The sequence below is a fragment of the Verrucomicrobiia bacterium genome, assembly GCA_036268055.1.
Lineage (GTDB): Bacteria > Verrucomicrobiota > Verrucomicrobiia > Limisphaerales > Pedosphaeraceae > DATAUW01.
The window spans coordinates 461,372-576,714 of the sequence record DATAUW010000017.1 but is presented as its reverse complement, the minus strand read 5'-3'; the positions used below and the strand labels follow the sequence as shown (position 1 = coordinate 576,714).

At 55.4% G+C, this 115,343-nt stretch carries 97 protein-coding genes and 1 tRNA gene (2 of these 98 running past the window's edge); 52 read left to right on the top strand and 46 right to left on the bottom strand.

Annotation, left to right across the window (positions count from 1 at the left end; all coding sequences use genetic code 11):
- From VH413_12480 to VH413_12470, 3 genes are all read left to right on the top strand, one after another.
- On the top strand, positions 1–170 hold the end of the coding sequence (locus tag VH413_12480; protein HEX3799507.1) for a helix-turn-helix transcriptional regulator. It extends 331 nt beyond the left edge of the window; only the last 170 of its 501 coding nucleotides appear in the window; the start codon falls outside the window, past its left edge; it ends in the stop codon at positions 168–170.
- A gap of 7 nt (positions 171–177) precedes the next feature.
- Positions 178–546, top strand: coding sequence for a VOC family protein (locus VH413_12475; GenBank protein HEX3799506.1), 369 nt, complete (start codon positions 178–180; stop codon positions 544–546).
- 82 nt (positions 547–628) lie between these two features.
- On the top strand, positions 629–1,279 hold the full coding sequence (locus tag VH413_12470) for a LysM peptidoglycan-binding domain-containing protein (protein ID HEX3799505.1): 651 nt from the start codon (positions 629–631) through the stop codon (positions 1,277–1,279).
- Positions 1,280–1,289: 10 nt separating this feature from the next.
- On the opposite strand, the gene VH413_12465 is transcribed toward VH413_12470, so the two are convergent.
- Together VH413_12465 and VH413_12460 are read right to left on the bottom strand one after the other, a co-directional pair.
- The gene (locus tag VH413_12465; GenBank protein ID HEX3799504.1) at positions 1,290–2,243 is read right to left on the bottom strand and encodes an undecaprenyl-diphosphate phosphatase; all 954 of its coding nucleotides are present in this window, start codon (positions 2,241–2,243) and stop codon (positions 1,290–1,292) included.
- Positions 2,244–2,390: 147 nt separating this feature from the next.
- Entirely contained in the window at positions 2,391–3,617 is a 1,227-nt protein-coding gene (locus VH413_12460) for an argininosuccinate synthase (protein HEX3799503.1), read from the bottom strand.
- Between the two features lie 164 nt (positions 3,618–3,781).
- On the opposite strand from VH413_12460, the gene VH413_12455 reads away from it, so the two are divergent.
- Complete coding sequence (locus tag VH413_12455) at positions 3,782–4,363, top strand: hypothetical protein (GenBank protein HEX3799502.1); 582 nt, start codon at positions 3,782–3,784, stop codon at positions 4,361–4,363.
- Between the two features lie 56 nt (positions 4,364–4,419).
- Here the strand turns inward: VH413_12455 and VH413_12450 are convergent, their stop codons facing one another.
- Positions 4,420–4,815, bottom strand: a complete 396-nt coding sequence (locus tag VH413_12450; GenBank protein HEX3799501.1) for a type II secretion system protein — start codon at positions 4,813–4,815, stop codon at positions 4,420–4,422.
- A gap of 263 nt (positions 4,816–5,078) precedes the next feature.
- Between VH413_12450 and VH413_12445 the strand changes: the two genes are divergently transcribed.
- Positions 5,079–5,996, top strand: coding sequence for a diacylglycerol kinase family protein (locus VH413_12445; GenBank protein HEX3799500.1), 918 nt, complete (start codon positions 5,079–5,081; stop codon positions 5,994–5,996).
- A 3-nt stretch (positions 5,997–5,999) separates the two neighbouring features.
- Here VH413_12445 and VH413_12440 read toward each other — a convergent pair whose 3' ends face one another.
- Both VH413_12440 and VH413_12435 read right to left on the bottom strand, forming a co-directional pair.
- The gene (locus VH413_12440; GenBank protein HEX3799499.1) at positions 6,000–6,695 is read right to left on the bottom strand and encodes an AIM24 family protein; all 696 of its coding nucleotides are present in this window, start codon (positions 6,693–6,695) and stop codon (positions 6,000–6,002) included.
- 145 nt (positions 6,696–6,840) lie between these two features.
- Positions 6,841–11,064 (bottom strand): GDSL-type esterase/lipase family protein, encoded by a 4,224-nt coding sequence (locus tag VH413_12435; protein ID HEX3799498.1) that lies wholly within the window; start codon positions 11,062–11,064, stop codon positions 6,841–6,843.
- 19 nt (positions 11,065–11,083) lie between these two features.
- On the opposite strand from VH413_12435, the gene VH413_12430 reads away from it, so the two are divergent.
- A complete protein-coding gene (locus VH413_12430; protein ID HEX3799497.1) occupies positions 11,084–11,221 on the top strand; it encodes a hypothetical protein in 138 nt (45 codons plus the stop codon).
- A 174-nt stretch (positions 11,222–11,395) separates the two neighbouring features.
- Entirely contained in the window at positions 11,396–12,145 is a 750-nt protein-coding gene (locus VH413_12425) for a type II secretion system protein (GenBank protein HEX3799496.1), read from the top strand.
- 45 nt (positions 12,146–12,190) lie between these two features.
- On the opposite strand, the gene VH413_12420 is transcribed toward VH413_12425, so the two are convergent.
- Positions 12,191–12,721, bottom strand: coding sequence for a hypothetical protein (locus VH413_12420; protein ID HEX3799495.1), 531 nt, complete (start codon positions 12,719–12,721; stop codon positions 12,191–12,193).
- A complete protein-coding gene (locus VH413_12415; GenBank protein HEX3799494.1) occupies positions 12,722–13,684 on the bottom strand; it encodes a prepilin-type N-terminal cleavage/methylation domain-containing protein in 963 nt (320 codons plus the stop codon). It abuts the gene before it with no gap.
- A 167-nt stretch (positions 13,685–13,851) separates the two neighbouring features.
- Here VH413_12415 and VH413_12410 point away from each other — a divergent pair, with 167 nt between their 5' ends.
- The 5 genes from VH413_12410 to VH413_12390 are packed head-to-tail and all read left to right on the top strand — an operon-like array spanning position 13,852 to position 19,253.
- Complete coding sequence (locus tag VH413_12410; GenBank protein HEX3799493.1) at positions 13,852–14,571, top strand: family 16 glycoside hydrolase; 720 nt, start codon at positions 13,852–13,854, stop codon at positions 14,569–14,571.
- Positions 14,571–15,485 (top strand): hypothetical protein, encoded by a 915-nt coding sequence (locus VH413_12405; GenBank protein ID HEX3799492.1) that lies wholly within the window; start codon positions 14,571–14,573, stop codon positions 15,483–15,485. Before VH413_12410 ends, VH413_12405 begins: the two co-directional genes overlap by 1 nt.
- The gene (locus tag VH413_12400) at positions 15,485–16,543 is read left to right on the top strand and encodes an extracellular solute-binding protein (GenBank protein HEX3799491.1); all 1,059 of its coding nucleotides are present in this window, start codon (positions 15,485–15,487) and stop codon (positions 16,541–16,543) included. The genes VH413_12405 and VH413_12400 overlap by 1 nt, the downstream gene beginning before the upstream one ends.
- Positions 16,540–18,225 carry a hypothetical protein gene (locus tag VH413_12395; protein ID HEX3799490.1) on the top strand — a complete coding sequence of 562 codons (1,686 nt, stop codon included), beginning with the start codon at positions 16,540–16,542 and terminating at the stop codon, positions 18,223–18,225. The genes VH413_12400 and VH413_12395 overlap by 4 nt, the downstream gene beginning before the upstream one ends.
- Positions 18,222–19,253 (top strand): ATP-binding cassette domain-containing protein, encoded by a 1,032-nt coding sequence (locus VH413_12390; GenBank protein ID HEX3799489.1) that lies wholly within the window; start codon positions 18,222–18,224, stop codon positions 19,251–19,253. The genes VH413_12395 and VH413_12390 overlap by 4 nt, the downstream gene beginning before the upstream one ends.
- Positions 19,254–19,295: 42 nt before the next feature.
- On the opposite strand, the gene VH413_12385 is transcribed toward VH413_12390, so the two are convergent.
- Complete coding sequence (locus VH413_12385; GenBank protein HEX3799488.1) at positions 19,296–20,627, bottom strand: hypothetical protein; 1,332 nt, start codon at positions 20,625–20,627, stop codon at positions 19,296–19,298.
- A 47-nt stretch (positions 20,628–20,674) separates the two neighbouring features.
- A tRNA-Lys gene (locus tag VH413_12380) sits at positions 20,675–20,750 on the bottom strand.
- A gap of 160 nt (positions 20,751–20,910) precedes the next feature.
- Between VH413_12380 and VH413_12375 the strand changes: the two genes are divergently transcribed.
- A complete protein-coding gene (locus VH413_12375; GenBank protein HEX3799487.1) occupies positions 20,911–21,510 on the top strand; it encodes a hypothetical protein in 600 nt (199 codons plus the stop codon).
- Positions 21,511–21,546: 36 nt separating this feature from the next.
- Here the strand turns inward: VH413_12375 and VH413_12370 are convergent, their stop codons facing one another.
- Positions 21,547–23,040, bottom strand: coding sequence for a sulfatase (locus VH413_12370; protein ID HEX3799486.1), 1,494 nt, complete (start codon positions 23,038–23,040; stop codon positions 21,547–21,549).
- Positions 23,041–23,192: 152 nt separating this feature from the next.
- On the opposite strand from VH413_12370, the gene VH413_12365 reads away from it, so the two are divergent.
- Positions 23,193–23,864 (top strand): YoaK family protein, encoded by a 672-nt coding sequence (locus tag VH413_12365; protein ID HEX3799485.1) that lies wholly within the window; start codon positions 23,193–23,195, stop codon positions 23,862–23,864.
- Between the two features lie 85 nt (positions 23,865–23,949).
- Here VH413_12365 and VH413_12360 read toward each other — a convergent pair whose 3' ends face one another.
- Genes VH413_12360 through VH413_12350 form a run of 3 tightly spaced genes read right to left on the bottom strand, consistent with a single transcriptional unit; the run spans position 23,950 to position 26,111 of the window.
- Positions 23,950–24,465, bottom strand: a complete 516-nt coding sequence (locus tag VH413_12360; GenBank protein ID HEX3799484.1) for a hypothetical protein — start codon at positions 24,463–24,465, stop codon at positions 23,950–23,952.
- Positions 24,462–25,121, bottom strand: coding sequence for a sigma-70 family RNA polymerase sigma factor (locus tag VH413_12355; protein HEX3799483.1), 660 nt, complete (start codon positions 25,119–25,121; stop codon positions 24,462–24,464). The genes VH413_12360 and VH413_12355 overlap by 4 nt, the downstream gene beginning before the upstream one ends.
- A 30-nt stretch (positions 25,122–25,151) precedes the next feature.
- Entirely contained in the window at positions 25,152–26,111 is a 960-nt protein-coding gene (locus VH413_12350; GenBank protein HEX3799482.1) for a hypothetical protein, read from the bottom strand.
- A gap of 385 nt (positions 26,112–26,496) precedes the next feature.
- On the opposite strand from VH413_12350, the gene larA reads away from it, so the two are divergent.
- Both larA and VH413_12340 read left to right on the top strand, forming a co-directional pair.
- Positions 26,497–27,759 carry a nickel-dependent lactate racemase gene (larA, locus tag VH413_12345; protein ID HEX3799481.1) on the top strand — a complete coding sequence of 421 codons (1,263 nt, stop codon included), beginning with the start codon at positions 26,497–26,499 and terminating at the stop codon, positions 27,757–27,759.
- Between the two features lie 394 nt (positions 27,760–28,153).
- Positions 28,154–30,391 (top strand): TonB-dependent receptor, encoded by a 2,238-nt coding sequence (locus VH413_12340; GenBank protein HEX3799480.1) that lies wholly within the window; start codon positions 28,154–28,156, stop codon positions 30,389–30,391.
- A gap of 68 nt (positions 30,392–30,459) precedes the next feature.
- On the opposite strand, the gene VH413_12335 is transcribed toward VH413_12340, so the two are convergent.
- Positions 30,460–32,208 (bottom strand): chloride channel protein, encoded by a 1,749-nt coding sequence (locus tag VH413_12335; protein HEX3799479.1) that lies wholly within the window; start codon positions 32,206–32,208, stop codon positions 30,460–30,462.
- 405 nt (positions 32,209–32,613) lie between these two features.
- Here VH413_12335 and VH413_12330 point away from each other — a divergent pair, with 405 nt between their 5' ends.
- The 3 genes from VH413_12330 to VH413_12320 all read left to right on the top strand — a co-directional run bounded on the left by VH413_12330 (position 32,614) and on the right by VH413_12320 (position 35,779).
- Complete coding sequence (locus tag VH413_12330) at positions 32,614–33,546, top strand: methyltransferase domain-containing protein (protein ID HEX3799478.1); 933 nt, start codon at positions 32,614–32,616, stop codon at positions 33,544–33,546.
- A 65-nt stretch (positions 33,547–33,611) separates the two neighbouring features.
- Positions 33,612–35,081, top strand: coding sequence for an arylsulfatase (locus VH413_12325; protein ID HEX3799477.1), 1,470 nt, complete (start codon positions 33,612–33,614; stop codon positions 35,079–35,081).
- Between the two features lie 242 nt (positions 35,082–35,323).
- Entirely contained in the window at positions 35,324–35,779 is a 456-nt protein-coding gene (locus VH413_12320) for a hypothetical protein (GenBank protein ID HEX3799476.1), read from the top strand.
- Positions 35,780–35,881: 102 nt separating this feature from the next.
- Here the strand turns inward: VH413_12320 and VH413_12315 are convergent, their stop codons facing one another.
- Entirely contained in the window at positions 35,882–36,022 is a 141-nt protein-coding gene (locus VH413_12315; protein ID HEX3799475.1) for a hypothetical protein, read from the bottom strand.
- A 240-nt stretch (positions 36,023–36,262) separates the two neighbouring features.
- Between VH413_12315 and VH413_12310 the strand changes: the two genes are divergently transcribed.
- The 4 genes from VH413_12310 (at position 36,263) to VH413_12295 (ending at position 43,433) form a co-directional block, all read left to right on the top strand.
- Entirely contained in the window at positions 36,263–38,047 is a 1,785-nt protein-coding gene (locus tag VH413_12310; protein HEX3799474.1) for a hypothetical protein, read from the top strand.
- Between the two features lie 31 nt (positions 38,048–38,078).
- Entirely contained in the window at positions 38,079–39,314 is a 1,236-nt protein-coding gene (locus VH413_12305; protein HEX3799473.1) for a DEAD/DEAH box helicase, read from the top strand.
- Positions 39,315–39,762: 448 nt separating this feature from the next.
- On the top strand, positions 39,763–40,542 hold the full coding sequence (locus VH413_12300; protein HEX3799472.1) for a hypothetical protein: 780 nt from the start codon (positions 39,763–39,765) through the stop codon (positions 40,540–40,542).
- Positions 40,543–40,673: 131 nt separating this feature from the next.
- Complete coding sequence (locus tag VH413_12295) at positions 40,674–43,433, top strand: tetratricopeptide repeat protein (GenBank protein HEX3799471.1); 2,760 nt, start codon at positions 40,674–40,676, stop codon at positions 43,431–43,433.
- 5 nt (positions 43,434–43,438) lie between these two features.
- Here VH413_12295 and VH413_12290 read toward each other — a convergent pair whose 3' ends face one another.
- Both VH413_12290 and VH413_12285 read right to left on the bottom strand, forming a co-directional pair.
- Positions 43,439–44,863 (bottom strand): nucleotide pyrophosphatase/phosphodiesterase family protein, encoded by a 1,425-nt coding sequence (locus tag VH413_12290; protein ID HEX3799470.1) that lies wholly within the window; start codon positions 44,861–44,863, stop codon positions 43,439–43,441.
- 66 nt (positions 44,864–44,929) lie between these two features.
- Positions 44,930–46,129, bottom strand: coding sequence for a 3-dehydroquinate synthase (locus tag VH413_12285; protein HEX3799469.1), 1,200 nt, complete (start codon positions 46,127–46,129; stop codon positions 44,930–44,932).
- 481 nt (positions 46,130–46,610) lie between these two features.
- Between VH413_12285 and VH413_12280 the strand changes: the two genes are divergently transcribed.
- The 3 genes from VH413_12280 to VH413_12270 are packed head-to-tail and all read left to right on the top strand — an operon-like array spanning position 46,611 to position 54,282.
- On the top strand, positions 46,611–47,999 hold the full coding sequence (locus VH413_12280) for an efflux RND transporter periplasmic adaptor subunit (GenBank protein HEX3799468.1): 1,389 nt from the start codon (positions 46,611–46,613) through the stop codon (positions 47,997–47,999).
- Complete coding sequence (locus tag VH413_12275) at positions 47,996–51,160, top strand: multidrug efflux RND transporter permease subunit (protein ID HEX3799467.1); 3,165 nt, start codon at positions 47,996–47,998, stop codon at positions 51,158–51,160. Before VH413_12280 ends, VH413_12275 begins: the two co-directional genes overlap by 4 nt.
- Complete coding sequence (locus VH413_12270) at positions 51,157–54,282, top strand: efflux RND transporter permease subunit (protein ID HEX3799466.1); 3,126 nt, start codon at positions 51,157–51,159, stop codon at positions 54,280–54,282. The genes VH413_12275 and VH413_12270 overlap by 4 nt, the downstream gene beginning before the upstream one ends.
- 573 nt (positions 54,283–54,855) lie before the next feature.
- Here VH413_12270 and VH413_12265 read toward each other — a convergent pair.
- From VH413_12265 to VH413_12255, 3 genes are all read right to left on the bottom strand, one after another.
- A complete protein-coding gene (locus VH413_12265; protein HEX3799465.1) occupies positions 54,856–55,482 on the bottom strand; it encodes a response regulator transcription factor in 627 nt (208 codons plus the stop codon).
- A 1-nt stretch (position 55,483) separates the two neighbouring features.
- Positions 55,484–58,492, bottom strand: coding sequence for a two-component regulator propeller domain-containing protein (locus VH413_12260; protein ID HEX3799464.1), 3,009 nt, complete (start codon positions 58,490–58,492; stop codon positions 55,484–55,486).
- A 128-nt stretch (positions 58,493–58,620) separates the two neighbouring features.
- Positions 58,621–59,811, bottom strand: a complete 1,191-nt coding sequence (locus VH413_12255; protein HEX3799463.1) for a hypothetical protein — start codon at positions 59,809–59,811, stop codon at positions 58,621–58,623.
- A 167-nt stretch (positions 59,812–59,978) separates the two neighbouring features.
- Between VH413_12255 and der the strand changes: the two genes are divergently transcribed.
- The 4 genes from der (at position 59,979) to VH413_12235 (ending at position 62,681) form a co-directional block, all read left to right on the top strand.
- Positions 59,979–61,514 (top strand): ribosome biogenesis GTPase Der, encoded by a 1,536-nt coding sequence (der, locus tag VH413_12250; GenBank protein HEX3799462.1) that lies wholly within the window; start codon positions 59,979–59,981, stop codon positions 61,512–61,514.
- Between the two features lie 86 nt (positions 61,515–61,600).
- On the top strand, positions 61,601–61,783 hold the full coding sequence (locus VH413_12245) for a hypothetical protein (protein ID HEX3799461.1): 183 nt from the start codon (positions 61,601–61,603) through the stop codon (positions 61,781–61,783).
- A gap of 308 nt (positions 61,784–62,091) precedes the next feature.
- Positions 62,092–62,331: a DUF433 domain-containing protein gene (locus VH413_12240; GenBank protein ID HEX3799460.1), complete on the top strand. Its 240-nt coding sequence runs from the start codon at positions 62,092–62,094 to the stop codon at positions 62,329–62,331.
- 8 nt (positions 62,332–62,339) lie between these two features.
- Positions 62,340–62,681, top strand: a complete 342-nt coding sequence (locus tag VH413_12235) for a DUF5615 family PIN-like protein (GenBank protein ID HEX3799459.1) — start codon at positions 62,340–62,342, stop codon at positions 62,679–62,681.
- 42 nt (positions 62,682–62,723) lie between these two features.
- On the opposite strand, the gene VH413_12230 is transcribed toward VH413_12235, so the two are convergent.
- Positions 62,724–62,963, bottom strand: a complete 240-nt coding sequence (locus VH413_12230) for an AbrB/MazE/SpoVT family DNA-binding domain-containing protein (GenBank protein HEX3799458.1) — start codon at positions 62,961–62,963, stop codon at positions 62,724–62,726.
- 570 nt (positions 62,964–63,533) lie between these two features.
- On the opposite strand from VH413_12230, the gene VH413_12225 reads away from it, so the two are divergent.
- The 6 genes from VH413_12225 (at position 63,534) to VH413_12200 (ending at position 68,932) form a co-directional block, all read left to right on the top strand.
- A complete protein-coding gene (locus VH413_12225; GenBank protein ID HEX3799457.1) occupies positions 63,534–63,746 on the top strand; it encodes a hypothetical protein in 213 nt (70 codons plus the stop codon).
- A gap of 80 nt (positions 63,747–63,826) precedes the next feature.
- Positions 63,827–64,906 (top strand): pilus assembly protein PilM, encoded by a 1,080-nt coding sequence (gene pilM, locus VH413_12220; GenBank protein HEX3799456.1) that lies wholly within the window; start codon positions 63,827–63,829, stop codon positions 64,904–64,906.
- Positions 64,907–64,914: 8 nt separating this feature from the next.
- Complete coding sequence (locus VH413_12215; GenBank protein ID HEX3799455.1) at positions 64,915–65,592, top strand: hypothetical protein; 678 nt, start codon at positions 64,915–64,917, stop codon at positions 65,590–65,592.
- A 2-nt stretch (positions 65,593–65,594) separates the two neighbouring features.
- Positions 65,595–66,176, top strand: coding sequence for a hypothetical protein (locus VH413_12210; protein HEX3799454.1), 582 nt, complete (start codon positions 65,595–65,597; stop codon positions 66,174–66,176).
- A gap of 9 nt (positions 66,177–66,185) precedes the next feature.
- A complete protein-coding gene (locus tag VH413_12205; GenBank protein HEX3799453.1) occupies positions 66,186–66,662 on the top strand; it encodes a hypothetical protein in 477 nt (158 codons plus the stop codon).
- Between the two features lie 287 nt (positions 66,663–66,949).
- A complete protein-coding gene (locus tag VH413_12200) occupies positions 66,950–68,932 on the top strand; it encodes a secretin N-terminal domain-containing protein (protein ID HEX3799452.1) in 1,983 nt (660 codons plus the stop codon).
- Positions 68,933–69,016: 84 nt separating this feature from the next.
- Here VH413_12200 and VH413_12195 read toward each other — a convergent pair whose 3' ends face one another.
- Positions 69,017–69,325, bottom strand: coding sequence for a DUF971 domain-containing protein (locus tag VH413_12195; protein ID HEX3799451.1), 309 nt, complete (start codon positions 69,323–69,325; stop codon positions 69,017–69,019).
- 404 nt (positions 69,326–69,729) lie between these two features.
- On the opposite strand from VH413_12195, the gene VH413_12190 reads away from it, so the two are divergent.
- Positions 69,730–71,139, top strand: coding sequence for an Nramp family divalent metal transporter (locus VH413_12190; protein HEX3799450.1), 1,410 nt, complete (start codon positions 69,730–69,732; stop codon positions 71,137–71,139).
- Between the two features lie 14 nt (positions 71,140–71,153).
- Here VH413_12190 and VH413_12185 read toward each other — a convergent pair whose 3' ends face one another.
- The 5 genes from VH413_12185 to VH413_12165 are packed head-to-tail and all read right to left on the bottom strand — an operon-like array spanning position 71,154 to position 75,016.
- Entirely contained in the window at positions 71,154–71,954 is an 801-nt protein-coding gene (locus VH413_12185) for an NIPSNAP family protein (GenBank protein ID HEX3799449.1), read from the bottom strand.
- Between the two features lie 19 nt (positions 71,955–71,973).
- Positions 71,974–73,128 carry an aminotransferase class V-fold PLP-dependent enzyme gene (locus tag VH413_12180; GenBank protein ID HEX3799448.1) on the bottom strand — a complete coding sequence of 385 codons (1,155 nt, stop codon included), beginning with the start codon at positions 73,126–73,128 and terminating at the stop codon, positions 71,974–71,976.
- A 57-nt stretch (positions 73,129–73,185) separates the two neighbouring features.
- Complete coding sequence (locus tag VH413_12175) at positions 73,186–74,211, bottom strand: type II secretion system F family protein (GenBank protein ID HEX3799447.1); 1,026 nt, start codon at positions 74,209–74,211, stop codon at positions 73,186–73,188.
- A gap of 23 nt (positions 74,212–74,234) precedes the next feature.
- On the bottom strand, positions 74,235–74,564 hold the full coding sequence (trxA, locus tag VH413_12170) for a thioredoxin TrxA (GenBank protein HEX3799446.1): 330 nt from the start codon (positions 74,562–74,564) through the stop codon (positions 74,235–74,237).
- Between the two features lie 56 nt (positions 74,565–74,620).
- The gene (locus VH413_12165) at positions 74,621–75,016 is read right to left on the bottom strand and encodes a hypothetical protein (GenBank protein HEX3799445.1); all 396 of its coding nucleotides are present in this window, start codon (positions 75,014–75,016) and stop codon (positions 74,621–74,623) included.
- A 201-nt stretch (positions 75,017–75,217) separates the two neighbouring features.
- On the opposite strand from VH413_12165, the gene VH413_12160 reads away from it, so the two are divergent.
- The 3 genes from VH413_12160 to VH413_12150 all read left to right on the top strand — a co-directional run bounded on the left by VH413_12160 (position 75,218) and on the right by VH413_12150 (position 79,020).
- The gene (locus tag VH413_12160; protein ID HEX3799444.1) at positions 75,218–75,922 is read left to right on the top strand and encodes an SUMF1/EgtB/PvdO family nonheme iron enzyme; all 705 of its coding nucleotides are present in this window, start codon (positions 75,218–75,220) and stop codon (positions 75,920–75,922) included.
- A gap of 204 nt (positions 75,923–76,126) precedes the next feature.
- Positions 76,127–78,475, top strand: coding sequence for a GH92 family glycosyl hydrolase (locus VH413_12155; GenBank protein HEX3799443.1), 2,349 nt, complete (start codon positions 76,127–76,129; stop codon positions 78,473–78,475).
- Positions 78,476–78,540: 65 nt separating this feature from the next.
- Positions 78,541–79,020 carry a hypothetical protein gene (locus tag VH413_12150; protein ID HEX3799442.1) on the top strand — a complete coding sequence of 160 codons (480 nt, stop codon included), beginning with the start codon at positions 78,541–78,543 and terminating at the stop codon, positions 79,018–79,020.
- Between the two features lie 79 nt (positions 79,021–79,099).
- Here VH413_12150 and accC read toward each other — a convergent pair whose 3' ends face one another.
- The 5 genes from accC to VH413_12125 all read right to left on the bottom strand — a co-directional run bounded on the left by accC (position 79,100) and on the right by VH413_12125 (position 84,064).
- Complete coding sequence (gene accC / locus VH413_12145) at positions 79,100–80,476, bottom strand: acetyl-CoA carboxylase biotin carboxylase subunit (protein HEX3799441.1); 1,377 nt, start codon at positions 80,474–80,476, stop codon at positions 79,100–79,102.
- Positions 80,477–80,518: 42 nt separating this feature from the next.
- Positions 80,519–80,986 carry an acetyl-CoA carboxylase biotin carboxyl carrier protein gene (accB, locus tag VH413_12140; GenBank protein HEX3799440.1) on the bottom strand — a complete coding sequence of 156 codons (468 nt, stop codon included), beginning with the start codon at positions 80,984–80,986 and terminating at the stop codon, positions 80,519–80,521.
- 218 nt (positions 80,987–81,204) lie between these two features.
- The gene (aroQ, locus tag VH413_12135; GenBank protein HEX3799439.1) at positions 81,205–81,645 is read right to left on the bottom strand and encodes a type II 3-dehydroquinate dehydratase; all 441 of its coding nucleotides are present in this window, start codon (positions 81,643–81,645) and stop codon (positions 81,205–81,207) included.
- The gene (locus VH413_12130) at positions 81,642–83,024 is read right to left on the bottom strand and encodes an O-antigen ligase family protein (protein ID HEX3799438.1); all 1,383 of its coding nucleotides are present in this window, start codon (positions 83,022–83,024) and stop codon (positions 81,642–81,644) included. Before VH413_12130 ends, aroQ begins: the two co-directional genes overlap by 4 nt.
- A 2-nt stretch (positions 83,025–83,026) precedes the next feature.
- On the bottom strand, positions 83,027–84,064 hold the full coding sequence (locus tag VH413_12125; GenBank protein ID HEX3799437.1) for a hypothetical protein: 1,038 nt from the start codon (positions 84,062–84,064) through the stop codon (positions 83,027–83,029).
- Positions 84,065–84,546: 482 nt separating this feature from the next.
- On the opposite strand from VH413_12125, the gene VH413_12120 reads away from it, so the two are divergent.
- Positions 84,547–85,818: a 6-phosphofructokinase gene (locus VH413_12120; GenBank protein HEX3799436.1), complete on the top strand. Its 1,272-nt coding sequence runs from the start codon at positions 84,547–84,549 to the stop codon at positions 85,816–85,818.
- 277 nt (positions 85,819–86,095) lie between these two features.
- On the opposite strand, the gene VH413_12115 is transcribed toward VH413_12120, so the two are convergent.
- The 5 genes from VH413_12115 to VH413_12095 all read right to left on the bottom strand — a co-directional run bounded on the left by VH413_12115 (position 86,096) and on the right by VH413_12095 (position 88,600).
- The gene (locus VH413_12115) at positions 86,096–86,698 is read right to left on the bottom strand and encodes a hypothetical protein (protein ID HEX3799435.1); all 603 of its coding nucleotides are present in this window, start codon (positions 86,696–86,698) and stop codon (positions 86,096–86,098) included.
- A 225-nt stretch (positions 86,699–86,923) separates the two neighbouring features.
- Positions 86,924–87,526, bottom strand: a complete 603-nt coding sequence (locus tag VH413_12110) for a hypothetical protein (protein ID HEX3799434.1) — start codon at positions 87,524–87,526, stop codon at positions 86,924–86,926.
- A gap of 6 nt (positions 87,527–87,532) precedes the next feature.
- Positions 87,533–88,066, bottom strand: coding sequence for a hypothetical protein (locus VH413_12105; GenBank protein HEX3799433.1), 534 nt, complete (start codon positions 88,064–88,066; stop codon positions 87,533–87,535).
- Between the two features lie 116 nt (positions 88,067–88,182).
- On the bottom strand, positions 88,183–88,266 hold the full coding sequence (locus tag VH413_12100) for a hypothetical protein (GenBank protein HEX3799432.1): 84 nt from the start codon (positions 88,264–88,266) through the stop codon (positions 88,183–88,185).
- A gap of 130 nt (positions 88,267–88,396) precedes the next feature.
- Entirely contained in the window at positions 88,397–88,600 is a 204-nt protein-coding gene (locus VH413_12095; protein ID HEX3799431.1) for a type II toxin-antitoxin system HicB family antitoxin, read from the bottom strand.
- 121 nt (positions 88,601–88,721) lie between these two features.
- Between VH413_12095 and VH413_12090 the strand changes: the two genes are divergently transcribed.
- From VH413_12090 to VH413_12080, 3 genes are all read left to right on the top strand, one after another.
- On the top strand, positions 88,722–89,072 hold the full coding sequence (locus VH413_12090) for a DUF433 domain-containing protein (protein ID HEX3799430.1): 351 nt from the start codon (positions 88,722–88,724) through the stop codon (positions 89,070–89,072).
- A 192-nt stretch (positions 89,073–89,264) separates the two neighbouring features.
- Complete coding sequence (carB, locus tag VH413_12085) at positions 89,265–91,055, top strand: carbamoyl-phosphate synthase large subunit (GenBank protein ID HEX3799429.1); 1,791 nt, start codon at positions 89,265–89,267, stop codon at positions 91,053–91,055.
- Between the two features lie 46 nt (positions 91,056–91,101).
- Positions 91,102–92,670, top strand: coding sequence for a hypothetical protein (locus tag VH413_12080; GenBank protein HEX3799428.1), 1,569 nt, complete (start codon positions 91,102–91,104; stop codon positions 92,668–92,670).
- Between the two features lie 11 nt (positions 92,671–92,681).
- Here VH413_12080 and VH413_12075 read toward each other — a convergent pair whose 3' ends face one another.
- Positions 92,682–93,878 carry a hypothetical protein gene (locus VH413_12075; protein ID HEX3799427.1) on the bottom strand — a complete coding sequence of 399 codons (1,197 nt, stop codon included), beginning with the start codon at positions 93,876–93,878 and terminating at the stop codon, positions 92,682–92,684.
- Positions 93,879–94,059: 181 nt separating this feature from the next.
- Between VH413_12075 and aceB the strand changes: the two genes are divergently transcribed.
- Together aceB and VH413_12065 are read left to right on the top strand one after the other, a co-directional pair.
- A complete protein-coding gene (aceB, locus tag VH413_12070) occupies positions 94,060–95,658 on the top strand; it encodes a malate synthase A (GenBank protein ID HEX3799426.1) in 1,599 nt (532 codons plus the stop codon).
- Between the two features lie 48 nt (positions 95,659–95,706).
- Entirely contained in the window at positions 95,707–96,576 is an 870-nt protein-coding gene (locus VH413_12065) for a sugar phosphate isomerase/epimerase (protein ID HEX3799425.1), read from the top strand.
- Between the two features lie 338 nt (positions 96,577–96,914).
- Here VH413_12065 and VH413_12060 read toward each other — a convergent pair whose 3' ends face one another.
- The 6 genes from VH413_12060 to VH413_12035 form a co-directional block, all read right to left on the bottom strand.
- Entirely contained in the window at positions 96,915–97,184 is a 270-nt protein-coding gene (locus tag VH413_12060) for a zinc ribbon domain-containing protein (protein HEX3799424.1), read from the bottom strand.
- A gap of 30 nt (positions 97,185–97,214) precedes the next feature.
- Positions 97,215–97,796 (bottom strand): GNAT family N-acetyltransferase, encoded by a 582-nt coding sequence (locus VH413_12055; GenBank protein HEX3799423.1) that lies wholly within the window; start codon positions 97,794–97,796, stop codon positions 97,215–97,217.
- Between the two features lie 92 nt (positions 97,797–97,888).
- Positions 97,889–98,656 carry a hypothetical protein gene (locus VH413_12050; GenBank protein ID HEX3799422.1) on the bottom strand — a complete coding sequence of 256 codons (768 nt, stop codon included), beginning with the start codon at positions 98,654–98,656 and terminating at the stop codon, positions 97,889–97,891.
- A 96-nt stretch (positions 98,657–98,752) separates the two neighbouring features.
- Complete coding sequence (locus tag VH413_12045) at positions 98,753–99,361, bottom strand: hypothetical protein (protein ID HEX3799421.1); 609 nt, start codon at positions 99,359–99,361, stop codon at positions 98,753–98,755.
- A 102-nt stretch (positions 99,362–99,463) separates the two neighbouring features.
- A complete protein-coding gene (gene recQ / locus VH413_12040) occupies positions 99,464–101,329 on the bottom strand; it encodes a DNA helicase RecQ (GenBank protein ID HEX3799420.1) in 1,866 nt (621 codons plus the stop codon).
- Positions 101,330–101,374: 45 nt separating this feature from the next.
- On the bottom strand, positions 101,375–102,472 hold the full coding sequence (locus VH413_12035) for a 3-deoxy-7-phosphoheptulonate synthase (GenBank protein ID HEX3799419.1): 1,098 nt from the start codon (positions 102,470–102,472) through the stop codon (positions 101,375–101,377).
- Positions 102,473–102,846: 374 nt separating this feature from the next.
- Here VH413_12035 and VH413_12030 point away from each other — a divergent pair, with 374 nt between their 5' ends.
- Positions 102,847–104,898: a M13 family metallopeptidase gene (locus tag VH413_12030; protein HEX3799418.1), complete on the top strand. Its 2,052-nt coding sequence runs from the start codon at positions 102,847–102,849 to the stop codon at positions 104,896–104,898.
- 388 nt (positions 104,899–105,286) lie between these two features.
- On the opposite strand, the gene VH413_12025 is transcribed toward VH413_12030, so the two are convergent.
- The gene (locus tag VH413_12025; protein ID HEX3799417.1) at positions 105,287–108,397 is read right to left on the bottom strand and encodes an immunoglobulin domain-containing protein; all 3,111 of its coding nucleotides are present in this window, start codon (positions 108,395–108,397) and stop codon (positions 105,287–105,289) included.
- Positions 108,398–108,643: 246 nt separating this feature from the next.
- Here VH413_12025 and VH413_12020 point away from each other — a divergent pair, with 246 nt between their 5' ends.
- The 3 genes from VH413_12020 to VH413_12010 all read left to right on the top strand — a co-directional run bounded on the left by VH413_12020 (position 108,644) and on the right by VH413_12010 (position 111,424).
- The gene (locus VH413_12020) at positions 108,644–109,504 is read left to right on the top strand and encodes a DUF1559 domain-containing protein (GenBank protein HEX3799416.1); all 861 of its coding nucleotides are present in this window, start codon (positions 108,644–108,646) and stop codon (positions 109,502–109,504) included.
- Positions 109,505–109,724: 220 nt separating this feature from the next.
- The gene (mtnP, locus tag VH413_12015) at positions 109,725–110,588 is read left to right on the top strand and encodes an S-methyl-5'-thioadenosine phosphorylase (protein HEX3799415.1); all 864 of its coding nucleotides are present in this window, start codon (positions 109,725–109,727) and stop codon (positions 110,586–110,588) included.
- A gap of 17 nt (positions 110,589–110,605) precedes the next feature.
- A complete protein-coding gene (locus tag VH413_12010; GenBank protein ID HEX3799414.1) occupies positions 110,606–111,424 on the top strand; it encodes an endonuclease/exonuclease/phosphatase family protein in 819 nt (272 codons plus the stop codon).
- A gap of 505 nt (positions 111,425–111,929) precedes the next feature.
- On the opposite strand, the gene VH413_12005 is transcribed toward VH413_12010, so the two are convergent.
- Positions 111,930–112,292, bottom strand: coding sequence for a hypothetical protein (locus VH413_12005; protein HEX3799413.1), 363 nt, complete (start codon positions 112,290–112,292; stop codon positions 111,930–111,932).
- A gap of 501 nt (positions 112,293–112,793) precedes the next feature.
- On the opposite strand from VH413_12005, the gene VH413_12000 reads away from it, so the two are divergent.
- Positions 112,794–113,462, top strand: coding sequence for a cytochrome c3 family protein (locus VH413_12000; GenBank protein ID HEX3799412.1), 669 nt, complete (start codon positions 112,794–112,796; stop codon positions 113,460–113,462).
- Positions 113,459–115,343 carry the 5' portion of a TAT-variant-translocated molybdopterin oxidoreductase gene (locus tag VH413_11995; GenBank protein HEX3799411.1) on the top strand. Its footprint extends 1,421 nt past the window's final position, so 1,885 of the gene's 3,306 nt are visible here — the first part of the coding sequence; the start codon lies at positions 113,459–113,461; its stop codon lies beyond the right edge, outside the window. Before VH413_12000 ends, VH413_11995 begins: the two co-directional genes overlap by 4 nt.

The following is a 115,343-nucleotide window of genomic DNA, read 5'->3' as shown; positions in this document are numbered from 1 at the left end:
CGAAAAAAGCCGGGGTAAAACAGCCATCAATCTCACGGTTTGAAAAACGCGGAGAGGTAAAACTCAGCACCCTGGCTGCAACGATCAAGGCGCTCGGCGGACGATTGGAAATGCGGGCTCTTTTTCCAGATGCGGATGTTCCTATTAACTTGTTGAAATCGAAAGGATGACCTGTCCATGCTGAGCCTGGTAGTCATTCGCGCGCAAAATATAGATAAGCTGGCAGATTTTTACGCAGCTCTTGGATTTCATTTTACCAGGCACCGGCATGGGAACGGGCCTGAACATTTGAGCAGCACCATTGGGGAAACCGTTTTTGAAATATACCCGTGCATTGATCCAATGGAGAGCACCGCTTCCACGCGGTTGGGATTTTCTGTGCCGTCTTTATCCAGTACTTTGGGAAAGTTAAGGAACCTTCACGCCACGGTGCTTGCCGGGCCGGCTGACACGCCATTTGGCCGGCGGGCGGTAGTCAAAGATTTTGAAGGCCACAAGGTGGAATTATACGAAAAGGAACCCAGTTCGAGTCAAAATCCGGCCTAGAATTCGTGAGTGATTGCGGTCCGCGTAACGGAAAATCAAAATGCCGCTTGCGCTGAAGGGGGTGCAAACCTATTTTCGCTGCATGAAACGATTTTATTGTTTTTCGGCAGTTTGCCTCCTTTCGCTCTCGCCCATCGTGCGCGGGCAGGATTCAACGTCGGGCGGCGCGGCGGCCATCGCTTCGCGCCAGGAGGCCGAAGAAAATTACAACACCCTCAAAGGGCATATTGACGACCTGCTCGCCGCGCAAGCGGACCAGGCGAAACAAATCCAGGCTTTGCGCCGCGAGATTGAGGATTTGCGGTTGCAGATGAACAAACCGTCGGCCAATTACGCGACGGCGGATGACCTCAAGCAACTTGCCAATTCGGTGCAGGAAATTGAAAAAAATCGCGCTGCCGACAAGGAACTCATTTTAAAGAAAATGGAAGAGTTGGGACAGGCGGTGTCCGCTCCGGTTCCACGTGCGTCATCGCATCCGATGGTTTCTTCGCCAGATGCCGGGACTACTTCAGGCACCGCGCCCGGACCCGTCGGTGATCAAAACGGTTTTTATTACACGATCCAAAAAAATGATTCGATCTCAGGCATCGCGCAGGCGTGCCGCGAGCAGCAGGGTTTAAAAGTTTCAAGCAAGCAGATTGAAGAAGCGAATCCGAATGTGAACCCAGCGAAGTTGAAGGTGGGCACGAAGATTTTTATCCCAGCGCCCAAAGGTTTCACACCGAAATAAATCAACCTCTTTACGGACGAGCTAAAGAAGTCGCGACCGCGATTGGCGCAGGGAATGTGACGGATGCGGATGGCTGCGGGAGGGGCTTAACGGGATGCGTCAGGAGAAAAACCAACAGCCCACCACCGACCACAATGCGATACCAGCCAAAGGCGATGAAGGTGTGGGTTTGGATATAGCGCAGGAGCCATTTCACCGCGATGAACGAAACGATTGCCGCAACGACCGAGCAGAGAATGACCATCCCCCAATCTTCGTGCGGGGCATCGGCGGCAGGATGATGCAGGGCTTTGAAAATTTTAAACCCGCTGGCGGCCAGCATCGTGGGAATGCCAACGAGAAAAGAGAATTCGGTGGCGAGGGGACGATTCAGGCCGAGCAGAAGCGCGATGAGGATGGTCGTGCCGGAGCGCGATGCGCCGGGAAAAATCGCGGCAATTAATTGGCCAAAGCCGACGGCAACAGCGATGGACCAAGTGACGTCATCGCTCATGCGTTTTCCGCGGAGCATGGATTCAACGATCACGAAAAGTATGCCGCCAATCAATAGAGCCCAGGCAACTGGTGTAAGTTCTTCCGGCAATTTGAAATGTTTCTTTTCAAGAATAAGACCGCCAATGCCCGTGATGACGAAAGCCAAAATAATTTTCAACAGATAATCGCGTGTCGCAGGTTCGTTGAAGCGATGCATGAATTGGTCGAAACGCTTAGAAAAAAGCGGGATGACGGCGAGCACCGCACCAGCCTGGATGACGACGTTGAAGAGGTCGGTTTGATGGGTGTGCAGAATGTGCTCCGCAATGAGCAGATGGCCGGTGGAGGAAATCGGTAGGAATTCGGTGACCCCCTCGATGATTCCCAAAATGATGATAATGACGATATACGGCATCGGATGTTTAGACGGGAAAATGGCCGGAGTTACAAGCAGGAAATGGTTCTCGCGGACGGCGAATGGAAGAAGCACAGAAGACTCCAATAGATATATTCTCAGAGATGATCCCGCTTTCGTCCCTGCAAACTTAAATTCACAATAAAAAAGCCCGGCAATTTGCTGCCGGGCTTTTCGCAGAATCGTTCAGATGCCAAATTAAAATACGATCGGCATGGGACCTTATTTTTTATTCCCATGCACTTGCGCGGCGACTTTTAGGCGCAGGCCATTCAAACGGATGAAGCCCGTGGCATCGTCCTGGTTGTAAGCCTTCGTCGGGTCGGCTTCCATCGTCGCGATGTGCGGGTTGTAGAGGCTCACCGGGCTCTTGCGGCCCGCGGTCATGATGTTGCCTTTGTAAAGCTTGAGCCGGATGGTGCCGGTGACGTGTTTCTGGCTTTCGGTCACGAGCGCCTGCAACGCCAGCCGTTCCGGCGCAAACCAGAAGCCGTAATAAACCAACTCGGCATATTTTGGAATGAGCGAATCGCGCAAATGCATCACTTCGCGATCCATGGTGATGCTTTCCATCTGCCGATGGGCGAAGTGCAAAATGCTGCCGCCGGGCGTTTCATAAACCCCGCGCGATTTCATGCCGACGAAACGATTTTCCACGAGATCAACACGCCCCACGCCGTGTTTGCCTCCAAGTTTGTTCAATGTCCGCATGACGCCCAGCGGGTCAAGCTTCTTGCCATTGACCGCGATGCAATCGCCCTTGTCGAAATCGAGCGTGACGTACTCCGGTTTATCAGGCGCGTCTTCAGGCGAGACGCTTAATTTAAACATCGGCTTGTTCTCGGGCGCGAAGGCATCGAGCCACGGGTCTTCGAGAATTCCCGCCTCGTAGGAAATGTGCAGGAGATTGCGATCCATCGAATACGGTTTCTTCGCGCTGGCTTCGACGGGGATTTTTTTGTCAGCGCAATATTGAATCATCTCGGCGCGACCGGGAAATTGAGCGCGGAAAGAAGCATCGCGCCACGGGGCGATGATCTCCAATTCCGGCGCGAGCGCGGCAGCGGTGAGTTCAAAGCGTACTTGGTCGTTGCCCTTGCCGGTGGCGCCGTGGGCGATGTAGTGAGCCTTTTCCTTGCGGGCAATTTCCACCATGCGCTTGGCGATAAGCGGGCGCGCAATGCTCGTGCCGAGAAAATATTGGTTCTCGTAAATCGCGCCGGCCTGCATCATCGGGAAAATAAAATCGCGGGCGAACTCGGCGCTGAGGTCGTCAATGTAAAGCTTCGACGCGCCGGTTTTCATGGCCTTTTTGTCGAGGCCCTTGAGTTCCTCTTCCTGGCCGATGTCGGCGCAGAACGCGATCATCTCCGCGTTATATTTTTCCTTGATCCACGAGAGGAGCACCGATGTGTCAAGGCCGCCCGAATATGCCAAAACAATTTTCATAGTTGTAAATCCAATCAGGTTAATAATGGAGAACGCGGGCGGAGTTTCAAGTTTTCAGTAGCCGGTTTTCAGTGGAAGATTTTTATTAACGGTCGTGGGGTGTGCGCGCAAAATAAGATGTTATAAAAGCCGGAAGCCGTGTATTGGTTAAACCGTTCAAACGCATGAATGCCCGTTCACTTTGGTTGTTGATTGCAAGTTCGATTCTGCTGGCGGGTTGCGGCACGACCAGCGAGCGAACGCATCCCAATTCCCCGATTGCGATCACAATACCTTACGGCTCGCTGGATTCCCCTGGCTCTTATTTGCCTGGCAGCCGGCACAGCAATAATTTTTACGTCCTTCTGACCAATGTCAGCGACCAGCCGGTTCGTTTATGGACGGAGTGGTGCAGTTGGGGATATTTCTCGCTTCAATTTGAAGTCACTGAAAAAAATGGAACCGTACATGTGCTGAAGAAAAAGTGGATCAATTTTTACGTGAACTTTCCCGACTACGACAGTCTGAAACCGAATCAGTCTATGGTCTGGAACATCGAACTTTCGTCCCAGGAATGGGAGGACTTATCCTGGCTGCCAAAAGATGGAGGAGCAGCAGTCAAGTTGAAGGTGATCTACCAGGTCAATGCGGATGACGATTCGGACGAACACACAATTTGGACGGGGCGCGAGGTCTCGGACGCGTACGATTTTACTTTGAGCGGACTTTACGATAGCCAGCCGAATAAACAAAAAACCCAGCCATAAATGACCGGGCTTTGTTCAAGTAGCAACCAAAGATGCGCCCCGCGCTACTTCGCAAATTAATCCAAATGATGGCCAGTGCTGTCGCCCGGAGCGCCGGGATTGATGAGACAAGCGGGGGCCGTTTGCAGGTCGTTCAAACTATAGCTGGTCGGAAAGCTATTGGCGGGATCTGCCGGGCAAGTCGGCGCCGTGCCCTGCGTGCCGCGGCCGAGATACGGCTGAATGTTCCCGATCACCGGAACGGTGTTTTGCGACGCGCGATTTTCCAGCGCCCAGGTTTGCTTGGCGCCGTCAATCTGCCGGAGGTTATTGATGCAGGCGCTTTGCTGGGCCTTCAGGCGGGCGCGAACAAAATTTGGAATGGCGATGGTCGCGAGCAGACCGATGATGGCCACCACGATCATGATTTCCACCAGGGTAAATCCCGCCGTCCGGGCAATTTTGATCTTCATATTATTTTTGCTTTCTAAACATTTTGCCGTTGCCGGCCGCCATTCCATTCATCCGCGAACCTCCGCTCGCAATGGTTTGGTTTACGGCCTTCACCATAACAAAAATTAAATCAATGGCAATTCCCCACTTATACGGAAGTTTGTCCAAGTAATAATACGGACGCCGCAGGAAACTAATTTCAGGTTTTCGGTTTGAATTCTCATTCAATTACGAAAGGGCATTTCTTTCTTCGCTGAAAACTTGAAAACTGAAAACTTGAAACTTGCCTGTTTCTCATAAACCTTTGCGCGTGCGCTCCTGCGTCATCTTTAATCCAACCGCCCGTGGCGAAAAGGCCAACCAGTTTCGCCGTCACCTCGACGAGATCGGCGCCGAATGCGTTTTGAAACAAACCACGAAAGCCGGGGATGCGCGCCCGCTCGCCACCGAAGCCGTCCACGAAGGTTTTGAAACCATCATCGCCGCCGGTGGCGATGGGACATTGAACGAAGTGCTCAACGGCATCGGCGATGCGCCCGATGGATTCGCGCGCGCCCGGCTCGGCGTGTTGCCGCTCGGCACAGTGAATGTCTTCGCCAAGGAATTGGGCATGCCCGCACAGTTGAAAGAAGGCTGGGAGGCCTTGCACAATGGCCGCGAACTCAAAATTGATTTGCCCTGCGTTGAGCATGCGGTGAGTGGCGTCGCGCAACGGCGTTACTTCGCACAACTCGCGGGCAGTGGCTTGGACGCACGTGCGATTGAACTTGCGAACTGGGAATTAAAAAAGAAAGTCGGCCCGCTCGCTTACGTCTGGGCGGGCGTGGAAGCCATTCTCGGCAAACCCTCGTGGATCACAGTGACCAACGGCGCGGAAACGGCCGCGGGCGAATTGGTGCTCGTCGGCAACGGGCGTTTTTATGGCGGACGCTATCGCGTGCATGCCGATGCCGACTTGAGCGATGGGCTGTTGGACGTGTGCGTTTTCCCCAAGGCGAACTGGCAAACGCTATTGAGTTGCGCGGGCATGTTCGTCGCCGGACAACCCTTGCCGCAAGGCGTGGCGAAATGTTTTCGCTCGCAACAGTTCACGCTCACCAGCGAGTCCCCCACCCCGCTCGAAGTGGACGGCGAAAACATCGGCCATTTGCCGGCGTCGTTTTCGCTTGAGAAACAAAAGCTGCGGGTGGTCGCTCCGTAAAAATTACTCGCCTGTCTCCGCGTGGAGATACATGGATTGCAGCGCAATCTTGCCCGGCCCGGTAAAGCGATTCCAAAAAATCTGCCCGCCGCCGCCGAAGATGCCCACCGTCAGGCGTTGAAAAACGGTTTCCATCTGCACACTGCGGTCCTTGTAAATCCAGCCGCCCGGCTCGATGTCAATCTGCTCGCCCGGCCGAAGGTTTACTTCAAAAACATTTCCGTAACCGTGCAGCCAAAGAATGCCTTCCTGCGCTGGACAGGAAAAGGTGTCTATGAAAAATCCCGTGCCGCCGAGCAGCATGTTCGCCACGCCGCGAACGCGTGTGAAGGTGAAATCAATATTGTCCGTGGCCGCGAGAAATTGATGCTCGCGCACATCCACTGCCATGCCGGGCGTGAGATGCAAGGCGAACACGTGACCGACGCCATCGCGGCTGAACGCGATGCGACCCGGCCCGTGCGCCCCGGTGAGAAACACCGGCATGCCCGCAAGCATGCGCTTGAGCATGCCCTTCATCGGGCGCAACTGGACGTTCACCGCCGGGTCTTTCCACAACAAAATGTGATGCTCGAAATAAATGCCGGTCGAACTCAGTTCAAGATGTAGAACGGGAACCAGCTCGCCTTCGATGTGATAGGTGATGCCGCCAAAAGTTTCATTGAGGGCATTTGTCGCCAGTTGTTTTGGAACAGCCATAATTTTTTTGGTTGATGTGATTCGATTCCTCGCCAGGAATCTTACACATCACGAAATGGCGGGCAATAAATAATGAAGTGAAAAAATGCAATGCGGCATTGCGCTTATAACCGCCAAACCCTTTGCTAACCGGCACTCTTTGGACTCACGGATAAACCAGCCGAAAAAACGCGCTGCCGTTGATCGTATTCGCGGCGACCGCAATTTGATTGGTCATCGTTGAACTGGCGACGGTCGTCCAATTATTCCCGATGCCTTCGCCATTCACATTCGTTTGCGCTTCGAGCCGCCAGCCGATGTGGTCCGCCGGCCAGACGAATTGAAGCGTTCCATTATTGATGCCGAAACTGAGATTCGGCGGAGTGGTCGGCACCGGGGCGGCCACACCCAGCAAAAGGCCGTCGAGTTGATAACCGTAATTGATCGCGGCGTTGTTGAAGCTTTGCGTCGAGGAGGTCGCGGTGAAATTGCCTAATATATATCCGCCCACGTGCGGCGTGCCCGCCACGAATGCGTAGGATTGCGAGGGACTGGAAACCTGGCCGGAGGTGATCGTGAACACGCGCGTGCCCACACTGCTGCGGGTATCGGCTTCGAGGAATAACACTTTGTAAATTCTTCCCGCGACCAAATTACTCAAAACCAATGTCCCGCTGTTGAGCCCCAATTCGCCATAGTTCAAGACCGAGTCGAAATTGGCATCGCCAGTCGTTCCGCCACCGGAAAGAAACGCGGTGTAAGGCGATCCATTCAAACCGTAACTGAGATTCACGCTCGGGTAAGTGCCGAAAGAATAGCCGTTAGCGGTGGTGCGCGCTGTGGCGTCGCCAAGACTCACGCCATAGACTTCCTGCCCCGGCGTGCCAACCAAACCGAGCACGGTATTATCGGAAAAAAAACCACTGGTGAAACTAAGTCCGCTGGAAATAACCAACGGCGTGGCGCGGGTGGAAATCGAATCGGCGCTTTCACCCAAAGTATTTACCGCCGACACGACGTAAAAATAAGTCGTGCCATTGGTCAAGCCGCTGTCGTTGTAACTCGTGCCGGTGATGCCAGTCGCGATCACGGCGTAAGGCCCGCCGTTGGTCGTGCTGCGTTTCACATTGTAAGTCGTCGCGGCGGCGGAGGCCATCCAACTCAAACCGGCTTGCGCATTCGCGGGCGTGGCGGCGAGTCCGGTTGGCGTTGCTGGTCCGGGGAACAGGGAGGTCGTGTCGCTCTGAAGTGAATTGCCGCTTTCATTGCCCGCGCCGTCCACAGCAGACACGACGTAATAATAAGTGGTGTTCGGCACGGCGGAATTGTCCCAATAAAATGTCGCGACAATGTTGGTGGCAATGGTCACATAAGGCCCGCCATCGCTGGTGGCGCGCTTGATATTGTAACTGGACGCGCCGCTCGTCGCCGCCCAATTCACCACGATCTGCGTGGTGGAAAATGCGGACGCCCCCACGCCGGTCGGTGCTGCTGCGCCGTAGGTGAAGGACATTTCCGCGAGTTGAATTCCCGAGGCGTCGCCGTTGTTGGCGGTGACATTGAGCCGGTAATAGGCGTAGGCGTTGGTGTTGGCGAAAGTATATTTTTTAGTCAACCCGCGGCTGGCGAAGGTCTGCGCGGTTTGCGTGTCCAGAGTTACCCACGCGCTGCCATCGGCGGAACCTTGAAACTGCCAATTCTTCGGGTCGCGACCGGCTACGTCGCTGGCGCTGATGAGCACATAACCCACGAGGATGTGCGTTGGTCCGCCAAAATAATATTGCAACCAACCGGTCGTGCCGCCGTTATTGTTAAACCACTTGGTACTTGTAGAACCGTCGAACGCCTGGGCTGCTCCCTGGCTCGGCGCGTTTTGACTCGATGCCGACGCGACGCCCGCCGCTGGCTTTCCCGAGGCTTCAATCGAGTTAGCGCTTTCACCCATCGCGTTCACGGCGCTCACGACGTAATAATAATTTGTGCCGTTGATCAAACCGGTATCCACATAACCGAGATGCCCGATGTTCGAAGCGATAACCGTGTAATTGCCGCCGCTCGTGGCAGAGCGTTTTATTTTATAACTTGCCGCGCCGGGCGAGGCCGCCCAGTTCAATGTGATTTGAGTATTGGTTCCCGCCGTCACCAAATCCAGCGGCGCGTTGGGGAGCGTTGCGGGCAAAACCGGTTGCGTGGGCCGGGTAAACGTCAGCGGCAGCAGGCCTTTGAGCATGTCGCCGCCGTCCTTCACGAGGCGCAAATAAAAATCCGACGAACAATGTGTGCCGTCGGCGTCCAGCGTGAGAAACCAATTATTCGTCGGGATCATCGAGGCATCTTCGGCACACTTGAAAATAGGCGTGGCTTCGTTCATCTCGTCGAACATGGCGATGAACACGCTCGGCGCGTGGATGGACGCCATGTCGGAAAGTTGCGTCCATAAAAAATTTCCTGCGTTTCTCGGAAATTGATTTTTTGGCGAACTCGAACCGTTCGAATTGAAGAAAGAAGTGCCCGGATAAGCATTCGGCAAATAATCCATTCCGTTGCTGTTACAGCTCGCAAAGTCGGCGGTGAGATAAGGCAGATAACCGGAATCGGTGGCGCGGCCTACCGCCCATGGCCCGATCAAATCCATCATCTGATAAACCGGCATGAAATTCGGGGCGGAGTCGCCCGTGCCAGTGCGCCATTGGCCTGGCACGCCGCCCATGACATAGCATCCCTGCGCCTTGAGAAAGTTGATCAGGTCCATGCAATCGTTGGTCGAGCCGGGCCCGGGATTCGGGGCGGTGGCGTAACCCATGCCATAAACACCCACGACTGGTTTGCCATTTTGATGCGCGTAGGCGGGCGAGGAGGTGAGATGCAGCGTATTGACGATGGTGTTTGTCCAATCGAGTTTGATGTCGGCATCCATTGTCGAATGTCCCGAGGCGTCGTACTCGATGAAAAATTTTCGTCCCGTCGCGAGCGCGGCGTTCATGACCTTGATCGCCATCCCGTCGCGTTGCGCTTTGATGCTCGAACCGGGGGTGATCTCATTTGCGAACCGCTGCAAGGCCGCGCAATCAATGTCGTTTTGCGCCATCCAATTAAAGTGCGTGTTGACGACTTGCTGATCATAAGCCGAAAACATTGTGGCGGGCTGGCCGTTGCCGAGGTTGCCAAAAAAAGCGGGCTCGTTGACACCGCCTTGCGCGAACGGACAACCGGCATAGGTCGTCGCGTATTCGCGGCAGTCCGGCCACATCTCCAGATTGTCGTGTCCCCAGCCATTCACCGGTGAGCCATCGCCCGCCGCCGAGAACCAGCCTTGATAACCCACCGTGACTTTGCCGACGACATCGCCGCCGAGATAAGGCGTGAGGATGGCCTTCAAAAAATTCGCCGCCTTGATATGACCACTCGGACTCGGATGCACGCCGTCATTATAATCTCCCGAATTCAGCCAGCCGGTCGTGTCCACGTAATGCACTTTGGCATCGCCCATCACTTTGCGCGCATTGACGGCGCCCTGGGTTTGCGCCGCCAGGAAACCAAGATACGGGCGCATGCAAAAAATATCCGCGTTGGGAAATTGCGTGCGGATGCCCGCCAAAAAATTGGTGTAGTCACTTTGAAAAATCGCGCCCGGCACGCCGTTCGCACCGCCATCGTTTTGGCCAAGATTGATGACCACCAGCCTTGGAGTGTAATTAGTAAATGTCCACGCGGGCGAGTTCGTATTGGCGAAGGATTGCTGCTTGAAATATTGGATGTCCATGCCGATGCCCTTGTAACCGGTGACCAGATTGACTCCCGGATACGCGATCTGCGTGTGCTCGCAATTTAATTTCTCCGCCGCCACCCAACCGTAGTCGGAGACATTCGCCTGCGGATCGGTGTAGCCGGTGGTGATGGAATCACCGATGAACTCGATGAGATTGGTCGAAACCGCGGGCGCAGTCGTGACACCGCCGGCGCTGAGCGTCAATCCCTGGAACTTGAAAACGTAATCGTAATCCTTTCCCTGCGCGACGCTCAACGTGTGAACGCCATTGGTCAGCGGCGTCGGCGTGAGGTTGACGGAACCACTGCCCACGTTGGTCAAAGTCGTCCACGCGCCGCCATCAATTTTAAAATCAAAATAACTGGTGTTGCCCAATTTTACCTGGACCGTCGTGCCGGAGAAATTGACCTTGATGTACGCCCCGCCCCATTGACTCACGTATTGCGATGGGCTGCTGAAATCCCAGCGGCCAAAATATTTGATGTTCGTATCGCTCAACGAACCGTTGGGCGCAGCACTCGCGCTCATCGCGAAAATCGCAAGCACACTTATCGCGGCAAATAAAAATTGTTTCGTCGCGAAAAATATTTGCCGGAGGCGGGTGATGCATCGAAATTTCATGTTGCTCTTCCTTTTAATTATGGCTGGACTGCATGCACGGTCGTCAATGATCGAAAAAACCGCGCAAGTCTCCGAACGTGAAGGCGAAATTTTTGTGGGCTGCACGATTGTGCGTCATAAAAAAGTGATCGTGAGTCGCGGTTCGTCTTGCGTTTAAGGAGACGCAAAAACATACTGTTTTGAAGCCGGCTTGGGTATCCCCTAAAGCGAGGAGCCGGAACCGTGATGCATTTATGATGGTTTTAATTTCTGAATGAACGCACATTCTTCGTGAGACTCAATGGACAAAGATTTCACTTCTGTTGCGATAAACCCGGCTGGATCAGTCCGGATGTGCACGCCTGTCTCGCGAAGAAATGGCGGCGGAAAGAAATTATCCCCGTCTCTCGACACTCAAGCGGCGTTCACCTTGATCGAGCTTTTGGTCGTGATCGCGATCATCGGCATCCTTGCGTCGCTTTTGCTTCCCGCGCTTACGGCGGCGAAGAGCAAGGCTTACCAGAGTAATTGCTTTTCCAATCTCCGGCAGATCGGGACGGGCTTTGCGATTTTGCTTTCCGATAATCAGGACAAATTTCCCGACGAACGTCCGCTGAAAAATTCGCTCGGTTACCTGCCGTGGACGACCTGGCCGACCTCCGACCCGCGATCTGGCTGGGCGGTGCAAACCTTGTCCAACGAAGTGCCCGCCACCGCCGTTTGGAGTTGCCCCGCCATTTTGGCGTCGCCGCCGTTGGCAAAGGCACCGCAATGTTCTCAAGCTTTTCTGCCGGGGAATTCAAACTCCGTCTCCACCTATTGGCTCTGGCGTTTTGATCGTCCCGATGACCCGGTTCCGCTGGAAGATTTTTGGAATAAATCCGTGGAGGAAGGCACGGATGATTTGCGCGCCGCCAATGATCCAACGGTCGGCCAGCCTTATGGCGCGGCGGATGTCGAGCTTGCGGTGGATCCTTATTTTCCGGCGACCATCCCCACCGTCCCCGCTGAACTCAAGGGCCGCACCGCGCATCACGGCGGACGCAATCGTTTATTCATGGACAATCACGCGGACTTTGAACGCGACGCGCGGTTGCAGTAATGGATTAAATTTTTTCGATCGCGCGAACCACCAATACCGTTCGTCTCACGGAACGCAGATGACTGGCTGGCTGCCATCCTGCCCACGCCACGACCGCCATTCGTTCATGGCCTTGCGGCCCTCGGGCGTGTTTTCCGAATGCCAATCAGAATCCTCGGTGAGCCTCACCAAGGTATTGCTCTGAAAATAAGTGCCTTGACTCGACGGCGACAATTCATTGAGCAGACGCCCAGCCAACCGCGCAGCCATCACCTTATCCAATATCTGCTTCAATTCGGGAGTGTAAGTTAGTAGGTAAGCTATTTTCCGCTTCTTCAGATCGTGTTTGTAACCTGCGAATCCCACGACGATGGCCCGGACACCGTCACCACTCGGACCACCAATGCCCTTGTCTGGAGGGATGGTGTTCAACGGCATCGCATAGAGTTCTTTCTCGCTTTCGTCATAAAACCAGACCTGGGTTCTGTCGCCGCGCCCGCTCATGCCGCGAAATTTCGACGCCACGATCCAGCCCACCACCGCCAGCGCCGCCGTGGCGGTCACCACTTTCAAAAAAGTCTTTGCGCCCGGATTCATTCAATATGCGGAGGTAAAGGATGATTGCTGGCTGCTGTGGTAATTGATGTCCACCGACCACCAGCACTCGGTTCGGTCACAACGAATATCGTTTGCATTCAGGCGTTCCACATGCCCGTCGGCAAAGGCGTAATTCGCATCGCCGCCGTGCCGCTGGCAGCCATATTGATCCTGCTGCAAGCGATTGAAGCCCGCCTCGTCCTCCGATCCACTGCCGCTGGTGTCGGTATTCTTGATCCACCAACTGTCGTCGGCCCAGGTCGCCGGGCTGCCGCAGCCGCCGTCACCATACCAGATGAGTTTGGAAGGATTGGTCACATCGGTATATTTCTTCATGCCCTCGAAATAGCCTTGGGTAAGGGCTCGCCCAAACGGCATGCTGCTGATCTGTGCGGCCGGATTGGGATTGCCATCCACGTGAATCCAGTGTCCGCCACCCACACCGATGCCGCTTTGATTCCACTTCTCATAATCTCCGCCCGCCGCCGGAATGGATGGGCCGGCCACGCCGATTCCGACCTGCGTCCAGTCCGTCCCGGGCGCAAGTGCGAAGCCGCCGTACACCGCGTCATTCGCCGACATGCCGTCCGCATAGACCGCTTGCTTCTCGGTCGGACAATCATAAACCGAAGCCGCATGACCAACATAATCCCAAAGAATCACCCGGTAGGTCGTCTCAACGCCTGTAGTCGGCACCGCCGTCTGCAACGGATTCATCCAATTTTCATAGTCGGAGGTATAAGCTATCGAAGCGATGGCGAGCTGACGCTGGTTCGAGCGGCAGACGGCACCCTGGCCTTTTTCCTTGGCCCGGGAAAGCGCGGGCAAGAGCAGGCTGGCGAGAATGGCGATGATGGCGATGACGACCAGCAATTCGATCAGGGTAAAAGCGCGAGGGTTTGTTGCCGGTCCAATAAATTTTTTCGCACTGGCTGATTGCGATTGTTCCTTTGGTGCTTTCATATTTCCTCCAGCTAGTGAACTTCCTATGCACAGTGCGATTGCTCGCCCCAAATTTGAGTGAGTGTGTTCCAGACAGAATTCCTTGTCAATTTTACTTTTGTTTACACCGTCTGAATTTTGCTTTGGCGTTGACGTGTCTTTGAACTTCGTTCTAATGAATCCAGAACATGAAAGAAAGAATCCCGGCTGGGGAAAAAGGGGGCATCGCCAAAATATTTTCGAGTCGCGCGGTTTGGCTTTTGCCGTGCATCGTTGCTCTGCTCGCCGCTGGTTGTGCCGAGGTTCCCGTCGCGCCGGAAAATTTTCCGTCTCAAAAAATCAGTTTCGATTCCGATGAATCCGGAAAACCACCGGCTCATTTCACCACCGGATTGACCGGCGGCGGCGGCCCGGTGTCCTGGATGGTGCGTAATGATTCCCGCGCGCGCGATGGCAAAAAAATTCTCGTGCAGGAAAGTTCAGACGATACCAGTTATCGTTTTCCCGTTTGTGTTTATGATGACTTCACCGCTCGCGACGTGGCCGTGGAGGTAAAATATAAAGCCATCTCGGGCAAAGTGGATGAGGCGGGCGGAATCGTTTTGCGCTACAGCCCGGAAAATTATTACATCGCCCGCGCCAACGCGCTTGAAGATAATGTCAACCTGTTCAAAACCGTGCGCGGCAAGCGCTCCCGCATCGCGGAAGTCCCGGTTAAAGTCACCGCCGGCGAATGGCACACGCTCCGTTTCGAGGCCAAAGGTTCGCATCTTAAAATTATTTTCGATGGCAAGACGATCATTGATACCCGGGACACGACTTTCAAACAGCCCGGCAAAATCGGATTGTGGACCAAGGCGGATAGCGTCTCGGCCTTCACTGATCTGAAGATTGAACCGCTTCCTTGATGAACATTTTATTTTCGCGGGATGCCCGCAATTTTTGGCGAAGATTATTTGGAGTCGTTGCGCTCGCGGCCTTCGTCCTCGTCGCGGGCTGCATTTCCGATTCAAAAAATTCTGGGCCACAGTCCGCGGACGCTACGGCTGTGGATCTCAACGACGAAATCAGCCGGGCAACAAAATCCGATCAATGTCTCGTGCTGTTCGTTATCGAGTCCGGACAAAGCAAAGCGGATGGCGAGGCCCAATCTCTTTTTGAAAGGCAGCGTGACGCGCAAGACAGCCGCATCAAATCCGTTTTGCTCGACATCAGCGTTTCGCGCAATCGCGCCACGGCGAACCGTTATCATGTCACAAACACTCCCATGCTCGTCTGTCTTTCGCCACAAGGATTGATCGCAAGCCGTGATGAAGCGCCTATCACCGCGACGGTCGTTTCCAAACGCCTTCGTCAAGTTGCTGAGGCGTCTCGCGAATTGGATGCGAGGTTTGACGCGTTGCAAGCGGCGGCCAATCGTGATCCCAATGACCTTCAAGCGCAATTTGCTCTTGCTGATTTTTTGGTGTCGCGTCAAAACAAGCTCGAAGCGATTCCGCATCTCGAATTTGTCGCGCATAACGAAAAGGCCGCGCTTCCGTTGCGAGTTCGCGCGTGGGTTGAAGTCTGCCAGGCGCACATCTGGATCGGCGAACGCGAGAAAGGCCGCTTTGGCGCGCGGGATTTGATCGCCACGCTGGGACCGAAAACGGCGGATGCGCGCGCCGGTGGCAATCTGGCCATCGGAAGGTTGGAGATAATAATGAACCATCCGGAACTGGCGCGCCAGAAATTGCAGGAGGCGGTCAATGCCGCGCCGGATTCGGAATATGGAAAACAAGCGGCGTCCGAACTCACGAAACTTTCGCCGGAAAAAAAATAATGCGCCGTCATATTTTGTTTTTAAAAATTTCAACGACGCTCGCGTTGGCCGGCCTTCTCGCCGCGTGCCATCGGTCTGGCAATTCAAATGCGACGCCGGAAAAACCAAAAGTGGTTCTTTATTGCGCGACGGATCGCGAGATGGCGCAGGAATTGATTGACGAATTCGAGAAGGAAACCGGCATTGAAATCGAAGCGAAATTTGACACCGAAGCCGCCAAAGCCGTCGGGCTTGTGCAGGCGATTCGGCAGGAAAAATCCAATCCGCAATGCGATGTCTTCTGGGGCGGCGGCGAATTTTTTTGCGCGATCATGGCGAACGAAGGCTGCCTCGCGCCCGCGCCGGAAGATCTCGTTCGCGCCGTCGGAGACGCACCGCATGATGCTCAAGGACGCTGGCTTGGTTTTGCCGCGGGCTACCGCGTGCTGATCGTGAACACAAATGTCCTCACGCCCGATGCGTTTCCGCATTCGTATCGCGACCTGACCGATCCGCGTTTCAAGGGGCATACTGGCATTGCCAATCCGCTTTTCGGCGGGATGGCCGCGCACACGGCGGCGATCTTTTCCAAAATCGGCGACGACCGCGGACGGCAATGGATCGAAGGTTTGAAGAGTAATGATTGCGCCGTTTGCGCGGGCATGGCGGACGTAAAAAATCGCGTGGCCTCGGGCGAACTGTGGTTCGGCATCACGGCGACCGACGATGCTTACGTCGCGCTCGAAGGCGGCAAGCCCGTGGCCGTCGTTTATCCCGACCAGGGCACGAATGAAATTGGCTGTCTGCGCGCGGCGAGCACGGCGGCGATTGTCGCGGGGGCGCCGCATCCAAAAGAAGCGGAAAAGCTTCTTCGCTTTCTCGTGAATTCAAAAACTGAGAAAGTTTTGAGCGCGGGCCCGGCGCAAAGCGTGGGTTTGCTGCCGCAAAGTGTCGCCGAGGACGTGCGTCCCCGATGGATTCCCAAGCGGGTTCACTGGATGGACGTGGATTGGAATGCGGCGGTGAAAGCGCACGAACAAGCGGCCAAGGCAATCAAGGAAAACCTGCTCGATCAATGAAAAGCCTCACCGCGTTTTTGGCTGTGTCATTGATTCTGATCGCAGGAGGTATCGTATTTTCACCGCTCGCTGCCACACTTTTTGGGGCGGGATTGCGGGCGGGAATACTGGCCGGAGCCTTGCATGGCGCGGCGGGTCCGTTCGCCGGTTCGCTTTTAACGGCCCTGGTCAGTGCGCTCGTGGCGTTGTTGCTGGGAACACCCTTCGCGATTCTGGTTGAGCGCGCGAAGCCGGGCTTGAAACGAGTTTGGTGGACGGTCGGTTTGCTAGTGCTCATGGTTCCACCCTATATTGTCGCGGAAGCTTTTATTGTTCTCTTCGGGCCGCATGGAAAAATTTCGATGCTCGTGGCCAGCTCGCTCGGCTTCGCACCGCACTCGAATGATCCCATCGCACTGGCGCGGTTTGAAATCCCCGGGTTCGTTTATCATTGGGCCACCGTGGGAGTCGTGCTCGGCGGATGTTTTTTTCCGATTGTAGCTTTGGCGGTGGCGAACGCGTTTCGCCGGACAGACCAAAGAATTTTCGAGTCGGCGCGAATGGCGCAAGGTGCGCGTGGTGTGTGGCGCATTGCAGCGCGCGTGCTCACGCCACCGGCGCTGGGCGCGGCGTTGCTAGTGTTTGCGGTGGCGTTGACGGAATTCGCCGTTCCCCAACTGCTGCGCGTGCGAACGGTCGGCGAGGCCGTGTATGAACGCATTCAGGAAGGCGATCTCGCGATGGCGGCGGCGTTGGGACTTCCTTTGTTGCCACTCGTAGTCGCGGCAGGCGCGCTGGGCGCGTTTGTGCTGACGCGCGCGCGTCTCGCCAGCCTCGCCGGACTGGAAGGCGACGTTCCAAAATTCGGCGGCAAACCCGCCGATGCCGCCGGTGAATGGTTTGCCGGTGGCATGACGCTTTGCGCCATCCTGCCCGCACTGATCGTCCCGTTCACTTCGCTTGCGTGGCTTGCGACGACGGCGAAATTACCGGTCACTACCGCAGCGGGAACTTACAAAGTTTTGCGCGCGACGGGATTTTGGGAATCGCTTCAAGGGGCCTGGACGCTGGCGCACGACGATGCGATCCGCACAATTCTTTTGGCAGCGCTGGCGGCTACGATGGCGACTGCATTTGTCATTGTACTCGCGCGACTCGCGTCGCGGATCGGCTGGGGCGCGCTCCTCGGCGTCATGGGCGCGGGGATGGCCGTGCCCGCGCCCATCGTGGGACTTGGGCTGATTCTTTTGTGGGACCATCGCTGGAGCGCGATGATTTATTCCGGGCCTGCCATTGTTGTGCTCGCGTGGTTTTCACGATTTTTGCCGATCGCGATTTTTCTCACGCAGGGCGCGCTCGCGCGCGTGCCGCGCGAACTCGAACAGGCTGCGGCCCTGGCCGGAAGAAATTTTCTCGAACGATTTATTTCCGTCGTGATGCCCATTGCCGCGCCCGGATTGGCAGCCGCGTGGCTCGCCATGTATGTGCTTTGCGCGACAGAATTCAGCGCGACCGTTTTGATTGCGCCGCCCGGAAGCCCCCTGCTCGCGCCCTCAGTTGTGAACCTGATGCGGCGTGGGCAAGACCCTGAAATTGCGGCGTGCCAATTCCTGCTGCTTGCGGTGGTCGCGCTTCCGCTCGTGCCCATCGCGCTCGCCACGCTCGGCGCAAAAATGCGCGCCGTCCGAAAATCATCATCATGAACGAAGTCCTTCGCATTGCGAATATCAGCCAGGCGTTCAACGGCACGAGAGTTTTGTGCGATGCCAATTTTGCCGTCGGGGCGGGCGAACGCCTTGCCATTCTCGGCCCGTCAGGCAGCGGCAAAACGACATTGCTGCGCTTGATCGCCGGGCTCGAAGCGCCGACGTCGGGGGAAATTTTTGTTGCGGGAAAGGCGGCGGCGCAGGCGGGAAAAATTTTGATCGCGCCGGAGCATCGCGGAATCGCGCTGGTGTTTCAAGGGCTCGCGCTGTTTCCGCATTTGCGCGCGCTCGATCAGATTTCTTTCGCGGCGCGCGGCCGCGGCGGCGTGGAAAAGGCGCGCGAATTGTTGAATCGCATTGGCCTGGGGCATCGCGAAAACGCGCCGCTCGACCAACTTTCCGGCGGCGAACGCCAGCGCATCGCTCTCGCTCGCGCGCTGGCGCAGCAGCCGAAAATTTTGTTGATGGACGAACCGTTCGCCAGTCTCGACGATGAAAAACGCGCCGAGATGCGCGACTTGCTGCGCTCGCTGCTCGAAAAAAGTGAGACCACACTTATCCTCGTGACGCATTCGCGCGACGACGCCTTGAATCTGGCGCAAAAAGTTTTGGTCCTGGAAAAAGGCGCGACGGTTGCGTATGACCAACTCGAATCCATTCTCGCAAGGCCGCCGCACTCCGCAGCGGTTCGCTGTCTTGGCCTTGGGCAAATCGTAAATGGCGAAATCGTCGCGACTGGTGAAGCGCAAACTCCATTCGGAAAAATTCGCGTCACGGGCAGCGCGGCGTCCGGGCCGGTGCGGGTTTTGGTAAGGCCGGCCCAGCCGGTGATTGTCAACGACGCCGGAGCGGTGGAAGGAGAAATTGTTTCCCTCGAATTGCGTCCCCCGGAAATGCGGGTAGTTCAACAAGTGGCGGCCGTACGCGTCGGCGGCGCGCTTCTGCGAGTTTTTGCCCGCGATGAAAAATTAAAGCTTGGCCAGCTTGTGCGTGTGCGGATTGACGGCCAATGCGAAGTCGTCTAACGCTTCACGCTGCCAAAATACTTTTCACTGCCGAAAATCTTTTCACGTCGCCGCGTCCGCGAGCGGTTCGACTTCATCCAAACCGTAAAAAAAACGATGCCCCGTTTGCCGCGCGAGGCCCATGTCCTTGCCGGGATCGTCTTCAAGAACCAGCGCGAGATGGATGCCTTCCTCGGCGTCCTGTTCGATGGCTTCAATGATGCCGATTTTGCCGGCGATCAGCATGTCAATGGCATCGGCGCGGCGTTTGGGCTGGATGCGCACACGGTCGCCCGCCTTGAGTTTTCTTCCGCTGAGCGCGACCTCTTGCAGCGGCCGGGTGGGATTGAAAAACTCCTCGACATTTTTTGCGCCGTGCATGACGCCGTGCATCTTTAGAAAATCCTCAGCCGTGGCGGACTCGCTGCGCTCCAAAATTCCGCGCGCAAATTCATCCACCTGGCGCATCTCCAGTTTTTCGGCGTCGGTCATGGTCATCACCCGCAACGTCAGAATCTCATCAATCTCGGTGCCATCAAAAAAACTGCCTTTGCTGGCCGCAGCGATCTCTGGATAATCATAAAGAATGATCGGCGAAGAAAGGAGCGTGTCGCGCTCGGCTTTTTGTTTGTCGCCAACGAGCACGGGCCAGACGCCGGTGTTTTTGCAAGCCGCCGCCGCGTCTGCAAATTCATCCGGCGGTTCGAGCAGGGAAATAAATTCGCCGCCGATGGCGTGAAGAACCGCGTGCGTGGAAGCGAATGTGCGCATGATGACGGCGTCCTGACTTTCACAATCCGGCGCGCTCATCGGCGTGAGGTTGCAAATCCGCACACTGATTTTGAGAATGCCGCCGGGAAGCGGAGCCGCAGCTATTTCGATCACGCCGGAGACGGCTTCGAGGCGGCGTTGAATGACCGCTGCTTCAGCACTGGTTTCGATGCCCAGCATTTCGACGGTGCGCGACGCGTCAAAAGCAAACGGAACCGTAGCGTGCCGGGTTTCTGACGCGCTCAATGGTCCAAGTGCAACTGGAATTTTACGCTCGACAGCTTCCTGCCACGAATGATGGACGACGTTCCCCACGGATAATTGATCAACTCGACGAAATGATTTGTCCGCGCCGGAAAGATAACCGACTTCGCGCCATATAGGTTGCAGGAAGCCTGCGATAATTTCGACCGAGACGGTTTCGCTGGCGGGTTTCAGGAGGCATTCCGTAAGGTTCGCGCACGGCTCGGCGCCTTTTTGCGAATCGCTGTAATCCTTTGGATAGATGCGGCCAAAGGTAAAGCGTTCGCGTTTATTTTTGATCGAGGAACTCCGGTAAGGATACAAAATATATCCCTCGTAGAGAACCGCGCTGACGATTTGCTCAAGGAGCGGAGATTTCATGTGACACTCCCGAAACTGCGTTCGGCGAGGCAGTTATAAATAAAAAGTGGTGGGTTGGCAGGGACTCGAACCCTGGACCAATGCCTTAAAAGGGCACTGCTCTACCAACTGAGCTACCAACCCAAACGGGCGGTTATTATGCCTCACTCACGGGAAGAGGCAAGTAGTTTTGCAGCCAATTCGTTGTGCGCTTCGTTGCGATAATGAGCCAATCAACAAATTACTGCCGGTCGCGTCGAATCTGGGATAGATTCCATCATACAGAAAGCCAGAACAAAATACCATGAACGACAAGCTCGACGGAATACTCGAACGCATCAAACAACTCGAGAAAGAATTGCCGGACGAAGCGAGAAAAAAGCAACAGGACTTTCGTTACACGGTACAGGATCGAAAGGTTCGCTTTCACGAAGGCGTGCAAGCCGCGCACGAGCGGCTGGTGAAAAAATTCACGCGCTATCTTTATGATTCCAAACCGCTGACTGTGCTCACCACGCCCATGTTATTGTTTTGTGCTTTGCCAGTGGTCTTCATTGATCTTGTGGCCGGGGTATTTCAATTCGTCTGCTTTCCCGTGTACGGCATTCCCAAAGTAGTTCGGAAGGATTACGTGCTGATGGACCGGCGAAAATTAGCCTACCTGAACTGGATGGAAAAGTGGAACTGCGGGTATTGTGAGTATGTGAACGGCGTGCTGGCGTATGTGCAGGAGGTAGCGGGCCGGACGGAACAATATTGGTGTCCCATCAAACACGCGTTGCGAGTGAAGTCCACCCATAGCCGCTATTCGCATTTTTTCGAATACGGCGACGCGGAGCAATACCGGAAGCGCCTGGAAAGTGTGCGCCGGGATTTCGACGACCTGACGCACAAAGAAGGGTGAGCCGAGTTTGGATGTGATTCAGCCTGAAGGCCGATTTCACAAACGTCCCGGACTGCGCAACCCGGCGCCGCGGCGCTTCGTCAAACCATCGCCGAGGTCGGTGCGGGAGGCTTCGGCAGCGGCTTCGAGTTTTTTCACGATGTCGGGGTGTTGCGCGGAGACGTCGGTGGTTTCGCCGATGTCGTTGGCGAGATCGTAGAGTTCTTCTTTTTCTATTTTGCGATGCGAATATGGAACGGGCACGCCGTTGGTGCCACCGGGCTGTCCGGCAAGGGTTTGGTAAGTGTGGGGAAATTGCAGTTTCCAGCGGCCGTCGCTGGTGGTCATGGCTTCGAGGTCGTCCACGTGATAATAAAATGAGTAGGCGTCGTGGGGATTTTTCGCGCCGGGCTGGCGGGAAATAATCGGCCAGATATCCAAGCCATCAATCTTGTGCCCCGGCAAAGTTGCGCCGGTGACTTTGGCAATCGTGGGGAACAGATCAATGGTCATCAGCATGTCCCAGGTTTCCGCGCCGGCGGGAATGTGGCCGGGCCAGCGCATGAGGCAGGGAACGCGCGTGCCGCCTTCCCAATTCGTGGCTTTGCCTTCGCGCAAAGGCTTGGCGGACCCGGCGTGGTTGCCGTAGTTCAGCCACGGGCCATTGTCCGACGCGAAGATGACCCAGGTATTTTCGTCAACGCCGTTTTCCTTGAGGGCGGTCAAAATCTGCCCGGCAGACCAATCAATTTCCTCGATGACATCGCCGTAAAGGCCGCGCTTGGTTTTGCCGCGAAATTTGTCGCTCACACCGAGCGGCACATGCGGCATGCTGTGGGCCACGTAGAGAAAAAACGGATGCGATTTGTTCTGCGCGATGAATTTTACAGCGCGCTCGGTGTACCAGGTGGTGAGGTGATTCAAATCATCAATGGACATTTCGGGACGGAAAATTTTGTCGCCGTCGTAGATCGGCAGATTTGGATATTCGCGTTTGATGGCCACCATGGTAGGCGGAAAATTCGTGATCAAATCCGGCTGGCCCGGCCAGAAGTCGCACGAGAGCATCAGGCCGAAATATTGATCAAACCCATGCTGCATCGGCATGAACTGGGGCGAATCGCCAAGATGCCATTTCCCGAACATCGCGGTTGCGTAACCCTTTTGCTTGAGCAGTTGCGCGAGCGTCACTTCGCCATCGCCAATGCCGACTTTCGAATGCGGCCCGAGGGCGCCGTGGATGCCGATGCGGTTCGGATAACAACCGGTCAGCAGCGCCGCACGCGAAGCGGAGCAGATCGGTTGAGCGTCGTGAAAATTTCTGAAGATCACGCCCTCGTCCGCCATGCGATTCAAATTGGGCGTGTCGAAGCCTTCGGCGCCGAATTTGCCGATATCGGCGTAGCCTTGGTCGTCGGTGAGAATGATCACGATGTTCGGCGGTCGTTCCGCGCCGGGTGCGGGTTTGGTGGAAAGAATTGCCAGAAAGAAAATCAACGGCGCGAGGGCCGTATAGATTCTGGATACGCGGGATGGTTTCGCGGAGATCATTTCTACTATCGAGATAACGAATTTTTGCGCGGACGGCCAATGCTTTTTTATGCAGTGAAGATTGTCGCGGAGACGATGGCAAAGGATTTGAATTCAAGTCGGGATAGGTTACAAGTGGCAGATGGTTTTTAATCCGGGGAAAATTGTCCGTCATGATTAGCAAACTTCCACGGTGGGTCTGGCTGGGAAGTTCGGTGATGGCGTTGATGGCAGGCGCGATCAATGCGGTGGGATTCCTAAGCTTCGAGCATCATGGCGTCACCCATCTGACCGGCAGCACGACCCTGCTGGGAATCGCGATTGCGCAGGGTGACGTGGAGAACCTTCGGCATTTTATCATGGTGATCGGCGCGTTTCTCGTGGGTTGCATTTTCAGCGGTTATTTGGTGAAGGACAGCACTTTGAAATTGGGACGGCGTTACGGTTTCGCGCTCCTGTTTGAAGCGGCGTTTCTGTTTGCGGCGGTGCCATTTTTGAATCGCAACCGCGAAACCGGAATGTACCTGGCATCATGCGCATGCGGACTGCAAAACGGAATGGTGAGCACGTACAGCGGCGCGGTGTTGCGGACGACGCATGTGTCGGGATTGTTCACGGACATCGGAATATTTCTGGGGCAACTGCTGGCGGGACTGAAAGTGGACACCCGGCGGTTGCAGTTGTACGTTTTGTTGCTCGCATCGTTTTTGGGCGGGACGATTCTGGGTGCGGCGGGTTTTGGCAGGCTTGGAAATAATGTTTTATTGGTGCCTGCAACAGTGACGGGAACTGTGGGGCTGGCGTACTTTATTTATCAGCAACGGAAACGCAGCGAAGCGCGCTGATGTTAACGCAATAAAACCCGGAATATCTGCCCCAAGATCCGCGGCTCTTAGCGCCGAATCTGGCCACGGACTCGTGGGACGCGCTTCAAGGGAGGCTCGCAAGGAGAAATTGTTTGGTGCTCGCCATGTCGTGGTCGAGGTGCGCGGCTTCATCGTACAACGGGCTGATAGCGGCGGAGGGAGCTTCGCTTAAAATATTTCCGCCTAATTCCAAAGCGGAATCGGCGGCGGCGAACGCGGGCGGTTCGGACGATTTTTCTTTTGCGAGTGCATGAGTGAAAACGCGGACTGACACGAAGACGGCTAATAAGACCAGCGAAGCGAGGCAGACATAGCGGACTACGTGAAATATCGAGAAACGGTTTTGCGTTGCGGGAACTTTTGCAGAAGCCGATACCGAACGCATGATCGAGGTGTGAAGAAACGCCGGAGCTTCTGGAATGGGTGATTGATTTTTGAGTCGCTGATCCAAGGTTTGGGACTCTTCCCGGAAACGCTGCGCCGATGGCGACTGACTAACGACCCGTTCCAGCGTGGGCGGCAAGGGACGGCGGTCATTGAGGGAATTTGAAACCAGGAATTTTAAGAACCACGTTTTCATATTATTTTCTCCTTGGCCAATAATTTTGATTCCAGAAAAGCAGAAGGCCGTTTTTCGGCAAGGGCATGATCGGTCTTTGAATTGATTCGCGAAATCGGTTCGCCGCACGCGGCGTTTGATTTTAATTCGCGGCCAAGAATCTGGCGCGCGCGGAAGAGCATCACTTTGACGTGGACTTTGGTTTTGCCGAGCGTTTGAGCGATTTGCGCCACGTCCAGGTCTTCGACATAATGAAGCCACAACGCTTGATATTGATTGGTCTTCAAATGTTGCCGGGCCAATCGCCACAAATCCTGCCCGGCTTCGCGGCGCGCGGCGACTTGGGACGGGTCGGGAATTTCAGGGAGTTCCGGGATTTGTGAATCGGCGATGACGGGCGCGGCGCGATGGCGGTCTATGCAGATCCGGCGCGCGATGGTAAAGAGCCACGGCGCAAAAACGCGGCGCGTGTCGAATCGTCCGATGTTTTGAAATGCTTTTACAAAGGTGTCTTGTGTGGCTTCGCGGGCGTCGGTCGGGTTGCGGCAAAATTGAAATATGAACGCATAGATACGATGCTCATAACGATAAACCAGTTGCTCAAACGCGGCGAGCGAACCGGCCTGCGTTTCGCGAGCCAGTTCCTCGTCGGAGATGGATGGAAGTTCTTCAGCCAAGTTGATCGAACTCCAGTTGTTTAGATTATTTTATTGATTTGCATCGCGAGCGGCCGCTTTACGCGCGGCGTCAGCCTTGATAATGGTGACGACTTTATCAGCGGGCAAAGCAAGGGTCACGATCACGCTGGAACCATTTTGCTTCACCGCGAGGGCATTGGCAATGGCGACGATGTCCGATTTGTCGGTTTGGATTTTCATCAGCGCGATCAAACCCTGGGCGATGGAGAGGATGTGTTGGGCGACGTCTTCGTTGTCCGCGATGAGGGTCAGCGCGCCGTGAAGTTGTTCGTGCGTTTCGCCAAAAGTGAGTTGAACACTTTTGGAAAGTTTCAAAATGGCGGCGCTGGGATTGGAGTTGGGGAAATTTATTTTGGTCGCGGCGGCTTCGAGGAAATAGCTGTCGCCCGGAGCACCTAGTTCCGGGAACGCCGCTCCCGAGGCAAGACTTGGCGATGCGCCATCCATGACGTCCAACACTTTTGCGACATCGGTTTCGCGCCGGCTAAAGACAACGCGGTTTCCCACGATGCTCGCGAAGACGCGCGAACTGTCCTCGCCCCCTTCCACTTTCTTTTTGACAACCCAGCTATGGATGACGTGCTTATTATGATGAGTGCTTTGATATTCGCCCACGCCCTTGGCCAGGGTGACAAGACGCTCGGCATCAAAATCCGCGTAGGCGATCAACACGCCGTCTTCGGGTGAGGGAGTCGTGCCATAGCGCGTGAAGCCGTGAAGCTGGGTCCGAATGTCAATGCTGAAAATGGCTTGCAGGTCGGCGAGTTTGTCCCTGGCTTCCGGCTTGTCCAGTTGAGCGAGAATATATTTGCCGATGGCGGTGGGGCGCAGGGCATCGGCGTCGAGATGCAATAACCAGGCGGGGTCGGCCATCACGTCGGTGCGTTGCAATGGGGCGGCGCAGACGGAGAAGCCGGTTGCGCATGCGAGGGTGACGCCAAGGGTGAATCTTTGAAAAATTGATTTCATAAAATAATAATAATAATCGCGAGATCGGATGGCTTTATGCCTCGACCACATTGAGGCATACGGAAATGAAGGGCGGGAGGTTACAATTTAATTGCGAGGTGGTTGAATGTGGCCATGTGTCCTCGCGTGCTGCCATCGGCGCCCTCGCCGATGGTGGTTGGGTGAGCGAGTTTTAAAGGAAATGTGCGAATTTTCCGGTCATCTCGGATGTGGCTGGCGAGGGCGCCAACCACTGCACGCGAGGGCGCGTGCGCTCCCCGGGAATATAAATCAGCCCTCCCGCATTCAAGAACAATGTCAAGATGCGCACCCCCTTTGTTGTCTGAATGATTGCCCTTTTCGATTTCATGGGGTTGGGTTACTTATGGAAGGGTGAATTTCCTGCATGAAAATTAATCTCGCATACGGACGCGGGCATTTGCCGATCGAACTGCCGGACAAGCGGACGACGGTGATCGAACCGGCGCATACTCCGGGGCTGGCCGACGAACGCGCGGCGATGATGGCGGCGCTGGAGAAACCGATCGGCGCGGCGCCGCTGCGCGAATGGATCAAGCCGGGTGACAAGGTGTGCATCGGGTTCACCGACATCACGCGGGCGACGCCGAATCACCGGCTGATTCCGTGGTTGCTGGAATATCTCGCGCATGTGCCGCGCGAACAAATCACGTTGCTCAATTCGCTAGGGACGCATCGGCCGAACACGCGCGCGGAATTGGAGCAGTTGCTCACGCCGGAAGTGGTCCGCAATTATCGCGTGCTGAATCATGAGCCGGAAAATCCGGCGGAGTTGGTGCCATTCGGCACGACACGTGATGGCACACCGGCGTTGATCAACCGTCATGTCGCGGAGGCGGACGTGCGCATCGTTACCGGTTTTATCGAGCCGCATTTTTTCGCGGGATTCAGCGGCGGGCCGAAAGGCATCATGCCCGGGCTGGCGGGACTCGAAACGGTGATGAGCAATCACGGCGAAAAAATGATTGGCGATCCGCGCGCGACGTTCGGCGTGACCGATGGCAATCCGATCTGGGAGGAGATGCGCGATATCGCGTTGCGCGTGGGAAAAAGTTTTTTGCTGAATGTTTCGCTGAATGAGACGCGCGCCATCACGGGTGTGTTCGCGGGAGATTTATTGGCCGCGCATAAGGTTGGTTTTGAATTCGTGCGCCATGCGGCGATGCAGCGGGTGAAGTCGCCGTTTGAAATTGTGGTGACGACGAATAGCGGGTATCCACTCGACCAGAACCTTTATCAGGGCGTGAAGGGCATGAGCGCGGGCGCGCGGATTATCCAGGAGGGCGGCACTTTGATCCTGGCGTGTGAATGCCGCGAGGGTGTGCCGGCGCAAAGTCCGCTGGATAAATTGTTGCGCAGCGCGGGCAGTCCCGAGGAAATCCTGGCGTTGCTGGCGACGCCGGGTTTCGTGCGGCCAGAACAATGGCAGGCGCAAATCCAGGCGTTGATCCAGCGCAAGGCGCGGGTGCTGATCCATAGTTCGTTGCCGGATGAAATCGTGCGCACGGCGCATCTGACGCCATGTCATGACATCGGCGCAACGGTGAATGAGCGGCTGGCGCAACTGGGACCGGAAGCGCGAGTGGCGGTGCTGCCGCAGGGGCCGTTGACGATTCCGTATTTGGCTTAGGCTGAATTTAACCGCGGAGACACGGAGGCGCGGAGGTTCTGCGGACGGCCACTGGAGGAGGAAGAGAAAAAAACTCTATTGGACTTGGGTTGGCAAAGGCGAACGCGAGCTTTGTTTCGTTTGGCGTTGACTTACAGGCCTGCCTCGCTTCTCTCGGGATAGTGGATTTAAAATGGGCGCAGTTAATGAGAAGCGTTGGTTTTTGGGGGGTTGATTAAAAAAATTGACGTCGCAAAAATATTTGCATTTCGTAAAACTCGTGTCATAAATTCTTTCAGCCACCTGGATCAGCGATGGCGGGCAAAAGCCCGTAGCTGAATTTAAACAGGTGGCTTTTTGCTGCCTGCGTTTCAAAAATCTGTCACGCCCCGGCTTCACAACCGGAACTGAGATTATGAAAAAACAGGACAAATCCCTTCGTAATATTCCCCTGCCGTTCATGGTGATTCCATTTATGGCCGGCGCCCTCAATGGACTGGCGCAATCCGCAACCAACCAGCCCCCTCAATCAGTCCATTCCACGAACACCAACACCAATGCAATCACAAGGTTGCCGGAAGTAATTGTCACCGGACGGCAGGACAGCCTGCTTGGCATCGCAGCTTCCGCTTCGCAAGGAACGGTGGGCGCGGCGGAAATTCAGGATCGGCCATTGCTGCGCACGGGAGAAATTTTGGAAACGGTTCCGGGTGTCATCATCACACAACACGCGGGCGGCGGCAAAGCCAACCAATATTTTCTGCGCGGTTTCAATCTCGATCATGGCACGGACTTCGCCATCTTCCTGGATGACATGCCGCTCAACCTGCCTTCGCACGCGCACGGCGAGGGATATTCGGACATGAATATCGTCATCCCCGAATTTGTGGAGCGGCTAAATTATGAGAAAGGGCCGTACTATGCGGACGTGGGCAACTTCGGTTCGGCTGGCGCGGCGCACCTGGATTTTTACAAGGTATTGCCGCAGGATTTCGTCACCATTGAAGGGGGCATGTACAGTTTTGAACGGGGCGCTTTCGGCGCATCGCAAAAAATTGAGGCGGGTACTTTGACCTACGGCGCTGAAGTTTATCACGATGACGGTCCATGGGTGCATCCAGATGATTATCATAAGTTTAACGGCATACTCACCTATAGCCAGGGCGATGATGCGAGCGGTTTTAGCGTCATTGCGCGGGGTTATCGCGGCAAATGGAATTCGAGCGATCAACTTCCTGAAGACGCCATTCCGCAGGTGGGTATTTTTGGAACGCTGAACCCAACAGATGGAGGCGTGTCGCAGCGTTACAGCCTGCAAGCCGAGTGGCATCGCCACGACGACGAGTCGGAGACGAAAATCACGGCTTACGGATTCTACTACTATCTCGATTTATTTTCCGACTTCACCTATTTCCTGACCGACCCGGTTCAGGGCGATCAGTTCGAGCAACAGGACAATCGCTTCGTTGCCGGGGTGGATGCGCATCATACGATCTTCAATCGCTGGTTTGATCGCGACGTGCAAAACACCTTCGGCGTGCAGGTCCGCAATGACTGGATTGACAACGGCCTTTACCAGACGGACAACCGCGTGCGGGTCAACAAAACCGATGTGGACACGGACGATGGCATACCCGTCACGTTGCCCGCGGAGACGCAAAGGGACCGGTTCACCGACACGCAGGCCGGCGCTTACATGGAAAATAAAATCCAGTGGGCGGACAAGTTTCGTTCGGTGGTGGCGATTCGCGGCGATGTGGACTACTTCGACGTGACCAGTTTATCCGATCCCGTTAATTCGGGCACTTCAACCACGGCGTTGCCAAGTCCAAAGCTCAGTCTTATTTTCGGGCCGTGGGCCAGGACGGAGTTCTATGCCGAAGGCGGATTCAGTTTTCACAGCAATGACGGACGCGGCGCGACGCAAACCGTGGAACCCATTTCGGCGGATAATCCGACGCCCAATACACCGGTCGCGAGAATCCCCGGCCTGATTCAAACCAAAGGCGCGGAAATCGGAGTGCGCACCCTCGCCGTGCCGCATTTGCAAAGCACGTTTTCAATCTGGTATCTGCGCAGCGATTCCGAATTACAACAGGACGGCGATACGGGAGGGACGACGGCGTCGAAGCAACCGAGCGACCGTTACGGCATTGAATGGGCGAACTATTATACGCCGGTGGAACATCTGACGTTCGACTTTGATATTGCGGATTCCATCGCCCGTTTTACCTCGGTTGATTCGGACGATGCCGCGCCGATTGGACCGGGCACGACGGTGCAAGGCCCCGGCGGAACGCGGGTTCCGGAAGCGGTCGGATTGGTGATTGCGTCGGGCATTACGCTGCATGACCTGGGTGGGTTCTCCGCGAGCCTGCGGTTGCGTTACTTTGGGCCGCGGGATTTGACTTCGGACGGAATTTACCGTTCGGACTCGACCTTGCTGCTCAACGCGGAAGCGAGTTACCAAATCAATAAAACCTGGCGGGTGACGGCGGAATTTCTGAACCTGCTGGACAATCGGGATCACGATATTGATTATGCCTATACTTCGCGCGTGGTTCCTTCGGCAGCGGTTTTGCCACAATTTACCGCTGTGTCGCACCCGGTCGAACCTTTCCAAGTGCGCGTCGGAGTGACCGCGACATTTTAATGAATCATCCAACCCGAAGGCTTGCCGTCATTGCGAGATTGAAGCCAAAAGAATGACCGGCATTTTGCTTAACCGACCGTGATCGCGCCGGAAGTCCCGTCTGGTTTGCCCAACGAGACCTGGGCGCGCAGGAGGTCGTGGAGGGTGAGGATGCCGAGGACTTTTCCATTTGGCCGGTCGAGCACGATGATGACGGCTTGATTCGATTCCATGAGGAGCAGTTGCAGGTCGCGGATGGTTTGCGACGCGAGGCAGGTGGTGGCGGCCTCAACGCACGCGGGCCGATGCTGGACCCGGGCAAGCTCGGCTTCGCGCCGCGAGAGCATTTGGATCGGCTGGTCGGGCAACACGACGGGAAAATATCCGTAAGGATGCGCGGCCAAAGTTTTTTGGATTTCGTCTTCGGTGAGACTTTGCAGAATGACAGGATGGAAATTGGCGATGGCCGAGACGGGAAGCTGTTGCCAGCTTTGGAGGTCGCGCGGGGGGATGACGTGTTCGAGTTCGTGGCCGTCCTGGATTAGAATTTCCTCGTAGAAATTATGCCTGGCGAAGCGGTGGCGAATCGCCTGGCTGACAAGCGTGCCGAGCATCAGAATGGGCACGAGGGAAAATTCATGGGTCATCTCGAAGACGATGAGGATACTTGTCACCGGCGCACGTACGACCGCGCCCAGGCAACTGCTCATGCCGACCACAGCGAGCACGATTTGGTCGGCAACGCTCAGGTGAATGATATGCCCGAAGATTCCGCCGAGGCACGCGCCGGTCATGCCGCCGAGGAACAGCAGCGGCGAAAAAATGCCGCCGCATCCGCCGAAACCGTAGCACACGATGGTGGTGATCAGCTTTGCGACGACCAGAATGGCCGCAAGTTTCCAACTGAATCCCTGGCTGAGCGCGGTGGACAAATCGCCGTAACCCAATCCGAAAATGCCAAGGCTGTGGGTTTGCAGGAAGACCGCGGAACCGAGCACCCAAGTAATGAAACCTCCGAGGCAGGGCCGCAGCCACGGCGGCACACTGGTCAATTCCTTGTTGCGCGCGCGAAGATTCAAGGTGGATTTTTGAAAGGTGAGACCGACGATGCTGGCGGCAAGCGCGACAAACGGAGTGGCCGCGTAAAGCCACCATGAAGAGGGCTCGAGATCATTGGCGAGGCTGAAGGCGGGTTGCTTGCCGACCAGGCCGTGGACCACCAGCGCGCCGATGACCGACGCGAGCAGGACGCTCCCGAGAAAGCGGCTGTTCAAGTCTTCGATGATTTCCTCGAGGACGAAGGTGATGGCGGCAAGCGGGGTGTTGAAGGCGGCGGCGAGGCCAGCGGCGGCGCCAGCGGCGGCGGCGTTGCGCCGGTTTTGTTTGGCTTCGCCCATGAGACCACCGAGGTTCGAGGCGAGTCCGCCCGCGAAATGGACGCTGGGGCCTTCGCGCCCAAGGCTCGAGCCACCGCCTATGCTAATGATGCCCGCCACGAATTTCACCCACACCACGCGGAAGGGCACGTAGCCAAAATCCTTCCAAAACGCCAGCTTGAGTTGCGGAATGCCGCTACCAGCGGCCTCGCGGCAAAAAGAAGCGAGCAGAACACCCACCGCCAGCGAGGACGCCATGATGACGGCAAAGCTGCCGGCGAGGAAAATGGTTTTGGATTGGGAGGAAAGCGCGACGAACGTCGAATTAAAAAGCAGGTTGATGCTTAATTGAAACGCCACCGCCGCGCCACCGGCGGCCAAGCCGTAAACGGAAGTGGAAAGGATGGAGCGCGTCCGCTGCGGAAGCTTTCTGAGATACGACCGAATCGAATTTAATGTCACTGGGAATAGTTTCCCGCAATCGGCGGGCGGTTCAAGTTTTATGGTAATCCACAAATAAAGCGGATTTGAAAATAGGTATGGTTATTGATATCTTTAACGATACAGAATATTATAATATCCGGATTTTTAGCAGCATTTTGATTAAAACAAGGTTTTTAAAGAAAGTCGAAAATTCGCCTTTAAAAGTGATGGGCTACATCTGCCCGCATAACTCGTTTGTTTTTTATTGGGGCGGGGCGGTAGCGCCAATCCTACCTACCGATGGTTAAGCGCACGATACAGGTGGCAGAGTTTAAGCGGACAGCCGCGCTTGACAGGGCGAAGCTCGGGCAAGCAGTATGGCGCGAATTGGCTTCCGGATTTCCCACATGGGCGGCTGGAATCCTTGAATTTATATTTCAAATTATGCCCAGTTGGCTGGTCAAATCCGCGATTCATCGCTTCATCTCTCTGTTGCCGAACAGTCAGAAATTTAATGAACTTTTTCAGGAGCGCGTCACGAAATCGCTGGGACTGACCGCCGGGGCGTTTGAGTTTCGGTTGAATTATTGCCGACGGTACTTCGAGGATTTTATCGCGGTGCGGCCGGAGTGTGCTGAGGGTTTTACGGCACTGGAGTTGGGGACAGGATGGTATCCGATCATTCCGATTGGATTATATCTTTGCGGGGCGACGGAGATTTGGTCGTTCGATATTGTTTCGCTGCTGAAACGGGAGCGGTTGAAAATTTTGCTGAATTATTTTTGCGAATACGACCGCGCGGGCACGTTGAAAAATTTTCTGCCCGCCTTGCGTGCCGATCGAATGGCGCGGCTGCACGAAGCGGCGCGGCTCGTGGACACAGAAAGTCCCGAGATCGTGCTGGAAAAAATCAATTTGCACGCGATCGTGCGCGATGCCCAGGACACCGGCCTGCCGGCGAAATCCGTGGACCTATTTTTTTCATGCGTGGTGCTGGAACACATTCCGGCATTCGTACAGCGAAAGCTCAACGCGGAATTTTTGCGGCTGGCCTCGCCACGCGGCGTGCTGATCGAGTTCGTGGATTTGAAAGATCAATATGCGGCGTTCGACAAGTCGCTGACAGTTTTTAATTTTCTCAAGTTCTCCGATAGTGCGTGGGCCTGGCTGAACAGTCCGCTGATTCCGCAATGGCGGTTGCGGGTGTCGGATCTGCGCGCGTTGTTGCGCGAGAGCGGATGGGAGATTGTGAAGGAAGTCAATAATGTGGCGTCGGCGAGCGATTTGGAAAAAGTGAAGCTGGCGCCCAAATTTCAAAACTATTCGCGAGAGGATTTGCTGGCGGTGGAGACGTGGCTGGTGGCGAAGCCAGCTTAGTCACGGATGGAACACGGAAAAAGATTGGCGCTGAACGCCTGGGTTCCTTTACAGTCCATATCATCATGACCCGTCGTATCGGTATTTGTCGTCGGTTGGGCGTCGTTGTATTTTTGCTGGCGGTGGCGCTTGGCCTGGGCGCAAATCTTTGGGCGCAGCCGAGTGAGGATTTTCGCAAGCATCCATCACCGCCACCGAAACATCCGAACATCATTTTTATTCTCGCGGATGATTTGGGTTATGGTGAACTGGGTTGTTACGGGCAGACGCAGATTCTGACGACGAACCTTGACCGGCTGGCGCGTGAAGGGATGCGGTTCACCAGTTGTTATGCGGGCAGCACGGTTTGTGCGCCGTCGCGGGCGGCGTTGATGACGGGGTTGAACACGGGGCATGTGCGCATCCGCGGCAACAAGAAGATTCCGCTGTCGCCGGAGGATCTCACGCTGGGGGAATTTCTCAAGGCGGCCAATTATAATACGTGCGCATTGGGCAAATGGGGTTTGGGCGACGAGGGTTCGACGGGCATGCCGCGTTTGCAGGGGTTCGATGAATGGTTCGGTTATCTCAACCAAGTCGAAGCGCATGATTATTACCCGGTCCTGCTTAATCGCAGCGATCTCACTAGTGAACGAAATGTCGAGGTGTCGGAAAACCTGAACGGCGCAAAGGGAAAATATTCGGATGATTATTTCACAGAGGCCGCGCTGAATTATATCCGGATGATGAAGCCCAAATGGTACACGGTCAACCTGCCATATTTTCTTTATCTCGCTTACACGATTCCGCATGCGAATGATGAATTGGGCGCAAAAACCGGCAATGGCATGGAAGTTCCCGAGGACGCGCCTTACTCCAATCAACCCTGGCCGCAGGTGGAGAAAAATAAAGCCTCGATGATCACGCGGCTCGACCGTTACGTGGGCACGCTGCTGGACACAATGAAAGAGGCCAAAACAGACACGAATACGATCATCATTTTCACGAGCGACAACGGGCCACATAAGGAAGGCGGCGTGAACCCGAAATTTTTTCATGCGAGCGGGCCGTTGCGGGGCATCAAGCGGGATTTGTATGAAGGGGGAATTCGTGTGCCGATGATCGTGTGGTGGCCAGGCAAAATCAAGGCGGGCACGGTCAGCGATTTGCCGGTGGCGTTTTGGGATATTTTGCCGACGGTGGCGGGCATCGCGGAAAAACCGGCGCCGGGTAATATTGATGGCATTTCATTTTTGCCGACGCTGCTGGGCCAGGCGCAGACGAATCGCCATGAATTTCTTTATTGGGAATTTCACGAGAATGGTTTCAAACAAGCGGTGCGCATGGGGAATTGGAAGGGAGTGCGCTTTGGGGTGGATGGGCCGCTGGAACTTTATAATTTGAAGACGGACATCGGTGAGACAAAAAATGTTGCGGCGGAGAATGCGCCGATCGTGGCGAAGATTGAGGAGTATTTGAAGACGGCGCGGACGGAGGATACGAATTGGCCGGCGTTGACGGCGGCGAAGACGAAGAAAACGGAATACGGCAAGTAGGTCCTTGGTCCTTGCGGACGGCCACTGGGGGAGAAGAATTTTTTTGGCGTGCGCATTTGATGAATATTCACGGGTTGGGTTTTCACAATAAGCACACCTTCTCTCCGGCCCACTCCCACAACCACGATGCAGGCGAGGGAGGAAGATTTAGAAGGCGTATCCAATAAAATTTTGCGCGAGTGCGGTTCAATTTTGCGCGCGGCGTATTGGTGCTAGAATGCCTTTATATGATGAGGCATGGGATGATTCGATTTTTTCTTGCGGCGCTGGTAATTGGAGGAATATCACAGAGTGTCTTTGCGCAGACGAATGTCATTTACACCACGAATTGGGTCGTGGCGCCGCCGAATTATCGGGTGGTGAACAATATTGTTTATGACACGAGTCATTCGCCATTTTGGACAAACATTTCCGGCCGCGTGGTCGTTGTGGACCCGGGTGTAGTGGTAGTGGAAAATAATCTGGTCCAGAATGTCACCACGAATTTGCCGGAGCGCTTCGCTATTCGTAATTACGAAAAGCTGGTGATGGAGGGTAATCGCATCAGCGCCTTGGCGATGCGGGTTGGCACTTATAGTTCTAAAACGACTAACTTGCCTTTGTGGGATTGTGGAACCAATGCTCTGGTTCCCGTGGTGAAGACGAATGAGGTCGGGCCGCTGGATACGGAGGCGATTAAAAAAGACCGGTTGCGATGAGGCGGTAGAAGAAGATGGAAATGTGTTCGACGAGACGCCGAACACTGCACGCGAGACGCGTGCGCTCCCCAATACCCCCTTCCGACTTAAGCCGATGCTGGTTTAGCGATTGTTGTTGCTGCGGCTGGAGAGTGCCACGACTGCGACGGCGGCAAGAATGATCATTAATATGAGGAGTGCGAAACCGGCTCCGCCGTGGCCGCCAAAATGTCCAAATCGTGCGAGGGTGACTAAATGATTCATAATCGTCCTTTAAATAGTTGAGGTTACGTCGAGCCGCCATTTCTGCGGCTAAGGATTGGACTGGGATGGGGGTGGCGCTATTCACCCGAGGGAATTATTGGGGCTCGCGATTACGCTCTCCCTCCCATTGATCGAAAATGGTTGGTGCGCTGCGAACGCGCTTGCATTCCAAGGAAATAGCGTCCATGCTACGGTTGCGAATATTTCGGGGCGCGAGTTTTGCAGCCCTGGTTTGATCGAATGAGCACATCTCCTGAAGCAGATTTTGACCTGGAAAAGCTTTTCCTCCCCGCGTGGGCACAGGAATCGCCGGACGTAAACCGTTATGCCAAACACTCCGGCGATGACCGTCCCGAGCGCGGTTTTGGCGATCGCCCGGGTGGACGCCGTCCGCCGCGCCGCGATGGCCCCCGCCCCGGTGGTGGTGGGTTTAATCGCGACCAGAATCGCGCTCCTGGCCAGGGCGGTCCGCGCCGGGATGGCCCGCCTCGCCGCGATGGAGATCGTGGCCCGCGTCCGGCCGGTCCGGGACAATCGAGCGGCCCCAATGCCGGTGGCCCGCGTGGGAATTTTCGTCGGGATAATCGCGGTGGCGACCGCCACCGGGATGACCGGTTTGAAAAGCCGCTGCCGTTGCCCGAAGTTTCGGTGACGCTGATGCCGGATGACAAGGGTGTAGATTCGCTTTCGCGCCAAATCAAGATGAGCGGGCGTTCATTCCCGCTGTTCGACATCGCGCAGATGATTTTGCAGAAGCCCGAGCGCCAGCAAGTGCGTTTCGAGGTGAAGAAAAAGCCTGATGGCGCGGCGATCCAGCCGCTATTTTTGTGCGCCGTGGACGACACGCTTTGGCTGAGCGAACAGGAAGCGGTGGATCACGTTTTGGAAAAGCATTTCGGCATGTTTTATCAAGCGGAGAAGACGCCGACCGAGCCGCCCAAGGGAACTTATACCTTTGTGGCGCAATGTGGTATGAGCGGTGTGATTTTGGGTCCGCCGAATTATCACGATTACCAGAACCAGTTGCACAAATTACATACGGAGCGTTTTTCGCGGATGCCTTTTGATGCCTTCAAGGCGCGCGTGAAAATTGTCCGCGAAGAAGCGGTGGTCAAGAAGTGGGTCGAAGACCAAAGCACCAAGACGGAATACATCTGTCTCAATGTGCCCGAGGCCCAGCGCCTGCCGAGCCGCGAAGCCGTGCTCGCGCATTTTCGCGAAGTGCATTTGCCGAATATCATCAAGCAGGTCGAGAAATATACTTTCAGCGGCCCGGCCAGCCGGCAATTACGCTCGCCCGGTTTGCAACGTCTCATGCGCTCCGCGTGGGAAGAACAAAAGCGTTTCCCGCTGCAAATCGCGACGGTCCTCAGCCAGCAATTCGCCAGTCACGGCCTGCAATTTTTCAAGGTCAACAAGACCATCACGCATGTCTCCGTGGCGCGTCCGCATTATCTGGATCTCGATGTGACGCCGGTGTCTGACCAAGTCAAACGCATCGTACAGTTCATTGATGCGCATCCAAAATGCACCCGCCGCAAATTGGTCGAGACGTTGTCACCGACGCCTGCCGCCGCCGCTGCGCCCGCACCCGCTCCGACGCCCGAAGCGTCCGCAATTCCAGCCGAAGGCACTACCGCCGCGGCTCCCGCTCCCGCTCATGTCGAAGCGGCGCCGACGCCGGAACAGGCTGCCATCATTGGTGATTTGCATTGGCTGATTCATCAGGGGCATGTGATCGAATTTGCGAACGGCATTTTGGAGACCGCCAAAAAACCGCTCATCAAACCGCCCAAGCCCCCGAAGGCCGAAGCCAAACCCGCCGCCGCGCCGGATGCCACCGCACCCGCTGTCGCCGAAGCGACGACCGAACATCCATCTGAGGCAGCCGCTGAAACCACTGCGAGCGCCGTATCTCAAGCAGCCGAAAACGTGGTCACTGACGCCGCAACTGACATGGCGGCTCATGCGGAATCCGCTACGGCTGCCGCTGAACCTCAGCCGCCGGCGACTCCCGCGACTTGATTCACGGGTGTTTCGGATATAATTTCTTCTTATGCCATTTAGCGCACTGGGCCTTTCAAGCACCATGGTGGACGGGGTCAAAGCCATGGGTTACACCGAACCGACGCCGATTCAGCTTCGCGCCATTCCTTTGATCATGGCTGGGCAGGATGTTATCGGCAGCGCCCAAACCGGCACTGGAAAAACGGCGGCGTTCGCGCTGCCCATTCTCTCGAAGCTCGGCCAGCATTCCCCTGCCCCGCGCGTGCTCATTTTGGAGCCGACGCGCGAACTCGCGGCACAGGTGGAAACGGCCGTGCGCGACTTCTCGCGTTTCACAAATTTGCGCGCCGCGGTGCTCTATGGCGGCGTGGGCTATGGCAAGCAAATGGATGCCTTACGCTCGGGCGTGGATATTCTCATCGCAACTCCCGGCCGCCTGCTTGACCATCTCGAACGTGGGACTTGCAAGCTCGATAAGATTGAATTTCTGGTGCTCGACGAAGCCGACCGCATGCTGGACATGGGCTTTTTGCCGGATGTGCGCCGCATCGTTGACAAGTGCCCGCGCAATCGCCATACCTCGCTTTTCTCGGCCACGGTTCCGGTGCAGATCGAAACCTTGATCAAGTGGGCGATGAAGTCGCCGCAAACGATTGAGATCGGGGCGCGCCGTTCGCCGGCGGAAACCGTCAAGCACGTCATTTACCCAGTAGCCGAAGACCAAAAGAGCGATCTGTTGCGGGAATTGCTCGAACGAGTGCATTACGAGTCGGTCATTGTTTTTTGCCGCACGAAACATCGCGCGGATCGCATCGCGGGGCTGCTCAAGAAAAATAATCACGCCGTTGCCGTGCTGCATTCCAATCGCACGCAACGCGAACGTGAAGACGCCTTGAAGGGTTTTCGCAATGGCAAGTTTGAGGTCCTCGTCGCCACGGACATCGCCGCGCGTGGTTTGGACATCGCCGATGTCAGTCACGTGATCAATTACGACGTGCCGCAGCATCCGGAAGATTACATCCATCGCATTGGCCGCACGGGCCGGGCCGAGGCGACGGGTGATGCCTTCACCCTTATGGTCGCCGAGGATGCTCAACATGTTCACGCCATCGAGCGCTTCATCGGCAAGAAAGTCGAACGCGTGAAACTGGAGAATTTTAATTACCGCTACACCGCCCTTTTTGAAGAAGGCAAGCCCGGCCAGCCGCAAGGCTATCCCGGCAAAGTCAAAGGCGTCCGCCTGAGTGGGGGCTATTATTTCGGCCCGGCCCGTCGGCGGCGCTAGATAGATCGAAGTCGGCAATGCCGTCTTAACCGCCTCTCCTTAAACCGACTGCAACGCAAGTAATCGGCTGGCCCTTGTACCGGCGCATTCGTCGGAAACATTTACAATCCTCATTCGCAGCCCGAGGGTCTTCTTCCCATCATTATTCCTTTTGAAAACCCCTTATATTTCAAAGATTTTGGAAATAATGTCATTTCTTAGCCGTTCCTAAGTTTAAAAGCCCCGAAAAAACGTCGGAAAGCTTTACAAAAAACACTTCATTTAACAGTGAAACTGTCTGGCGGTTTGCAGTATGCAATTTCACAAGTATCTTAGCATAAGCGGTTAGCGCAATATGCCAAAACCCCTTTCGCGATTGGCAAGAATATTGCTGAACTCCCTCTTACTTGTCAGGTGACATCACTCAGAAGTGCCGGACATAATTTTTAGAATGACAATCGAAAACAATATGAAAAAGCTGCTCTCTACTGGGAAATTGGTTGCGCTGGCTGCTGGCTTGGTCAGCATCGCGCAAGTCGCCTCGGCCGATACCGTCTCCTATACCTACACCGGCGAAACCGGCGGCGGCGTTTCCATGGACATCAAGATTAACGGTTCAAGCCAGGGCACGTATGCCTCGGTCGGCCAGTTCATCATGACGACCTCCAACCCGAACTATTCGAGCACCCTTTTGACCTATTGCACCGACATCGGTGCGGTACTTGCCAATACCTATAATTACACGCCGACCGCTTTGGGTTCCGCCACGGGCGTGGCTCCGGCCTGGATCACCGGCGGTATTCAAAATGTGGCGAAACTTTGGTATAACGACCAGAATGCCCCGCTCGCTGCCGGACAGACTGCGGCGACTCAGACTGCCGGTTTGCAGTTGGCCATTTGGGAATTGCTTTACAATAACATCACTCCCGGAAGCTTCACCACCTCCCAGTTTTCCAGCAGCTCCAACAAGGGTTTTCAACTCGTGACCACTTATGATGCGAGTGCCGTATCGCTGGCTGAACAATACGCTTGCTCCGTGTTGAACAATCTGAACAATCTCCCGGCTGAACAAAACGTGGAATGGCTCGCGCCGACCTCTTCCACTGGCAAAACCACCGGTTCCCAGGGTTTGCTTTATGAAACGACCGGCACCAAGACGGTGGGCGGCCCGGATGCCACCACTACTCTGCCGTTGCTCGGTTTCGCGGTTACGGCTCTCGGCCTCGCTCGCCGCAAATTCAAAGCCTGAGCATTATCTTTAACGATCTGCAAAGGACCCCGCAAGGGGTCCTTTTTTATTTGTCCATTTCAAGCCGAAGATGCGATCGCATTTTTCTTGGCTTGCCAAGCGGCCCGGCGTGAATTCAAATCCGTCATAACGTGACCACCAGCAGCCGTGAACATTCACACCCCGGGCGTTCGACTTTTAACACGTCCACGCTTCCCTGGATTCTCGCCGCCGGGATGCTTTTGTTCTACACGTTCACGCTTCAGCATTCGACCTCTCCCGAAAGCCTTCGCACGATAGCCAATCTCGATCATCTCATTTGGCAAACCGAACTGGCTGCCCCGATCAATTATCTGGTCACTTATCCTTTTCGCTGGCTGCCGGGCGCGTGGATTCCCCTGGCCATCAATTTCTTCACCGTCATTTGTGCCGCGCTCGCGCTGGCGCTGCTCGCCCGTTGCGCTGCCATCCTGCCGCATGATCGCACCCGTCTGGAACGCCAGCGCAATTCCAATCACCTCGCTTTTCTGACCATTCCGAGCGCATGGGTTCCACCTGTGCTCGCAGTTCTCATGTGCGGATTGCAGGCTGCGTTCTGGCATCATTCCGTGGCCGCCACCGGTGAGATGGTTGACTTGTTACTCTTCGCCTACCTCGTCCGCTGCCTGCTCGAATTTCGTCTTTCAGAGGATGAATCGTGGTTGTTGAAGTTCACTTTTGTGGCTGGCCTGGCCGCCGCTGAAGACTGGGCAATGGTCGCCTATCTGCCTGCTTTCCTGCTCGCGATATTTTGGATGAAAGGCCTCTTTAATTTTTTCAATCCAGTTCATTTCGCACGGTTTCTCAAGGGAAAACAAATCGAATTCCGGCTGCCTTTACGAATGGCCGTGCTGTGGCTTGCCGGTTGCATGACCATTCTCCTGCTTCCGCTGATCGCCTCATGTTCGCGAAGAAACCATGTGAATTTCTGGCCCATGCTGAAGTTCGTGCTGCATCAGTACGATTTGCTTTTGCGCTCGCGCGCGTTGCCGGCAAGAATCATACTTTATCTTGTCCTCACCACCATTGTGCCGGTGGCTTTCATGGGCATTCGCTGGTCGCGCGTCACGCGGCAGACGACTACTTCGGCCCCGATCGTCACCTGGCTTTTCCATTTTATTCATGCCGTCTTCCTGCTCCTGGCGTTATGGGTCGCGGCGGATGCGCCCTTCAGCCCGACGCGCGTTCAACCCATCTACGCCTGTCTGCCGCTGTATTTCCTGAATGCCTTGAGCGTCGGATATTATGCCGGTTATTTTTTGCTGGTGTTTGGAATGCGCCGGCATCGCGATAACCGGCGCGACCGTTCGTTCAATCGCATGTTGAACGTCACGTCCATCGCGGCAGTCTGGGCGCTGGTGTTCCTCGCGCCCGCTATCATGCTTGGAAGAAACCTGCCGGACATTCTTCGCCAGCGGCACGATGCCGTGTCCGACTATCTCGATCTGGCCGAAAGCACGCTGCCACCGCCCGGTTCCGCGATCCTCAGCGAAGATCCCGATCGTCTCAACGGCCTGGCCACGCGCCTCATCCGCAGTGGAAAAAAATCCGACTACCTGCTGGTGGATGCGACGCTCATCACGCGTTTTCCCAATTATTTAAAATCCGTGTCCGATGAGAATCCGCAATTCAAAATTGCGCAGACGCTCGCCGTCCCTTTTGCCAGTGCCACCAACCCGGCGGTCGTCGTAAGTTGGCTGCGTCATTTTTCCCGCAGCGGCGGCGTATATTTCATGCACCCGTGCGCAGGTTTCCTGACTGAAAATTTCTTCCCACAAACCGAGGGGATTTTCAATCAACTGCGCCCTTATCCCACCAACGCCCTGTTTCCCCCGCCGCTCACCAGGGAGATTTACACGACGAACACCGATTTTTGGCGCGCCTTCCGCGAAGAGAGATTGCCCCGGCTGCTGGCACTCATGCAACCGCGGCCCGCACCGGATAAAAATTTTCAGCAACGGCTTCTCGCGCTCATGCGACGGGCTCCGCAACCGGATCGCCCCACGCAAATCGCCGGGTTTTATTATTCGATGATGCTCAATTCCTGGGGGGTGGATTTGCAACGCGCCGGGGTGCTCAGTGAGGCCGGCCAATGTTTTGACGAAGCCCGCAAGCTCAATCCGGAAAACAGCGCCGCGCAAATGAATTTGCAATGCAACGAAGATTTGCGCGCGCATAAAACGCTCACCATAAATCCAGCCGCGCACGTCGTTGACAAACTGGGCCGCGGCCGTGAATGGGATGCGGCGCTTTTGCAGGACGGTCCCATTGACGAGCCCAATGCATGTTATCAACTCGGCCTGGTCTGCCTCGACTCGCGCATGTATCGCCAGGCCATCCAGCAATTTGGCCGCGCGGCCCGCCTCGCGCCCACTTCGCCCGATGCGTCATTGCGGCTGGCGGAATTATTCCTGCGCATTGGCGATACCAGCAATTCCCTCGCGCAGGCACAGCGCACGCTTACCAATTCACCGGAAAACTCCCGCGCGCTGTTCGTCAAGGGTCTCGACCTCATCGAGCTTAAAAAATATGATGAAGCCATCCTTCCGCTCAATACTTTGATCCATCTGAAAACCAATGATGTGGACGCCCACCTCGCTCGTGGTCTGGCTTTTCTAAAAATGGATAAACTCAACGCCGCGCATGAAGACTATACGGCTGTGATTCACGAACAGCCCACGGCATTTCCGGCCTACTACGGCCTCGCCGATATCGCCCAGCGGCGCAAAGACATTCCCGAGCTGATCAAAAACTGCGAACTCTACCTGACCAACGTCCCACCTAACGCGCCCGAAACCGACCAGATTGGACAATGGTTGAAAGAATATAAATCCGGCGCGAACACTCCTTCGGCGGGCGGCGATAGGAAATAAAATTGTCAATACAGCACGTGCCGCTTGATCAAATGATACACGTCCGTCGCTTCAATCTGTTCCGTGGATAGCAAATCCTTCCGCTCCGAGATGAAGACCGGATAATCATTTTCGTTCTCCGGACGGCAACCGTGGGAGCCCTTCACCAGTGTCGCGTCGAGAGGAATCACATCCATCAACATGCGAAAACCCAGTTTCTTTTTCAGCAGACGCCAAAAAATTTTGGCCTTCACGGCGGAAATTTTCGGATCAAGAAATAATTCCACCGGGTCGTATCCCGGCTTGCGATGGATATCCACGCAACGCGCAAAATCCGGCGCCGCGTTGTCGTCGAACCAATAATAGTAAGTGAACCACGCGTTCTCTCGCGCCACAGCGATCAAGTCTCCCGCGCGTGGATGATCAATCCCCAGTTTCGCCTGCTCCGCGCGATCCAGAACTTGTGCAATGCCGGGTTCCTTTTCCAGAGTCGCGCGCACTTCACCGGCGAATGAGGGATCTTTTAAATAGACATGCGCGATCTGATGGTCCGCGACGGCAAAAGCCTTGCTCGCGCCGCAATCGAGCATTTCGCGGCCGAGTTCGTCCTTCACGACAATCCAATTTTTTTTGCGCAATATTCGGTTGATGTGGATGGGCGTGTCCACCGGCGTGATGCCGTATTCGGAAAGCAAAATCACCTGCACCGAGCGCTTCGCAAAAAAATCCATCAAGCCGCCGACGATGTTGTCAATCTCGCGAAGGTCTTGCAGCGTGCCGGGATGGTTGGGACCGAGCCGTTGAAAATTATAATCGAGATGCGGCAGATAAACGAGGCTTAGGGTCGGCGAATATTTATTCTCGATCCATTTGGCGGATTCCGCAATCCAGCGCGTGGCGGCGTCGCGCGCGCCTTGCGGACTGGGCAGTCCCGCCGCTGGCCCCCAAAAAGTGGCGAAAGGAAATTCACCCAAATCTTTTTTGATCTCCGTGCGGATCGAGTAAGGCCAGGAATAAACATCAAAAAATTTCCGGCCATCGGCGGGATACATCGGACGCGGGGTGATGGAGTAATCCGCGCTTGAATACATATTGTACCACCAGAAAAGTTTCGCACAGGTGAACGTGGGATCGAGTTCGCGCAATTCGTCCCAGATTTTTTTGCCGCTGACGAGTTGGTTGGCTTGTTTCCAAAACTGCACTTCGGCCAATTCACGATTATACCAGCCGTTCGCCACGATGCCATGCTGTGCGGGCGGCGTGCCCGTGAGATAGGTGGATTGCGCGGTGCAGGTGACAGCGGGCAAGGCGGGCACGATCCGGGCCATCGCGCCGCGCGTGGCGAAATCGTGCATGCGCCCGGCTGCGGGAGTATGGGCGTCGCTCGCTTGATGCCGTTCGAGCGACGAAGCGGTCAGTCCGACCACATTGAGAACTACGGTGCGCTTCACCGTTTCAGTTTAACCAAGAGCATCCTGAGAAGACACGCACGGAATTTTAATCAACCTTTCTTTAGCTCAACTCGCCGCACGAAGTATTTTTGTCCGTTTGGCGTGGAGCGCCTGCAATTCGTAAATCGCCTCGATGACTTGCGGTATCCGCAATTCATGGACTTCGAATCCCCGGCCGATTTCCTTGAGCAACGTGACCGACAATTCGCCGCCCAGATGCTCGCGAAATTCCTCGAGCCCATTCAACACCAGCAGCGAATGATCGGAATCCACATGCATCAACTCATTCGCGAACAGTTCAAAACCCAGTTGCTCCAATAATTTCAAAACCCGGTCCGCCGATGCCGCGTCGAGAAAACCCATATTGCGCGAGTAAATCACATCCAGCGCGATCCCCACCGCGACGGCTTCGCCGTGCCGGATTTTGTATTCGGAAAGTTGCTCCAGTTTATGCGCAGCCCAATGCCCAAAATCCAGCGGGCGCGCCGAGCCGAATTCAAACGGATCGCCGGACATGGCCACATGATTGAGATGCAACTCGGCGCAGTGTTGAATCAATTCCTCCATCGCGGCCGGCTCGAACGCAGCGAGTTTTTCGGCGTCGGCCTCAATCTTCTCAAAAAATTCACGACTGCGAATGAGCGCAATCTTCACCGCCTCCACGTAACCGGCGCGTTTGTCGCGTTCCGAGAGCGTGTGCAACATTTCAAAATCGTTCACGACCGCGAATGGCGGTGTGAAGGTGCCGATGAAATTCTTTTTTCCAAAAGCATTGATGCCGTTTTTCACGCCCACGCCGGAGTCCGCCTGGCTAAGCGTCGTGGTCGGCAGGCGCACATGCCGGATGCCCCGGTGCGCGGTGGATGCCGCCAGTCCCGCCATGTCGAGCAATGCTCCGCCGCCGATCGCCAGCAAATACGAATGCCGGTCAATATGGTAACGGTCCACGTGCGAATGAATTTCGGAAACGTGAAAGTAGGAATTCTTCGTGCGCTCACCGCCTTCAATGACCAGCGGCGGGCAAACCAGTTTCAACCGCGGTGAGGCGTGGACAAAATAATTTTCGATTTCCGCCAGCACTTCCGGTCGCGCTTGCGCGAGCGCTTCGTCTAGGACAATCAAAACACCGTGAACCCGATTGCCTTCACCCGGCGCAAGAATATCGCGAAGCAGCGGATTGGCGGACGCGAACACGCTGCGGGTGAAAAACACCCGAAGCTGAAAACCCACCTGAATATGGCGTTCTATGACAGACATATTAGACACTCGGTTAATCTGTAAGATTGGACGTTGGGATTCGAGTTTTTATTTAATGCGCGAATGTCATTGGGCGCAGCTTACGATTTTGGCAGGCAAATAACGGAATCAGACTTGGGAAACGATGCCGGAGATTAGACGGGGATAAGCCTGAGCACCACTCCCGGATCGGGTCGCGCGACGAACACCCCGGAATATGCTTCGCACTCCTCGACGCCGGGCTAAGGTCCCTGAGCCCTCCGGTTTGTAAGAAACTGAGGCGCGCCCGCGCGATCGGATACGCTGCGGTTTAAGTGCGACATGGCGATACTACGTTGTTTTGGAAATAGTTGGCGATTGTTTGGCCTTGCAAGAAGCGCTTTTTGTGAATGAAATATGTAACTTATTAGCATTGCAGGTATCTTCAGGTGTAAGGGCACTGATTTGTGTTCGCAATATGTTAACTGAAAGCCAAATTGAAACCGAGCAGCAGCGTCGTCCACTTCAACCAATGAACAATGGTAATCCCGCAAATGAGCGCAAAGCCCTCCCGCCGCCGAAGCGTTCGAGCCCGCTGAAATGGATCGTCATCGTGGGCGTGGTCCTAGTGCTGGTGATCATCGGACTGGCTATCGTGCGGCGGCGCGAAGCTGCCGCCAAACAACTCGCGCAAGCCCGCAATGCGCAGCAACCCGTCCCGGTCGTCGTCAGCCCCGTCAAGGAATCCGACGTGCCGGTTTATCTGGACGGCCTTGGAACTGTGCAAGCCTTCAACACCGTCACTGTGCATGTGCGCGTGGATGGCCAGTTGAAGCAAATCAATTTCACCGAGGGCCAGGACGTCCGCAAGGGCGACGTGCTCGCGATTATTGACCCCGCCCCGTTTCAAGCGGCGCTGGATCAAGCGAAGGCGAAGAAAGGCCAGGACCAGGCGCTGCTCGATAACGCGAATCTCGACATGAAACGCGAGACGGATCTGTACGCCGCCAAGGTGGATTCACAACAAATATATGACACGCAAAAGGCGCTCGTCGCTCAGGATCAGGCGGCGGTGAATGCCGACCAGGCGGCGATTGATGCCGCGCAGGTGAATCTGGATTATTGCTCGGTGGTTTCGCCGATTGATGGCCGCACCGGTTTGCGTTTGGTGGACGTGGGAAATATTGTGCACGCCGCGGATCTCGGCGGCATCGTGGTGATCACGCAGTTGAAACCTATTTCGGTGGTGTTCACCTTGCCGGAACAGGACCTCGAACAAATCCACAAGCACGAAAAAACCACGAATGAATTGAAAGTGCTCGCGGTTGGCCGTGATAACGGAACCAATCTCGATACCGGCACGCTGGCAGTGATTGACAATGAAATTGACACCACCACCGGCACGATCCGGCTCAAGGCGAATTTCCCCAACGAAGATTTGCAGTTGTGGCCGGGTGAATTCGTGAACACCCGCCTGCTGACGATGATGCGGCTAAATAGTTTGACCGTTCCCGAGGCGGCGATCCAGCGCGGCCCGACGGGCGCGTACGTTTTCGTGGTCACCAATGTGAAGCCGACCAATAGCATTGCGGGCGGAAAAGGCAAACGCGGCGCGAACAGCGCCGGCTCCGCAGCGGACAGCACACCCGCATTGGGCGGTTCTTCCCATTCTCAGGCCCAGGGCACGAATGCGCCGACGATGTGGGCGAAGATTCAGAACGTAACCGTCGCATCGCAGATGGAAGCTGGACAGGCGTTGATTGAGACCGGCGTGACCAAAGGCCAACGCGTGGTCACCGACGGACAGTATAAATTGCAGGACGGTTCGCCCATCCGGGTTTCCAACGGCGCAAAAAAATCCGCGCCCACGAGTGATCAGAGCACGAATGTCGAGTCGGCTCCCCAGGACATCACGAAGTGAACATCTCCGAGCCTTTCATTCATCGGCCGATCGCCACGTCCCTGCTCATGGCGGGCGTCATCATCATGGGGATGCTCGGCTATTTTTTGCTGCCCATCTCCGCGCTGCCGCCGGTTGATTTTCCCACCATCCAGGTGACCGCGCAGTATCCCGGCGCGGGCCCGGACGTGATGGCCTCGTCCGTCACCACGCCACTGGAAACGCAGTTCGGCGAAATCAGCGGTTTGCAGCAGATGACTTCGATCAGTTCGTTCGGCACGGCGAATATCACGTTGCAATTTGTCCTCGACCGCGATATTGACGCCGCCGCCCAGGACGTGCAGGCCGCGATGAATGCCGCGCGCGGTGTCCTGCCCACGACGATGCCCAGCCCGCCGGTTTACAGCAAAGTCAATCCCGCCGACACGCCGATTCTCACGCTGGAAATTTCCTCCGACTCATTGCCGCTCGAAAAAGTCAACGATCTCGCCGACACGGTGCTCGCGCAAAAATTGAGCGAAGTCAGCGGCGTCGGTTTGGTCACGATCGAAGGCAATCAAAAACCTGCCGTGCGCATCCAGGTCAACCCCGCGCAAGTCGCCTCGCTGGGCATCGGGCTCGAAGATATCCGCACCGCCCTGATGAATAATAACATCAACGTGCCCAAGGGAAGTTTCGACGGCGCGAAGCAATCGTATTCCATCGGCGTCAACGACCAGATTTTTTCCGCGGACGAATATGCGAATGTCATCGTCGCCTACAAAAACGGTTCGCCGGTGCGGTTGAAGGACATCGGCAAAGCGATTGACAGCGTGGAAAATGTGCGGCTCGGCGCGTGGGTGGGCGACCATCCGGCGGTGCTGCTCGATATTCAACGCCAGCCCGGCGCGAACATCATCCAGACCGCCGATCGCGTGAAGGCGCTGCTGCCGAAATTGCGCACGTCCATTCCACCAGCGGTCAAGGTTGGAATTTTCTCTGATCGCACGGAAACGATTCGCGCCTCGATTGCCGACGTGCAATTCACGCTCATCCTCACCGTGGCCCTGGTCGTGATGGTGATTTTTGTTTTCCTGCGCAAGCTGCGCGCGACGCTGATCACGAGCATCGCCTTGCCGCTCGCGGTCATCGGGACGTTCGGCATCATGAAGCTCGCGGGCTTCAGCCTCGACAATCTTTCGCTGATGGCGTTGACGATTTCCACGGGCTTCGTGGTGGATGACGCCATCGTCATGATCGAGAATATCGTCCGCTTCATCGAGGCGGGCGAAGCGCCGCTGGAAGCCGCGCTTAAAGGGGCGAAGCAAATCGGTTTTACGGTGATCTCGCTGAGTATTTCGCTGGTGGCGGTGTTCATTCCCCTGCTCTTCATGACGGGAATCGTGGGTCGGTTGTTCCGCGAATTCGCCATCACCCTGAGCGTGGCGGTGGGCGTCTCGGCGGTCGTCTCGCTCACGCTCACGCCGATGTTGTGCGCGCGATTTTTGCAGCCGGAAGATGAGAGCAAGCACGGCCGGTTTTATCATGTCACCGAAAACATGTTTCAGCGCATGCTCGACGCTTATGAGACGGGGTTGAAATGGGTTTTGCGCCATCAATTTTTTACCTTGATGGTTGCGGTGGCCACGCTGATTGCCACGATCTGGCTTTATGTCATTGTGCCGAAGGGCTTGTTGCCGCAGCAGGACACCGGCCTTATCACCGGCGTGACCGATGCCTCACAAACGATTTCCTACAAGGCGATGGTCGAGCGGCAGCGACAGATCGCGGAGATCGTGGCGCGCGATCAGGACGTGGCGTCGGTGGCGTCGTTCGTCGGCGCGGGCACGGTGAACGCCACCGTCAACAGCGGGCGCATCTACATCAATTTGAAGCCGCGCGACAACCGCAAATCCAACGCGCAGGAAATCATTGACCGGTTGCGCGACGCGACCAAGAACGTCCAGGGCATTTCGCTTTACATGCAGGCCGCCCAGGACGTGCAAATTGATAGCCGGGTCAGCCGCACGCAATATCAATATACCTTGCAGGATGCCGACAGCGATGAACTCGCCGAATGGGCGCCGCAGTTGCTCGCGAAAATGCAGTCGTTACCGGAACTCGCGGATTCCGCTTCGGACCAGCAATCGAGCGGGTTGCAATTATTCATTGATGTGGACCGCAGCCAGGCTTCGCGCCTGAATATTTTGCCGGCGACGATTGACGGCACGCTCTACGACGCGTTCGGCCAGCGCCAGGTTTCGATCATTTTCACCCAGCTCAACCAGTATCGTGTCATTCTCGAAGCGCAGCCGAGTTTCCAACTGACGCCTGATGCGCTGGCGAAAATTTACGTGAAGTCCACGACCGGACAAATGGTTCCGCTCAGCGCGATCGCGCATTTGCGGCAAGTCCCTGCGCCGCTCGCCATCAGCCACGAAGGACAATTTCCCGCCGTCACACTTTCATTTAACTTGAGTCCCGGCAGTTCGCTGGGCGCGGCGGTGGATGCCATCCAAAAAGCGCAGACCGATATCGGCATGCCGCAAACCGTGACCACCACCTTCTCCGGCAGCGCGGCGGAATTCCGTTCGTCGCTCAAGAGCGAGCCGTATCTGCTGCTCGCGGCGATCGTGGTGATCTACATCGTGCTCGGCGTGTTGTATGAAAGTTACATCCATCCGATCACGATTTTGTCGAGTCTCCCGTCGGCGGGCGTGGGTGCGCTGCTGGCGATGCTGCTGTTTCATCAGGACTTGTCGCTGATCGCGCTCATCGGGATTATTTTGCTCATCGGCATCGTGAAAAAGAACGCGATCATGATGATTGACTTCGCGCTGGAGGCGGAGCGCGACCAGGGGTTGCCGCCCGAAAAATCCATTTACCAGGCGTGCCTGTTGCGCTTCCGTCCGATCATGATGACCACGATGGCCGCGTTGCTCGGCGCGCTGCCGCTGGCATTGGAAAGCGGCACCGGGTCGGAGTTGCGCAAGCCGCTTGGCATCTCCATCGTCGGCGGACTGCTGCTCTCGCAATTTCTCACGCTCTACACCACGCCGGTGATTTATCTTTATCTCGACCGCATCGAACGCCGTATACGTGGCGCGCTGGGCAATCCTGAACATGCCGAACACGTTAAAAAAACCGATCCCAAGGATTTGCAGCCGACCGGCCAGCCCGCCCCCAACCCCGCGCAGGCATGAGCATCTCGGAGCCTTTCATCCGCCGTCCAGTCGGCACAACCTTGCTGGCGGCAGGTTTGTTTCTACTCGGCATCGTGGCGTATAAATATCTTCCGGTCGCTTCCATGCCACGAGTGGATTCGCCGGTGATTTCCGTCTCGGCGTCCCTGCCCGGCGCAGACCCGGCGACGATGGCTTCGTCCTGCGCTGCGCCGCTCGAAAAACATTTGGGCCAAATCGCGGGCGTCAATGAAATGACCTCGGTGAGTTCGCTGGGCTCGGCGAACGTGACGTTGCAATTTGATTTGAACCGCAACATTGATGGCGCGGCTCGCGACGTGCAAGCCGCCATCAGCGCGGCGGCGAACGACCTGCCGATTGACCTGCCCGGTCCGCCAACGTACCGCAAAATCAATCCCGCCGACGCGCCGATCATGATCATGTCCATGACGTCGGACACGCTGCCGCTCGCGCGCATTTACGAATATGCCAATGACATCGTCGCGCAAAAGCTCAGCCAGATCGAAGGCGTGAGCCAGGCGCTGGTGGGCGGCGGCGCGAAGTCCGCGGTGCGGGTGCAGATGAATCCCGCGGCGCTCGCTTCCACCGGCCTTGGCCTCGAGGACATCCGCACCATGCTCAGTGAAGTTAATGTGGATTTGCCCAAGGGCAGCGTGGACAGCGACCGTTCGTTTGCCATCGCCTCGAACGATCAACTCACCAACGTGGACGATTATCAGACGCTACTGATTTCGCAGTCGAACAAGGTGCCGATCCAGCTTCGGGAATTGGGCAACGTCGTCGAAGGCGTGGAAAACGACCGGCAGGCGGGCTGGAACGGCACGAACCGCGCGGTGCTTCTCATCATCTTCAAACAGCCGGGCGCGAACGTGATCGAAACGGTGGATCGCATCAAGGAGAGCATGCCGCAAATCGAGGCGTGGATACCGCCCGGCATCAAATTTTCGATGTTAAGCGACCGGACGACGACGATTCGCGCCTCGGTGAATGACGTGGAATTTTCCCTCATGCTGACCATTTTCCTCGTCGTGATGGTCATCTTTCTTTTCCTCCGGCGATTCTGGCCGACGTTCATCGCGAGCGTCACCGTGCCGCTGGCGCTGGCTGGGACTTTCGGCGCGATGTATCTCATGAATTACACCATGGATAATCTTTCCCTGATGGCTATCACGATTTGCGTGGGCTTCGTGGTGGACGATGCCATCGTGGTCATCGAAAATGTGTATCGCTTCATCGAGCATGGTGAAAAACCGATGGAAGCGGCGCTCAAAGGCGCGAAGCAAATCGGCTTCACGGTGGTTTCGATGAGCCTGTCGCTGGTGGCGGTATTTATTCCCTTACTGTTCATGGGCGGGCTGGTTGGACGCACGTTCCATGAATTCGCCATGACGTTGACGATGGCCATTCTCGTTTCCGGCGTCATCTCGCTCACGCTCACGCCGATGCTGTGCTCGCGCTATTTGAAGCCGGACAAGGATTATCCGGCGCCGGGAAGATTTTATCGCGCGAGCGAGGCGACTTTCGACTTCGTGCTGGGAGTTTATTCGCGTGGACTGAAATGGGTGCTGCGGCATCAGCATTTCATGTTGCTGCTGGCGCTGGTGACGTTCATCGCCACGGTATGGCTTTACGGCGTGGTGCCAAAAGGTTTCGTGCCGCAACAGGACACCGGCACGCTTCGCGGCACGACCGATGCCTCACAAGATATTTCTTACGAGCAGATGTCGAAGCTGCAACGACGGGTGACTGAACGCATTCTCAGTGATCCCGCCGTGGCGACGGTGGGCTCATTTCTCGGCAGCGGCGGCGGCGCTTCCACGGCGAACAACGGCTCGATGTTCATCACGCTCAAGCCACTTTCGGAACGCGACGTTTCCGCCGACCAGTTGATCGGACGGTTGCGCAAAAAGACGTCGGACATCGTGGGAATTACGCTGATCCTGCAGGCGGTTCAGGACGTGCGCGTGGGTGGACGATTTGGCCGCGCGCAATATCAATATTCTTTGACCGGCGGCGACCTGGAGGAATTGAATCATTGGTCCGACCAGTTGCTCAACCGCATGAATAAAATGCCAGAGATCAAGGACGCCAGCAGCGACGAGCAGACGCGCGGTTTGCAGGCGAACGTGGTGGTGGATCGCGACCTGGCCTCGCGCCTCGGCGTCTCGCCGATGGTGGTGGACAACACACTTTACGATGCTTTCGGCCAGCGGCAGGTCTCGGTGATCTACGAGCAATACAGCCAGCATCACATCATTCTCGAAGTGGACCCGAAGTTTCAACTCGACCCGGCGTCGCTCTCGAAAATTTATGTGACGACGACCAACGGGCAATCTTCCATTCCACTTTCGGCGGTGGCGAAATTTGTGCCGAGCAATGCTTATCTTTCAGTGAATCATCAGGGACAATTTCCGGCGGTGACGATTTCCTTCAACCTCGCGCCGGGCGTTTCATTGGGAGAGGCGACGGAATTGATCCAGCACGTGACCGAGGAAATGCGCATGCCCTCGACGGTGCAGGGAAGTTTTCAGGGCACGGCGGCGGTATTCAAGGATTCGCTTTCCAGCATGCCGATGCTCGCAATGGCCGCGCTCGTGGCGGTGTATATCGTGCTGGGAATGCTTTACGAAAGCCTCATTCATCCCATCACGATTTTGTCCACGCTGCCGTCGGCCGGTGTGGGTGCGCTGGTGGCGTTGATGGTGTGCGGTTCGGAACTTTCGCTGGTGTCGTTCATCGGAATTATTTTGCTGATGGGCATCGTGAAGAAAAACGCGATCATGATGATTGATTTCGCGCTGGACGCGGAGCGGGCGGAAAATTTGAGTCCCGAAGATGCGATCTATAAGGCGTGCATCGTGCGCTTTCGGCCAATCATGATGACGACGATGGCGGCGTTGCTGGGTTCGCTGCCGCTGGCGATTGGAATGGGCAACGGGTCTGAACTGCGGCGTCCGCTGGGCATCGCGGTTGTCGGCGGTTTGTTGTTTTCCCAAGTGCTGACACTTTATACGACGCCGGTGGTTTACCTGGCGTTTGAGCACATGCGCGTTCGCGCAAAAGCCTGGCGTGAACGGCGGCGCGCGGCGCGAGTGGATGCGGCGGCGTATGAGGCTTCGTAAGGGTAAAAGGCCGGATTAAACGCGGAGGCGCGGAGACGCGGAGGTCGAGAGGAGATGGAGGGGGAAAAGGAAAACTGCTACCTATAAAAAATAGAAAGGCCGGACTTTCGTCCGGCCTTTCCGATGAGAACAAATTTCAATTTTCGATTTCAATGATGCGGTGCCGCAGACATACACCTTAAAACACACACAGAACACTGCGTTTTTGCATCGTCAACGCCAACACGATAGCCGATTGGCGACGGGCTGCCAGTCACCAGTACTGGGGACAACGCGCAAAAATTAAATTCAGTCGGTTTTTCGCATTTTGCCAGAGGTTGCTGGCTTCTTTGCAATTCGCAGCCTTGGGGCAATTTTTATCGCTAAAAACCCAACAAATACATCAGTAACGCGACGGTACGGAAACTGATAAAACGGAGACATGAACTGCGACGTACAAACGAAAGGCACTCTATGTTGACTCCTATGTTAGGCACGCTGATTTGGGTCGGTGGCGGAGGTTTGGGCTTGATTCTGCTAATTGTGATTATCGTGGTCGTGCTGCGCTAATGTAGAGCGCAAACAACGATTCGGTCAGCGGCGAAGAAATTTCGCGACGGCCTCGGTGCGGGTACGAACCTGGAGTTTTTCGTAAATGCGCCGGATGTAGGTGTGAACCGTCTCGTAACTAATGCCGAGTTTCTCGGCGATTTCCTTGTAGAGAAAGCCTTGGCTCAGGCAATCGAGCACTTCCTGTTCGCGCGTGGAGAGATTCTCGGTGGGTTGCGCGCTGACGCCCGCTTTCTGGAAAGACTGAACGACTTTACGTGCGATGTGCGTGGTCATGGGGGAACCACCGCGGCAAACTTCGCGCAAGGCGTCGAGCAACTCGGCGCGGGGCGCGCGTTTGAGCAGATAACCGTTTGCGCCGGCGGCGAGGGCGTTGAAAATATTCTCGGTGTCCTCGTAGGCGGTGAGCATCACGACCTGCGTCGTGGGTGAGAGTTGTTTGAGTTTGCGCACGCATTCGACGCCATTGATGCCGGGAAGATTGATGTCCATGAGGACGACGTCGGGCTTGTCGTTCGGGAGCGCTTCGAGTGCGGCTTCGGCGCTGGGATATTGGCTGAGGCAGCGGAAACCTTCTTCGCGATTGATGAGGCGCGCAAGCGTCCCGCGAAGCTGGTCGTTGTCTTCCACGATGGATACGTTGGTCGCCATATCATTCAACATTCCTGATGGGCACGGTCAAACGCACCAGCGCACCGCCGCCGGGCGCCGCCGTGATCGAAAAACTGCCGCCCACATCTTCCATTCTTTTGTGCATGTTGCGCAATCCATTTCTGGATTGCTTGCCCTCGAGCCCGACGGGGCCGCGGCCGTTGTCCTGCAACTCAAGAATGAATTTACCCGGCTCGAAATGCAGGCGCAACCAAACCTCGGTGGCTTTCGCGTGGCGCACGACATTCGTCACGGCTTCCTTCGCCGCAAGAAAAACATTATGGCGCACCTCGGGTGAAATATCCGTGGCAGGGAGTTGCGCGGGGACATCGAGCCGGTAGCGCAAACCGGCGACGGCGAAATATTCCTGCGCGTATTTGCAAACGTAATTGATGAGGCCTTCGAGCGTGTCGTTCGAGGGATTGACGGTCCAGACGATTTCGTCGAGGACGCGGGAAGTGTCGCGGGCGGTTTGGGAAATCTGGCGCGCGTGGGCCTCGACTTCGGCGGGTTCATTTTTATCGCTCTCGACCATTTCGCCGAGCATCGAAACTTGCGTGAGACTTGCGCCGAGCTGGTCATGGATGTCGCGAGCGATGCGCGCGCGCTCTTTTTCAAGGGCTTGCTGCTGGCGCATGCCTTCAAGCTGGCGTTGGAGGCGCTGGGTCGAAAGATAACGCACGATGGAGATAATCAGCCCGAGCAACACCAACGCCATCGCCGTGCGGAACCACCATTTCTGCCAGTAAGGCGGTTCGATGATGAAAGCGAGCGTCGCGCCGTTATAATTCCAAACATCATCTTCATTTCCTGCGATGACGTGGAAAAGATAATTGCCGGGCGGCAGGTTCGGATAATGCGCACTGCGGGTTTCACCAGCTTCGGTCCACAGATGATCGTGGCCTTCCATGCGATAGCGAAAACGCGTCTTGTCGGCGGCGGCGAGATTGAGGCTCGTGTATTGGATGTCCACGCCTTCCCGGCCCGCAGGAACGATGACGACGGGCGGCAACGAGACGCGCAGATTGTTTGTCTCAATGGGTGCGCCGCCAACCTCCACCGATTCGATGACGACCGGCGGAAGGTTGGTGTTTTGGCGAAGCTCGGCGGGATTCACATAAACGAGGCCGCTGATGGTGGCGAACCACAGTTCGCCTTCGCCCGTTCGCCAGGTGGCGGGTTGGGCGCCGGGAGTGCATTCGCGCGTGGGCAAGCCGTCGGGTTCGCCATAGGTGCGGCATTCGAGATGATTTTGGCGGCCTTGCGCAACATCGGCCAGCGATTGCTTGGAGACGCGCATCAGGCCCGCGCTGGAACCGACCCACAAATTGCTTTGGGCATCGTCGTTGAGATAATCAATGCTGTTGCCGGCGAGTCCTTCGGCGGTGGTATAACGCGACCACGCGCCCGCGTGAAATCGGCCAAGGCCGCTGGAAGTGCCGACCCACAAAATATTTTCCGCATCTACAAACAATGCGGAGACGTGGTCGCTGGGCAGGCCGTCCTTTTTTTGAAACGCGGTGATTTGTCCGTCGTGCCAGCGATTGACGCCGCCGCCGTCGGTGCCGATCCAGACATTTCCATCGGCATCGTCGGCGATCGCGCGAATAACATCGGAGGATAAATTATCGCGCGTGGTCATCACCCGCCAACTGCGCCCGTCATACAACACCAAACCGCCTTGCGTGCCGAACCACAGGCGATGATTGCGGTCTTCAAAGATGACGGAGATGTGCTGGTTGGCTTTGGCAAATTCGACCGGTCGCGCGAACGAAGCGCCGTTCACCAGCAGCACGCCGTTGCCGTCCGCGCCGACCCAGGTTTTTTTATCAGCATCCACACAAATACTGCGAATGGCCAGGTTCGTGGCATCAGCTTGCGCCACGCCGATCTGTTCCACGGTATTATTTTGCAGATGCCGAAGACCGCCACCGAACGTGCCGAACCACATGCCGTCGTGGCCATCGTCGCGAACCGAAAGGACGGTCACGCCGCGCGTCTCGGGAACCACTTCAAATAATTCACGTTGAATGCGATTCAACCCGCGGCCGTCAGTGCCCACCCAAACACTGCCTTCCGCGTCCGCGCTCACGGACAAAATTGTATCGGACGATAAGCCGCCGGTGTCCGACAAATTCACCGGCGGGGTTTTGCCTTCGGCATCAATCAGCCAAATGCCTTCGTTATCAGTGCCGATCACGAGATGGCCGTCGCGGTCTTCGCAGGCGCAATTAATCCGAGTGTGCCACGGGTAAGCGCCGAGGCTACGCTCGAGGTGATCGCCGTTCCATTTTTGGATTTCATGACTGGCGAAACGCCAATAGCCACCGGATTTGCTGGCGAGGAGAAAATCAAGCTGGTTGGTGACTTCCAAAACTTTTTCGACGAACTCAGCACCGACGGCCGGGTTGGGATTGATGCCGAAGACGCGCCGATCAGTTCCCATCCAAACGAGGCCGGACTTTTCAGAAATGAGCGCGCGACAGTTGCTGGGGACATCAAGCGTCGGAATGTGCGCCTCCTGAACCTGATCATTGCTGTAGCGAAAAACGCGCCCATCCATGGTATAAAACCAAATCGCGCCGGAGGAATCTTCGCACGCGGAAACGAGGCGGCTTTCACGCGTATGACCGCCGATGGGTTGCGGGAATACGATGCCGTTTTTGATCAGCAGCACGCCGGAGGATTGCGTGCCGACCCACAAGTTGCTGCGGCTGTCTTCAAAAAGATAAACGATGGGGCTGTTGTCCAGACCGGGGGTGGTGCTTTCGTCGAAGGTGGTGAAGCGCACACCGTCGAAGCGGACGAGGCAGCCGTTATAAGTGCCGAGCCAGAGATAGCCATCGTGCGTCCGTGTCATGGCGATGACGGTATTTTCCGGCAAGCCCTTCTTGGTGTTCCAGACGTCCACGTTGTAACGCGGGACGGCCATTGCGGAAGCGCAGAAAAAAATGCCGCTGAGCAATGCCCAACTCACCACGCGTATCCAGCTTCGCTTCGGCATATTCATTTGCAGTTTGGCTGCCAGTGAAAGTGAAGGCAAGAGGCAAGAAGTTTCAAGTTTCAAGTGTCAAGTTTTCAGCAAGAAAATGGCGATCTTCTTCTCCCCGCTGAAAACTTGAAACTGAAAACTTCCTTTCATTTCGCCTTGAGCAACTGATGAAAATCGCCCTCGTAAAAGATGACGTCGCCGCGGCGGTCACCGGTGATCATGCGCAAGTCGCCCGGCGCCTCGGAGTATTTGCGCAGATACTTAAAAACAGCGTGAAAGGCGCGCGGCTCGGAAATCGGCGGGACATGTAGTTCCTGGTAACCCCACACGGCGTAGCGAAAAATGTATGGCCCTTGATATTGCGGGTCGAATTTTCCATAAGGAATTACATCCCCAGCCAGTTTCGGCGGCAAGCGATCGGCGAAGGCCTTGCTGACAAAAATATTCGCAGTGGCGGAATTCTCTGAATAAAGCGCGAATGAAAAATAAGAGTCCCACAGGCCAACAAAACTCAGCGCGGGAAGAATTGCAAATGCGATAATGACACCGAACCCGATCGGTGAACGACGAAGGTCGTTGAAGGCTTGGACAAAATTAATTTGACCGGATGATTGCGGTTCGGCTTTCACGAGTTCGAACGGTTTGCCACGCCAGAAGAGCACACCGACGAGGCCGATCATCGCGAAGTTCCACGGCAGCACGACCCAGTTATAATTGTAGCCGAGCGGGCCGAGCAGCAGGACCGAGCCGAGATGAATGAGGATCACAACCGCAATCGCCACCCGCCAGATTTGCTTCGACCAGACGGCGGTGGCGATGCCGATTTCAATGAAAGGCGCGCACCAGACGACGCTACGCATGAAGCCAAGAACAAAACCGGGCAAATGCCAATGCGTCGCCGGGCTGATAAACCACGCGGGTTCGACGGCGAAGAAGCGGGCGTTTAATTTTTGCAGCCCGCTCCAGATATACATCGCGGAAATGGCGAGCCGCGCCGCAGCGATAGCGCTGGGAGGTGGCAGCAACGTCAAACCGAGCAATATATAATACAGGTAAAACCACGGTTGCCCGCGATTCTGGTCTTCACAAAACGCAAACAAGCCAAGGAGCAAAAAACATTTTATGGCCGGCCGATAAAACCAAAACGCGGCCAGCAAACTCGCCAGCATGAGCAGGAAAAAAATGGTGTCGAGGGGCGCGGGCAAGGTTGGAAAACCGGGGACGATGGGAATCAAGGGAAACATCCGCGCGTTGAGCCAAAGCGGGATCGAAGTGAGCAGCCCGGAAAGGGTCGCGCCGAGAAGAACCACGCGCAGCCAGGCGGTACGACGATCCACATCTTTGAACAACGAATTAAGCGGCATCCGATGGACAATGGGTTTCCCGGGAAGGAGTTTCAAGTTTCAAGTGCTCACTTTTCCGGTTCTATCGAGAGAGTGCTCGCAGCATTAGATCCGTGCGCTTTTGCCTTTCGCGATGGGGGTTTGTCCGGCATGCTGGTGTTATGTCTGGTCTTATTGCCATAGTGGGTCGTCCGAATGTCGGGAAGTCGGCGTTGTTTAATCGCATCGTGGGCAAGCGCATCGCCATCGTGCATGACGAGCCCGGGGTGACGCGCGACCGCGTGAGCGCCGAGGCGGAATGGGGTGGCCGCGCTTTCACGATGGTGGACACGGGCGGCATCGGCTTGCTGCGGCGCGAAAAAGCGATGGATGTGATCACCAAGGCTGCGCTCGACCAGGTGGAACTGGCGATTGAATCGGCAAGCGTCATCATTCTCGTGGTAAATGTGCAGGAGGGCATCGTGCCGCTCGATAATGAAGTGGCGATGCGTTTGCGCAAGTCGGGCAAGACTGTGCTCGTGGCGGCGAATAAAGTGGATACATATCGCACTGAGGCGGCGGCGTTTGAATTTTCGCGACTTGGTTTTGAAAAGATTTTTCCGGTGAGCGCGATTCATGGCGAAGGAATCCACGCGTTGATGAATGCGGCGCTGGCTTTGTTGCCGCGCGAAGAAGTGGTGGAAAAACCCGCAGTGGTGGAAGGCGAAGAAGTTCCGCCGTTGGAGAACAAGATCAAAGGGCCGATCAAGCTGGCGATTGTCGGGCGACCGAATGTCGGCAAGTCTTCGATCATCAATTCTCTCACGCATTCGGAGCGCGTCATTGTAAGTCCCATCGCGGGCACGACGCGCGACTCGGTGGATGTGCCGTTCGAGGTAGAGACGGATGGCGTGCGGCAATCGTATGTCTTGATTGACACGGCGGGGATGCGCAAATCGCGGCGGGTGGATAATTCGATCGAATTTTTCAGCGTGAATCGCGCGGAGGAATCCATCGTGCGCAGCGATATTTGCGTGCTGGTGCTGGACGCGGAAGCGGGCATCACCGAGCAGGATAAAAAAGTGGCGGACCGAATCGTGGAGGCACGCAAGGCGTGTATCGTGGTGGTAAACAAATGGGACCTCGTCGAGGAACAGGTGCGGAAGGCGCGTGAGGAGGAGATCGAACGCCGGCAGGCGAAAGATCGCAGCCGCGATGAGCGTCGTAAAAAACACATGACCACGCTGGGCGAATTCGGCGACTGGGTGCAGCAGCATCTTTTCTTCCTGGATTATGCGCCGGTCATTTTTACTTCCGCGCACTCGGGCTTCAATTTGGATCGCCTGCTTGAAGCGGTGCGATATGTCGCGGCGCAGTTGACGCAGAAAATCCCAACGGCGCTTTTGAATCGCGCGCTCAACGACGCGGTGGAACGACGCCAACCGGTCAGTGCGGCGGGGCATCGTTTGAAATTTTTCTACGCCACGCAGGTGCGGCAGGCGCCGCCGACGTTTTTGCTGTTCGTGAATCGCGAGGAATTGTTTTCGGACGCGTATAAAAAATATTTAGGCGACCAGATGCGCGTGGCGTTCGGTTACGAAGGTTGTCCGGTAATTCTGGTGCCGAAGTCGCGGCCTAAAACGGTTGAACCGAAGCGGCGCAATCCGCCAAAGGTGGGGCCGAAGGATACGCGAGGGCTGCGAAGGGCGAAGAAGTGAGTGCGTGCGCTCACCAATAAAAAGCCGCCTTGCATTGAGTACGGACTAGGTAGAATTATTAGCAGGCTATCAAACGTCGAATCATTATGACCGCCATTCAGGAACGCCGATTGAAGGGACTTCTCAAAGCCGCTGTCACCGAAGTTTTGGAAGAACGCCAGGATTTGCTGCGCGATGCCTTGCGCGAAAGTTTGGAAGATATGGCCATCCTTCACGCCATTCAAACCGGTGAAAAAACTCCGCTCGTCAGCCGAAAGAAAGTCTTTTGACAGCTCGAGAGCGCGGCGTGAAAGCCTTTTTTCGAGAATCTTTTGAAAAAGATTTGTCCGCTTTTACCGACGATGCCCTGCGGCGGCGGATATGAAAAGTGATCGAACAAGTCGAGGCCGCCCGAACCTTCCAGGAAATTCCCAACCTCAAACGCTTAGACTTATCTAGTTCGTCCGCGGCGCGTATCAGTTGGTACCCTGCTGAAGCAAAGTATCCGCTCAAGAAAGAAAATGCTAACTTCTCAGTTTGCGAGGCCTCATACAGCAACGCGCTTGGCAAATATTCCCAAATCATGTAAGTTGGCGACATGTCGAGCGCTGAATTATTGTCGCGAATCACAATCAATCCGGAGATCTGCCACGGCAAACCTTGTGTGCGTGGATTGCGCTATCCGGTGGAGTCCATACTGGAATATTTGGCAGGAGGTGATTCGGTTGAAGATTTGTTGGCGGAATATCCCGACCTTGAGCGCGAGGATTTGCAGGCGTGCCTAGAGTTTGCCGCGCAATCGCTCAGGCTCAAAAGCCGTCATTTGGCGTTGACATGAAATTTGTTGTGGATGCACATCTACCGCCGGGATTGTGCGTCATGTTGCAAGCGGCGGGACACGATGCCATCCATACTTCGCAACTGCCCGCCCAAAATCGCACGGCGGATAAGGTCTTAAATGCGCTTTCTCTGAACGAACAGCGCATCGTCATTACCAAGGACACGGATTTTTACTATTCGCATCTTTTACAGGAAAAGCCCTGGAAACTATTGCTTGTGCGAACTGGCAATATCCGCTCACGCGAACTCAAGTCGCTGTTTGAACGGCATTTACGGGAGATCATTGCCGCGCTTGAGGAAAATTCACTCGTTGAGGTGGATCGGCAAACGGTGCGGGTTGTATTGTGATTTTCGTTTCGGTTTTGCCGGGAAAGCCAAGATTTTGTGAATTTACAGTCTGCCTGACTCAGCCGGTTTAACCGGGCGTTTGTCGCGTGCGGCAGCCGGAACGCGGCCCAATCGCCGCAAGCTTTCGATAAAATTTCCCGACTTGCAAGGTTCCAGTTTGACGACGCGTAATGATTGGCCGTCTTCCTTCCAGTCCAATGTCGCTCCAGGTTTGATATTGAATCGTTCGCGAAGCGCCTTTGGCACTACGGTTTGGCCTTTGCTGGTGACTGTGCTCGTCATGGCAAGAATTTCTAACTTTTAATGGCTTTTGGCAAGTCAGCGGCAACGAAGTTCGTTCTGCGAGGGATTTGGCGGTCACAAACCGCCGTACGGCCTAAACTGTGGCGGCAATTTGCAAAGGGCTTTGGGATGTGCTTAAATGGTGCGGTTCCTTGACATAAGGAGGAGCGCGAGAGGAGATCAGCAGGCTTTCGTGTGCCATCCAACTGCGGAAGCGGACGAAAAAGGCCGGATCAGACGCGTCGGCTCGCCTTGGTCCGCATCAGGTAAGCTCAATAATTCGTGTTGGCTCGCTTTGGTCCGGATAAGTTCGCTTAAGCCCGCTTAGGTTCGCATAAATCTTCAAAATATTTATTTCGGAAAAATGCCCGAAAGTGCGGGTCGGAGCGGATAAGTGCGCTTAAGTGCGGATAAATTTTTGCGCGTCTTTCGCTGTCTTGCGCGTTGCTGAAGAAGGCGTCTGAATTATATGGGGCTCGCGAGTACGCTCGCCTTCCCATTAATCGTTCTTCATTCACGCCGTCCTTTGAAAGGTCTTCCATCGGGTTTCCGAGCATCGAAATCAATTCGGTGGACGCCATAGAAACCTATGTGGCGAACGGTTTTGGCATTGGCCTGACGGTGTCTATTCCCAAGACAAAGATGTCTCCAAAAGTCCGTTCGCTGCCGCTGACCGGCTTTCCGAATGTCATCATGGGCGCGCTCTGGCGCGGCAAACCTTCCCTGCCGATGCGGACACTTTTGGACGAATTACAGGCGCGAGCCGCGAGTTTCAAAGGTTGATTCCGGCAGTCCCGCCCGGCTTGGCGAAACATGGCAAAGGAGTTGCTACTCACCGCCGGTAAGTAGTTAAGAAAAATGCTATGGCTTTGCCATTTTTAAACGGTCAGTCGAAAAAACGCGAACAGGTCATCGCCATTGACCTTGGCGGACGTTCTACGAAAGCGATCCTGCTGCAGCGCCGCGGGGATGTTTATACCTTGTTGCGTTACTGCATCATGGACGCGCCGCTCTATGAAAAAGAGTTGTCGGTGGATGTGCTTACCGACCATTTGAAAGCCGTTTACGCTGCGCTGGACACGAAGACTAAAAACGTGAGCCTGGCCATCAGCGTGAATGATTCCATCGTGCGCCAGGCGGAATTGCCGCAGATACCCGTTGCCGACATGCGGCAAATTTTGCGCATCAACACGAAGAATTATCTCCAGCAGGATTTACCGGGTTATACTTTCGATTGCTATTTCATTCCCATCCGCCAGAACACGGCCGTGGCTGGTGAAACGCCCAAGGCCATCAATGCCACGTCGCAAAAGCTGAAGGTGCTCGTGGGTGGCGCGAAGAAACAGTTGACGGACGATCTCTCGGCGGCGATCCGTGGCGCGGGATTGATTCCCGACCAGGTGATTCCCGGGATCGTGGGGCCGTTCAATGCCTTTGAAATGACGATGCCGGAAATCTTTGAAAAGGAAGCGGTCGCGCTGGTGGATATCGGTTTCAAAAGCACTTCGATTTGCCTGCTGCAAAAGGGTGAATTGATGGTCAGCCGCGTGGTGAATATCGGCGGAGACAAACTTACCCAGGGCCTGGCCGAAGCGATGAGCATCAGCTACGCCGAGGCGGAAGGCATCAAGGTCGGTATGCCGGGCGAAGTGCAATCGAATCTCGAACCGTTGCTCACACCGCTCGGACGCGAATTGCGGGCATCGGTGGATTTCTTTGAACATCAGCAGGACCGCACGGTGAGCCAGATTTATGTTTCGGGCGGATCCGCCCGATCAGAATTCATCATGAAAGCCCTCGAGACCGAGTTGATGGCTCCCTGCAAATCGTGGAGCCCGGTGGCGAATCTGCAAATGGCGCTGCCCGCCGTCCAGGTGAGCGAAATCGAACAGGTGGCTCCCCAACTGACCGTCGCCATAGGCGCAGCGGCCGTCGCATTCTAATTTCGTTTATGCCTATTCGCATCAATCTTCTTGCCGAGGCGCAGTCTGCGGAAGAACTCCGCCGGAAAGACCCGACCAAGCGCGCGATTTATGTGGCGGCGTGCCTCGTCGTGATGGTGCTGGTCTGGATGAGTTCGTTGCAGGTGAAAATCATGGCGGACAAAGCCCATCTCTCGAATCTCGAAGCCCGCCTGAGTTCGCATACGAACGCTTACAATCAAATTCTCGTGAACAAACACAGTCTCGTTGACGTGAAAAGCAAGCTGGAAGCGTTGAATCGCCTGGCGGCAAATCGTTTTCTCAATGCTCCCCTGCTGGACGCGCTGATGCACGGAACGGTGGATGGAATTCAGATCACGCATTTCCGCATGGAACAAAGTTTCATTGCTGTTCCGGAAGTCGCACCGATAATGGAGCGCGGGCACTCGGTCGGCGGCAAACCCGCCGGATCGCTCGAAAGAAATAAGCTGGTTCTCGATGCCAAAGACACCAGCCCCAACCCCGGCAACGACGCGATCAATCATTTGAAGGAGACGCTCGCGCACAGTGGTTATTTCACCAAACAGCAGGTCTCAACGAATGAGATCATGCTCAAGAATCTTTCGACCCCGCAGTTGGATCCTGATTCGGGCAAACCGTACGTGTTGTTCAGCCTGGAATTAAATTATCCCGATCACGAGCGCTGATTATGAGCAAGCTTTCCAAAGAAAAACGCACGCAACTGATTCTCGTAGGACTGGTCACCTGCGCGATCATCGCCGGACTCTGGTTCGGCTTGATCAGCCTGGAGAAAGATAAGATTGCCGAGATCAAGCGCAAGAGCGACAGCGTGCAACAGGAAATTTCCAAGATGCAAAAGGTCAGCGTGGAGGCGGACCAGGTGGCGGATGCGCTCAAGGATGCGACCAATCACCTCAACATGATCGAAAACACGATGCCTTCCGGCGATTTGTTTTCGTGGATCGTGAGTTCGATGCGCCAATTCAATGTTCCCAGTTACAAGGTGGACATGCCGCAGTTTGGGCCGCCGATGGTCGGCAAAGTCGGAATGTTCGGAGCATTTCCCTACAAGGAGGCGCGGGTCGTCGTGAGCGGTTCGGCGTATTATTATGACTTCGGGAAATTTCTCGCGGAGCTTGAAAATCATTTTCCCTATTTGCGCGTGCAAAGTTTGACACTGGAGCCGGGCTTCGGCACCAGCGCCGAGGAGCACGAAAAACTGACGTTCCGCATGGATCTTGTCACGCTCGTTAAATCCAGTGATTCCTAGAGCAACCACATGAAATCGTCACGGCTCATCTCGTTTGTCCGGCTCACCGCGGCGGTCGCGCTGTTCCTCACGCTGCTGGCAGACGCACGCGGCACGAATACCAAACCCGCCGCGAACAGCAAAAGCGCCGGCACAAATGAAGCGCCCGCAGAATTGGCCGTGCCGCTTTCGGTGTTTGATCCAACGGTCAAGCCCACGAAGGACCCATTCTTTCCGCTGTCGGTTCGCCAACCCTTCCCGACTGCGACCAATGTCGTCGCGTTCTCAGCATCGTCTTTTGCGCTCAAGGGGCTTTCCGGTTCGGCCGGCCATCGCCTGGCGCTGATCAACAACCGCACGCTCGCTGATGGCGAAACGACGGAGATCACCACGGCCAACGGCAAGGTCAAGATTCATTGCGTTCGGATCAAAGAAGAATCCGTGATCGTGCGCGCGAGCACACAGTCCGAGCCGATCGAAATCTTTCTCCGCAAGGCCGCGCAGTAATTCCCGCGCCGGCATTTCACGCGGCGGTCGCCATGAAAACTCCTTCGCCAGTTCAAACCGCCCCGCACTTTGAGCCGCTTCTTTCCGGCAAAATCAGCGCGTCAAATCACGCGCCAACGCGTGAACCAGCTTGTCTTAATGATGGACAACCTCGCGAGCAGAGTGGGCACAACCTCAATGAAACCGGCTTGTTTAAAGGGTGTTTTCGCTTGGCACCCTTGCTGCTGAACTCAACCCGCAACTTAGGCACGAGAAAATTCGCGGGCCGAACAAAACGCTAATTAATCATGAAATTGAAATCAACTCTACTGGGCCTCATCGCCTGCATCGCCATCTGTTCCACGGCCATGGCCCGCATCAATGCGCCCGCGCCGGACAGCAGCCAGGCTGCCGTCGCAAATGCGACCCCGGCGGCTGACGCGACCGCGACTCCCGTGGTTGCGGACAATGCCGCTCCGGCAACGACGACCACGCCGGCGGAGGCCGCTCCGGTTGTCGTCGCAACGAACGCCACGGTTACGGTGACTCCCGCCGCTGCGGTGGACTCGACGAATACGCCGGTTGCTCCCGTTGATTCCACAGTCGTCACCAATGCGACCGTTGTTGCTGTGACTCCTGCCGCGCCCGCTGCCGCTCCCAGTTCGGATGCTGCAAATGCACCTCAAGCCCATGATCCTTCGGCAGTCATTCCGTTGATCGTGATGGATGAAGTTCCCTTGACCGACGCGATCAAGAATCTCGCCCGCCAGGCCAGCTTGAATTATATGCTTGATCCGAAAATCAATTACGGCGTGCCCGATGCGAACGGACAAGTCCATCAGCAGCCGAGCGTTTCACTGCGCTGGGAAAATTTGACCGCCGACCAGGCGCTCAATGCGGTGCTTAACAATTATAATTTGGTCATCATTGACGATCCCAAGACGCGCATCGCCCGCATCAGCATCAAAGACCCCGCCGCTCCCGATCCGCTGGTCACGAAAATCATCCAGCTTAAATATGCTTCCGCCTCGAACATGGTTGTCGTGATCAACTCCTCTTCCATCCTGCTCGACAAGCGCAGCAAAGTGACTTCAGACACGCGCACCAGTCAGTTGGTCATCGTTTCCACGGAACGCGAAATGACCACGATTGACGAACTCGTCGCCCGCCTCGATACGCAGACCAAACAAGTTCTGATCGAAGCGCGCATCGTTGAGACTTCAAAGAATCCGACGAGCAGCAAGGGCATTGACTGGTCCGGCACGCTCCAGGCGCAGCACATCACTTTCGGCAATGGCAATACTACAGGAACTTATAACCAGACCGGCTTGAATAACACAGGTTCGACGACGGCCATCAACACTGGCACCGGCAGTCTGCCGGTCGGTTCATCCACCGCGCCTTATGTTACTGGCAATCCGACGATTCTTTCGACCGCCAACGGCCCAACTGCCAATGGCACCGGCGCCACCACGGGGACGGACACTTCATCCGGCCTTACCAGTTTGCTTACTTCCACAGTCGGCAACGGCGGCCTGAGCTTGAATACGGCGAAAGGTTTGTTCCCGGCCACGGCGTTCCTGAATGCCGACGGCGCGTCCGCGGTGCTTTCGTTCCTAAATAATAATTTCGACGCGACGGTGCTCTCGACTCCGCGCGCCGTGACGCTGGATAATGAAGAAGCCATTCTCGCGGTAACGACCGCTCAACCGATCATTCAGACGACGGCCGGCACGCAAGGTTCTCCTGGCGGTTCGCAGGTTATTTATACGAACCTCGGCACGATCCTCCGCGTGACACCGCGCATCTCAGCGAACAACACGATCAATTTGCGCGTTATCCCGGAAGTTTCGGATGTGGGCGCGGTGGTTACCAAGACGGTCAGCGGTTTGACCACACAAGCGGATTCGTTTGACATTCGCCGCATTGATACGCACGTGCTCATTCCGAGCGGCAACACCCTGGTCATGGGCGGTCTCGTCGGCGATACCCGCAGCAAGAACAACACGAAGGTTCCGGTGCTCGGCGATATTCCCTTACTCGGCAATGCGTTTCGTTCCGAGACAAAAAGCCAGAACAAGAAAAATTTGATCATCTTCGTGACGCCGACCATCGTGCAGAGCGAAGACTTCCAGCCGACCGAGACTTCGTTCCTCAAGACAAAAGTCCCGAATCTTAAAGCGGCTGACTTCGGCGCGTGGGACAGCGGCGAACCCCAAGATTGGAGCAAGCTGATCCACTCCAAGAAGAAAACGGACGACTCGGACAACGATATTCCGACGACCAATTAATTGCGATACTTTCACGAGCGCCCCGCTAACCAGCGGGGCGTTGTTTTTTGCGCAGATCGCGATCGACAAATCAGCGAAAATAATTCACTGCCATTGCGCGTCGGCGATTTTGCGCAAATATTCAAACGGATAAATCCCTGTAGCGTGGCCATCACCCCAGATGGGTTGAATGGCGTAACTGCCGACATTCACGATGCGCAGGAGTTGAAACGATTGGGGTTTTAGGGGCGTATCGGGGCCTTTGTAAAGATTGCCCATGATGTCCACCTCACCCTTGCAACCCGCACAGGGACAACACCAACGAAGCCGTTCGAGCTTCATAAAGCTCTCACTGCCGTCGGCCCATTTGATCGCCAGTTCCTCGCCGATCGGTTGAATATCCAAAGGTCGCATACTTTAATCTACTCCCCGTGGATTGGAGCGTCCATTAATTCGTACGACACGGATAAGCCGTTTAAGAAACTTTGCGGCAACTATCTAATTGTAAAAATCGTTGACTTGCGCGGCCTGCGAGAGAAAAATCGGCGCGATTCGGGTGGCAGCACGTTTCTTCAGCGGGATTCCCCATCCCCACCTCCTTGGCGTCTGCCCCCGGGTCTTTTTAAAAGCGCCGGATTTTTTCAGATGTTCTTATCCCTTCCTGCTGGCAAAAGAAGCCCGCATCTCCCCACTGAAAACTTGAAACTTGAAACTTTTCTCTCTCCCACGGCAGCACGCCATACAATCATAGATATAGTCTCACCTAATATTTTTTATTGATTCAAATTTTGATTGTGGTATCGTCCTTTTAGTAAAAGTTGAAAACAGATGCTACAGCCTCGGTGGAAACGGATGCGCGGGCGGACAGGGACCACGTTTCGCTCGAAGGCATGCACGGCACGATTGCCGTTCCCACGAAGGGTGCCGGTTTCTGGAAGCAATGGCGGGCGTTTGCCGGACCGGCCTTTTTGGTGAGCGTCGGTTACATGGATCCCGGCAACTGGGGCACGGATCTGCAAGGCGGCGCGCAATTCAAATACGGGCTTCTCTGGGTGGTCGCCATGGCCAGCCTTCTGGCCATCGTGGTGCAAGTCATCGCCGCACGCCTGGGTGTTGTCACTGGCAAAGACCTCGCGCAATGTTGCCGCGATTGGTATCCCGCCTGGACGCGCTGGCCAAACTGGCTATTGTGCGAAGTCGCCATCGGCGCCTGCGATCTCGCGGAAGTGCTTGGCAGCGCCGTTGCCATCAACCTGCTCTTCCACATTCCCCTGCTCTGGGCGGTGATCATCACGGGTTTCGATGTTCTGCTGCTGCTCGCGTTGCAACGGCTCGGCATGCGCACGCTGGAGGGAATTATTCTGCTGCTGATCGCGACGATTGCCGTCTGTTATTACATCGAAATTTTCGTGCTGCCGCAAACGCAGCCCAGCATTTCGGAAATGGGCCACGCATTGATTCATCCGGCCTTGCATCCGGCGGCATTGATCTATGTGGCCATCGGCATCATCGGCGCGACGGTCATGCCGCATAACCTTTACCTGCATTCGGCATTGGTGCAGAGCCGCAAAGTGAAAAAAGATGCGGCCTCGATCCGGCAGGCGATTCGCTTTAACACGATTGATTCCACCGTGGCGTTGAGTGTCGCTTTCTTCATCAATGCCGCCATTCTCGTGCTCGCGGCAACAGTGTTTTTCGGGCGCGACAGCGTGGGCGTGCCAGGCGGACAGATCGTGAAATTCACCGACGACACGGATTGGATTCGCATCGCTTACCTGACGCTCGCGCCGCTATTGGGAACGGCCATCGGCAGCACGCTTTTTGCGGTTGCGCTTTTGGCGAGCGGCCAAAGCAGCACTATCACTGGCACGCTGGCTGGCCAAGTCGTGATGGAGGGGTTCATGCACTGGCGCATCTCGCCGTGGCTGCGGCGCATGATCACGCGATTATTCGCGGTCGTGCCGGCAGTGCTGGTTATCTGGTGGCGCGGCGATGGCAGCGTGAATGACCTGCTGATTTTGAGCCAGGTCGTGCTGGCGTTGCAGTTGCCGCTCGCGCTTTTTCCATTGCTGCACTTCACCAGTTCGCAAAAGCGGATGGGCGTGTGGAAAAACGGATGGCTGCTGCTCGCCGCTGGCTGGGGCGGTGCGATCTTGATCACGGCGCTCGACCTTTATGGTCTGCCGGAATCAGTCAAAACGGCCTGGCGCATTATCGGCGGTCACTAAAAACCGCAAATCATTTATATCTGCGAGTATGCGGTTGGCCGCAGGAAAACCCGGCTGATTTTGGATACGATCTCGGCGTCGGTGAATCCGGGAGTCTTGCTTAACTTTTTCCACTCGGGATTGCCGCCGAAGGCACCCCAGCATTTATCGTGGTCGGCCATGTCCGCGTAGGTGAGTATGTAAGTCAGATTCGGCAAGCGCGAACCGATGAGTGTCTCGCCGAAGAAAACGGGTCGCAAACCGGCGTGGGCGAAAATCCGCAGTTCATCGTTATTGAACATCTCAATTTTCTTTTTGTTCGCGCGCTTGCTGGGGTTTTCGTAAGTGCGCAGCTCAAAGATGCGCGGTTTGTTTTCAGACGCGCCTGCGGGAACTTTCAATTTGGGCACGCCGGTAATGGCGCCCATGAAGCTGCTTTCCACGCGGTCGTACGACGGATCTGAGGATGGCGCGTCCAGGAATTCCGCGCCCGCTTTCAAATAATCTGCGTCCTGAAGCAACCGGTCGGTCGTAGTGACAAATTGTTCGGGAGACGAATAGGGAATCAGGACGTACATGGTCGGGTTATCCGTCCCGATCATCATTTCAAAAACTCCGATTGGCCCGACGCCCGCGCGACCGAAAGCGGGCATGGCGGCATCGCGGTAAAAATCATCGAAAACTTTTTGTTTTGGCCCCTTGCGCAAATGATAGAGGCGCAGTTCATAAAATTCGCGGCCCGCTGGTTTGTCCTGGGCAGGCGCGTTGAACACTGCGGCCAGCGAACCAACACTCGCGGCGGCCACGGAAGTTTTTAAAAAGTTTCGTCGCTTCATAATTTTATTGCGGTTTGATTTAAAGCATTTCGAGGAGGTGATTCAATTCGGCGTCCGTGTTATAAAAATGCGGCGAGAGGCGGATGTAACGGCGTCCAGCGCGGTCATTGCGTAACGACGTGATGATATTCGCGGCCTCGAGTTTTTGATGGAGCGCGGGGATGATGGTTTCGTCCGCGTGATAAAAAGTCACGATGCCGCTGGCAGTTTCGGGCCCGGCTTTCGCGGCGAGGACTTGATAACCCTTCGCCTGCAACGCGGGCACGAGCAAGGCGCGCTTGCGCAAAAGCTCGGCGGCGATGTTGTCTATGCCGATTTCGAGGAGCAACTCCATCGCCGCGTTCAGCCCCACCTGTCCCAGCAAATTATACGTGCCCGCCTCGAAGCGATACGGCCCGCTGCGAAAAGTGATTTGCTCCTGCGCGATAAAATTCGGCGAGCGCACGTTGTTCGAGCCGTAAACCGGCGGGCGCAATTTTTCCTGCAAATCCTGTTTCACATACATCAAACCGGCGGCGCAGGGGCCGAGCAGCCATTTGTGAGCATCGGCGGCGAGGAAATCAATATTCTCAACCGTGGTTGGAAAGGCGCCGAGCGTCTGGATGCCATCCACGGAAAATAAAATATTTCGCTCACGCAAAAATTTGCCGATCGCCTGGTGATCAATGCGCGTGCCGGACACGAAGTGACACGACGCCAGCGCGACGAGCCGCGTCTGCTCGTCCACCTGCCCCATCACGTCAATGGTGCGGATGCTGCCGAGTTCACGCGTGTTGATCAGGCGCACTTGCACTCCGCGCTCGGACAACGCCATCCACGGATAAACATTCGAGGGATAATCGTCGAAATAAATGAGGACGTTATCGTGCTTGCGAAAATTCAGGCCGGACGCGAAGAAGCTCAACGCAAGCGACGTGGGGCCGACGAGCGAAACTTCCTCGGGCTTGGAATTGAGCAGACGCGCGGCGAGCTGGCGTCCTTCATCGAGCACCGCCGGATAAATGAAACGCTCCTGGTCACCGAGCGTGGCGGCACGGGCGTAATTCGAGACGGCTTCGGCGACGCGATTGGGCAGCGGGCAATCACCCGCATGCGCGAGAAAAATTTTGTCGCGAGTGACGGGAAATTCGTGCTGGCGTAACTCTTCATTTTTGAGAACTTCGTCGAGCGTCATGGAAGGATTAAATAGAGCGATGGCGCGGGCTGCAAAGATTATTTGCCCCGCATGCGTTCACTGTGAACCGGAGCCAAAGCCATTGGTGATTTGGTTAATCTGGTTGAAGTATCCAGTATAGAATGAGATGACTTTGAAAGCGATGAAGCCGGCGATGATGAAATAAACAAATTTCGGCATCCATTGGGCGAGCAGGTGAAGCTTGGTTGTGCCTTCTTCCTGATAATAATCGCGTAGCCGCTTGAGTGAATCGTCGAGCTGGCCGCTGACTTCGCCACTCTTGTAAAGATTCCTAAAAACTTCGGGAAATTCGCGCGGCGCGGCGTTCACGGCGTCGGAGGGCAGCGTGCCGGACATAACCTGCGAACGCCAGGCGAGAACCGTGTGCAGAATTCTTGGTGAACCACACGCGGCGGCGGCCATTTCCCATGCCTCGACAATCGTAACGCCGGCGTTAATGAGCGCTTCAAGGGCGGCGGAGAGCCGGGAAAGCGCCAGGCAATGACGCGCAGTCCCCAGCACAGGAACCGGGCGAAGAAACTTTTCAAAAATCGAGCGCCAGTGCGCTCCCCGGCGGCCTTGCGCGGCATAAATTATCAATGCGATACCGCCGTAGATCGGCAGCAGAATTGCAAAGGTTTCCAGAAAAAATCTGGTTACCGTCATTGTGCCCTTAAACCATTGCAACAGGGGAAATAGAAACAGCGAAAAGTGAAACAGGAATGCGGGATATAATAAGTCGGCGATGATTTGCCGCAGCATCTTCGCACGGTCTTCGTAAAAATCCGCGAGCAGGCGGAAAATGGCGTCGAGTCGTCCACTGCGTTCGGCGGCTTGCACGAGCGCGACGTCAAAGGATGGAACCCACATGCCGGGATGCGCGAGGGCCTCGGAAACGGTCGCACCCATCGAGAGCTGCAGGACCATTTGCTTGAGGGGCTCGCGGAAGAAACGGGAAGGTGGATTACGCGAGAGCATCTCCAGCGCGCCGATGATGGGAATGCCCGCCGCCGTGAGCTGGCTGAGCTGCCGATAGAGTTGCGCGCGCTGGACGAGTTGGCGGGGCGTGACGATTAGCGGCATGACGCCCGCGCGCGCGGGAAACCTCAGGTCAATTTATCGAAGCTTGCCTTGAGGTCGCGCTTGCTGCGCAGGCCGACAATCTGCTCCGCCACTTCACCGTTCTGGAAAAGCAACAACGTGGGAATGGCGCGCACGCCGTATTCGGTGGCCAGGTTTTGCTGGTCATCAATGTTGACCTTGCCGATGGTGATCTTGCCGGCGTATTCATCGGACAATTCATCGAGGATGGGCGCGATCATTTTGCAGGGACCGCACCACTCGGCCCAAAAATCAACAAGGACGGGCGTGGCGGATTTGAGGACTTGTTCCTGGAAATTGTCCTTGGTCAGCGTAACGATGTTCGTGGAGGCCATGAGTAAAAATTAAATGGATAGGTGTGGTGCAACGAGGCGTTGATGTCCGCTCTTTCTCAAGTGAACAACATCATGCAATAGATAGTGCTTCCGACGGCGACCAAACCGGCAACGGCGGCGGCAATCGCGAGGCCCACGTCCAATCCGCTTAATGCGGGTGCAGCTTGCTGAACGACGGGACGCGGAGCGGGACGTTGGACAGCGGCGGGAGCCACGGGCGCAGCACCGGCGCGGGCAACGGCAGGAGCAGCGGCGGCTGCGGGTGCTGCCGGCATGGGAGCCGGAGCCGTCGGACCACCGGGAGGCAGCGTCGGCAACTTGATCGTCGGCGCGGCGGAAGGTTTGGGTGGCAAATTAATGCGGACCGTTTCCTTTTTGGGTTGAACCTTGGAGGCTTCAGGGGGCTTCGGAGGGACCGCGCCGCCCGGCGTTGGAGTTGTTTCGTCTGCCATAAAAAAATGTTTTCTCGGGTCAAGTTAGAGTTGCGCTGTGGAACTGTCAAACAGTTATTCCAAAGGAAAATAGGCGCCAACATTTTTAAAAAAACCGCGCCAGCAATTTATAAGATGCGCGAAAGGGATGGTTTGTTTCCGGTCGAGGAAAACGGGTGCAAGCTATTCGTTTCTGGCACATTAAGTGCTGATTTTTTGGGCATGAAGTTGCGGCATCTTTGGCTGGTTTTATTGACGGTTTTATTAGGCATTTCCGCGTACGCGGCGGATGATGCGGCGACGAATACCGTAACTGAACCAGTTCCATCCAAAAATGGGACGAATGTGGATGAGCCAGCAGTTCCGGGGCCTACTTTTACGAACAGCGTCAACATGAAGCTGGTGCAGGTGCCGGGCGGATTTTGGGCGGGCGTGTATGAGGTCACTCAAAAAGAATATACTGCTATCATGGGTGTAAACGGCAGCGCCTTTCCCGGCGATTCGCAGCCGGTCGAGAATGTTTGCTGGAATGACGCTGTGGAATTCTGCGACAAACTCACTGCGCGCGATTTGAAAAAGAAATTTTTGCCGAAAGGTTTTCAATATGGCTTGCCGACGGAAGACGAATGGCAATCGCTCGTCGGCGACGCGACGCTGGACAATGCCGTGACGAGTCTCGGCGCGGTGAACCGCACGCAGCCAAGCGACGTCGGCTCGCTCGCGCCAAATAATCTTGGCTTGTACGATATTCGCGGAAATGTGATGGAGTTTTGCATGAGCGACGTATCGCAGCCGTTTCGTTTTTTGAAGGGCGGTTCATGGCAGGACTTCGTGGACGTGAATCTGCGGCCGGAGTTCCGCTGGTATTGCAAACCGGACGAGCGACAGGGAACTTTTGGCTTTCGGGTGATATTGAAGGGGCCGTAGGAAGTTTTCAGCTGGGAGTTTCGGTCGCTCGAATCAATTTTCCAAACTGAAAGCTTCTCCAAAACTCCCACCCGCTTCCGGGGATACCATTAAAAGGGTGGAGACGCTATTGTAATCAGAAACCCAATCACTAGGCTAGCGTGATTCAACCTGATTACAATACGCATGAACAAATGCACTTACTGTGGCGTCGGACGATTCCGAATGCACAAAAACTTTTTCCTCATCGCTCTCCTTACCGGAAGTGCCCTTTTTGAACTCACCGGTTTTGCCGCGGAAGCAACGAAAGATCTCGCCGATTACATCAATCCCATCATCGGCGCCAGCACGAGCGCGCGGCTGGGCGAAGGCAAAACTTTTCCGGGCGCGACGACTCCCTGCGGCCTAGTGCAACTCAGTCCGGACACAATCACCGGCGGTGATAACGGGCCTGGTTATTCCTATGAACACAAATCCATCGAGGGTTTCAGCTTCACCCACATGAGCGGTGTGGGTTGGTATGGCGACCTGGGAAATTTTTCGGTGATGCCCACCACCGGTGCGCTCAAAACCGAGCGCGGTGTGAACGGCTCGGAGGATGGTTATCGTTCGCGTTTTTCGCACGACACAGAAATCGCGCAAGCGGGTTATTATGCCGTCACGCTGGATGATTATCATATTCGCACCGAACTTGCGGCGGCGGCGCGCGCGGGAATTTTGCGCTTCACGTTTCCGAAGTCTGACCAATCACGCATCCAGATTGATTTAGCGCGGCGCATCGGCGGCACATCCACTCGGCAATCAGTGAAAGTTGTGGACGACCACACGATTGAAGGCTGGATGAAGTGCCCACCATCCGGCGGCGGTTGGGGCGACGGCGCGGGCAAAGCGAATTACACGGTTTATTTTTCCGCGCAATTCAGCGAGCCGTTGAAAAAATTTGGCGTGTGGTCGGCGAACATTCCCGACGGTTGGAACCGTCATCGCGAAGACGTCGGCAGCAAACGCTATCGCGACGCGGTCGCACACGCAGAAATCTTTGATGGCTGCCGCGAGCGCGAAGACAAGCATCTGGGGTTCTTCGACGAATTTCCAACGACAGTCGGGCAACAGGTTTTGCTGAAGGTGGGCATTTCGTTCGTGAGCATTGAGGGTGCGCGAGAAAATTTGCAGCATGATATTCCGGGTTGGGATTTTGATGCTGTACGGAAGAGCGCGCGGGATTTGTGGTCGCAGGCATTGTCAGGCGTGGCAATCGAAGGCGGGACAGATACGCAGAAAACGATTTTTGCAACGGCGATGTATCATTCGCTGATTGACCCGCGAGCGTGCTCGGATGTGAACGGACTCTATACCGGTGCGGATGGCAAGGTCCATAAGACGAGTGATTTTACGTGTCGCACGATCTTTAGCGGCTGGGATGTTTTTCGCGGTGAATGTCCGCTGTTGAGCATCATCCGCCCGGACATTGTGAATGATTTGGTAAACTCACTGATGCAACAGGCGGTGTTAAGCGGTGATGGTTATTTAGCGCGCTGGGAAATTCTCGGCGCGGAATCCGGTTGCATGATAGGCGATCCGGCGGTGTCGGTTTTTGCGGATGCTTATGAGAAAGGCATTCGTGGTTATGATGTGAACGAGGCTTACCGGCTTTGCCGTGAAAGTGTGACTGGGCCGAAAAGCAGCCGCGCGGATTTGGCATTTTATAAGACCAATGGATTCGTGCCGCGAAGTATTTCGTGGACTTTGGAAGATGCGTATTTCGATTATTGCGCGGGAAGATTCGCGGAGTCGCTCGGCAAAACGGACGACGCCAAGGTGCTGCTCAGGCGCGCGTTGAACTATACCAACATCTACGATCCCGCCGTTCACAACATGCACGCGAAGGAGGCGGACGGTTCGTGGACGCCGTGGAAGGGCGCGACGACCGAAGGCCAAGGCTGCGTGGAGAGCAACCCGTATCAGCAAGGCTGGTTCGTGCCGCAGGATGTTAGCGGCTTGATCGGATTGATGGGCAAGGACGAGTTCCTGAATTATCTGAACACGTTTTTCGAGAAGACGCCGACGAACTTTTTGTGGAACGCGTATTGCAACCACGCCAATGAACCGGTGCATCACACCGCGTATCTATTCACTTATGCGGGCGCGCCGTGGCTCACGCAAAAGTGGTCGCGCTATATCATGGACGACGCGTATCGCAACGGCGTCAATGGCATCTGCGGCAATGACGACGTGGGCCAGATGTCGGCATGGTATGTGTTGAGCGCGATTGGATTTTACCCGGTGTCGCCGGTGGATGGAGTGTATATCATCGGCAGTCCGTTGTTCGATAAGGTGACGATTCGCCTCGACCCGCATTATTATCCCGGCAAGACCTTCACAGTGATTGCGCATAACAATTCAGCGGAGAATATTTATATTCAATCGGCGAAGTTGAATGGCAAGCCGCTCGATCGCGCGTGGATCAAGCACGCAGAAATTGCGGCAGGCGGAACTTTGGAATTCGAGATGGGCCGCGAGCCGAACAAGAATTGGGGTGCGGAAGAATTGCCACCGTCGCTTTCCAACCGATAACAAAGCGCATCAAAATCAGTGGTAAGAAAAAATCGGTTGCCTTACTCTTCAGGCGAGGAAAATCTATGCGCGTTATCGTTTTTTTATTACCGGTCATATTTTTAGTTTCATGCTCGACCGGAGATTTCACTCGTCCCGACGATATTGCCCTGCCGACGGTCTATTTCAATAACGTCTATGTCCCGGGCGGAAACCCCACCGTTCCCTCTCCGAACAAAAGCCATTTTTTACAAGTTGAACGAGCCGGTTTCGTAGTTCTTCGGCGCGAGGGAAAGCCAAAAGCGTATTATTTTTTGAAGGCCAAACTGCTTCAGAAAATAACCCAGACATATCGGCTGCGAACAGAATTCGAGGATTCAAAAACACCCGGCCAATTCAAGATAAGCGACACCGATTTGCCTCCGGATAATGATGGAGTTCTGGTCAGTTCGTCTGAGCCGGAATGGGGAATTCAATATTTTCATCCTTATACAATTAAGCTGGAAATATTCGCAAAAAGCGATCCAGCATCCAATAGATACCTTGGCGCAAACTTTCAGAGCTAACATTGATACTACGACCGGCGAAGTCAGGATAGACCGGGAATTCCATCCGGTCTCCGCTCCGGATGATAAATAACCCGGATTATTCTTCGATCAACCCGCGTCTTGCTCCGCTAAGTAACTGCTCGATGAAGTTTGTCGAATAGACTCCGCGGCGGAAGTTCGGGTCTTGCAAAATCGCCTGCTGGAAGGAAATCGTGGTCTTGATGCCGTTGATCATGTACTCGCCCAATGCGCGACTCATCTTGTCCATCGCTTCACGACGGTCTTTGCCGTAGGTGATGAGCTTGCCGATCATGGAATCGTAATAAGGCGGAATGGTGTAGCCCGCGTAAGCGTGGCTGTCCACGCGCACGCCGCGTCCGCCGGGGGAATAATACATTTCGATGCGGCCCGGGCACGGGCGAAAATCGTCGAAGGGATCTTCCGCATTGATGCGGCACTCGATGGCGTGGCCCTTGATTTGAATATCGCTTTGCGAATGGCGCAACGGCTCGCCCATCGCGATCATGATCTGGTAACGCACGAGGTCAATGCCCGTAACTTCCTCGGTGATCGGATGCTCGACCTGGATGCGCTTGTTGACTTCGAGAAAGTAAAAATTGCCGTGGTCGTCCACGATGAATTCCACCGTGCCCGCATTCGTATAATGCGCCAGCTCGGCGATGCGCACGGCCGCCTTGCCCATTTTGTCGCGCAGCTTTTTGAATTTGCTGTCGAGCATCGGCGACGGCGTTTCCTCGACGACTTTCTGGTTGCGTCGCTGAATGGAACAATCACGTTCGCCCAAGTGAATGATGCGGCCTTTGTGATCACCGAGAATTTGAAATTCGATATGGTGCGGATTCTCGATGAATTTCTCGATATAAACGCCCGAGTTGCCGAACGCTTTTTCCGCTTCGGTGCGCGCGGTGTGATAACCTTTCACCAACGAAATATCATTATGCGCCACGCGCATTCCGCGCCCGCCACCGCCGGCGACGGCCTTGATCATCACCGGATAACCGATGCGCCGAGCCACGACAAGCGCATCCTGCTCATGCTCGACCACGCCATCCGAACCGGGCGGGATGGGCACGCCGGCTTTCTTGGCGAGGTTGCGGCTGACGGCCTTGTCTTCGAGCGCATTCATGGCGCGCGAATTCGGCCCGATGAACCGGATGTTGCAACTCTCGCAAACGTCGGCGAAGTGAGCGTTCTCCGAAAGGAAACCGTAACCGGGATGGATGGCATCCACGTCGGCGATTTCCGCCGCGCTGATGATGCGGTCAATGCGCAGGTAGCTTTCGTTGCTCGGGCCTTTGCCGATGCAGATGGCCTCGTCCGCAAGCTGGACATGCATGGAATTGGCGTCCTGATCGGAATAGACCGCGACCGTACGGACATTCAGCTCCTTGCAAGCGCGGATGATGCGGACGGCAATTTCTCCGCGATTGGCTACCAAAACTTTTTCAAACATGACTTGATGGTGAGGGATCGCAGCCCGGCCGCGACCAGAGCCTCATAAGGGACGAATCTTAAACAGCGGCTGGCCGAACTCGACCGGTTTGGCATTCTCGACGAGCAGTTGGGTGATGACACCCCTCGCCTCGGCTTTGATCTCGTTCATGACTTTCATCGCTTCGATGATGCAGACGACCGTCTCGGGACCGACTTCGGTGCCGATCTCGACATAGTTGCCCGCTTCGGGCGAAGGGGCGCGATAAAAGGTTCCAATCATCGGCGACTTGATCTCGACTTCTCCGGAAGCCGCCTGGGCTGCGGCAGCCGAGGCTCCAGCGCCGGGAGCGCCTACCTGAGCCGCAGACGCGTAAGTGACCATTTGGGCTTCTTCGTATTGGACAGGCGCGACCACACCATTGGCCCCGCGCTTGAGTTTGATTTTAAATTCCTGCCGCTCGAGTTCGAACTCCGAGATGGAGTTCTTTTTCATCAAGTCAATGATGGCTTTAATATCTTTTAGATCCACAGAGCGCTTTCGTTTTTAAACTTCGCGTCCAAATGCCAACTCAATTCGGCCGGACGATTCATCAGGAGTCGCAGCCGACCATCGGTTTTGACTCTTTTGGATATTCAGTGTTGGGGACAGTAATTTGGTTGGCCGGAAGCGTCAAGAAGGAAAATTTAAGGGTTAAAAAATCTCAATTTTAAGGTAAAAAATGTCAATAAATTTGCGCTTTTGAGCAATTACTTACTTGCGTTAACGATAATGGCAGTTTCCACTGCCAAAACGTAAGAGTTGAGTCCGAATCCTGCAATTTGACCACGGCACACCGGCGCGATCAATGACACATGACGGAATTCTTCGCGCGCATGGACATTGGATAGGTGGATTTCGATGGTCGGAATTCCCACTGCGGCGATGGCATCTCGCAAGGCCACGCTCGTGTGAGTATAGGCCGCCGCGTTCAGGACGATCACCTCAAACTTGCCCTTTGCTTCCTGAATCCAAGTGACTAACTCACCCTCGATATTCGACTGGCGGAATTCCACCTCGACCTTGAACTTAGCCGCGCGTTCCCGAACTTTCGCCTCGATGTCGGCGAGGGACAGCCGCCCATAAACCTCCGGCTCGCGCTGCCCCAGCAGGTTCAAGTTCGGCCCGTTCAAGAATAGTATCTTCATCAAGCTGCGCCACTATAGCTAGCGGTCTTCCGGTTGTAAATTTGATTTCCGGTCTGTCTCAACAGCCAGCCCAACAGGCCAAACGCCACCCACGCCACGGCCGGAATGTACAGCCCGAACTCGATGAAATTTTGCAATGCCCATCCCAGCAAGCCCAGCCAAACCGCCAGTCGTATCCAATCATCCTCCAAACGCCCGTAGCGCCATATATATGTCAAGCTACCCACGACCATCGCCGTGTAAAGTACGAAGCCGGGCACGCCGGAGTCCGACGCCTGCTGCAAATAATCGTTGTGCGCCATCCGCGCCATTTCCGATTCGGGGCGTTTGCGCTGCTCGTAGGACTTCTCGAATGTTCCCGGTCCGCTGCCGAACACCGGCTTGTCTCTGGCCGTTTGCGCCGCCGCTTTCCAATAATCGAAACGCGCCACCACGCTCGTTGCCCCTTTCTTAAAGAAGCCCATATACTTGACGAAGAATCCCGCCAGCCCAAGCACCAGCACCACATAGATCAACATCACCTTCACTTGCCGCTTCATCGGAAAATACATCGTGCCCGCCAGACCGATGACCAGCATCAGCAGCCATCCGCCTTTCGACCCGGACCAAAACAAACAACCCATCGCACCCGCACTCGCAACTCCCATCAGCAAACCGCGCGCGCCAGCGGTAAATCGTTCGCGCAACGACCAAATCACCGCCAGCATCGCCGGATAAATTAACAGGATCGCTTCGGCGAGAGTGTTGGGATAGAACAGCGTCGAGAAAATCCGCCGGCTCGACATTTTTTCCATGTATCCCGGCGGAATGACCTCCAGCTTTGGATAGACATACGTCAGCCAATACTTTTGCGACTCCTCCAAGCCGCCGAAGTGCTGACTGAAACCGGATACCATCACCAGAGTAAATCCGGCGAAGAGCGCCAGCCAAAAGAACGCTAATTTTTTTCCGCCGGTTAGAGAAAAAAACCCCAGATAAAAGCACACCACGCAGGTGACGAAATGTTCCATCGTGGGCCCCGTCAGGCGTGGCCATTCGGTTTGTGTCGCCGCGATTGCTTCCCACGCAAGCCAGGCCAATGGCAACCCCGCCAGCCATAACGGGACATTCGTCCGCCATCGAGCCACCGCGATTCCTAAAACCGCTACGACCCCAAGCAGCCAGTAACCCACCACCGACGGCCATCCCGCCAGAATCCATTCGTAGATATTCGTCGGTTGCGTGACGAGCTTCTGCAGGATCGCAGGATTGCCCAACTTCAGCAATGCCAGCGCAAGCAACCCGCCAAATGCTCCTGCAAACATGCCCTGCAAAATCGAATCGTCAGACGATCGCGCCCCCATCGCCGGAGACGGTGTGCGAACTTCGGTTTTTGCGCTCACACTCACAAATTCAATTTGAGCAAGCCGACTTCCAGCGCGAGCGCCTCTTGGACGTTCGAGTGCAACAACCTTTGCGTCCGCTCCATCACCCGCAAATTCTCCGCCGCCTGCGCCGCCGAGACCCGCTTCGCCACTTTACCAACGCTCTCAAGGCCTGGAAAATTCCCCAATTCCGCAATCCGCACTCCGCACTCCGCATTGACCCACACGTCCCTCAGCCACCATTGCAGCGTTGTTAAAAGCTCCGACCGTTGCAGCCGATACTCCGCCTCGATCGCCGCTGTCAATTCCACCTCCCATTTATCGCGCAACTGCGAGTCCACATCGTCGTAACGCTCCAATGGCGACCGCGCTGACACCGACTTCTCAATCTCCGCCTTGAGTTCACCAAGCTTTTTCAGCAATGCGCCCAGCAAACGATACCGGCTCATCAAACTTTTCTGCTCCTGCGCTGCCATCTCGGCAAAACCCGTGAGCCATTCCAGTTGCGCCGGCGACCGCAACCGTGCACCTTCACCGCCGAAATTCAACCGCAGACAACGCGAAAGAATCGTCTCCAAAATCCGTTGCGGCTCGGTCGTAAGCAAAATCAGGATGGATTTTGGCGGCGGTTCTTCGAGCGTCTTGAGAAACGCGTTGGCCGCCTGCGGATTCAACCGGTCCGCCGCCACGATCACCGCGACTTTATATTCCGCGTCATTCGGCTTGAGATTGATCTCCTGCATCAAATCGCGCATCTGCTCGACCTTGACGATCCGCGACTTCGATTCCGGACGTACCCAATGCACATCCGCATGGCCATCGCCATTGATGCGACGGCAACTGGCGCATTCATCGCAACAATCCACCGCCGAGCCATTCGCCCCGCGGCGAACCGGCTGCTGGCAATTCAAAGTCTTCGCAAGCGTCCGCGCCAGCGCTTCCAACTCCCCCAAATCATGCCCTGTGAACAAATACGCATGGCCCAGCCGCCCGCGTTCCAGGCTGCGCTGTAACAAATCCACCGCCTGCCTCTGCTCAGGAAAATCAACAAATGCCATAAAGCTTATATAATCCCCTCACCCCAAACCGTCACGAACCAATTAATTTTTTGAAGGGCGTCCCCAATGAGAGCGGGAACGTCCCGCAAGCCCCATCTAACCCCCCTCAAAAAAAATACCCGAACTTATCCGAACTTATCCGAGCCAAGGCGAACTCAGGCGAACTTATCCGAACCCTTTGGCTCGCCTAATGGCATTGGGCATCGGGTTTCTCCTATTTCTCCTGCCTGTCCTATTGAAGTATTTCAAAGAACTGGCCCCACAATACCGCATTTCCGGGATACGTCCACCCTTCCATAGGATACAAATGTTCTGTTATTCGATGGAGCATATACACTTTGCGGGCGTCTGCGGCTCCCCTTTCCCGCCGATTCGTCTTTACACCCGCCCCGCCAGAAGGCATGTTTCCGCCTCATTTTAACGGTTATCGTAAAAATGGGCGATTCGCAAAATCCGCGTCAGCCCTTTAATCCAAGAACATTATGGCAGAATTAGTTGGCAATCTTTTAGTCGCGCAATCCGGCGGTCCCACCGCGGTCATCAACGCCAGCGTCGCCGGCGTCATCCAGGAAGCCGGCAAACACGAATGTATCGAAGAGATTTATGGCGGTCTCAATGGCGTCCTCGGCCTGCTTAACGAGGAACTCATTGACATCAATGAGGAAAAAGCCAGGACTATCGAAGGTCTCAAGTACACCCCCGCCGCCGCCCTCGGCACCTGCCGTTACAAAATTGATTTCAAGAAAAAGCCCGAAGCCGCGGCCAAGGACATGAACCGTCTGTTCGAGGTCTTTCAAGCCCATGACATCCGCTTCTTCTTTTACGCTGGTGGCAACGATTCCCAGGATTCCGCCCACAAAATCCATGAAGAAGCCGTCAAACGCGGCTATGAAATGCGCGTCATCGGTGTGCCTAAGACCATTGACAACGACCTCCCGCACACCGACCACTGCCCCGGCTTCGGTTCCGTCGTCAAATACAACGCCACCACCATCATGGAAATCGGCGAAGACGTTCGCAGCATGGCCACCGACGGCGGTTTCTGCTGCCTCGTCGAAGTCATGGGCCGTTCCGCCGGTTGGATCACCGCCGGGACCGTGCTCGCCAAGCGCTCCCCGGCCGACGCTCCGCACATCATTCTCCTGCCCGAAATTCATCTCGACGAAGCCGCGTTTCTCGCCAAGGTCAAGGAAACCGTCGCGCAATATAAATATTGCATTGTCGTCGTTGGCGAAGGCGTCCGCAACGCCGCTGGCGAAGAAATCGCCGCAGACAAATCCCGCGTGGATTCCTTCGGCCACCCCGTCCTGTCGGGCGCCGCCGATAACCTCGCCAAAATCATCCAGGAAAAACTCAACACCAAGACCCGCACCGCCAAGCTCGGCTACGCCCAGCGCGCCGCCGCCCATTACGCCAGCGCGACCGACGCCCTCGAAGCCGCCGCCTGCGGTGAAGCCGCCGTCCGCGCCGCCGTCTCCGGCCAAAGTGGCATGATGGTCAAGATCGTCCGCACCAGCAGCAGCCCTTACAAGTGGACCACCGGCCTGCAACCCTTGGGTGACATCGCCAACGTCGAGCATCTGCTTCCGCGCGATTGGATCAGCGCCGACGGCTTCATGCCCAACGAAAAATTCATCGAGTATTGCCGCCCCCTCATCGAAGGCGAAACCAAAGTCCCCACCGAAGGCGGCCTCCCCAAATTCGTCTCGCTCGAAAAAGTGCCGGTGGAAAAGAAACTCCCTCCGCGCAGCTAAGACGATAAAAAATCATCCTTTCACTTACCGCGCGAGATTCGTCCGCGCGGCATTTTTTTGCCTCTACCAAATCGCGGGAACGAAAGATATAGTGGGCGGCGCACGCAGCCTCGCCGCAGTCCCGCAGGGACGACCGATCTTAGCCCAGCCATTTATGGCTGGGTTTGCGCTCGTTACAATCCAAGTCCCGTAAGGGACGAAAGAATTTGCACATTTGAAACATCGCGCTCATCACCAAAACTTCTCGCTAGCCCGATATATCCTTTATCAAGACGCTCTAACCATGCTCTTCGTGCGAATGCGGTTCAGTCGTCCGCTGAAGTTCCTTCTCAAACTCACGGCTGGCCTCGGGCGACATCCCGTGCGAAAGCTTGAGATGAAGCTGCGTGCTTAAAAACTCGTCCGGCGTCATCCATTTGTCGCCCACTTTGATGCGTTTGGTCCAGGCGCAAACCACCTGCAACCCATTTTGCAGCTTGCGAATTTCCTCCGTCGAATTTTTTAAATCCTCCAGCGCCTTTTGCAAATCCCGGTTCGTGCGGGTTCGTTCCTCCAACGTCCGCTTGAGCCGATGCAGCAACAAACCGGTCACGACACAGATAAAAAAACAAGTAAAGGCATTCCAATACCGAACCATCGAATAGGTATAAAAATGCCCTGACAATATATCCACCAGCCACGATGCCAACCCACTCGCGATAGACATAAGCCAGATGGACCGCCGGCCAAAATACCAGGCGCACAGCGAAACCGGAACGAGGTAGGCAGCCGAGAAAATGAGTTCGTAACCGGTAGCGTAATCCACGTAAGCCATCACCAGCAGGCTCACGATGCTTATAACGGCCATCTTCCACTGAAGCGAAGCGGAGGTCTGGTTCATAAATTCGCCTTAAATGAATTACCTTCCACCGTACGTCAGATATTTACCACCGACAAGTGGTGTTTTTCCACGACCCGACGACTGTAAATGACATCAGAGAAGGACTGCTCTCACAAATTTCAAAGTCCGAAGATGCAAAAAAATTCGCCCATTCAAAAAAACACTTTCGTGCGCAGCGAGGCGAGCCCATGCGAGCGTCTCGGCTCCCCATCCCTAACAAAACCCCTACCACCGATTTGGATTCGGCAGAATAAATTCATTCGTCGAATCCGCACCCTTCGCCGTCGCAGAACTCAATCGAAAATGCAGATCCTTATCTGACACTATTGGAAATTCAAAATAATAGTCCACCGATGATAATTCGAGGACTGGATTGAACGTCGCATTAAAATTTTTTCGAATGGTTATTCCATTCCATTCCTTGCCGGAGGATTCTATCAATCCCAGGTGTTCGGTGAAAAAACCAAAATTCCGAAGGCCGGCCATCGGTGGTTGCGGCACATTGTTTCCAGACGAGGAAATCCTCACACCATTCGTCATCGTTTGTTTTATATGCACCATGAGACTGCCCTCGATATTTCGAGACGCAAAAGTTTGCCCCGCGATATGCCATTTAAAAATTTTATTCGTCCGGCAAATCGCGAACAACGCCCGTTCCCAAAATTGTCCTTCGTAGAATCTCACCACATGCCCCTGCTTGATCGCCACGAAATGGACCGTCGTCCCATCCGGCAAAACATACGACGCCTTTGGACGCTGCATTCCCACCCATACAAAACAAAGTCCCAATACCACAATCACCAGAATCCATTTTTGCCTGACGGTCATTTAAACTCACTCCCCCTTAAAATCCGGATTGATCGTCACAAACTCATTCGTCGAAACCTTGCCCGTCCTGGGATCCTTCAAACAAAATCGAAAATGCAAATTCGTCTCCGCCGATTGTGGAAACTCCCAAATGTTTTGCTCCCCATTGACCCGGTTCCGACCAAACATACTTTGGATCGAGTCACTTCGAAAAATCGTCATCGTATGCAACCCGATAATCTCCCGCCCGTGTGCGTCCAACTCGACAAATTCCTGCGACCCCGAAAATACTTCTGACGGGTTGGCCATATTGCGAATGCCATGCCGCATCACCACTGCGAAATGATTGCTCGAGATCGGCACGTAATACATCCATCCCCCAAGCCACGCCGGCAGCTTGCCGTGGCCGAACCGATTGAACCCTCGCTGCAAAAGATTTCCCTCATACACGTGAAAATAAGTTTGATCCGGACTCAAACACGTCTCCACCGATACCACACTCCCGTTCCCCGCAGTAAACACCGGATGCGCCCTCTGCCCATCACGCGTGCAGAGAATCATAACAATGATTGCTACGAGCACCCCGCCGAATCCGATCAATATCCATCTTGAATTTCGCATTCAGCCAGCGGCAATTTATTGATGATCTATAATGCGGGATTACTCCGAATTGTCCCTTAGCGAAAATCGTCCGCGCTCAATCCGCTTCCTTGAATAATGCTCTTTAAAGTTCCGATGGGAATTGGTTTGCTGCCATGCATCGGCACAATCACCTGCCGCCCATCAGCATGACGCCATTTTTGATGGCTGCCTATTGCCTTGCCAAAAGAAAACCATTTGCACGCAAAACTTTAACGACTTCTTTTGCATTGCAAACTGGATGGTGCTGGCTCAAGGAAGAGAAAGCTCAAGCAACTTGGCGCCTCTGCCTAACTTCATCGGTGACGGTTCAAACCAAAGCGTCAACGCTTCCTTGGCATTTTCCACCGCTTCCGCCTCGGTGTCTCCCGCGCTCGCGCAGCCCGGCAATTCAGGAAAAACCGCCGACCACCTTTTGGTTTTAGGATCCAACTCGATGAGCAGCCGCAATTTCATAACCGAAATTTAACTGACCACCAAACTGTTGGCAAGCGGCGCATCTGTCATTTAAATCTTACAAACTTAGACCTTAGAACCAAACTTGCGATGGCTCTTTAAATTGGCTAACTTCATTAACATGGCAGGCGTCAAAGAAACGTATCGTTATATCACCCGGACAAAAGGCGTACGCGGCGGTCATGCACGTATCGAGAACACTCGCATCGGCGTCCATGACATCATCAGTTCTCTGCAAAACGGTGAAACTGTGGACACTCTATCCCAGTGCTTCCCCGACGCAACGCGCGCCCAGGCTTACGAATGCCTGTCTTATTACGAAGATCATCATGCGGAAATTGACCATTTGATTGCCGGCCAAATAAACCTTGAACTTCCTTCTCGATCACGACGTGCCAGAACGCGTCGGCGATGTTTTTCAGGCGAAAGGTCATTCTGTTTCCGCCATGCTCCGTCATATCTTCATACCTAGTTTCCTTCCCCATCCCAAAATCCATTCCTCTCTGCGCCTCCGCGTCTCTGCGCCTCTGCGTCAAAAAAATGTTTCCCAATCCACCACACGCATCAGACATCTCCAATAACGACCCCTCACCATTCCCCCAAACCCGGACTTGCCACCGCGCTCGCCTTCATGCTTACTTCCCCGGTTTGATTTAACACCAAAATGAATCGCGATATTTTAGCCAAAGCCAAGTCCCTCGGTTTCTCCGACCGCCAGATCGCCCATCTCACCGGCCAGACCGAGGACGCCGTCCGCGCTGAACGCAAAAAACTTGGCCTCATCCCCAGCTACCGCCTCGTGGACACCTGCGCCGCCGAGTTCGAGGCTTACACGCCCTATTATTATTCCACCTACGATTGCGGCGACGACGAAATCAAAGCCACCGACACCCGCAAAGTCATGATCCTCGGCGGCGGCCCCAACCGCATCGGCCAAGGCATCGAATTCGATTACTGCTGCGTGCATGCCGCCTTCGCGCTCAAGGAAGACGGCTTTGAAACTTTGATGGTCAATTCTAATCCCGAGACCGTCTCCACCGATTACGACACCAGCGACAAACTTTTCTTCGAGCCGCTCACGCTCGAAGACGTCCTTCACATTTACGAACGCGAAAAATGCTGGGGCGCCATCGCGCAATTCGGCGGCCAGACCCCGCTCAACCTCGCGCTCGGCCTGCAAAAAAACGGCGTCAACATCATCGGCACCTCGCCCCAAAGCATCGAGATCGCCGAGGATCGCAAACTCTTTGCCGCGATGTTGCGCAAGCTCGACATCCCTCAACCGCCCAACGGCCTTGCCACCAATGAAGCCGAAGCCCTCGCCGCCGCGCGCCAATTAAGTTATCCCGTCCTCGTGCGCCCCAGCTTCGTCCTTGGCGGTCGCGCGATGCAAATCGTCTATTCCGATTCCGAGTTGACCCACTACATGCGCTTCGCCGTCGAAGCCTCGCCCGAACGCCCCGTGCTCGTGGATAAATTTCTCGAAGACGCCACCGAAGTGGATGTGGATTGCATCGCCGACGTCGGCCACTTCACCGATCCCGCGCAAGGCACCATCGTCATCGGCGGCATGCTCGAACACATCGAATTCGCCGGCGTCCATTCCGGCGATGCCGCGATGGTTCTCCCCCCCCACACCCTCTCGCAGAAAGTCATTGAGACGATCCGCCAATATACGCGCGCAATGGCGCGCGAGTTGCGCGTCATAGGCCTGATGAACGTCCAATACGCCGTGAAAGGCGAAACCGTTTACGTCCTCGAAGTCAACCCGCGCGCGTCCCGCACCGTGCCGTTCGTCAGCAAATCCATCGGCGTCCCCCTCGCCAAGCTCGCCGCCAAAGTCATGGCCGGCAAAAAATTGACCGAGCTTAATTTCACCCGGGAAATCTGGACAAAGTATTGGGCCGTAAAGGAATCCGTTTTCCCCTTCAACCGTTTTCATGGCCAGGACATTTTGCTCTCGCCCGAAATGCGTTCCACCGGCGAAGTCATGGGTCTCGACGCCGACCTCGGCATCGCCTACGCCAAATCTCAGATGGCCGCGAATTCCCCCCTTCCCGTCAGCGGTCGCGTCTTCATCAGCGTGAGCGACGCCCATAAATCCGAAGTCGCCGAAGTCGCCCGCCAATTCGCCGACCTTGGCTTTGAAATTATTTCCACCAGTGGAACCGCCGCCGTGCTTGAAAAAGCCGGCCTCAAAGTCCAGCGCATCTACAAACTCACCGAAGGCCGCCCCAACGCCCTCGACCTCTTGAAAAACCGCGAAATCCAACTCGTCATCAACACCCCCGCCGGCCAAACCCCGCGCGCCGACGAAGTAAAAATCCGCACCACCGCCGTCTATACCAACACGCCCATCATGACCACCTTAAGCGGTGCCAAAGCCGCCGCGCTCGGCATCGCCGCCCTCAAAAAATCCGGCTACGCCGTCCGCACCGTGCAGGAATATCATTGAGGTTCGGCCCGTCGGCATGGTATTAAATTTTTCATTCAATTAAGGAATGATCATTAACTCCATGCGCCGCCTCGGCCAATTTTTCACCGTCACGCTTGCCCTGTTCGCTGGGCAATCCGCCTTTGCCTTCGCCCTCCTCGGCCCCTTCGCGCCGTGGATGACTACGCCCCTCGCATATCAGCTTCCGACCGCCATCGGCGGCCCAATGCTTATCGGCCAGGGCTATCGCTGGAACGTCCCCCTTATTACCTACGCCTTCGACCAATCCTTCCTCGATTACTTCGGCACCAACGGCGTCGCCGCTGTCGAAAGCGCCATCCAAGTCCTCAACGATTTCCCGCCCGCCTCGCACGTTGATCTTTCAACGTATCCATTGAAATCCAGCCGGGTGAATTTCGTTGCTCAGAGTGGAAATCTTGTGGATTTAAAATCGCAAGCCCTTGTCATGCTGGTGGAACAAATGGGATTGGCCCAGCCATCTGCTTCTGTTAATACCCTGCGGAATTTTTCGTATAATCCGACCAATCTGGATTTTACCTATTCGCTGGAAAACCGGAACTATGATCCCCAGGCGCTGTATGCTTCAATAATTGTCAATACCGATATCTTCGCTCCTCAAGTGGCATTTCATAACGGTAACAACGTGATTTTCTATGACGAAGGCGCGTCAAACGGGTTTATAGACCTCAATAGTGATTTAGGATTCTTCCTGCCCGTCGGTGATGCGATCGCAACTTCACTTACCGATGCCGAAAGCGCAAATTCTTCTGTCGCAGATTACGAAAGTGGTTCTGCTATTTATGGCGATGGCCTTTCCACCGGAACATACTTTTCTAGCCTCACCGCCGACGACGCCGGCGGCCTCGCCTATCTGCTCAGCACAAACAACCTCGCGCTCGAAAGCCTCTTGCCCGATGTTCACGGCCTTGGCACAAATTTCGTGAGGACGGCGCTTCGCCCTGGCGTCAATAAGATCACCTTCCAGCGCGTAAATTTCGATTCAATCATCTCCAGCATCTTTCCGCCCTTTACTAATATATACATTGATGCCTACATCACGAACGGCGTGATCCAATATCAAACCGTCGAGCGCACCCTGACCCAGCCGGACATTCTCTTCACCGCAAAATACATTGGAAACAACAATGTCTCCCGCACCGGCACTTCTAACTGGATAAACAATGGCGCTCCCTTGCAGGACGGCCCCGGCGTCATCCAACCGCCGATCACCATCAATTTTAACAAACTCGGCCCCAGCCTCATCTATAACGATCCCAACTATTCCCCCGCAAATGCCACGACCTTTCTGCCGTTATGGGCATCATTCGATGGAACCACTAACGCACCCGTTGTCTATCCGATCAATTCCAGTCTGACCAACACCTCTGAATTTCATTTTCTCTTATTCGGGCCGTCGTCATTCCTACAGCCGGTCGCCAGCTTTACTTGGAATTCGCCCGTAACGTCCAATGGTCTTTTCAATCTGCAAACCTCCACCAATCTTTCCGATTGGCTGACCATCGCCACCATCACCAATCAGGGCGGCACTTTCACCTATCAGGATTTCATCTACACCAACACCCCCCAAAGATATTTCCGCACCGTCCCGCAATAAATTCCCCTCGTTTAATTATCAAACTGAAACGCGTCGTTCCGCCAGGTGTAGGCTTTCCTGATTTCCCAGTGGCTTTGAAAGACCAAATGGTTCCCGTCGCCCGTCACGATCCCGTTGTCAAAACAAAACACGATCTGATGGTAACCGTCGGCCTTAGCCGGTTGGTTGATCCGGATTTGGAACCTCCCATCTTCGCCAATTCGAGCAACGTAACTTCGGTTCCAATATTCTTTTCCCTGGTCATCAATCACGACGATACTATGCGCCTTTTGATCGGAAACCAACTTGCCGGAAATCGTCACCATGTCCTCTGCCTGGTTAAACGACGCCTTGTAATCAACCAATTTGATTTTCGGCAATTTCGCATCGCCCATTGAATTTCCAGAAAAAATCGGATGCCTCCACAGCATCGCCGCCGATGACTCCGACAGATAAATCTTTTCCGGCGTGGGATATTTCCTGGCGGCGTAAAGCGCGGTCGTCGGCCCCATCAACGAATTTCCGCGGCCCAATGAAATATCCGGCCCGGTGTGAGGCAATCCCAGCGCGTGGCCCAATTCGTGGATAGCTCCCTTCATAAAAATTTTACCATTGAAACCCTCTGCCAATCCCAGGTCCGCCCGAACCTCGCCCGGTCGGGTGTTGTAATTGACCATCGCCCAACCGCCATCGCGAGGATTGCCTATTCCGCGAAAGTCTCCAAAGTTCGCCGGCGGATCTCCCAAGCACACAAAAATCCACCATACCTGCCCTTTCTCCGCGATGCCATATTGGCGGGCCGCCGACGCAATGACTTCCCGCGCAAAATTCGGTTTGGAATATTTTCCGCTCGCCACCGGCTGCTCTCCCTTCACATTCAAGACCTCGACCATTCCGTTGGTCGTGCGTTGAAATATATTTGTCACCGCCGCCGGATAACCCCATTGCTCCATCCCTCGGGAAAAAAACGTCTCGGTAACTTTTGCGATCCTGGTCAACCTCTCTTGAACATTCGGCGGCACGAAAATATCCGCCGGCGTGAAGAACACCATTCGAATTGTCGGCAGGGATGAAGTTTTTGTCTCAGGCGACGCCTCGGCTCGCGTTACATTGGGTTCAGCATTCTGGGCGGATGTCAGCCCAGGCAACGACAGGAAAAGCAACGCCAGCAGAAGTCCCACCCGATGCGTCTTTAATTGAGTCGTCCGCTCATCCTTATCACTCGTCATTGCCGACTATCAAACAAGCGGCCAATGACGCGTCAATTCTAAAAAATCCGTGTTTCGTCCGTGTTCAATCTGTGGCCGAATTTATTCCTTTTGCCTCCCACCGCGTTTTCCCATTAATATCCCACAAACAATCCATCATTTAGCGCGTAACTCGTAAATCCTAAATCGTAAATTTTTCCCGATGCAAACCAAACTGCCCCACGGCCTCGAAGTCCTCACGCCCGCCGAAGGCGCCCACGCCGAAATCCTCACGCCCGGCGCGCTTCATTTTTTCTGCGAACTCCAGCGCGCCTTTAACCCGCGCCGCCTCGAACTCCTTGAGGAACGCAAGCTCCGCCAAAAATCTCTCGATGCCGGCCAGTTTCCCGATTTTCCCGCCGAGACCAAATCCGTTCGCGAAGGCGATTGGCGCGTGGATGCCGTCCCCGCCGATCTGCAAAATCGCCGCGTTGAAATCACCGGCCCCGTTGACCGCAAGATGGTCATCAACGCCCTCAACTCCGGCGCGAACTGTTACATGGCCGACTTCGAGGATTCCCACGCGCCCACCTGGCCGGGCACGCTCGATGGCCAGATCAATATGCGCGACGCCATCCGTGGCACGATCACGTATCAAAATCCCGAAGGCAAAAGCTACAAGCTCAACGAAAAAGTCGCCACCATCCTCGTCCGCCCGCGCGGCTGGCATCTCAACGAAAAACACCTTCGCGTGGACGGTCATCCGGCATCCGCGAGCCTGTTCGATTTCGCGCTCTACTTTTTTCACAACGCCAAATACCGCCACGAGCACGGCTCCGGTATTTATTTTTATTTGCCGAAAATGGAATCGTATCTCGAAGCGCGCCTTTGGAACGACGTCTTCGTCCTCGCGCAAAATCTGCTCGGCGTGCCGCAGGGAACCGTCAAGGCCACCGTGCTCATCGAGACGATTCTCGCTACCTTCCAGATGGAGGAAATTCTTTACGAACTCCGCCATCACAGCGCCGGCCTCAACTGCGGTCGCTGGGATTATATTTTCAGCTACATCAAAAAATTCGCGCGCAACACCGATTTCATTGTGCCGGACCGCGCCCAGGTCACCATGACCACGCCCTTCATGCGCGCCTACGCGCTCGCGTGCATTCAGGCCTGCCACAAACGCGGCGCCTTCGCCATGGGCGGCATGTCCGCGCTGATCCCCATCAAGAACGACCCCGCCGCCAACGAAAAAGCCCTGGCCAAAGTTCGCGAAGATAAACGCCGCGAAGCCACCGACGGCCACGATGGCACCTGGGTCGCCCATCCCGGCTTGGTGGCGATTGCCAAAGAAGAATTCGACCGCGTCCTCGGCGACAAGCCCAACCAAATGGATCGCCAGCGCCCCGACGTTTCCGCGACGCCCGCGCAACTCATCGAAGTCCCCAAAGGCCCGATCACCGAGGAAGGCGTCCGCGCCAATATCCGCGTCGGCATCCAATACATCGAAGCGTGGCTCGGCGGCCTCGGTTGCGTGCCGCTCTATAATTTGATGGAAGACGCCGCCACCGCCGAGATTTCCCGCACCCAGGTCTGGCAATGGATTCATAATCCCAAAGGCATCCTCGACGACGGCCGCAAAGTCACGCTCCCGCTCGTGCGCCAATTCATCCAGGAAGAACTCGCGCGCATCCAAACCGAGCGCGGCGAATCCCGTTATAAAAACGGCCACTTCCCCGCCGCCACCAAACTTTTCGACGACCTTATCGCCAGCGAAACCCTCGAGGAATTTTTGACTCTGAAAGCTTACGAGCAGTTGAATTAACTATCTTCTCTTGCGTCAAAAAAACTCAGACTAAAATACCAAACCAACATGACCCTGAAACCATTGTTCGCCCTCTGTTCTATCATGGCCCTCGCCTTCACCCTCCACGCCGAAAATAAAATCCCGGACGATTGCAAATCCGGCGGTTTCTTCATCGGCTGCCAGGCCTACACTTTCAACCGCTTCACCGTTTTTGAAGCCATCGAAAAAACCGCTGCCGCCGGTGGCAAAGTCATAGAATTTTATCCCGGCCAAAGCCTCAGCCCCGCCGAGCCTAACGTGAAATGGGACCACAATGCCTCGCCCGACACCATCCAGAAAGTCAAAGACCAACTCGCGAAATATCACGTCAAAGCGGTGAATTATGGCGTCGTGGGCATTCCCAAAGACCCTGCCGGCGCGCGCAAGATTTTTGAATTCGCCAAGACGATGGGCCTTCGCGCCGTCACCACCGAATCCGTGGACGCCATTGATACCTTTGAACCACTCGTAAAGGAATACGACATCATGGTCGGCTTCCATGACCATCCCAAGCGCAACAACGACCCCAACTACCGCATGTGGGACCCGAACTACATCCTGTCCGTCGTCCAGGGCCGCGATTCCCGCATCGGCGCGTGTGCGGACACCGGCCATTGGGTGCGCTCGAATTTGAACCCGGTGGATTGTCTGCGCATCCTCAAAGGCCACATCATCAGCAGCCACCTCAAAGACCTCAATCAAATGGGCCCCGGCGCTCACGATCTTCCCTATGGCACCGGCGTTTCCGACGTCCCCGCAATCCTCGAAGAACTGAGAGCGCAAGGCTTCACCGGCAACATCTCCATCGAATACGAATATGACTGGGACCATTCCCTCCCCGAAGTCGCCCAATGCATCGGCTTCGTCCGCGGCTACGGAACCGCCAAGGGTTGGTAAAAAATAAGAGCGCCTCGCGTCGAATAACGCACAACTGTAGAATTGGAAGGCCCCTTTTCTTTTCGGCGTCTATCAAGACAAGACTAATAACCGAAAACTTCTCATTAACCCCGCGTTTTAACGCGGGGAATTTTTTTGCCGCGAGGTCTTCAACCGTTTCAACGGTTTCATTTTCGTTCAGACTGCCTTGCCGCCGCAGTCCCGCAGGGACGACCGATCTTAGCCCAGCAATTTATTGCTGGGTTGAAATCCGTTTCCAGGATAAGTCCCGGTCAGGGACGAAAGAACTTCTCACTTGGAACCAAAACTCACACACTTGCCTGCCAACGAAATATTTCTTACCTGATCACCCATCCCAAAAACGCCAGCGCCAAAATCACCACCGCCACCGCCCACCAAAGCCACGAAATCCCTCGTGGTTTTGGCTTTATGCCGCCAAACTCGCGCTTAGTGAAATCCTCGTAATCGAATTCCTCGTCCGGCAAATCCAGCCCACTCGCCGCCGCCTCTTCCGACCAGCCCGTCTCCTCATCCGAACCACACCCCGGGCATACCTTCGCGCCGCGCGGCACATCGGCCCCGCAAACCGGACAAATCACCGGCGTCATGCGAATGAAAAAATCCCGCCGTGCGCTTCGTTAATTTGCCGCCGCATATTCTTCATCCGTTTTCAACTCCAGGCCCATCAGCACATAGTCATGCGTGACCGCCTGCATGTCCTTCACGTAATCCTCCAGCCGCATCAACTCGCGAAATCCCAGCAACGCAAAAACCTTCATCGCCGCCTCCTGCTCGCCGATGAACTCCGCCTCCGCCTTTTCCAACCCCGAATTTCTCGCGATCGAAAGTATCTCCGACACCAATGCCCGCGCCAGCCCGCGCCCGCGGAATTGCGGATGCACCAGCACGCTCAGACGCCCGATGTGCCGTTTCCACCCGCCCAGTTGCTGATGCAGCGTCGCGCTCCCGATGATTTTTCCGTCCAAAACCGCCAGCAACGGCAGCACCCGCCCCAAGTCAATCGTCTGGCACCAATTCCGAATCGTCTCCGGCTCCGTCACGCGATGCTTGATAAACATCCTTTCGGTCACCGGCACACCGAGAAAAAATTCGTGAAACGCCTTCTCGTCGTCTCGCCGCAACGGACGCGAACGGCACTTGAAGCCTTCTTTTAATTTGATGTCTTTTGGAAATTTTTGAAGCGCGAGTTCAATTGACATAAACAATCAACTCCTGGTTCGAGGTTGCCCGACTCTCTGCCCAACTCTTGCCAAAGGCAAGTTGGATTTGATAAATCCCGCACGCGGCTCACTCAAAACCACCGCGAAGGCTGCCCCACAATTCCCAATTCCTGCTCGATCAACCGTTCATCAATCGTATCAGGGTCCACGCTCCACCGCGAAGCCAGCAGATGCACCTTATCCGCGTTGTTCACCCCGGGCTCGCCCAAGCCAAACGCCTTCGGCTCCGGTTCGGCATAATCATAGCATTTCATCCCCAACTCGACTTCCGCCGCCGTGACGCTGCCCTGGTTCCAAAGCGTCTTTCCCGCCCAGGCATACCCGCGCAAAATGCGGCCTGACTCCGCCCGCACCCACGCGTGCTCGTTCAACATCCCGTTCTCATTGAAAAATTGCACCTGCCCAACCTTGCGGCTCAGTTCCAGCAAAAATCGGAAACACACATCCACATCTTCACCCGGATCGGGCAACGCCGGTCCCATCACCAGCACCCACCCCGATACCGGCGGCGACACGAACAACTTCGATTCGCCTTCGCCCGAAAGCCCTTCACTCCACGAGCACGGTTTGGGATTGTGCAAGGCCAGCGCCGATTGCACCGCCAGCAGATCGCTATTTTGGATCGCCAGCCAGCAGTTGGGACGCTTCAAGCCGAGCCGCGGCCCCTTGATCGCCAGCGCCGTTGCAAGTTCCTCGAACGACCGGGATTCAGCGGGCGTGGTCAGGCGCACATGCCGCCAGCGCAGCACCAGGTAAACGAGGAAAATACCCATCACCACCACAAAGGAGAGCATCAACACCAGCATACTCGCCATCAGGTTATGGTCTTGCGTAGCCATAATAATTTCAATCTACGCCTCCCTTTTTCTTTATCAACGGAAAAGAAATCAAAACGCGATTTTTTTTCTTCGCCGCCGGCTTTTTCCGATCATCCGTCAGTAAGCCTCGTGATACGGCTGCCTGGCCTCGTAAAGTTTTTTCAACTTTTCATTGCGCGCCGCCACGTCCGGCACTTGGGTCGCCAGCGCAATCGTCCGCGCCCGGTCCGCGGTTTTTACGGCATCGTCGAATTGCCCCGCCTCCGCGTACGCCGCCGCCAGCGTTCCCACGGCAACCGCCGACCGCCAATCTGAAAATTCACACGCCTGCTTGGCCAATTCCACCGCCTCTTTGCCGTCGCGGATCTCCGGGTAAGGGTTGGACGCCAGCAACCAAGCCAAATCATTCATGACCTCCGGCGAATTCGGTTTTTGCTTCAACTCCTCGCGGTAAATCCGCACCGCTTCGTGATAATGTTCCTTGGCATCTTCCACCCGGTTTTGCTGTCCCATGACCGCCGCCAATTCCATCTCCGCTCGCGGATCAGGACCCTTAGGTTCAGGAGACGCCACCACGGCCAGTCCCTCACCAAACCGCGCCACCGGCAAATCGGACGCCGGCACCACCGGCAATTTGAACTCGCGATGCAGCCAATACCCTCCCGCAATTCCCAACCCCGCACAAACCAGCACCGGCAGTCCCAACCCATTTCTCCACGATCTCATGCACCAACCCTAACTCCAATTCCTCCCAAGAAAAATTGAAATCCCTCTCTCATTTCTCTTTACAACCTCCGCGCCTCCGCGTCTCCGCGGTTAATTGGCCTTTCACCTCCCAAACGACCCCTCCGCAAAAATCTGCCGCGCGTTCGCCCGCAAATGATCCCCTATCTCGCCCAAAAATAATTCCCCAAACTCCTTCAGCTTCTTTTCCCCCACGCCGCTGATGCGCGCAAAGTCCCGTTCGCTCTCCGGATATTCCCGCGCCATCTGCCGCAGCGCCACGTCCGAAAAAACGATATACGCCGGCACGTCGCGTTCATCCGCCAGCCGCTTGCGTAATTGCCGAAGCTTCTCGAACAAAAGCTCGTCGCAACTGATTTCTCCCGCACTGCGGCTCTTGCTCACCGGCACGGCGACCGGTTTCGTCAACGTCACTTTGCGCCGCTGCGTCAAAGTCGCACGCCCTTCCGCCGTCAATTCGAGCGTGCTGAATTTCTCCGACGTCTGCCGCAGCAAACCCATTCGCACCAGTTCGCGCCCGATGGATGCCCACTCCGGCCGTCCGTGTTCCTTGCCGATGCCGTAAGTCGAAAGTTGCCCGTGGCCCCACCGCCGGATTTTTTCCGTGTCCGCGCCGGTCAACACTTCAATCACATGATTGAGTCCGACGCCAAAACCACTTTTCTCCCGGATGCGATACACACACGAAAGTAATTTCTGCGCGGCCAGCGTGCCGTCAAAGGTCGCGCGCGGTGAAAGGCAATTATCGCACCCCCCGCAACTTTCCGCTGGAAATTCCTCCGCAAAATAATTCAACAACTCTCGGCGCCGGCACGCGGACGACTCCGCGTAATGCACCATCTGTTGTAGTTGATCACGCGCGATTTTCTGTTCCTGTTCGCTCGGCTTTTCGTTGATGAATTGCTGTTGCTTCACCACGTCGCCCGCGCTGAACAGCAGCACGCATTCGCCCGGCAAACCGTCCCGCCCCGCGCGACCCGTCTCCTGATAGTAACCCTCGATGTTCTTCGGCAAATCATAATGCACGATGAACCGCACGTTCGGTTTGTTGATGCCCATGCCGAACGCGATCGTCGCGCAAATCACCCGCACTTCATCGCGCAAAAATAATTCCTGGTTTTTAGCACGCTCGTCGCCGGTCAAGCCCGCGTGATACGCCCGCGCCTTCACGCCGTTCTCGTTCAACTTCTCCGCGACCGACTCCGCCGATTTGCGGCTCTGGCAATAAACAATTCCGCTGTCGCGCGAACGCCCGCGAATGAACTCCAACGTCTGCGCGTAGGCCGATGACTTCGCCACCACGCGGTAAGTCAGGTTCGGCCGATTGAAGCTCGCCACATATCGCGCCGGTTCGCGCAACCCCAAATGCTTGACGATGTCTTCACGCACCCGCTCGGTCGCCGTCGCGGTCAAGGCCATGACCGGCACCTCGGGAAAATGTTCGCGCAACTCCGCGATCTGCCGATACTCCGGCCGGAAATCGTGCCCCCATTCGCTGATGCAATGCGCCTCGTCCACCGCGAAGAGATTCACGTTCCAACGCTGCAAGTCGCTGAGAAAACCCGAGAGCATCAGGCGTTCCGGCGCAACGTAGAGCAACTGGTATTCGCCATTGTGCAAGCCGCGCAAACGCGCGCGCGATTCATCGGCTTCAATCGAGGAATTCAAAAATGTCGCCGCCACGCCGCTCGCGCGCAAGGCATCCACCTGATCTTTCATCAGCGCGATCAACGGCGATACCACCACCGTCAACCCTGTGCGAACCAGCGCAGGCAGTTGAAAACAAAGTGATTTTCCCCCACCCGTTGGCAGCAACGCAAACACATCGCGCCCCGCGAGCGCATCCCGGATGATTTCCTCCTGCAACGGTCGAAATGAAGTGAACCCAAAGTACTGCTTCAACGCCGGCAACAGCGCCGTCGTCGGCGAAGCATTCTTATTAGTAATCACCGCAAAACTTTAACCACAATCGCCACCACCATGCCAACGCCTCTGCTATTCCGCACTCCGCACTCCGCATTCCGCACTGGCTAAACTCCGCACTCCGCACTTCCCCAGTTCCTTATGCCCCCACCGAATCATCCGCTCCGTAACATCCCATCCCAAACACGCGTCCGTGATCGAAACGCCATACTTCAACTTCGACGGCTCCTGCGGAAACGGCTGGTTGCCCTCGTGCAAATAGCTTTCCACCATCACTCCGGTCAAAGCCTTCGTCCCCGCCGCGCGCTGCTCGATCACACTGCGCCACACGTCTTCCTGCCGCGCATGTTGTTTTTCCGAATTCGCATGGCTGCAATCCACCATTAGCCCGGGACGCAATTTCGCGCCCGCCAATTTTGCCGCCGCGTCCCGAATGCTTTCCGCGTCGTAATTCGTCCGCGCGCGGCCGCCGCGCAGCACCACGTGGCCGTCCGTGTTGCCCGTCGTGCGAACAATGCTCGTGATGCCGTCCTGGTCAATGCCGAGAAAACTGTGCGGACGCATCGCCGCGCCCATCGCGTCAATCGCCACCTGCAAGCTGCCGTCCGTGCCGTTCTTGAAACCGACCGGCATGGAAAGTCCGCTCGCCATTTCCCGGTGCGTCTGCGATTCCGTCGTGCGCGCGCCCACCGCCGCCCAACTGATGAGGTCTGCGATGTATTGCGGAATGATCGGGTCCAGAAATTCCGTTGCCGCCGGCAACCCCATGCTGTTGATGTCCAAAAGTAATTTCCGCGCCTTCTTGAGTCCGGTTTCGATGTCGTGTGTGCCATCGAGAAACGGGTCGTTGATCAAACCCTTCCAGCCAATCGTCGTGCGCGGCTTCTCAAAATAAACGCGCATCACGATTTCCATTTCATCGGCAAATTCGCGGCGCAACTTATTCAGGCGGCCTGCGTATTCCAGCGCGCCATCCACGTCATGAATCGAGCAAGGCCCGACGATCACCAGCAGGCGCGGGTCGCGCTGCTGCAAAATCCCCGCGATTGCCTGGCGGCTGCGCGCCACCGTTTCGTTCGCGGCTTCGGTCGTCGGAAATTCCGTCTTCAACGCCCGTGGCGTCGAAAGCCGCACCAATTCTTTAACGTGCAAATCTTGTGTCTGAAACATCGCGCCCATTATATCACCCCCGCTTCGTGAGGAAAGTCCTAATCGTTTGACCAAACCAGCGCATTCGGAACAACCATATCGTCGTTCCAAATCTATTTTGACGCAGAGGCGCAGAGAAAAACAAAAAATCAAAGCCACAGATCAAACACGGATCAAACGCCGACGAGAAAGAATTTTTTTGCATTCAAATCCGTATTTTATTTTTAACCAATTTTTTCTTCCCCGCTTTGCGCCTCTGCGTCTCTGCGCCTCTGCGTTAAACTCCTTTCCCGAAGTACAGTGAGCGCCAACTTGCAAAACCTCCCCTCCGCGGAATTGTTGCTGGTAAACCGGACAATTTTATTTCATTATTAGATGGAAGCATATTGAATGACATGAAAAGATCCTATCCCTTGCTCGGATTCGCCCTCGCCACTGGCGCGATACTTCTCACCAACTATTTATCTTTCGCCGCCGAACCGCCGCCGAAAATTCCCCGGTTTTCCATCCAATACATGGACCAATCGGTTGATCCCGGCGCGGATTTCTTTCATTACGCCGCCGGCACCTGGCTCAAGGACAACCCCGTCCCCGCGGATAAATCCCGCTGGGCCAGCTTCGATCAGTTGCACCTGCGCAACATGCATCTCCTCCGCGACATCATGGAGAAAGCCGCTGCCGATACGACCGCGGCGCCGCACACCCCCATTCGCGAAGTCGGTGATTTCTATGCCTCCGCCATGGATACCAATCGCATCAACGAATTGGGCGCAAAACCTCTCGAAGCCGACTTTGCCCGCATTGATGCCCTTAAATCCACCGAGGAACTCATGCAATTCCTCGCCGAACTCCAATCCCGCGGCGTCGGCGCCATGTTCGACGCCGGCGCGGAGGCCGATGAAAAAAACAGCGAGATCTACGCGCTTCATCTCAGCCAGGGCGGCCTTGCATTGCCCGACCGCGATTATTATTTGACCGATGCTTTCAAGACCCAGCGCAATGCTTATCTCGTCCACATTGCGACGATGTTGAATCTTGCCGGCCAGGACGTGAATTCTTCCATGCGCCACGCGCTCGGCATTCTGGCGCTCGAAACCGAACTCGCCCGGGCCAGCAAGTCCCGCACGGATCGGCGCGACCCCGTCGCGAATTATCATAAGTTCACCGTCGCGGAAATGATGACGAATTATCCCGACCTGCATCTGGATAAGTTCATTGCCGCTTTGGGAGTCACCAATATTTCCGACCTCATCATCGGCCAGCCGGAATTTTTCACCGCCTTGGATCAACTCGTAAAATCCCGCCCACTCGACGACTGGAAAGTTTATCTTCATTGGCACGTCCTCCACAGCGCGGCGAATTATCTCAGCGAGCCCTTCGAAACCGAAAGTTTCCACTTCTATGGCACGGTTCTCAGCGGCCAGCCGGCCCAGGAACCGCGTTGGGAACTTTCCTCCCGCCGGATTGACCGCTGCATCGGCGAAGCCTCCGGCGAATTGTTCGTGGATAAATATTATCCCCCCGAAGCCGGCGCGCGCATGGACGTGCTCATCGAGGACTTGAAATCCGTCCTCCACGATCGCCTCGAAAAACTTCCCTGGATGACCGAGCCCACGAAGAAAAAGGCCCTGCTTAAATTTGCCGCCCTCACCAAAAAAATCGGCCACCCGGTCAAATTCCGCGACTATTCCTCCATTGATATTCGCCGCGACGATTATCTCGGAAACGTCCAGCGCTCCGATCTTTTCGAGTCCAAACGCGAACTCGCCCGCGTCGGCAAACCCGTGGACAAGACCGAGTGGGACATGACTCCCCAGACCGTCAACGCCTACTTCAACCCGCCGCGAAACGAAATCGTTTTTCCCGCCGGCATTTTGCAACCGCCTTTCTTTGACGTCGAAATGGACGACGCGGTGAATTATGGTGCCATCGGTGCGGTCATCGGTCACGAGATGACCCATAGCTACGACGACGAAGGCCGCAAGTTCGACGAAAACGGCAATCTCACCGATTGGTGGACCGAAGCCGACGCCAAGGCGTTTGAGGAACGCGCGCAAAAACTCGTGGACCAATATAGCGGTTACGAAGCCTTGCCCGGCCTGTTCGTCAAAGGCAAATTGACTCTTGGGGAAAATATCGCCGACCTCGGCGGCGTGACCATCGCCTATGAAGCTTTGCAGCGCGACCTCGCGCGCGACCCATCCAAGCGTAAAAAAATTGACGGCCTCACACCCGAACAACGCTTTTTCATCTCTTTCGCGCAAATCTGGCGTGTAAATTGGCGCGAAGCCGCCCTGCGTCAGGCCATTACCGTTGACCCGCATTCGCCCGGCCAATTCCGCGCCATCGGCCCCTGTGTGAACGTCGAATCGTTCTTCGATGCTTTCAATATCAAAGAAGGCGCACCCCTATGGCGCGCCCCCGAAAAACGCGCCATAATCTGGTAATAAATTTTACACGCCCCACTCACCGGGAGGGAGAGCGTGCTCGCGAGCCCCATATTTATTTGGGTTTTGTACACACCATAAGGCCACGGCTCACGAGTACCCTCCCCTCCCTTCATTTTAACGGACCGCGGGTCTATGACCCGCAGCAAGGTTCATCCGGTCAAGCCATTCCCGGCTCAGCCTAGAGCGGCAATCTTAATCGTGAATTGCTGCGAGTCATAGACCCGCGACCCGCACAAAAACGTAAGACAGCGTTGAAATATATTTGCCGTGATTCCAATCCGGCCTTCAGCGGTCATAGACTTCCGCTACAGCCAGCAATAAAAAACCGGGCGAACTTTCGTCCGCCCGGTCGTTGCGCTATGCCGTTACTCTATGCTGTCATCGGCTAAGGGCTGGTGACTTTGTAGAAGCGTTTCACGCCGTTGGTCGCGCTCGCGTCCGTGAATCTATAAGTGCTGAAACTTCCCGACGCGGCTTCCGTCGGCGGGCCCAGCGGCGTCCACACGATCGGCGCCGCCAGACTCGTCGTCCCATACACCGTGAAGCCGAGTCCCGGCGCGTTGGTAAAGCTGAAGCTCAAACCCGTCGCCGCCGAAAACGCTACATTGCCGAGCGAGGGTTTGGAGATCACCACACCCGCTGTGGCGCTGGCCGAAAAGCTCAGGTTATCAATCGCGTAACCATTGCCGCTGCCGCTGCCGTAGAAATCAAGTCCCCAGATCAGCCACAACGCCGCGTTCGGCTGCCAGGCAGTTGCGAGCGCGAGATTATTCGTCGCAATGGCGATTTGATTTGCAGCCTGCGTTCCATCCGTCGCCACAACCACGATGTTGGTCTGGAAACTGAATGACAATCCCGGCACCAGCGTGGAATTGGAGATGGACTGCGCAGTAAGCACAAAGTTCGTTGCTGTATTATCTATCGTGTAACCGAATGACATTAGGCGATGTCCCGTGCCGTTGTGCCAGAGTTCACCGAGGAAACTCAGGTTGATATAATTAAGCGTCTTGCCGGAAGTATTGATCAACTTGAGCGCATAAGTCGTCGCGCCGGTCGTCCCGGTCGAGAGCAAACCCAGTGCGCGATTCGTGCCCGTGATATCGGGGCCGTCGTTCGGGCCGAAGTCAAGCACGCCACCCGTCGTTTGATCGCCGTCCTGCGCACCGAAACGCGTGATGCCATCCACGCCGGGGAACGTCGTATCCGCCGCGCCGTACCAGCCGGGCATCGTGTTCGACAAACCAAGGCCGCCAACAAAACTGCTGTTGATGACCGGGAAGCTGAAATCAAACGGGTTCGCCAATGAATAGCTAATGCCATTGATGCTGCCGGGGTCCTGCGGATTGTTAAAGCTGTTCACCGAATTGGTTCCGGGATCGGGCAACGAATCAAAGTTCTGCACATAGACTTGGTTGCTGTAAGCGACCGACGACAGCGGCGGCGGGATAAGCACCGTCACCGTTGCGACCGAACTGGTCACACTGCCACCGCCATTGCTGATGACGAGTTTGTAGGAGCCGGCGTCGTTCGTGCTCACGGGGCTGATGGTAAGCGTGCCGGTTGCCGTGCCCATGAATTCATTGCCGTCCGTCAAAGCGGTGCTGCCCTTGAACCATTGGTTCGTCAACGGCGCCGAACCGCCGCCTTGCGTCGCCGTGAGGGAGGTGGTCAAACCCACAAAGGTCGTCACCGATGCCGGCTGCCCGGCGGTGATGCTCGCCTTGTGGAATTGCACGGTCAACATGTCCACGAGATTAGACGCCACACCCGCAACATTCGTCGCGACCAGATAATAATTGCCAATATCCATCGTCGAGAGATTCGAGATCGAAAGCGAGCCCGTCGTCGAGCCGCTATATTTTACACCGTCGTCCACCAGCGGCGTCGTGCCGAAATACCATTGAAACGAAAACGGCTGCGTGCCCGTTGGCGCGATGGTTCCAAACGTCGTCGAACTGCCGATGAATCCCGCCACACTGGTCGGAGTGTTGCCGATGACCGGCGCCACCGGAAATTCCGTGACAACCAAAACTGCCGGCGGCGCGCTGGTGACACTGCCATATTGATTGGTCACCACGCATTGATACGTGAAGTCGTTGAAACTGGTGTCGAGATTGTTAAGCGTGAGGGTGGCGTTCGTCTGGCCGAGCAAATTCATGCCATTTTGCAACCACTGATAACCCACGGCAAATACCGAATCGTCCGCCACCGCGAAACTCGCCGTGCCGCCGTTGGTTGTCGAGTAACCCGAAGGCGCCGAAGTGATCAACGGACGCAAGTCAGGTGTGAAATCAATTCCGCGAAAATTTTCGTTCGTCGTGGTCGCCGTCGCGAGCGTATCTGCCACCAGATTGGTCAGGGGATTCACGCCCATGTCCACGATGCGGATCAGGCGATTCTGGTTGGCATTGCCTTGCGAGTTGGCGGCGGGCGTGGTGCCGTTTTCCATCGTGGTCGCGTAGATGACCGGGTTCGTGGTGCTGAAATCCACGCAGATGCCGAAGCAACCCTGGTTCGCGGCTTTTTGTTTGACCGTGCCAATATTGGTCGAACTGAAATAATACGGAGCCTGTGTCCAAACACCGTTGGTATTCACGAATTTGACGATGCCGAACGTCTGGTCCGCGCCGTAGGCGATTGTTCCCTGCGGATTCATGTCGAAGTTGGCGATGTTCTTGAAGGTGCTGCCCCAGTTGATGAACAGGTTCGTGAGCACGATGTGTTCAACCGGATTCGGCACATTGGGATCGAACGGCAATGGAACCACCGTATCGTTGTTGAACGGGTCGAGGAAATTATACACACCGGCGCCCGGCACGACGATATAGAGCGTGCCACCAATGATGCGCGCTTGCGCTGCCGCTTGAATGAAATTTTGCAGTTCAACCGGCATCCCGCCGTAATCGGGAAACGAGCCGTTGAAAAACAATGTGCCGGTTGCTTCGGAACTTGTCCCGGCCACATTGCCCGTCCCCCAAAAATTAGTGCCGTCAGACGTGGCGATACCCGTCGGATTATTTTGCGTCACACCGAGTGGCAGGCCGAACCAGTTCGCGATATCGGAATAAAGCACTTGTTCATTGCCGAAGGCATCAAGCGTTCCGAAACCGCGCGTGACGGTGGGATCGGCGGAAGGCTTGGCCGCCGTTGGGGCGGGAAGGTTGCCGGTGTAACCTTCAAGCGCGAGAAACTCGCGGTTCTCCGAGCGCGAAATGCCGCCGCCTTCCGAACCCGCGTGCGCATTGATGAAAATTCCATTCGCCCCGTTCGTCGGCAACGGCACGGACAGCAACGGCGCGGTTTGATTCGTCGCATCCGTGTCAAAAACCTGCACGAAGCATGGTTGTGATTTTGCCACGCTGATGTTATAAATGCCGGTATTGTCGCCTGCCTTAAAGATGGCGAGTTTTCCCGGCGGCAGGCTGGGTGCGGTGGTTTGCGCCTGCGCGCCAAAGGCGAGCAAAACGGTGAAAAGGGCTGCGAATGATTTTTTCATGATCAAATTTCGATAATGGAAACGGCGTTGGTTAATCTGCGTGCTCCATTTTAAAAAGGCAGGATACAAAGACATGACGGACAGGTTACGATTCTGTAACTAAAGCGCAGAAGTGCTGTTCACCTTGCGGAAACCATTGTAGCTAGAGGCTTGATCTCCAATCATTAATCTGCTTTCATTCAATCGTCACTCGATTGTAACAGTTGCGACATTTCCGTGTAACTTGGGTCGGACACCTTCTGCGCCATGACGATAAATGGCTTCTTAACCCGCGCGCTTGCGGCAAAAAAATTCCGTGGGTTTACCCTCATTGAATTGCTCGTGGTCATCGCCATCATCGCCATTCTCGCGGGGCTATTGCTGCCCGCGCTCGCCAAGGCCAAGGAAAAAGGACGGCGGGTCGTTTGCACCAATAACCTGAAGCAATGGGGGCTCGCCCAAAACATGTACGTGGATGATAACTCCCAGACCTATCCCACGACGAAGATTCCCATGGGAACCCAGGGGGAAGCTCCGGGTTATAATGAAGACAATCCCACTTGGAATGACTTGGGGAACTTTTACATCGCCAACCAGGGAAATGATGCCTGGTTCAACGCACTTCCCTCTTACGTCGCGAGCAAGCCGCTTTATTATTACGACATCGAAAATGGTCTCGACGGCCGGAATTTTTTTAATACAGGCAACACCCTCTTCATGTGCCCGACCGCCAAGATCAATCCTGACGAAGTAGCGATCAACAATCGAGTCGCATTTAAATATGGCATGAACTCGCAAGGCCTCGACCAGGTGCCTACGAACATCACTCACCTCAAGGCAAGCATGATCGCCAGCCCTTCAAAATTCGTTATGTTTTGCGAAGGCCGCACGATCACAACCGAAACTCCTTTTTACGGCAACATCACGAAGCAGCAGGATGTCTGCAAACCGCAGGTTTATACCACCGCCTTCACGTCGCGCCACTCAGAAGGCGCGAGCATCACATTTGCCGACGGCCATACCACCTGGTATCGCTACGATTACGTCTGCCTCAACGCCGGTTCCAAAGCCGCCGACCCCGGACGCCCCGATATCAGTTGGTCCGCCGACGGACACCAAATCCCCTAGCAGTGCGGAATGTAGAGTGCGGAGTGCGGAATCGGGGAAGTTTCAAGTGTTCAGTTTTCAGTAAGAAGCCGCTTGTAACTCCCCCATACAAAGCGCTTCGCTCATTCCCATAAATTACAAAATAAACTGCGGCGCGGGAATTACGTTCTTCAATTCCGCACTCCGCACTTCCATTTACGTTCCTGCCGCGTATAGTGACTCGCAATATTAAATAACGACTATGCCAGCAAATCGAATCGGAATCATCGGCGGCAGCGGCCTCTATCACATTGAAGGTTTCACCAACCAAAAATGGGTCAAAGTCAAAACTCCTTTCGGCCCGGCCTCGGACGATTTTCTCACCGGCACCTTGAGCGGCCGCGACGTCGTGTTTCTACCGCGGCACGGGCGCGGGCATCGCATCCTGCCGACCGAGTTGAACCATCGCGCGAATATTTGGGGCATGAAAAAACTCGGCGCGCAATGGATCATCAGCGTCAGCGCCGTCGGTTCGTTGCAGGCCAAATATAAACCGTGTGATGTCGTCCTCGTTGACCAATTTCTCGATCGCACCAAGCAATCGCTCAACCACACATTTTTTGGGCGCGGCATCGTCGGGCATATCGCGTTCGCCGATCCGATCTGCGAAGAGTTGCGGCAGATTCTTTTGAAAAGTGCCAAAGCACTCAAGGCCCGCGTCCACGACGGCGGCACTTATGTCAACATGGAAGGCCCGGCATTCAGCACCCGCGCGGAATCGTTGACGAATCATAAGCTCGGCTATGACGTGATCGGCATGACGAATCTCGGCGAAGCTAAATGCGCGCGCGAAGCCGAGATCGCCTACGCCACGATGGCCATGATCACTGACTACGATTGCTGGAAAATGGACGAAGCCCACGTCACCGTCGAGATTGTCATCGCCAACCTAACAAAAAATGCCGCACTGGCCAAGGCCGTGGTGTCGCGCGCCATCGAACAGATTCCGCAGGAAGCCAACTGGTCCTGCCACAGTGCGCTGGCCCACGCGATCATGACCGATAAAAAATGCTGGCCGGTGAAGACGACGAATGAATTGAAATTGTTGCTCGCAAAATATCTTTGAGCGCACCGGAGTTTATCATGATTAAGCAGTTCAAGTTATCCGCCTTGTCCGCTATAGTCGCCGGAGTGTTGATTTCAATAACTGGCGCGGGCTGTAAAACCGCGAGCGAAGCTGCGGGGCCGGTAACTCTGCGCGTGATGACTTACAACATCCAGCACGGCGCGGGAGCGGACAATAAAATTGATTTCGCGCGCACGGCGGCTGCGATCAATGCCGAGCATCCCGACATCGTGGCGCTGGAGGAAGTGGACAAGGGCGTTCAACGCACCGACCGGCGCGACTTGACGGCGGAACTGGCGGCCTTGACGGGATTGACCGGTTACTTCAGCAATAATTTTAACTTCCAGGGCGGCGAATATGGCAATGCGATATTGACGCGCTTTCCAATCCTGCAACAAACCAACACACATTACGTGATGATCCGCCCCAAGGAACAGCGCGGCATCATTCAACTCATCCTGGATGTGCATGGCCATAAAGTGCTCTTCATGACCACGCACATTGATTATCGCCGGGAGAATGAAGAACGGCTGCTCAATGTCGGAGAGATAAAACGCATCATCCAACAATATCCCGGCCTGCCGATGATCCTATGCGGCGACTTCAATGACTTCCCGCAAACGCCAGTCTATAATGCGATGCGCGAAAGCTTTGACGATACCTGGGCGCTGGTCGGACAAGGCAATGGCTGGACTTTTCCCAGCCCCAAACCGAACCGCCGCATTGATTATATTTGGTTATCCCCGGACAAATCTATCGAGCCGCTGAAGGCCTGGGTTCCCGATACCCAGGCCTCCGATCACCGCCCACTGGTCGCCGATTTGCGCATTAAATAAGTTGCGCTTAAATGTTGGGCAGAGCCTTTTGCCGATAAGTTTGAATCGCGAGGTTCTTACATTTCATCTTCAAGACGATACCGGAATAGTAATCCCCGAAAGAATTCAGATTCTGGTTTAAGCTGCCCGGCGATTCAGTTTGAGTGACACCGCTTACTTTTTTTAGAGAAGACTTTGATATGACACCCGCCCGCTGGAATTTCCAGGTATTTATTGAATAATCCAATCAGGCTAGGTCGTCTAAAGAAATTTTTTCAGGGAAATCTTTAGAGACTAAAGAAACTTCAACGAAATGAATTCCAAACGTATTGCGCTATAAAGCCGCGTGAAAAAATGAAACCGCAACCTCCAAAAGATTCATGCCACCAATAAAAACCAGCGAAACATTTTCGCTTTTAAGGGGGAGACAGAATGGCAGCCGTGAAAAAATTTTATGCGCCACCCGTGGTTTGGACCACAGATGGCGCACAGGTAAAAATGGGGCGATCTTAACCGCCCAATACTATCAGCCGTTCGCGAGGGTCTTGCGATTGGCGGCTTTGGCCTTGGCCCAGCGGGCGCGGGCGGCGGCGGCGATCTTGGCGCGGGCGGCGGCGCTCATCTTGCGGCGGCCGGCTTTGGGCGCTTCGGCCGGGGCGCCCTTCTTTTGCTTGGCCCAGCGGGCGCGTTGCGCGGCGGCGATTTTCGCGCGGGCGGCGGCGCTCATCTTGCGGCGGCGTCCGTCACCAGCGCCGGCTCCTGAAAGAGCGGCGGCTTGAGAAGCGCCGAGGATGGCGACCAATTCCGCCTCGAGTTCGTCTATCTGTTCCCGGACACTCAAGGCCCGCTTTAATTGCTGCACTGATATATTCGATAAGTTAGTTGACATACCTTCAAAGTATGGCCACAAAGCCAATTAAGTCAATGGTTTCTTATTGGTCAGGGTTAGATCGTAACTAGCGGTCTCAAGTTTTAGTAAGAGAGAAAGTCTAAAGCAATTAGCCTGATACTTATTCCAGTGGTTTGATTTATCGCCGGGATAAAAAATCTGACGCCAACACCCGAAACAGTTTTATTAATTTTTCACGATTTTGAGGCAGAATAATTAGTAAATATAATGAGCAGAATTAAGCAGCCCTAATTCGTGAAATATTTCACAAACTTTCTTGCCGAGAGGGCGGCGGACGTTTTATTTTGTTTCCCGGACAAGGAAATATTTCTTTGTCCGGCGTCCGGGCGCGGTGGCTGGTCGTGCCGCCGAAAATAATTTTGGAAAAAAACGATTGACGGTTGCCCGGCAATGACAAGAATTCACCTTTCGCGACTCGGGTAGTGTGCCGGGCTGATCAGCCTGAAGAAAATTTTGGCGTTGGCTTAACAAAACGAAAAGATGTCTGACATCTTCCCTAAGTGGACAAACCGGTTGCCGTTGATGATCATCGTCGGCGTTGTGCTCGTGAGCACGGCGGTCACGGCGGGCGTCTGGTATTACTTCACCAATAAATATACCAACGCGGGCTTCATGCCCGTGCAGCCGGTCGCCTTCTCCCACGAGATTCATGCCGGGGAACTCGGCGTGGATTGCCGCTATTGCCACAACGCGGTCGAAAAATCCTGGTATTCCAATGTCCCGGCCAGTTCGGTTTGTATGAACTGCCACAATCAAGTTCTCAAGGACGATCCCAAGCTGGCGGTGGTGCGCGACAGTTACGCCAGCGGCAAGCCCATCAAATGGATTCAAATCCATAAGCTGCCCGATTACGTCTATTTCAACCACTCCGTTCACGTAAACCGTGGCGTCAGTTGCGTGGAATGCCACGGTCAGATCAATCACATGGACGAAGTGCATCAAGCCAAGGCACTTAGCATGTCCTTCTGCCTTGATTGCCATCGCAATCCGGCGGCGCATTTGCGTCCCTTGGATAAAATCACCGATCTCGATTGGAAATGGAGCGATAATCCCGTGGAAGCTGCTGATTTGCAGAAGGCTAACGGGAAAAAGTTCGTTCACGATTGGAATGTTGAATCCATGCAGAATTGCTCCGCTTGTCACCGATGAAAACCATCCCTCCACCTTGTCCAGAGCCCGAAGGCCAAAAGTATTGGCGCAGTTTGGATCAAGTCGCTGACACGCCCGAGTTCCGTCAATGGGCAGAGCGCGAATTTCCCGCCGGCGCCAGTGAGATGAAGGATCCGGTCACGCGCCGTAATTTCGTCAAGCTCATGTCTGCTTCGTTCCTGCTGGCCGGTTTCGGCGTGGCGGGAAGCGGTTGCCGCCGTCCGGTGGAAAATATTTATCCTTTCTCCAAGATGCCGGAAGGTTACGTTCACGGCGTCGCAAAATGGTATGCCACGGCGATGCCTACCCGCGGAACCGCGGTAGCCTTGCTCGCCAAGTCGAACGATGGCCGCCCAACCAAATTGGAAGGCAATCCTCAGCATCCCGACAGCAACGGCAGCACGGATCGTTATACCCAAGCTTCAATCCTGAATCTTTACGATCCTGATCGCTCGGTTCGCTTTGCAAAGAATGGCAATAACGCCTCGCGCGAAGATGCTTTCGACGCGTTGAATCAAATTTCCAAGACGGCGCTTGCCAGCGGCGGACAAGGCCTGAGTTTCCTCGCGGAACAAAGCAGTTCACCTTCGCGCGCGCGCCTGCAAAAAGCGATCTCCGACAAGCTGCCCAAGGCCAAGTGGTACGAATACGAGCCGGTTGATTTTTCGATTCATCAACAAGCCGCCACGCTCGCCTTCGGCAAATCTGCCACGCCTTACTACAAGTTCGACGAAGCGAAAGTCATCGTCTCGCTCGATTGCGATTTCATTGGCAACGAAGAAAATCTGCCGAACAATATTCGCGGCTTTGCCAAGGGCCGCCGCATGGTAGATTCCAAGAGCCCGATGAACCGGTTGTATGCGGTCGAAGCGCTCATGACGCTCACCGGCGCAAATGCCGATCATCGCCTTCGCATCGCCAGCAGTGCGGTCGCCTCCATCGCGGCGCGTTTGGCCACGGAAATTTTCAACCAGGCGGGTTCGGGCGATTTGGGCGAGTCCGTCCAAACACTAGCGCAATCCAAAACCATCGCCGCGCAGGAAAAATGGATCGTCGAATGCGCGAAAGATTTATTCAAGAACCGCGGCAAATGCCTGGTCGTCGCGGGTCAGCGCCAGCCGCTTATCGTCCATTTGCTCGCGAACGCGATGAACGCCGCGTTGAGCAATGTCGGCACGACTCTCGTTCTGCTCGAAGCGCCGGAAATCAAAGCTGGCGTGGTTGCTGACCTCGCCAAAGAACTCGAAGCCGGTTCGGTAGATACATTGGTCGTGCTCGGCGGAAATCCGGTTTACAATACGCCCGCCGATTTGAAATGGGCGGATGCTCAGGCCAAGGCCAAGACGGTGGTTCGTCTCGGCTATTACGAAGACGAATCATTTCCCAAGAACGGCTGGGGTTTGCCGCTCGCGCATTTTCTCGAATCGTGGGGCGATGCCCGCACTTATGATGGCACGCTCGTGGCCATTCAGCCGTTGATCGAACCTTTGTTCGGCGGCGTGACGGAAATCGAAGTGCTCGCGCGCATCGCCGGTCTTGAAACGAATACGGCGCACGAAATCGTCCGCGAAACTTTCCACGGCATCGCGACCGGCAGCGGTGAAGAAGAGTGGAAGAAATTTTTATACAACGGTTTTCTCGCAGACAGCGCTGCCGCCCGGGTGCAGGTCGGATTCAATCTTGCCGCAGTGACCACCGCGATTGCCGGGGCTGCCTTGACCGCCGCGCCGCTGCCGACGAAGGACAGTCTTGAAGTGATTTTCCATCGCGACGCCAAGATGGACGACGGCCGTTTCAACAATAACGGCTGGATGCAGGAACTTCCCGATCCCCTCACAAAGCTGACTTGGGAAAACGTGTTCCTGATGAGCGTCCACACGG

Bases quoted from the DNA above. Each gene is read 5' to 3' on its own strand.
- VH413_12260 (HEX3799464.1), bottom strand. From the start codon at position 58,492: ATGAATATGCCGAAGCGAAGCTGGATACGCGTGGTGAGTTGGGCATTG.
- VH413_12200 (HEX3799452.1), top strand. From the start codon at position 66,950: ATGAAATTGAAATCAACTCTACTGGGCCTCATCGCCTGCATCGCCATC.
- VH413_12215 (HEX3799455.1), top strand. From the start codon at position 64,915: ATGCCTATTCGCATCAATCTTCTTGCCGAGGCGCAGTCTGCGGAAGAA.
- VH413_12400 (HEX3799491.1), top strand. From the start codon at position 15,485: ATGCGCCGTCATATTTTGTTTTTAAAAATTTCAACGACGCTCGCGTTG.
- VH413_12365 (HEX3799485.1), top strand. From the start codon at position 23,193: ATGATTAGCAAACTTCCACGGTGGGTCTGGCTGGGAAGTTCGGTGATG.
- VH413_12080 (HEX3799428.1), top strand. From the start codon at position 91,102: ATGATCATTAACTCCATGCGCCGCCTCGGCCAATTTTTCACCGTCACG.
- VH413_12350 (HEX3799482.1), bottom strand. From the start codon at position 26,111: ATGAAATCAATTTTTCAAAGATTCACCCTTGGCGTCACCCTCGCATGC.
- VH413_12320 (HEX3799476.1), top strand. From the start codon at position 35,324: ATGATTCGATTTTTTCTTGCGGCGCTGGTAATTGGAGGAATATCACAG.
- VH413_12300 (HEX3799472.1), top strand. From the start codon at position 39,763: ATGAAAAAGCTGCTCTCTACTGGGAAATTGGTTGCGCTGGCTGCTGGC.
- VH413_12115 (HEX3799435.1), bottom strand. From the start codon at position 86,698: ATGAACCAGACCTCCGCTTCGCTTCAGTGGAAGATGGCCGTTATAAGC.
- VH413_12440 (HEX3799499.1), bottom strand. From the start codon at position 6,695: ATGGCTGTTCCAAAACAACTGGCGACAAATGCCCTCAATGAAACTTTT.
- VH413_12210 (HEX3799454.1), top strand. From the start codon at position 65,595: ATGAGCAAGCTTTCCAAAGAAAAACGCACGCAACTGATTCTCGTAGGA.
- VH413_12230 (HEX3799458.1), bottom strand. From the start codon at position 62,963: ATGACGAGCACAGTCACCAGCAAAGGCCAAACCGTAGTGCCAAAGGCG.
- VH413_12315 (HEX3799475.1), bottom strand. From the start codon at position 36,022: ATGAATCATTTAGTCACCCTCGCACGATTTGGACATTTTGGCGGCCAC.
- VH413_12090 (HEX3799430.1), top strand. From the start codon at position 88,722: ATGGCAGGCGTCAAAGAAACGTATCGTTATATCACCCGGACAAAAGGC.
- VH413_12410 (HEX3799493.1), top strand. From the start codon at position 13,852: ATGAAAGAAAGAATCCCGGCTGGGGAAAAAGGGGGCATCGCCAAAATA.
- VH413_12055 (HEX3799423.1), bottom strand. From the start codon at position 97,796: ATGTCAATTGAACTCGCGCTTCAAAAATTTCCAAAAGACATCAAATTA.
- VH413_12245 (HEX3799461.1), top strand. From the start codon at position 61,601: ATGACCGCCATTCAGGAACGCCGATTGAAGGGACTTCTCAAAGCCGCT.
- VH413_12035 (HEX3799419.1), bottom strand. From the start codon at position 102,472: ATGTTTCAGACACAAGATTTGCACGTTAAAGAATTGGTGCGGCTTTCG.
- larA (HEX3799481.1), top strand. From the start codon at position 26,497: ATGAAAATTAATCTCGCATACGGACGCGGGCATTTGCCGATCGAACTG.
- VH413_12455 (HEX3799502.1), top strand. From the start codon at position 3,782: ATGAATGCCCGTTCACTTTGGTTGTTGATTGCAAGTTCGATTCTGCTG.
- VH413_12010 (HEX3799414.1), top strand. From the start codon at position 110,606: ATGATTAAGCAGTTCAAGTTATCCGCCTTGTCCGCTATAGTCGCCGGA.
- VH413_12025 (HEX3799417.1), bottom strand. From the start codon at position 108,397: ATGAAAAAATCATTCGCAGCCCTTTTCACCGTTTTGCTCGCCTTTGGC.
- VH413_12110 (HEX3799434.1), bottom strand. From the start codon at position 87,526: ATGACCGTCAGGCAAAAATGGATTCTGGTGATTGTGGTATTGGGACTT.
- VH413_12305 (HEX3799473.1), top strand. From the start codon at position 38,079: ATGCCATTTAGCGCACTGGGCCTTTCAAGCACCATGGTGGACGGGGTC.
- VH413_12155 (HEX3799443.1), top strand. From the start codon at position 76,127: ATGCACAAAAACTTTTTCCTCATCGCTCTCCTTACCGGAAGTGCCCTT.
- VH413_12430 (HEX3799497.1), top strand. From the start codon at position 11,084: ATGGCTGGACTGCATGCACGGTCGTCAATGATCGAAAAAACCGCGCAA.
- VH413_12395 (HEX3799490.1), top strand. From the start codon at position 16,540: ATGAAAAGCCTCACCGCGTTTTTGGCTGTGTCATTGATTCTGATCGCA.
- VH413_12240 (HEX3799460.1), top strand. From the start codon at position 62,092: ATGTCGAGCGCTGAATTATTGTCGCGAATCACAATCAATCCGGAGATC.
- VH413_12450 (HEX3799501.1), bottom strand. From the start codon at position 4,815: ATGAAGATCAAAATTGCCCGGACGGCGGGATTTACCCTGGTGGAAATC.
- VH413_12370 (HEX3799486.1), bottom strand. From the start codon at position 23,040: ATGATCTCCGCGAAACCATCCCGCGTATCCAGAATCTATACGGCCCTC.
- VH413_12030 (HEX3799418.1), top strand. From the start codon at position 102,847: ATGAAAAGATCCTATCCCTTGCTCGGATTCGCCCTCGCCACTGGCGCG.
- VH413_12205 (HEX3799453.1), top strand. From the start codon at position 66,186: ATGAAATCGTCACGGCTCATCTCGTTTGTCCGGCTCACCGCGGCGGTC.
- VH413_12075 (HEX3799427.1), bottom strand. From the start codon at position 93,878: ATGACGAGTGATAAGGATGAGCGGACGACTCAATTAAAGACGCATCGG.
- VH413_12065 (HEX3799425.1), top strand. From the start codon at position 95,707: ATGACCCTGAAACCATTGTTCGCCCTCTGTTCTATCATGGCCCTCGCC.
- mtnP (HEX3799415.1), top strand. From the start codon at position 109,725: ATGCCAGCAAATCGAATCGGAATCATCGGCGGCAGCGGCCTCTATCAC.
- VH413_12100 (HEX3799432.1), bottom strand. From the start codon at position 88,266: ATGCATGGCAGCAAACCAATTCCCATCGGAACTTTAAAGAGCATTATT.
- VH413_12390 (HEX3799489.1), top strand. From the start codon at position 18,222: ATGAACGAAGTCCTTCGCATTGCGAATATCAGCCAGGCGTTCAACGGC.
- VH413_12265 (HEX3799465.1), bottom strand. From the start codon at position 55,482: ATGGCGACCAACGTATCCATCGTGGAAGACAACGACCAGCTTCGCGGG.
- VH413_12180 (HEX3799448.1), bottom strand. From the start codon at position 73,128: ATGACGCTCGACGAAGTTCTCAAAAATGAAGAGTTACGCCAGCACGAA.
- VH413_12125 (HEX3799437.1), bottom strand. From the start codon at position 84,064: ATGGCATTTGTTGATTTTCCTGAGCAGAGGCAGGCGGTGGATTTGTTA.
- VH413_12020 (HEX3799416.1), top strand. From the start codon at position 108,644: ATGACGATAAATGGCTTCTTAACCCGCGCGCTTGCGGCAAAAAAATTC.
- VH413_12165 (HEX3799445.1), bottom strand. From the start codon at position 75,016: ATGGCAGACGAAACAACTCCAACGCCGGGCGGCGCGGTCCCTCCGAAG.
- VH413_12000 (HEX3799412.1), top strand. From the start codon at position 112,794: ATGTCTGACATCTTCCCTAAGTGGACAAACCGGTTGCCGTTGATGATC.
- VH413_12095 (HEX3799431.1), bottom strand. From the start codon at position 88,600: ATGAAATTGCGGCTGCTCATCGAGTTGGATCCTAAAACCAAAAGGTGG.
- aceB (HEX3799426.1), top strand. From the start codon at position 94,060: ATGCAAACCAAACTGCCCCACGGCCTCGAAGTCCTCACGCCCGCCGAA.
- VH413_12470 (HEX3799505.1), top strand. From the start codon at position 629: ATGAAACGATTTTATTGTTTTTCGGCAGTTTGCCTCCTTTCGCTCTCG.
- der (HEX3799462.1), top strand. From the start codon at position 59,979: ATGTCTGGTCTTATTGCCATAGTGGGTCGTCCGAATGTCGGGAAGTCG.
- VH413_12050 (HEX3799422.1), bottom strand. From the start codon at position 98,656: ATGGCTACGCAAGACCATAACCTGATGGCGAGTATGCTGGTGTTGATG.
- VH413_12475 (HEX3799506.1), top strand. From the start codon at position 178: ATGCTGAGCCTGGTAGTCATTCGCGCGCAAAATATAGATAAGCTGGCA.
- VH413_12460 (HEX3799503.1), bottom strand. From the start codon at position 3,617: ATGAAAATTGTTTTGGCATATTCGGGCGGCCTTGACACATCGGTGCTC.
- VH413_12060 (HEX3799424.1), bottom strand. From the start codon at position 97,184: ATGACGCCGGTGATTTGTCCGGTTTGCGGGGCCGATGTGCCGCGCGGC.
- VH413_12005 (HEX3799413.1), bottom strand. From the start codon at position 112,292: ATGTCAACTAACTTATCGAATATATCAGTGCAGCAATTAAAGCGGGCC.
- VH413_12330 (HEX3799478.1), top strand. From the start codon at position 32,614: ATGCCCAGTTGGCTGGTCAAATCCGCGATTCATCGCTTCATCTCTCTG.
- VH413_12150 (HEX3799442.1), top strand. From the start codon at position 78,541: ATGCGCGTTATCGTTTTTTTATTACCGGTCATATTTTTAGTTTCATGC.
- VH413_12310 (HEX3799474.1), top strand. From the start codon at position 36,263: ATGAGCACATCTCCTGAAGCAGATTTTGACCTGGAAAAGCTTTTCCTC.
- pilM (HEX3799456.1), top strand. From the start codon at position 63,827: ATGGCTTTGCCATTTTTAAACGGTCAGTCGAAAAAACGCGAACAGGTC.
- VH413_12160 (HEX3799444.1), top strand. From the start codon at position 75,218: ATGAAGTTGCGGCATCTTTGGCTGGTTTTATTGACGGTTTTATTAGGC.
- VH413_12375 (HEX3799487.1), top strand. From the start codon at position 20,911: ATGAACGACAAGCTCGACGGAATACTCGAACGCATCAAACAACTCGAG.
- carB (HEX3799429.1), top strand. From the start codon at position 89,265: ATGAATCGCGATATTTTAGCCAAAGCCAAGTCCCTCGGTTTCTCCGAC.
- VH413_12120 (HEX3799436.1), top strand. From the start codon at position 84,547: ATGGCAGAATTAGTTGGCAATCTTTTAGTCGCGCAATCCGGCGGTCCC.
- VH413_12340 (HEX3799480.1), top strand. From the start codon at position 28,154: ATGAAAAAACAGGACAAATCCCTTCGTAATATTCCCCTGCCGTTCATG.
- accC (HEX3799441.1), bottom strand. From the start codon at position 80,476: ATGTTTGAAAAAGTTTTGGTAGCCAATCGCGGAGAAATTGCCGTCCGC.
- VH413_12435 (HEX3799498.1), bottom strand. From the start codon at position 11,064: ATGAAATTTCGATGCATCACCCGCCTCCGGCAAATATTTTTCGCGACG.
- VH413_12420 (HEX3799495.1), bottom strand. From the start codon at position 12,721: ATGAATCCGGGCGCAAAGACTTTTTTGAAAGTGGTGACCGCCACGGCG.
- VH413_12425 (HEX3799496.1), top strand. From the start codon at position 11,396: ATGTGCACGCCTGTCTCGCGAAGAAATGGCGGCGGAAAGAAATTATCC.
- VH413_12105 (HEX3799433.1), bottom strand. From the start codon at position 88,066: ATGATTCTCTGCACGCGTGATGGGCAGAGGGCGCATCCGGTGTTTACT.
- VH413_12270 (HEX3799466.1), top strand. From the start codon at position 51,157: ATGAGCATCTCGGAGCCTTTCATCCGCCGTCCAGTCGGCACAACCTTG.
- VH413_12280 (HEX3799468.1), top strand. From the start codon at position 46,611: ATGAACAATGGTAATCCCGCAAATGAGCGCAAAGCCCTCCCGCCGCCG.
- VH413_12185 (HEX3799449.1), bottom strand. From the start codon at position 71,954: ATGAAGCGACGAAACTTTTTAAAAACTTCCGTGGCCGCCGCGAGTGTT.
- VH413_12385 (HEX3799488.1), bottom strand. From the start codon at position 20,627: ATGAAATCTCCGCTCCTTGAGCAAATCGTCAGCGCGGTTCTCTACGAG.
- VH413_12195 (HEX3799451.1), bottom strand. From the start codon at position 69,325: ATGCGACCTTTGGATATTCAACCGATCGGCGAGGAACTGGCGATCAAA.
- VH413_12405 (HEX3799492.1), top strand. From the start codon at position 14,571: ATGAACATTTTATTTTCGCGGGATGCCCGCAATTTTTGGCGAAGATTA.
- VH413_12175 (HEX3799447.1), bottom strand. From the start codon at position 74,211: ATGCCGCTAATCGTCACGCCCCGCCAACTCGTCCAGCGCGCGCAACTC.
- VH413_12415 (HEX3799494.1), bottom strand. From the start codon at position 13,684: ATGAAAGCACCAAAGGAACAATCGCAATCAGCCAGTGCGAAAAAATTT.
- VH413_12045 (HEX3799421.1), bottom strand. From the start codon at position 99,361: ATGAGATCGTGGAGAAATGGGTTGGGACTGCCGGTGCTGGTTTGTGCG.
- VH413_12360 (HEX3799484.1), bottom strand. From the start codon at position 24,465: ATGAAAACGTGGTTCTTAAAATTCCTGGTTTCAAATTCCCTCAATGAC.
- VH413_12325 (HEX3799477.1), top strand. From the start codon at position 33,612: ATGACCCGTCGTATCGGTATTTGTCGTCGGTTGGGCGTCGTTGTATTT.
- trxA (HEX3799446.1), bottom strand. From the start codon at position 74,564: ATGGCCTCCACGAACATCGTTACGCTGACCAAGGACAATTTCCAGGAA.